Consider the following 111,134-nt stretch of genomic DNA (forward strand, 5'->3'; position numbering starts at 1 on the left):
AGCTTGGCGACCACGCCCGACAGCGCGATTTCGCGGGGCTGCACCACGCCGTTAAGTAATGAGCGCATCGACAGGCTGGCCTTGAACTCGTTGAAGCTGACGATCTCATCGCCCTCGGGCGTGGTCACTGAAATGTCTTGCAGACGCACACGGGGCCGCCAGCCTTCGTCCACGACAAACTCCATAGCGCCGAAATGCACCCGCGCTTGGGGCAACGCACTGGCGATCCGGGTTTCGATACGTTCCTGCACCCACAACGGCGCGGGTATCGTCCGTCCGGTGAAATAGACCGCCGCCCCCGTGGCCAGCGCCGCCAGCAGCACCAAGGCCACCAGCGACCACAGCCCCGCACGCCGCAAAGACCGGCGAGGCGCGCGCGCTTTGCCTGATGGGTCGGGCGAAGTGGGAGGGGGCGCGTCGCTCATCGGGCTCCGGTTCGGCTGGGGCGGCTGGGGCTGCTTTGACGTTGTCAAATCAGATGCAGTATGACAGCCCTCAATGATGCTTCACAAGCCAAAGGAACCGCGCCATGTCACAGATCGGCCCACAGCCCGGCCAACCGGCCCCAGATTTCACCCTGCCCGTTACCGGCGGCGGTGATGTGACCCTGTCTGATCTACGCGGCGCGCCCGTGGTGCTGTTCTTCTATCCGCGCGACGACACGCCCGGCTGCACCAAGGAATCGATCGGCTTTTCTGAGCGTTTGGCGGAATTCGTCGAAGCCGGTGCGCAGGTCTTTGGCATTTCGCGCGATAGCATGGACAAACACGAGAAGTTCGCCGCCAAACATGCGCTGACGGTGCCGCTGCTGTCGGACACCGATGGCGCGGTGACCGAATCCTATGAGGTCTGGGTCGAGAAAAACATGTACGGCAAGAAATCCATGGGCATTGAACGGGCGACCTATCTGATCGACGCTGAAGGCCAGATTGCGCAGGTCTGGCGCAAGGTGAAGGTGCCGGGCCATGTGGATGCCGTGCTCGACGCGGTGCGTGGCGCATGATGCCGCTGGCGGAGATGGCCGAAGCGGTGCTGCGCACGGCGGATGGCCGCGAAAAGACGGCGCTGTCACGCGCCTATGCGGCGCAGTGGCTTTCGGCCCGCGCGGCTGGCGAACGCCCCGAGGTGGGCCGCGCCGATCCGCCCTTGCACCCAGCCCGCCCCGCAAAACCCGAATTACTCTCCCCTCGCGAAGTGCCGCGCCGCCGCCCCGGCACGCCCGAGGGCCGCGCGGCACTGCTTCACGCGGTGGCGCATATCGAATTGAACGCGGTGGACCTGCATTGGGACGTGATCGCGCGGTTCTCCCATGTGCCGCTGCCGCTGGGGTTCTATGACGATTGGGTAAAGGCCGCCGACGACGAATCGAAACATTTCAACCTGATGTGCGACTGCCTGGAAGAGATGGGCAGCCATTATGGCGCCCTGCCCGCCCATGCTGGCATGTGGCGTGCAGCCGAGGATACGGTGGATGATCTGATGGGCCGTCTCGCCGTGGTGCCGATGGTGTTGGAGGCGCGTGGCCTTGATGTGACACCGGGCATGATTGAGATTTTCCGCAAGGCTAAGGCCGATAACGCTGTGGCGGCGCTGGAAACGATCTATGCCGAAGAAGTCGCCCACGTGGCCTATGGTAGCAAATGGTTTCACTTCCTCTGTGGTCGCCATGATGAAGACCCGAAAGACCGTTTCCATGCCCTTGTCCGCAAGTATTTCCACGGCGATTTGAAGCCACCGTTTAACGAAGAAAAGCGGGCTGAAGCGGGGATTCCACCGGACTTTTACTGGCCCCTGACAGCCAGCGGCGGGCCGGACGCCGCCTAAGCCAGACAGGCAAGTGATTGGTATCGGCGGATTTTTGCCACTCTGATCGCCCATCGGCGGAGTCCTGTGTGAGCAGACTGTTGCAAACGACCAACAGGGTTGCCCCCTTGTGATAGGCTGGCTATTGACGTTCGGGACGCGGGTCCGGGCGTGGACGGCTCCCCCCGCGGCGAGGGACGGGATAAGGACGACAACGTGCGCACACGGCTTGCCATTAAGACCAATGCTTTGCTGGAGCATTACTTCCCCGAACGACGAGTCTTTCTAAAATCTGACAGCGATACCCGTTTCATTCGCCTGCGCCCGGCGACTCAGGTGATCGGCTTTGCTGGGTCTGCGTTTCTGATTTCCTGGGCGATCATCGCCACGGCGATCATCTTGATGGACAGCATCGGCTCTGGCAATTTCCGCGAGCAGGCCAAACGCGACCAGCGCACCTATCAAGCGCGGCTCAACGAGCTTTCCGCTCAACGGGATCTACGCGCCGAAGAAGCCCTTGCCGCGCAAGACCGCTTTAACGCGGCGCTGAAGCAGATTTCGGTGATGCAGTCTGAACTGCTGTCCTCTGAAACCCGCCGGCGCGAGCTTGAGACCGGGATCGAGGTCATCCAATCCACCCTGCGCGACACGATGAAGGACCGCCAGACGGCACGTCTGAAGCTCGCCGAATTGCAGGGCAGCATCGAAAATGGCGAAGCGGGCAGCGTCCGCGCCGATGCCAACCAAGCGCCGGTTGATTTTCTGGCCCAAGCCTTGGCCCGCACTGCGGCAGAGCGTGATAAGGTCGTGGTGGATGCACAGGATGCGCTGTTGCAGGCTGATGAGATGGCGCAGGAAATTGCTTTGATGCGCGATCAGAACGACGCGATCTTTCGCCAGTTGGAAGAGGCGATGAGCGTCTCTGTCGCGCCGTTGGACAAAATGTTCCGCAGCGCGGGCATGCCGACCGACCGCATCCTCGCCACCGTGCGCCGGGGCTATTCCGGTCAGGGCGGCCCGATGACGCCGCTGTCTTTCTCGACACGGGGTGAAGAGCTGAGCGCCGACACCCGCCGCGCGAACAAGCTGCTGGACCAGATGGACCGCTTGAACCTCTACCGTATTGCCGCTGAAAAAGCGCCCTTTGCCAACCCGGTGAAAAACGCCTTCCGCTTTACCAGCCAGTTCGGCTATCGCCGCGACCCCAAAACCGGCGGGCGCCGGATGCACAAGGGTGTAGATTTTGCCGCAGGCATGGGCACGCCGCTTTATGCCACGGCCGATGGGGTCGTGACCCATGCGGGTTGGTCCTCGGGCTACGGCCGTTTGGTCAAGATCCAGCATGAGTTTGGCATTGAGACCCGCTACGCGCATATGTCCAAGCTTCGCGTGAAAGTTGGTCAAAGAGTCTCGCGCGGGCAACATATCGGTGATATGGGTGCCTCAGGACGGGTCACCGGTGTTCATCTCCATTATGAAGTCCGCGTAGGTGGCAAAGCTGTCAATCCCATGATCTATATCAAGGCTGCAAACGATGTTTTCTAAGAGCAAAATCAACGATCCCGCGCCCAATGATGCCGATGCGAACAAGCCGGCCTCTTCTGGTCACACAGCGGCCCCTGCCGCGCCCAAGCAGAACGAATTCAAGGCCAGCGCCCCGAAGGCAAAGCCGCCTGCTTCTGTACTGTCCTCCGATCTGCATGTGACCGGCAACATGAAAACCACCGGCGATATTCAGGTCGAAGGCACGGTTGAGGGCGACATCCGCGCGCATCTGTTGACCATTGGCGAGACCGCGACGATCAAGGGCGAAGTGGTTGCCGATGATGTGGTGATCAATGGCCGTATCGTGGGCCGTGTCCGTGGCCTCAAAGTGCGTCTGACATCGACCGCACGGGTTGAGGGTGACATCATCCACAAGACCATCGCAATCGAATCCGGCGCGCATTTCGAAGGCTCGGTGCAGCGTCAGGACGATCCGCTGAACCCCGGCGCAAAGTCTGCCCCTGCGCAAAAGCCGAACCCAGCTTCCTAAGCCCGCGACTGGGTCCAAGAATGCACGGGCGTCGCAGGCAACTGCGGCGCTCGTTTTCGTTCTAGGGTATCGTTTGGGGGGGCGGTTCGTCAGACTCGCTTAGCGCCCCAACATCCAAGTGCCGTTCGGCCAGAACGCATCAAAGGCGAAAGCGAACATCACGTCATGCGGCACATCGCGTCCGGCGCTGTCGCGCACACGGATGCTGCCGACGTCGCGCCCTTCGCTGATCTGCCCCGCATCCAGCGCAGAGGCCTGCCCTGCCCGCCATGTGATGGTCACACCGGCCTCACGCACCTCTCCCTCCTCGGCCAGTCGGTTGAGCCGCCACGCCCGCTCCCCAACGCGAACCACGCGTTCCAGCGGCGCAATACCGTGGGGCGGTTGAGCGCCGTCGTAGAGGAAGGGTCTGGCCGACGAATCATAGCCACGGTACGGGTTGCGCCCATAGGCGCGGTTGTAGGACGGCTCCTCCATCACCAGCCCATCCGGATGACGCGCGGTGTAATCGGCCCAGCTTTCCAGCCAGCTTGGCAAGTGCTTTAGCTCGGTGCCTGTCAGCGCCCCGACGATGGCGCGACCCTCTGCCTGTTGCCACCAGCTTTGCGTCTCGCGGTCATACATCACCATATCTGAATGACGCAGCTTGCCCGAGACGCCAAAGCGCAACACTTGCCCGGCAACGCGACGGTCAAAGACCAGCGCAGAATTGCACAGCGGGCAGAAGGTCACGGCAATGGGGCGACCTTGGACCGTGTCGTTCACGATCTCATGCCACGTCAGATAGCGAATCGGATAGGCCCGCGGCTTGGCTCCGTCGATCTCAACCGTGATGACCGGCTCGCGCGGGGCGATGCGGGTCTCAGAGGCAGCGGTTCGGAACGCAGGCGCATCGAGTGCAGGAATACCGTCTTTCGGCGGGCCACCTGAGATGATCTCAGCCCAATCGGTGATACTTGTTTTTGTGAAATCAGTCTGAGGCCACTCCCCCTGCCAGCGGGCGGGATCGGCAGTGGCGGGCATGGCCGCAAGGCCAAGGGTCAAAACAATGGCGCATAGTCTGATCATCTGACCAGCTTGGCGCACAGGGGGGTGGGCAAGCAAGCCCACCCCACGCAATCGGGAACAGTTGTTACTCGGTCACGGTGACGGTTTTCATCACATCGGGCGTGCCTACCACCGCACCATTCGGGCCTGTGCCACGTTTGATGGCGTCCACCACGTCTTGGCCTTCGGTCACTTTACCAACGACCGTATATTGGCCATTGAGGAAAGGTGCCTCGTCGAACATGATGAAGAACTGGCTGTTGGCGCTGTCCGGGCTCTGGCTGCGGGCCATACCGACAACGCCCTTTTCATAAGCGATGTCCGAGAACTCTGCGTTGAGGTCCGGCTTCTCGGACCCGCCCATGCCAGCACGCGCGGTATCGCCGCCGGATTTGCCAAATTGCACGTCACCTGTCTGCGCCATGAAGCCGTCGATCACGCGGTGAAAGACCACACCGTCATAGGCGCCTTCTTCGGCCAGTTCGGTGATCTGCGCGACGTGGTTGGGGGCTACGTCTTCGAGCAGGTCGATCTTGATCGTGCCATTCGCCTCGCCCGCGACCTCGATCTCAAGCCCGGTGGCCATCGCCGCCGTGCCGAGGAGCGCGAAAACCGCGCTGGTGGTTGCCAGCTTACGCATCTGCGGCCACCTTGACGGAGATCATGCGGTCGGGGTTCGCAGGCGGCTCACCGCGTGTGATCGCGTCGACGTGCTCCATGCCGGAAATGACCTGCCCGTAAACGGTGTACTGACCGTTGAGGAAGTCATTGTCTTTGAAGTTGATGAAGAACTGGCTGTTGGCGCTGTCGGGGTTGGCCGAACGGGCCGCACCGATGGTGCCGCGAGCATGTGGAACTTTAGAGAATTCCGCCGGCAGGTTCGGCAGGTCGGAGCCGCCGGTGCCAGCCGCGCGCAGGTTGAAGTTGTCTTCCATATTGCCGTTGGCGACATCGCCGGTCTGGGCCATGAAACCTTCGATCACGCGGTGGAAAGCGACATTGTCGTATTTCCCGGCGCGGGCCAGTTCCTTCATCCGCTCGACATGCTTGGGCGCAAGGTCGGGCATCAGTTCGATGGTGACGGTGCCGCCTTTCAGCTCCATCAGGATGGTGTTTTCGGGGTCTTTGATCTCGGCCATTGGGCAATCCTTCAGTTAATCTTTGCCAGATACCTAGGCGGCTTGGCGGCGATTGCCAAGCCGCGCATTGACGTCACGCCCGATAACAGCAAAACACAGCGCAAGTGATTGAACGGGAGAAGAGTGATGGGCTGGAAAACGCTGGACGACATGGATCTGAACGGCAAACGCGTACTGCTGCGCGTGGACATCAACGTGCCGGTTGAGGATGGCCGCGTGACCGACGCCACCCGGATTGAGCGGATCGTCCCCACGGTAAACGACATCCTCTCGCGCGGCGGCAAGGTCACGCTACTGGCGCACTTTGGGCGTCCCAAGGGCAAAGCCGTCGATGCGATGAGCCTCAAGCAGATCCTGCCCGCGCTGAAAGAGGCATTGGACCGCGATGTGAGTTTTGTGCCGTCGCTGGAGGCCGCAGCCACGGCAGAAGACGATCTGCAACTCATGGAAAACATCCGCTTCTATCCCGGCGAAGAGGTCAATGACGCTGATTTTGCCGGCCAACTGGCGGATCTGGGCGATATCTATTGCAACGACGCCTTCTCTGCTGCCCACCGTGCCCATGCCTCAACCGAAGCGCTGGCGCGACTGCTGCCCGCCTGTGCAGGCCGCTTGATGCAGGCCGAACTCTCGGCGCTAGAGAAGGCATTGGCCAAACCCGAACGCCCGGTTGGGGCCGTGGTCGGTGGGGCCAAGGTCTCGACCAAGATCGCGCTGCTGGAAAACCTCGTGAACAAGCTCGATCTGCTGGTCATCGGCGGCGGCATGGCGAATACCTTCTTGGCAGCCCTCGGCGCTGATCTGGGCAAGTCGCTACAAGAGCCGGATTACTTCGACACCGCGAACGACATCATGGCGCAGGCTGAAAAAGCAGGCTGCCGGGTGATCTTGCCGGTGGACGGCCTGGTCGCGCGTGAGTTTGCCAAAGGGGCCGCGCATGAGGTGGCCCAGCTTGGCCCCGATGCCAAGTTGGCCTCCGATCAAATGGTGCTGGACGCTGGCCCCGACACGGTCGCACTGGTCGAGACCGCCTTTGCCGGACTGCGCACGCTGATCTGGAACGGTCCAATGGGCGCCTTTGAAATCCCGCCATTCGACACGGCAACCGTCGCCGCTGCCCGCGCGGCCGCTAAGCAGACTCGTGATGGCACGCTGACCTCGGTCGCGGGCGGCGGGGACACGGTTGCAGCACTCAACCAAGCAGGCGTGGCCGAGGACTTCACCTATATTTCCACCGCTGGCGGCGCGTTCCTTGAATGGATGGAGGGCAAAACCCTGCCCGGCGTCGCGGCCCTTGGCGGATAAGTCACGCCTGCCGAAAAACTGGTTAATATCCTATGGCATAGGCGTGCGAGGGGTTCCCCTGAGCGAATCGCCTGTGCCATAAAGGTTGCACGCCCGGTAAGAGGCGACAGAGGCAGAGACATGACGCGCAGCACCCGCCCCGCATTCGGTACCCTACTGTTCTTCGCGATCGCCTTCGCGCTGAGCCTGTATTTTACCTTTGCCGCCGTGCAAGGGGATTTCGGGCTGTTCCGCCGGACGGAGATCGTAGCCGAGAACCAAAAGCTAAGCGCGCGTCTTGAAGAAGTCCGGGCCGAAGTCGCCCGGATGGAAAACCTTACCAAGCGCCTGTCTGACGACTACCTCGACCTTGATCTGCTTGATGAGCGCGCGCGCAAAGTTCTAGGCATGGTGCGCACGGACGAGATCGTCATCCGCTAATCTTCCTTTCTGTAAGGTTGCAATTCTTCCGTTCTTCTGGCCCACTTCGGCTTGCCAGAACCGATACGCACGCCAGTTTACAAAGTCTCTCGCAATCCAGCGCGGAATGCGCTAGAGAATAGTTTAACGCTAAACTACTTTTGGCACCTGACCAGAGCCGACGGAGGAGACGTCCATGGCCGCAAAGAAATCGAGCAAGAAATCCAATGTCTCGGCGGAGGAGTTAACCAGCTATTACCGCGACATGCTGTTGATCCGGCGCTTTGAGGAGAAGGCGGGACAACTCTATGGCATGGGGCTGATCGGCGGGTTCTGCCACCTCTACATCGGTCAAGAAGCTGTCGTCGTCGGGCTCGAAGCAGCGGCTGAGGAAGGTGACAAGCGCATCACCTCCTACCGCGATCACGGTCATATGCTGGCCTGCGGCATGGACCCCAACGGCGTGATGGCTGAGCTTACGGGCCGCGAAGGGGGCTATTCCAAGGGCAAGGGCGGCTCGATGCATATGTTCTCGAAAGAGAAGCATTTTTACGGCGGTCATGGCATCGTTGCAGCACAGGTACCGCTCGGTGCGGGCCTCGCATTTGCCGATAAGTACAAGGACAACGGGCGCGTCACCTTTACCTATTTTGGTGATGGTGCGGCGAACCAAGGTCAGGTCTATGAGACCTTTAACATGGCCGCCCTGTGGAAGCTCCCGGTGGTTTTTGTCATTGAAAACAACCAATACGCTATGGGGACCTCGCAGCAGCGCTCGACCTCTTCGGCAGAGATTTGGGAGCGCGGCAAGGCTTTCGGCATCCCCGGCGAAGCGGTGGACGGGATGGACGTGCTGGCCGTCAAGGAAGCTGGCCAGAAGGCGGTGGCACATGCCCGCAAAGACGGCCCCTATATTCTTGAGATCAAAACCTACCGCTATCGCGGCCACTCTATGTCCGACCCGGCAAAATACCGCACCCGCGAAGAGGTCCAGAAAATGCGCGACGAGCGTGACCCGATTGAGGCCGTGCGCACCCTGCTGCTGGAGGGCAACCACGCCAGCGAGGACGATCTCAAAGCCATCGACAAGGAGATCAAGAAGATCGTGAACGAAAGCGCCGATTTCGCCAAGGAAAGCCCAGAGCCGCATCTCGACGAGCTCTGGACCGACATCTACGCAACCGAAGTTCCGCAGGAGGCCTGAAGCAATGGCAACTGAAATTCTCATGCCCGCCCTCAGCCCCACCATGGAAGAAGGCACGCTGGCCAAATGGTTGGTCAAGGAGGGCGACGAAGTCTCCTCCGGTGACATTCTGGCCGAGATCGAAACCGACAAGGCCACGATGGAATTCGAAGCCGTCGACGAAGGCACCATTGGCAAAATCCTGATCGAGGAAGGCACCGAAGGCGTTAAGGTGAACACCGCCATCGCCGTGCTGCTCGAAGAAGGCGAAAGCGCAGACGACATCGACACGGCGAAATCCGCCCCCTCCGAAGACAAGAATGACGAGGCCAAGCCCGCGCAGGCGAAATCCTCGAACGAGGGCCGCGAGACGCCCGCTGAGGGCAAGAAACAGCCCGAGCCCGACACCAGCCCCGACTGGCCCGAAGGCACGCCGATGAAGCAGCAAACCGTGCGCGAAGCGCTGCGCGACGCCATGGCCGAAGAAATGCGCCGCGACGAGGATGTCTTTCTCATGGGCGAGGAAGTGGCCGAGTACCAAGGGGCCTATAAAATCTCGCAAGGTCTGCTGGACGAGTTCGGCGCGAAACGTGTGATCGACACGCCGATCACCGAGCATGGTTTTGCAGGCGTTGGCGTAGGTGCGGCCTTTGGCGGTCTGCGCCCTATTGTCGAGTTCATGACCTTTAACTTCGCCATGCAGGCGATGGACCAAATCATTAACTCGGCAGCGAAAACACTTTATATGTCCGGCGGCCAGATGGGCGCTCCTATGGTGTTCCGTGGCCCCAACGGTGCCGCCGCCCGCGTGGCGGCGCAGCATAGCCAAGACTACGCCGCATGGTTCATGCAGATCCCCGGCCTCAAGGTCGCGATGCCCTATTCGGCAAGCGATTACAAAGGCTTAATGAAAACCGCGATCCGCGACCCGAACCCTGTGATCTTCCTTGAGAACGAAATTCTCTATGGCCGCAGTTTCGATGTACCGGATGTCGAGGATTACACGGTCCCCTTCGGCAAGGCCCGCATCTGGCGCGAAGGCAACGACGTCACCATCGTCAGCTTCGGCATCGGCATGACCTATGCGCTTGAGGCAGCAGAGAAACTCGCCGAAGAGGGTATCGAGGCAGAGGTCATCGACCTGCGCACCCTGCGCCCGATGGACACTGACTCGGTGCTGAAATCGGTGATGAAAACCAACCGCTGCGTCACCGTCGAAGAAGGCTGGCCGCAGGGCTCGGTCGGCGGCTACATCAGCAGCGTCATCATGCAAGAGGCGTTTGACTACCTAGACGCTCCGGTCATCAACTGCACCGGCAAGGACGTGCCAATGCCCTATGCCGCCAACCTCGAAAAACACGCGCTTGTCACCACGGATGAGGTGATTGAAGCCGTGAAACAAGTCACCTACCGGTAAGGAGCGGATCATGCCCACAGAAATTCTCATGCCCGCCCTTTCGCCTACGATGGAGGAAGGCACGCTCGCCAAATGGCTGGTCAAGGAAGGCGACGAGGTCTCCTCCGGCGACATTCTGGCCGAGATTGAAACCGACAAGGCCACGATGGAATTCGAAGCTGTCGATGAAGGCACCATCGGCAAGATCCTGATCGACGAGGGCAGCGAAGGCGTGAAGGTGAACACGCCGATCGCCGTGCTGCTTGAAGAAGGCGAAAGCGCGGACGACATCGACACGTCCTCCGCCCCCACCAAGGACGCGAAACCGCAGGCCGAGGAAGCGCCGAAAGCCGCCGAGGCCGAAACGCCGGAAGCGGGCTATGGCCGCGGTGCGACGGATGCCAACAACGCGCCGGTCAAAAGCGATACCAAGGCCCCCGCCGCGCCCAAGACCGACAAGGGCGAGCGCATCTTCGCCTCCCCCCTCGCCCGCCGCATCGCCGCGGACAAGGGTCTCGACCTGTCGCAAATCGAGGGCAGCGGCCCGCGCGGTCGGATCGTGAAAGCGGATGTCGAGAATGCCCAGCCAACGGCTGCCAAGGCAGATACCCCCGCCGCCTCGAAGGACGCGGCCCCGGTTGCGCAGCCGGCCCCCGCGGGTCCCTCGGCAGACGCCGTGCGCAAAATGTACGAAGACCGCGAGGTCGAGGAGGTCAAACTCGACGGGATGCGCAAGACCATCGCCGCGCGCCTTACCGGGGCCAAGCAGACGGTCCCGCATTTCTACCTGCGTCGCGACATCCAGATCGACGCGCTGCTCTCCTTCCGCAGCGATCTGAACAAGCAGTTGGACTCGCGCGGGGTGAAGCTCTCGGTCAACGACTTCATCATCAAGGCCTGCGCGCTGGCGCTGCAATCTGTGCCCGACGCAAATGCCGTCTGGGCCGGGGATCGCATTCTCAAGCTGAAACCTTCGGACGTGGCCGTGGCCGTGGCCATCGAAGGCGGTCTCTTTACCCCCGTGTTGAAGGACGCCGACAGCAAGTCGCTCTCGACCCTCTCGGCCCAGATGAAAGACCTCGCCACCCGTGCCCGCGACCGCAAGCTCGCACCGCATGAGTATCAGGGCGGCAGCTTTGCGATTTCTAACCTCGGCATGTTCGGCATCGACAACTTTGACGCGGTCATCAACCCACCGCATGGCGCAATCCTTGCGGTGGGTGCAGGCGTTAAGAAACCGGTCATCGGCAAGGATGGTGAGATCACCGCCGCCACTGTGATGTCGGTGACCCTATCCGTGGACCACCGCGTGATTGACGGAGCATTGGGCGCGGAATTGCTGAACGCAATTGTCGAGAACCTCGAAAACCCGATGGTTATGTTGGCCTGATCGACGCAGTCTCTTTGGCCAGAAATACTTTGCGGAGTTTGGGGGCCGACAACCCTCAACTCCGCCGGTAGGTCGGCACTTACAAAATTAAAGCCGGAGCAAATGCTCCGGCTTTTTGAATTAGTGCTGACAGTAAAACCTATTCGTAGTCTGGACCAAACAGATGGTTCATCGACATTGACGGCTGATCACAACCCGCCTCTCCCACGATCCGCGCAGGGATGCCTGCCACGGTTTTGCAGGCCGGCACTTCTTCTAACACCACCGAGCCCGCGGCGATACGGCTGCAATGGCCGATCTTGATGTTGCCCAGTACCTTCGCGCCTGCGCCGATCAAAACCCCATCGCCGATCTTTGGGTGGCGATCCTCTTCTTCCTTACCCGTCCCACCAAGCGTCACCGAGTGCAGCATTGAGACATTGTCCCCGACCACAGCCGTTTCGCCGATCACGATGGAATGGGCGTGGTCGATCATGATCCCTTTGCCGAGCCTTGCCGCAGGGTGAATATCAACGCCGAAAATCTCGCTCACCCGCATTTGGATGAAGTAGGCCAGATCGCGTTTCCCCTTGGTATAGAGATGATGCCCAACCCGGTAAGCCTGCACAGCCTGATACCCTTTGTAATACAAGATCGGCTGCAATAGGCGATGGCAGGCCGGGTCGCGATCATAGACTGCGCGTAAATCAGCGCGTGCGGCAGTGACCAGGTCGGCGTCTTCGGCATAGGCCTCTTCTACCATTTCGCGCACCACCATCATCGACATTTCATTCGAAGACAGCTTGGCCGCAATACGGTAAGACAGTGCGTTTTCAATGGACTTATGGTGCAAAATACAGGCATGGACAAAGCCGCCCATCAACGGCTCATCGCGCACCGTGGCCTCGGCTTCTTGCTGGATGCGATCCCAAACCGGGTCCATTTTTGAGATACTACTGCGTGTCTGTGCCATGTCCATCTGTCCTTCGCGCTAAGGCCATAGTAGCTCATGCAACAGCGCGGGACCAATTGTAAATCCGTCCCGCGCAGAAACGTGAATTGAGGATGCGGCCTTTGCGACGCGGAGTCGGCTGCATTTCACCACTCACGGCACGACCTGAAGCCTCGCTGCCAAACCCGCGCCATAGGCTGCTGACACCTGCGCTACCTCAATGGAAAAAGGCGCGGCAACCCCATCCGCTGTCTGTTCTGCCTTGCTGTAGGACCAATTTGGCGCGTTTAGCAAAACCTCGCGCCGCTGCTCGCTACCGACGGCTACGCGGACCAGATAGCTCTCTTGTTCCTCGCCCAAAGGCACGTCAGGCCCCTCCCAAGGGTCGCCGTCGACCCGGGTGCGGCGGACCCAACTGATGTGGACATCCCCATTCGCACCGGTCTCACTGCGCAGATGGCAGGGGCTATAGGGGCGCAGCCCATTGCCGTCAAAGGCGTGTTGTCGGTGCAGATAGGAGGGATCGCCCACTGGCCTTTGCGCGGGTCCAATACGGTAGTGCTGCGCCACCCGCCGCTGATGGCGGCCAAGTTCAAGCTGTTGCGGATGGCCGTCCATCAGGACGAAAACCGATTCCGCCGGCCAAGCGTCAGGCATCAGGGCATCGGTCCCCGCCTGCCCCCGAAGCCGCCCGCTCAGCCAATAGGTGAGCGGGGCGACCAGCTCGGCCTGCTCGAATTGAAACAACTCCCAATTGTCTGCACTTCCATCGCCGATGGCCGCAAGGTTCGCCCCATTCAACAGGGCCTCACGGCTCACCGATTGCAAAGTGCCACTGGTCAACTTGACCTCCAGAACCGGCCCATGCTCCAGCAAGCCCGAAGGCGCCTTTAGCAAAGGCGTCCCTGTCGTTCCGATGGTCGCGCGGGCGGGTAGAATTCCGTTCAACGCATAATCGCTATCGCTGGCCGAACGGTAGACCGCCACCGATCCGGGCCATGGGTTTGCGGTCACCGCCAAATGGGGCGCGTAAGGCACCTCATCCCCGCGCATCAAGGGCAAATCCATGAAGTGCGGCAACACCGGCACGGGCGGTACAAAGGGCCGCAGGCTCGCCAACTGCGCATCAAATGGGAGGGTGTCATACACTTCCGGTTCGATCCGCACCCCCTCGACCAAGAGCGCGCCTGCCTTTTCAACCCGGTCAATCCGGTAGCGTGCGCTGCCTTCCTGCCCGTCGCCCGGCAGTTCGATCACATCCCCCGCGCCAAGCGCCATGCGCGATGGTGGCAGCGCCAATCGGACGGTTTCGCGGGCAACTCGGCTTTCTGTCAGCCAGCGCTCGACCAGCTGCCGCCCTTCGCCGCGTGTCAGGGCCATATTCAACTCTGACCCGCTGGCCGCATGGGTCGCCTCATCCGCCAGAACCGCCTCTTCGGACACAACGTCAAAGTCGCCATCCGCTTCGACGAAACGCAACCGCACCCGACCGGCGATTTCCGCCTCAGCTTCGCGAAGCTGTTCGGTGATCCCTGCGAGGTCGGGACTCACGGCGAGCTCCGCCGGGTCCAGCGGCATAGCGTCCGCGCCGTCGCGCATCTGAAATGTTAGCACCCCTGCCCGCTCTATCGCGTCAAAACCATAGCGCAGCATCAAAGGCTGCAACGCCTGTCGCCCTTCGCCCACGTGATCGACCGCATAGCCGCGCACATAGCCGAAAAGCTGCGAGGTATCGAAATGCTCCACCCCCGCCCGTCGGCAAATCTCACCGACCACGGAGGCCAAAGTCCGCCCCGAAGCACGCCCGTTCAACCAATGCCCGCGCGGATAATTTTCGCCATCGCTCCACAGTCCTACGTTGTTTGGAAAATACGGGAATGGCCGCATGTCCCAAGCCCAAACGAAGGCGCGTAACAGGTCGAGCATCCGGCCCCCGTATTCCTCTGACATAGGATTATGGGCAGGATCGCTCCAATATTCGGACATTGCCCGCAGATATTGTATCTGCATCAGGTCATCCCGCGCACCATTGGAATACCGCGGCAAGGCGCTTTCCGAGCTTTTCAGGTCGAGAAACTTATTGGGCTGGTTAGCGCCCTTATCAATGGCCGCACAGCCGTATTCCGTGAACCAGATCGGCTTGGACATCGGCACCCAGTCTGTTGGCTCAGCGTCCCGTATCCCGTTGATCCGGTTATGGTGCGAATTGCGCCACCAATTGCGCAGATCTTTGTAGCGGTAGACCCAAGGTTCGCCGTGGGCGCCATCGGTGATCGGCGTTCGGATCTGCGCCGCGCGGGCCTCGGGGGAATGATAGTACCAATCATATCCCTCGCCGCCTTCGATATTGGCTTTGAGGTAGTCGACTTCATGGATCGACGACCACTCAGCAGCGTCCAGATGTTCATCGCCATCGCGCCAATCGGCCAGTGGCATATAGTTGTCGATCCCGATGAAATCGATATTGTCATCCGCCCAAAGCGGATCGAGATGAAAGAAGAGGTCCCCGCTGCCGTCCTGCGGATGATAGCCAAAGTACTCCGACCAATCCGCTGCATAGCTGATCTTGACTGAAGGCCCGAGCAAAGCGCGCACCTCAGCCGCCAGTTGACGCAGTGCAGCCACGGCAACAAAGGCATTCCCAACGCCGCGAACCTGCGTGATCCCGCGCATCTCGGACGAAATGCAAAAGGCATCCACCCCGCCCGCTGCGGCGCAAAGTGCCGCATAGTGCAGAATGAACCGTGACAGGCTCCATTCCTCTGGCCCGCTGTAGCTTACCGTCTCTCCGGAAATGGTAAAATCCGCCGCCGTGACCGTGCCAAAGAATGCCGCGACTTCATCTTCCGCCACCGCTGATCCATCTGGACTGCCCGGTCGGCCCGGCGCTTTCGATAGGGTGATCCGCCCCCGCCACGGCAACGCGGGCTGAGACAGAGCATCGCTGTAGGGATCGGGCAGATCATTTCCCTCGGTCTGATCCATCAGAATGAAGGGGTAGAACATTACCGCTTTGCCCGCTTGCCGCAGCGCTTGGATCGCTTCCACCACCGCAGCATCGGCGGGGGTGCCGCCGTAGATCGGCCGATCATTCGAAGTGGCGATAACCTCTGCCGCGCTCCGCGATAGGCCGGACACGGCCCATGGCATGTTTTCGCCCTCGATCTCGGCGTCTTCCACCTTAGGGCGTAAGCGACATTCGCCACAGCGCAGATCACTGCCGAACCAGCACACCACGAGCGAGGCGGCCTCCAACTTAGGCAGTTCCTCTGTCAGGCTCTCCAGAGACACCGAAAAGTCCGTCTTGCCTGCGGGCGTGTTAATATTGGCCGACCAATTCGCCCCCGGTCCATTGCTATAATGCACCGGCGTTGTTGCGAGACTGTATTCCCCCGTTCCGGGGATCAACGCCACCCCCTTCACCCCGAAGGGCGGCACATGCTGCCACCCCGGCGTGCTGGTCTGCTCAGGCCGCATTACCTCAAAGGAAAACTGCGGCACCCGGTTGCCAAACTGCGCGAGCGGCAGATCTTCGAAGACAACATAGGCGGTGCCGCGATAGGCAGGCACTTGGTCCCGGCCTTCGATCGCGGCAATTGTCGGGTCCGGTTGCTGGTCCCTGCTGCCTGTATAGACACGCATGTTCAAATCATCGGGCGCGACCTCCACACCGTCGGCCCAGACCCGGCCAACGCTGGTGATCTCCCCCTCACATAGGGCGATGGCAAGGCTGACGGTATAACTATAGCTGGTGGTCTTGGGCTTCGGCGGCCCACCCTTGCCGCCGCCGCTAACGCTGACATCTTCTTTGAACTGCGACGCCCAGATCACATGACCGCTCAACCGCATACGGCCATAAAGCTGCGTAATCGCTTCGCCCTCTCCCGATCCCGTCAGGCGAAAGCGGTCAACCCGGCCGGTCTCTACCGCTTGCCCGCCCTGGCCCAACAGACGTTGATCGACAAGGCGGCCCAGCGTGGCACCCACCGCGCGACCAACCGCGACCGAAGACAGACCGGCCAGAGTGCCACCAATAGAGCCGCCGAGAGCAGCGCCCGCAGCCGAAAGAACAATCGTTGCCATTAGGTGACCTCCTTAGGAAATTCAAATCGCGCCACGATGCGCCGCCGCCACGGCCCGCTCAGCGGGCTTTCCACGACCCCATGCCCGAATAGGCATGGATAAAAGTAGGCTTGGGCGCGATGCTGGCCTGTAACCCAAGATGTTTGGCCACAGATCCGTGCCGCATCCGAAACAACAGCACATCTCCCGCTGCCATATCTTCGGGCGACTTTGACCGCAGGTGTCGCTGCACCGCCGCCCAAAGTTGTTCTTCGCCTTGGGGCTCGGACCAATCCATCGAATAGGCAGGGACGGGCTCAGGCTCATCCCCCAGCAGTTCGCGCCACAGCCCCCGCAGCAGCCCCAGACAATCACAACCCGCGCCCCGCGTGGCGGCCTGATGGACGTATGGTGTCCCGATCCAACGGCGTGCTGCGATGACCAACCGCTCCTCAGTCATCGCCGCGACCCGCCGGTATTCACGCCATCAGACTGCGGCACCGCCATCATCCAGTCATCCTCCGGAAGATCGGGAAATCCTTGAAAATTGAGGAGGTTGTTGAACTTCAGCCGGCAGGTCTCCATCCGCTTGTCACAGCCTGCGGTGATCCGCACCATGGTCCCTGTGGCCATCGGCCCCCGGATCGGTTCCCACAGTTCGATGACCCGTTGGCCGTCTTCAAACCGATCTTGCTTGATCATCCCCCAAAGCCCGGCAGCAGGCCCATCCAAGACATCCAACCGACCACGCTCGAACCAGCCGTCGTCGAAGCCTGCGAAGTCGGCCCATCGAAATGTCTGCGCCCCTTCCACCGTTTCGACGGTCCGCGCATCGCTATAGCCCGGCGCGCTCACGTCAAACCCGCAGTTGCCGTCGCCCAATACGGCAGAACAGGGTTTTTGATAGACCCGCCCCATCGGCTGGTTGAGCGGTTCACTCAGACCCCGCAACTCTGCGCGGAAACTGCCGCCCGCGCGGTGCAACTCACCAATGCTTCCGCGAAACTGCAAGAGCCGTTGCGCCGGGTCTGTCCAGTTTACCAACCAAGCCTGCACCTCCGCACCGTCAAAGCGGCCCTGCTCTATCTCATCTTCGCGGATCGCATGGTCGCTAAGCGCGCCAATTGCCTCAGTGTTGTCCACCGACAGGCCAGTCGTTTGCGCCAAGGCCCGCGCGCTCAACCCGGTGTCGGCGCGAAACGTCACGCCGTCAAACTGCAGCGGCAGGTCGTGATCGGTAAAGGCGAAAACTTCTCCATCCGCCCGCGTCAACCTCCAGCAATGGCACAGCGTTGTCACGCCGCTGCCCAAATGCGCCGCGAAGGACGGCTCCACCCCGGCCATCAGACCCGCACCTCAATCACCGGCACATCAGGCACCTGACCCGCCTGAAAGCTCTCGACCGACACAAGGATACGATCCGTGTTGAACCGCACCGGCACGTCAAACTCATAGCCAGCAAAGATCTCAACCGCCGGGTCTGGCGGATGGGCAAAGGTGATGATGCCAGTCGCCGCGTCAACGTCGTATTCGACACCCTCTTGCAGCTCATCCTGCTCCAACCCCACACGCACCGTTCCGGCAACCGGCTTCGAAATGGGGCGCCGGTAGCTCTGCCCGCCAGAACGGTAGGTCTTGTAAATCTGGAAACTGGCCGTTTCCCCGTCGCCAAAACCGATACTTTGATCGTCAAAGGCCACCGGCACCTCCGCCTTGCCGGACTTGTAATCGGCCCAGTCTTTCCAGCGAAATGCGTACATCTGCCCCATACGCGCTTCAAAGAAGGCGACCAGTTCTTGCAGATCGTCGATAGACCGCATCCCCAACCCGGCGTCATAGCTCCGCCGAGAATGGGCCCATGGCGTGTTGCGCTCTTCAAAGCCGTTCGCCAGCGTGACAACCTCGGTCTGCCGCTGCGGCCCCCCAAGCGCGCCGAAACTCAAGGATGGGGGGAATCTGACGTCGTGAAATTGCATGTCCTGCACCTCTCTTCTCTGCCCACTTCAGCGATTGCGGTTGCCGCTGCTGAGCGCCCGGCTCACCTGCGCGGCGATTTGGCTTTGGCTGCGTTGGAAACTCTGCACATCGGGGGTGTTGATGTTCATCACAATGGTCGTGCCACCGCCGCCTCCGCCGCGCACCCCCAGCTTTCCATCCGCCCCCCGGGCCAAGGGCATGATTGCTTCAGGCCCCGCCTCGCCCATGATCCCAACGCCGCCCCGCATCGGGAAAGCCGTTGCCTGAGACACCACGCCGCCCTGCGCGAAGGGGCGCACTTTGCCCTGCGAGAAGGCAGCCCCCTGTGCAAAGGGCAACAGGTTTTCCATCACATTTCCAATGCCTTGGCTCATCATCCCGCCGAAATGCTCAGTCACTGGCCGCATTGCTGCATTGTAGGTCGAGCGGATCATCGAATTGGCCAGATCGCCCAGAGCGTCCGACAGTTTGGCGCCGTCAAACACCACACCGTCAAAAGCGCGGCGCAGGCCACGGCTCAGCCCTTTCTCCAAGGTCGCCACGTCCTTGCCCGTCGCGGCCAAAGACGCCCGCATACGCCGCAGTTCGCCGTCAAATCCTGAGACCAAGTCCCCGGTCTGCGCCAGCGTCTGGTTCAAATCCGCAGCCCGATCCTCCAGCCCGTCGAAATCATCAAAGTCAGCCATACTCGACCCCTTTCTTTGTATCCGGATAGGCCGCCATCAGCGCCGCCAATCCCTCGCTCAAAAGCGGAGCCGTGTCGCCAACCGGGCCTAGCATCAATTGCAGCTCCGCAGGGGTAAGCGCCCAGAACTCAGCCGGTCGCAGGGCCAGCCGCGACAGACCAAGACGCATAAGCCCAGGCCAATCGAAAGACGGCACCTGGCTCATGCCTGCACCGTAAAGGCCCGTGCCAGCAACTCGGCCGCCGCCCGCGCCGCTGCCATCGGTCCGCCCTCAATCTGCGCGTGTTCAATTTTCGCCGCGTCGATCTTTGACCCTCCACCGCGCAGGCCTGCGGCCAACAGCGCAACCACATCGCGGCTGCTAAAGCGGTTCCCCTCGAACCGTTCCACCAGCGCCAACAGGCTGTCAGCCTCCATCGCTGCCTCCAGTTCAGCCAATGCGCCAAGGGTCAGCCGCGCTTCATACCGCTCCCCGTCGATCACGATGGAGACCTCACCACGCCAAGGATTGCCCATGCTCACACCACCACGTCGGGAGTGAAGACCAGTTCCCCAGCCGATTGCAGGCTCAACTCAAACGTCGCCTCTCCGTTAAGCGACCCGGCGTATTCGATCGCGCTCACCTGAAACGGCCCCTCGACCACGCCGAAGTCTGGAATGATGACCTGAAAATCCGGCGTCATCCCATCAAAGAACAACTGCCGTGCGCGTTCATCCGTGCCGGCATCGCGAAACACCCCCGACCCGCTGATCGCCGCCGAGCGGACCCCGGCGCCCACCAGCAACTCCCGCCATCCGCCTTGGGAATCGAGTGTGGTCACGTCCACGGTTTCCGCGTTGAAGCTCACCCGTGTGGCCCGCAGCCCTGCAATTGTCTCGAACTGACCATCGCTGGTCATATCCACCTTGATCAAAAGATCCTTGCCCGCTTGAACAGCCATGTTCTTCTCCTGCAACTATCTGAAATTATGCGCTTTGCTCATCAGCAAGCAGCGCCCGGAACTGAAGGTCGATCTGTCGCGCCTTGCCGCCCTCGGTCCGCCTTGCCTTGGCGCTGTGAAAGTAAAGATCGACCACACGGCCCCGGCTTAACGTCGGCCGCACGTCCCGCAGCGCATCGCAAACAGCGGCGGCGACCTTCTTGGCATGGGCAAATCCGGGCGCGGTGGTAATCACGGACACGCCAAAGCGATGCTCTGCACCTCCGCCAAGGCGGTCCCCGATCCCCATCGCCTGCTCGCTGCCAAGGCGCACATAGGTCTCGGCCAGCGTGCCATCCGGCACTGCGTCATAGACCGCATCTCCAACGAGCGCCGTGACACCCGCATCGGATTGGAGCAGATTGTAGAGCGCCCCCTGAAGGGCTCCTGCAAGTGCATAGGTCATACGACGGTCTCCTCTTGGGCAAAGCAGGTCAAATAGCGGCCTGCACGGTCTGCCTCTGCCACGGCTTGGATCGTGAAAACGCGTGTGCCGTCGCGAAACCGTTGGCGCGCTGTCGGACGTTGCGCTGCGCCCTGCGGCGCCGCACGGACGGTGATCTTAAAGCTCATTCGGCTCACTGCCGTGGCGCTCTGCGCGGTCTCGCGCCCCGTCCGGGGTGTCACCTCAGCCCAAAGCGTGCCTAGAGGCTGCCAGCTTTCGACAAAGCCCCCGGCACCATCGTTGACCCGCTGAGGCGCTTCCAGCGTCAGCGCCCGGTTCAGATGAGGCCGCTTCATGCTGCACCTCCGAAACCCACACGGACTTTGCGATGCCGCTCAATCAGACTACTGACGCCGAAGGGCATACAGCCTTCGCCAAGCGCCGTGTCATCGCGATATTCGTAGTAATGTGCTGCCAGCAACATAACCGCCTGCGCCAGATCATCTGGCAGCCCTTCCCACGCGCTGGCAAACCCCGCGTCAAAGCTGATCAGTGCCGCGCCCGCGCTTGGAATGCGCGGCAGGGTCGGCGTGCTGCTGCGCAACCGCGGCGCCTGCGTATCGCGCTCCAGCCAGTAGCGCTCCGGCTCCACGACGGTTTCAGTCCCGTCGCGCGCCACCAGCGCCAGTCGCGCAATCGTCTGCACTGGCGCGATGGGCAAAACCTGCACCCCTGCATCCCGCCAAAAGGTCAATGATAGCGCAAAGCGCCGCATCAAGAGCGCCTTGCCGGTTCGCGCCTCCACCGCCGCCATCGCCGCCCGCAGGAAACCACGCAGCACCGCATCCTGAAGGTTGTCCTGCGCAAACCCGCTGCCGAGACGCAGATGCGCTCTGAACGCCTCCACCGGCAGCGCCGTATCCGGGACATTAGTTTCCTCGATCAACATCATCGAACGTCTCCAAATTTCGCCCCTCGACCCGGCCACGGGCTTTTCGCAAAATACCGGACGTGCGCCGGTTGCATTGCTCGGTTGGAGGGGAGCAGCTAGACAACACAACCTTCGCAGCGCACGCCCGGACCGAGGCCAAGTCGCCCCGGCCCCGGTTTCGGCACCGGCTTACGCCAGGCCGAATTTCATCAGCTTGATCGCCGCAAAATCGCTCACGTCACCACCGACGCGCTTGGTGGCATAGAACAGCACATGGGGCTTGGCGCTAAAGGGATCGCGCAGAATGCGCAGGTCGGGCCGTTCGGCCACGGTATAGCCCGCCGCGAAATCACCAAAGGCGATGGACATCGAATCTGTTGCCGGATCGGGCATGTCCTCGGCCACCAGCACCGGGTAACCCATCAGCCGCGCCGGCTCGCCCGCCGCCAGCCCGTCGGACCACAAAAAACGCCCGTCGGTGTCCTTCAACTTGCGCACCATCGCCGTGGTCTTGGAGTTCATCACGAAGACCGCGTTCTTGCGGTAGGCGGCACCCAAAGCATAGACCAACTCAACAATCGCATCGGCCTCGGGGTTGGCGTTGGTGCCGCTGGCGACATAGCCCAGATTACCCCAGCTCCATATGTCGTCATCCACCACTGTGTGGCTCAGAAACCCGGTCGGCTTGTCGATCCCGTCACCACTGACAAAAGCCGCCGCCTCAGCCCGCGCAAACTTGTCTGCGATCCGCCCCGCCAGCCAGCCTTCGATGTCAAAGGCGCTATCGTCCAACAGGCGCTGGCTCGCCTTGGGCAACGCGCTTAACTCATGCAACGGCACGGTGATCCGGTCGATCTGCGGCGTGTCCGTCTCTGCCTGCGCGCCACTCTCAGTAGCCCAGCCCGCGCCAACATCCGTGTGGTCCACCAGCACGTCATAAGACGTCGCCTCCACCTGCACGACCGAGGCAATAGACCGGATCGAAGCGCCGGAATTCAGGACTGACTGCACCCGCTCCGAGGTCTGAGGATCGACAAGATAACCACCGTCGGAATTAACCGCCGTGGACATCGACTTGCCGTCCAGTTCCAACCCGCGCAGCCCGTCGTCGTCCCCGTTGCGCAGATAGGCATCAAACGCCTTCTTATGCGGTGCATCAAAGTCCGTCGCGCCTCCAAGAGGTGTTCGGGCAGGCAGGGTCATCTTGCGATCCATCATGGTAATTCGCTCTTCTGATTGTTGAAGTTTACTGTTCATCTCGGCCCGAAAGCCGTTGAAGTCGCTGACAAAACCGCTCACGGCCTGCCGCACTTCCTCCGCCGGGGACAGGTCTGCGCCTGATTTCGTGCTGACGTTTGCATCGCTTTTGCTCATCACATTTCCTCTGTTGTTGTGCAGATCACTGATCGGCCCGGCGCGGCCCGCGCGTCATCTCGGCCCGCGCCTCTTGAAAGGCCGCCGCCATCTCGCGCAGGACTTCACCAACGGCCCTAAACTCGCCCTTTGCCGCGACCCGCGCCGTGGGCAGCATCGGGAAGGTCACCAGTGACACCTCCCAAAGCTCCAATTCCGAAAGCAGCCGCTGGCCCTTAGTGTTCTTGCCAGCCTTCACGGTGCGGTAACCGATGCTCAGCCCGTCAATCGCGCCTGCTTCGATCAGCGCCGCCGCTTCGCGGCCCCGCGCTACGCTGCTCAGAATACGCCCCTTGACCCACAGCCCGCGCTTGTCCTCACGGACCTCGTCCCAAACGCCGATGGGCTCGGCCGGGTCATGCTGCCACAGCATCTTGATGCTGCGCCCGGCGGTTTTGGCGCGCTTCAGGCAGGCCGCATAAGCCCCCGCCTCAACCACATCGCCCCCCTGATCCGCCGCGCCAAAGAGGCTGGCATAGCCGCTGATCTCGACCCCGCCATCAACCTCGGCCACGTTGCCGAACCTGGCGAACTTATGCTCCAACCCCGCCGCCCCGGCAGGCAAAGCTTCCCCGTTCCCCGGCCAAGAACCGGGGTCAATCACCTGATAACCCATTGTATTTCCTCTTGTTCAGCCTGCTACGGCGCCACTACCAGAAAGGATTGGACCGCCTGCGCCAATATCACCGCCACCACGCCGTAAACCGTCAGCCACAGCCGCCGCTCCAGCCGCTCCATCATCTGCTCGATCCGGTCAAACCGCATTTGCATGTTCTCCCGGTGCACCGCGCTGATGGTCTCATGCGCCTGCAGCCGCAGCCCCGGCGCACATTCAAACCGCTCAATCTCCCGGGGCTCATGCATCGTCCGCCACCACCGGCAGCCCCAACAGGCTGCGCTTTTCCGCGTCGGTCAGGAATTCCGCCGCCGACACCCGCGCCCATTGCGCATCGCGTTCCGCTGACAACGCCGGCACCTGATCAAGGTCCGGCTTCAACGTCACCGCCTCGCCCAAATACCCGCTCAACCAATCCGCCAACGCCGCCGTTACCCGTGTCGCCAGCGGCAGCACGGTCAGGCGGTAAAACGCCCGATGCGCCTCTTGATAGTTCGCATAGGTCGCATCCCCCTGAACCCCGATCAGCATCGGCGGCACCCCAAAGGCAAGCGCGATCTCACGCGCCGCACTTTCCTTGGTCTTCTGAAACTCCATGTCTGAGGGCGAAAAGCCCATCGGCTTCCAGTCGAGCCCACCTTCCAGAAGCATTGGCCGCCCCGCGTTCCGCGCGCCCTGATGGTGGCTCTCCATCTCGCTCACCAGACGGTCATACTGGTCTTCGCTCAACTTGCCCTGCCCCTCGGCCCCGCGATACACAATGGCCCCCGAAGGCCGCGCTGCATTGTCCAAAAGCGCCTTCGACCAGCGGCTCGCCGCGTTATGCACATCCATCGCCATGGCCGCCGCCTGCATGGGGCTAAACCCATAATGATCATCCTGCGGGTGAAAATTGCGGATATGGCAAACCGGCGTCACCGGCCCACTCGCATCAAAGCGATGCTTGCGCCCGCCCACCGCATACTCATAGGCCACCGGCCAGCCATCCGCCCCCGGCACCACGCTCATCCGGTCCGAGCGCAGCACATGCAATTCAATCGGCAGCCCGCCCTCGCCGCCCACTGCCTCGACATAGCCATCGCCGCTCAGCAGCATCTGCCCGTAAAGCGCTTCAAACAACTCAGCCCGGCCCTGCCCCGCATTCGGGCGGCGCATCAGCGACATCAACGGATGATCGTCATAGCGCCGCGCCGCGTCCTGCACGACCAGCGGCAAGGCCGCCGCCGCCTCTGCAATCAGCTTGACCGAACGGAACCCTACCGGATTGCCGCAAAACCCCGAACGCGTGAGGCTCACACTATCCCGCGGGCTCCAGGCAACGCGACCGGAGGTCTGATAGGCCACAACCGGCCCGGTCGCCGAGGCTTTTTGCTCCACCGTCTCAGCCGCGCCGCGCCGTAGAAAATCGAATACCATCTGTCGCTCCTCATTCTGCTCGGCCCCGGCAGCGGCGGTTTGCACCCATGCTGCCCGGCGTTGACAGACTTTCTCAATCAAACCTTAAAACCCGTAAAACCCACCGTGCGCTGCTGTGCGCAACACCACGCTAAAGGCTCCGCACCCCCGGACTACGCCACTGCGACGCAGGCTCGATCATCAGCTCATGCAACGCCCAAACCAACGCATCGACACGGTCCGGGCTGCCTTTGCCTTCGTACCCGCGCGCCGTCATCAGACACATCTGGTCCTCCAGCGCATCCAGCCCCGGCAAATGGCCTACCCGCCCCTGCTCGTATAGCGCCGCCACAGGCTCCGCCCGCGCCACTTTGCCCCGCGCCGCGTGCACGGTCTTAAGCGACACCAGCGGATCGACCTGCCGCAAAACCTCGCTGACCAATTGCCCGCCTTGGTTCACCTCGGCCACCAAGCGGTCCGCCCCATAGCGCGTCATCGCCGCAACCGCCGCCTGCGCCCAGCCGTTGGGCGTGGCCCCCTGCACCGTGCAATCGGCCAGCACCACAGCCCGCCAATCCTGCGGCGGCCCTTTAGCCTGCGCCCCGACCACAACGATCCCACATTCATCCGACCCCGCCCCGCTTGTCGTCGCCGGGTCCAAGCCCACCACGATCCGATCCAACTCCGGTGCCGCGCGCATCCGCCCGGCCTCCAACAAAGCCGAGGTCCACAGCGCGCCTTCAGCATCCGCCAGCAAAACCCCATCCAACTCCTGCCGCCCCAGCCGCGTCCCGCGATAGCGCGCCCGCACCTCTTCGAGGAACGACCCCGCCAAGTTCGCCGCATTCGCCTCCGTCGGCGCATGGGTCGTCACCGTCGAGGGCGATTTCAACAGCGCCTTCAGCACGTCCACGTTGCGCGGCGTCGTCGTCACACAGACCTGAGGCCGCTCGCCTAGGCGCAGCGCAAACTGCAACTGATCCCACGCCTCCTGCCCGCGCTTCCACTTCGCCAATTCATCCACCCAAGCCGCATCAAACTGTGGCCCGCGCAGCCCTTCAGGGTCATGCGCCGTATGCACCGTGGCAATCGCCCCATTCGGCCAAACCAAGCGCTTGCGCGTCGCCTCCCAATCGGGCCGCCGATCCGGCGGGCTACAGGCCAAAATCCCGCTATCGCCAAAAATCATCACCTCGCGCACCTGCTCGATGGTCTCGCCCACCAGCGCCACGCGGCTGCACGCGCCGGCGTCGAGCGGACGGCTCCCCTCCACCTTGCTGCGGACCCACTCCGCTCCGGCCCGCGTCTTACCCGCACCGCGCCCGCCCATGATCACCCATGTGCGCCAATCGCCCCCAGGCGGCAGTTGATGATCCAACGCCCAGAACTCGAACAAAAAAGGGAGAGCCAAAAGCTCTCCCTCGTCTAGGTCATTCAGAAACTGCGCCTGGGTCTGAGCATCGGCGCAGGCGATCCAGCTTGCACCCGATGTCAGCCCGCGCTTTGTCCATGTCGAGGGCATAGCCCCCGCGCGCGATTCCAGCTTGTCGGTTTCGACAGTCATTCAGCGTATTCTCCGCTTTCAGGCAATGCGTCAGCAGGCTCGATATCTTCGAGGTCCTGCCGGACACCGCAGTTTCCTTGATTTCCCCCCCGGACTGGGCCTGTTCCGTCAGACCTTCGATTTCACGACGCAACGCGCCGAGTGCATCTTGCAACCCGCGCAGGATTTCTGCGCTGTCTTCGACACTTTGCTCCGGGGTAACTATTGTCATTTTTCTTTACCTCTCGATTGGGATCTCCAACCGACGAGACACAAAAAAACGACCGTCGGGGATACCCCGAGGCCGTTCGCCCACATCTTCTAGCGTGCCACAAGTTCTACGTCAGACCGTGCGCAAAGTCAAGAAAAACAGTGTTAACAGTACGTTACAGAACCGGTCGCCATGGCCTAGACAGCAAAAGGCCCCACCATTTCCGGCAGGGCCTCCAAACCGTTAGTTGCCGCCGGTAGAGGCATTTCCCGCCGCTTCCGCGCCACGTTCAGCCTCAATCCTACGCCACTTCGCGACGTTGGCGTTATGCTCATCCAAGGTCTTGGCAAAGGCATGCCCCCCGGTCCCATCGGCTACGAAGAACACAAAGTCCGTATCCGCCGGCTGGGCCGCCGCCATCAGGCTCGCCCGGCCCGGATTGGCAATCGGGGTCGGTGGCAGGCCGTCAATTACATAGGTGTTCCAAGGTGTCTCCGCCCGCAGTTCCGAGCGCCGCAGCCCCCGACCCAAGACGCCCTTGCCCTCGGTTACGCCGTAAATCACCGTCGGGTCCGTCTGCAGACGCATCCCTTGGTTCAAGCGGTTCACAAAGACGCTCGCCACCTGTTCCCGCTCCGCCGCAACGCCGGTTTCCTTTTCGATGATCGACGCAAGGATCAGCAATTCCTCCGGCGTCTCAATCGGCAGGTCCTCATCCCGCGCTTCAAACGCCGCCGCCAAAAGCACTTCTTGCGCGGCCTGCATCCGTGCGATCAAGGTCGCACGATCGTCCCCCGGGCGCACTTCATAGCTGTCCGGCGCGAGGCTGCCCTCGGCTGGGACCTCATCCACCGAACCGGTCAACTGGTCCACCTGCTTGAGCGCCTCAACCACCTGCCAGCTTGTGACCCCTTCCGCCAGCGCCACACGAAACCGCGTGTCTGCCTTGGTCGAAAGCTCTTCATAGGCCTCAGGCGCTTCCTCCACTCCGGGGGTGAACTCTGCCTGCTCTACAAAACGGTTCGTCGCGGGGTCGAGCTCGCGCACCTGTACGCTCACCCGGTTCACGCCCACGCGGTAGACAACTTCGGTCCCGCAGGTGCTGGCCCCGCCCTGTGTCACCACGTCAACGATGCCCTGCATCGACGTTCCAGCCGGAACCAGAAAACTCCCGGCTTTCAACCGGTCCGACTTGTCCTCATAATCTGCGCCCATGCGAAAGATCGCGGGCGAGGACACCGCGCCCTGCGCCTCCAAATCCTCACTGACCTGCCGCATGTTCGAGCCGCGCTGAACCTGCACACAGATCGCCTGCTCCAGCGGCCCTTCAGAGACATACTCTGACTTGCCCCAAAGCACGACGCCGCCAAGCAGAAACAGGCCGACCACCAGAAACGTGACGGCGTTGGACGCAATATGACGCCACATTTAGCGGACTTTCCCGAACAGAACCGATGCGTTGGTACCGCCAAAACCGAAGGAGTTGCTGAGAGCAACATTAATCTCGCGCTCAACCTTCTTGTTCGGCGCCAGATCAATCGGTGTCTCAACCGCCGGGTTGTCGAGGTTGATCGTCGGCGGCGCCACCTGATCGCGGATCGCCAACATGCAGAAGATCGCCTCAATCGCGCCCGCAGCCCCGAGCAAATGCCCGGTCGCGGATTTGGTCGAAGACATAGTGACCTTACCCGCCGCATCGCCCATCAGCCGCTCTACGGCGCCCAATTCAATCGTATCGGCCATGGTCGACGTGCCATGCGCATTGATGTAGTCCACGTCCTGAGGCTCAAGCCCCGCGTTCTTCAGCGCCGCCCGCATGGAGCGTTCACCGCCCTCGCCATCCTCAGACGGTGCGGTGATGTGATGCGCGTCGCCCGACAGACCATAGCCAAGAACTTCGGCGTAAATCTTGGCACCGCGCGCCTTGGCGTGTTCATATTCTTCCAGCACCACGATGCCCGCGCCCTCGCCCATGACGAAACCATCACGGTCTACATCATAGGGGCGGCTCGCCTTCTGCGGATCGTCGCCGCGCTTTGTCGACAGCGCCTTGCAGGCGTTGAAGCCGGCCATGCCGATCTCACAGATCGCCGCTTCCGCACCGCCTGCAATCATCACATCCGCGTCACCGTATTTGATCAGACGCGCCGCATCACCAATCGCATGTGCGCCGGTCGAACAGGCCGTCACCACCGAATGGTTCGGCCCCTTGAAGCCATAGCGGATCGACACCTGACCAGAAATTAGGTTGATCAACGCCCCCGGCACAAAGAACGGGCTCACGCGGCGTGGGCCCTTCTCGGCCATCATCACGGCGGTGTTCGCGATAGAATTTAACCCACCAATGCCGGAACCGATCAGCACACCGGTGCGTTCTTGGTCTTCCGCTTCGGTTGGCTTCCAGCCCGAATCTTCAACCGCTTGCTGCGCGGCAGCCATACCGAACAGGATAAAGGTATCGACCTTCCGCTGCTCCTTCGGCTCCATGTATTTATTGGCATCAAACGTGCCATCGCTGCCATCGCCGAGCGGCACCTCGCAGGCATATTGGGTCACCAATCTGCTGGGATCAAAGCCGGTGATCGGCCCTGCGCCGGACTGACCATCCAAAATTCGTTTCCAGCTTTCTTCCACACCGTCGGCGAGCGGAGTGACCAACCCCAAACCCGTTACTACAACTCTGCGCATTTTAATGCCCCTTGCCGATAATCTCTCGGCGAACCTCTTACCCTGCAAAAGCCTGTAGACACAAGCATCTGTGGCCTGTCCCCCGGCCAAGGCACAAAAACGCCGATGCGCTTTTCATCAGATCAGACCGGCGGCCCGCGCCGGGTTAACAGCCGCACTGGACGGCCCGAAACCTCGGCCTCACGCAGCAGTTCATAGCCCAATGTCCCGGCGATTTTCAGCGCTGCGATATTGCCCGGTGCGATCATGCAAACGGTGCGGCCTGTAATCACCCGGTCAAACCATTCATGCGCCGCACGGGCGGCCTCGAACCCCAATCGCTGGTCCTGCGCTTCGGGGGCCAACACCAGCCGCGCTTCTGGGTAAGTGTCGAATTCTTCGTCGAAATTTCGTGAGCCAAAGAAAAACCCGGTCTGGCCCAAGACCTCGCGCTGGCGGTGCAACTGAACCGCCCATTGCCCAAAGCCGGTGATCTGCCAATGCCCCGCATTGCGCAAAAACGCATCCCAGGACTGCGCCTTGCTGCGCGGCCCGTCAAAGATACGCGACGCCACCTCCGGCAGCGCCCAAATCTCAGCAAAACGCGGGAAATCTTCAGCCCGCATGGCACGCAGAGTTAGTCGGGCTGTGTTGATAGTCGGGATCGTCCGGGACATGGGGGTGAATTGCCTTCACGCTTGGAATTGGCCTACCGCAGACATGCCGCGTGGCGTCCCAATGGACAAGCCCGCCCCCTGTTCACAAACGAAAACGGCGTCATTCCGCTAGGAACAACGCCGCCTTCAAATCTGTCGTTCGCCGGTCGCCCGGCAGAGGCCTTAGGAGGCTTCTTTGATGAACTTGACCGCATCGCCAACGGTCTGGATGTTCTCAGCGGCGTCATCGGGGATCTCGATGCCGAACTCTTCTTCGAACGCCATCACCAGTTCCACGGTGTCGAGGCTGTCTGCGCCAAGATCGTCGATGAACGACGCATTCTCAGTCACTTTGTCCTCTTCCACGCTCAGGTGTTCCACAACGATCTTTTTCACGCGGTCTGCGACGTCGCTCATAATAAGTCCTCATGTCTTCGGGCCATTCAAGGCCCCTTTTGGTTTCCGCCCGCCGGTAATCGGCGTTTGGAGGATGCCCCAAAAGGGGCGGCTATTATCCTTGTTCGCACAAGGCGGAGGGCACAATCAAGCACCCTTCGTTTCGATTCTGCGCCCCCTTTAGCACATGCGCCGGGCTTGGCAAACGCTATTGCGGTGCAGGGTCACAACATGGCCATACCGCCGTTCACATGCAAGGTGGTTCCGGTCACATAAGCGGCCTCGGCGCTGGAGAGGTAAACCACCGCGGCGGCGATCTCGTCGGGGTCGCCCATGCGACCGGCAGGAATTTGCCCCATGATTCCAGACTTCTGCTCGTCTGTCAGCTTGTCTGTCATAGCTGTGGTAATGAAACCCGGTGCCACGGCGTTCACCGTGATGCCCCGGCTGGCAACTTCATAGGCCAACGACTTCGACATGCCCACAACACCCGCTTTGGAGGCCGCATAGTTCGCCTGACCCGGGTTGCCGGTGGCCCCCACCACGCTGGAGATATTGATGATCCGGCCCCAACGCGCCTTCATCATCCCGCGCATCACGCCTTTGCAAAGCTTAAACGTCGCGGTGAGGTTCACGTTCAGCACCGAGTTCCACTCGTCATCCGACATCCGCATAAACAGGTTGTCGCGGGTGATACCGGCGTTGTTGACCAAAATATCGACCGAGCCCATCGCCTCCGCCGCCTGTTTCGGCAGTGCATCGACGGCTTCCATATCGCTTAGGTTACACGGCAGCACATGGGCGCGCTCGCCCAACTCAGCCTTCAGCGCCTCCAGCGGTTCGGTCCGCGTCCCCGACAGGCCGACGGTCGCCCCTTGGGCATGCAGCTTGCGCGCAATGTCGGCACCGATGCCCCCAGACGCCCCAGTGATGAGCGCGTTCTTTCCTGTAAGATCAAACATATGTCTTCCTTTATCCTGTCTCTCAGGGCTGTGTCAGCAGCCCATAGCGGCGAATTTCGGCCGCCGTCATTTCGTGTATCTCGTTCGAAGGCGCGGCCTGCAAGGTAAACCAGTAAAAGGCATCGCTGCCCAGCATCTGAGTCACATAGCGGCGGGTCATCTGATGCTCGGAGGCATTGCGCGGGTAGCTGCTGCCCTCACGGTACCCGTTGCGCCATGAATGCACCCGCAGTTTAGCGCCCGGAGCCATGCGCCGTTCCACTCCGGCAAGAAACAATTCCACACCGCCGGAATCAACAACGCTATTGGATCGCAACTCCGTCGCCAGCCCCATCGCTCGGATGCGTCGCCCCATGCGGTGGGTGGCCGCAGCGTCGATAGACCCGTCGATCCGCCCCAGCACCACCGTATCAACCCGAGGATTCACACGAAGGTTGCGCTCGAAATTCGCGGGTGTTCGGCTGGTGATCGTGCCAGAGACCAGCAGGTAAGGCCCTTGCACCTGCATCCGCATGCCATCGCGGGCGTTCTCCAGCGTCCCGCAAGCCGCAATGGCAAGCAGTAAAGCAAAGGCCGCAACAAGACGGATCATGCGCCGAGCGGCGTCCGCTCGCCCATCATATACCGCAGCACGTCCACCACATCGAAGGCCAGTGAGATCAGCAAGGTCACCAGCACCACGCGGATGATCCACCGCGCCGCAATCGGCATCGCGTCCCTGGCCTGTTTGCGAAACAGATAGACCGCCAGCGGCCCCCAGATCAGCAGATGCGGCAGGCCCAGCAGTTTGACGTATCCCATCTGCCGGAACATGCCGTAAACCGCAGCGCCCGTCAGGATGCTCGCCATCACGGTGATCAGCCCAACCTTACGGCTCTGCGGCCAGAACAGCAGCGCCAGCGGCAGGACAGCCACCGCAAAGACCAGCCAGTAGAACCACCAGATCAGCCAGTCCGGCAAAAGCGTCAGCGTTTCTTGGAGCGTCATGCTGGTCCTTTCTAGGTTCAGGCGTCCCGCGCGGCGGTAACCTCATCTGGCGTGCCAATGCTGCGGGTCGCGACGGATTTGTCGATCCGGCGGATCATGCCTGACAACGCCTTGCCCGCGCCGATCTCCCAGGCCTCGGTCACGCCCTGAGCGGCCATCCATTCAACCGAAGAGCGCCAGCGCACCCGGCCTGTGACCTGCTCTACCAGCAGATCGCGAATCTTTGCAGCATCAGTGACCGCCTCAGCGGTGACATTCGCTACCAGCGGCACGGCGGGATCGTTAAAGGTGACCTCACCCAAAGCCCGCGCCATCTCGTCGGCAGCAGGCCCCATCAGCGGGCAATGGAATGGTGCAGAGACCGGCAGCAACAACGCCCGTTTCGCACCGGCGTCCTTGGCCATCGCCACAGCCCGCTCCACAGCAGCCTTATGGCCCGACAGCACGTTCTGGCTCGGATCGTTTTCGTTGGCAACTTGGCAAACCTCGCCTTCAGCGGCGGCTTCGGCCAGTTTTTCGGTCTCCTCAATACCCAGCCCAAGGATCGCGGCCATGGCCCCCTCGCCCACCGGTACGGCGGCTTGCATCGCCTTGCCGCGAATCCGCAGCAAACGTGCTGTGTCCGCCAACGACAGCGAACCCGCCGCGCAAAGCGCGGAATACTCACCCAGACTGTGCCCCGCGACATAGGCGGCCTTATCTACGGTGACCCCTTCCGCTTTCAGCGCGGCCATCGCAGCCATCGACGTCGCCATCAGCGCTGGCTGGGCGTTCTGGGTCAAGGTCAGCGTCTCAATGTCGCCCTCCCAGATCAACTCCGACAGCTTCTCACCCAAAGCGTCGTCAACCTCTTGAAAGACGGCGCGGGCCTGCGGATAGGCGTCAGCCAGATCGCGGCCCATGCCGATGGTCTGGGCGCCCTGGCCCGGGAAAACGAATGCAATGCTCATGGTTGCGGCCTCTCTTATGCGTTTTGCCTGATGTATCCGCTACGCCAGCGCCGAACAAGCCTTGCTGCGGCTGCTTGGGGCTTGCCGTGCGGCGCAAACCGTGTATACGGGCGCTTCCTTGCACAGCATATGAACCGCGCAGACTCTCGTGGTGGGGTCGCAAGGATTTTGCCCCGCCTATGAAATGCGCCTTGATATAAATATAGGAGTGCACATGCCGCTATATGAGCATGTTATGATTGCGCGTCAGGACCTGTCCAACACGCAAGCAGAAGGCCTCATCGAACACTTTGGCACCGTCCTCGCGGACAACGACGGCAAGCTCGTCGACAGCGAGTACTGGGGCGTCAAAACGATGGCCTACAAGATCAACAAAAACCGCAAGGGCCACTATGCCTTCCTGCGTTCGGACGCCCCCGCGACCGCCGTGCAGGAAATGGAACGCCTGATGCGCCTGCATGACGATGTGATGCGTGTTCTGACCATCAAGGTCGACGAGCACAAAGAACTGCCGTCCGTACAGATGCAAAAGCGTGACGAGCGGTCCGACCGCCGCGAACGCCGTTGATCAACGCTTGAAGAAAAGGACTTAAATCATGGCTGCAAAACCATTTTTCCGTCGTCGTAAAGTCTGCCCCTTCTCGGGCGACAACGCACCTGCGATCGATTACAAGGACACACGTCTGCTGCAACGCTACATCTCTGAGCGTGGCAAGATCGTTCCTTCCCGTATCACCGCCGTATCGGCCAAGAAACAACGCGAGCTGGCCCGTGCCATCAAACGCGCTCGTTTCCTCGCCCTGCTGCCCTACGCCGTTAAGTAAGGAGAGAGCACATGCAAGTTATCCTTCTGGAACGTGTGGCCAAACTGGGCCAGATGGGCGAAGTCGTGGACGTAAAGCCCGGCTATGCTCGCAACTACCTGCTGCCACAAGGCAAGGCGCTGTCGGCCTCCAAGGCCAACGTCGAAGCCTTTGAAGGTCAGAAAGCCCAGCTTGAGGCGCAAAACCTTGAGACCAAAAAAGAAGCCGAGCAACTGGCCGAAAAGCTGAACGGTCAGCAGTTCGTCGTGATTCGCTCCGCTTCTGACGCAGGCGCGCTCTATGGCTCCGTCACCACCCGTGACGCCGCCGAAGCCGCCACCGAAGAAGGTTTTTCGGTTGACCGCAAGCAGGTCGTTCTGGGCCAGCCGATCAAATATCTTGGCGTCCATGAAGTGCAGATCGTTCTGCACCCCGAAGTGACCGTCTCCATCGAGCTGAACGTCGCACGTTCGCCCGAAGAGGCCGAGCTTCAGGCGTCCGGCAAGTCGATCCAAGAATTGGCCGCCGAAGAAGAAGCCGCTGCTGAATTCGAGATCTCGGAACTGTTCGACGACATCGGCTCTGCCGCTGACGAAGACGATGACGACTCGAACATGGTGCGCACGCCTGAGGGCGACGCGCAGGACGACAGCAACAGCTGATCGATCTGTCAGAAGCAAAGATTTAACGCCGTGCGGTCCTCCGCGCGGCGTTTTTCGTGGCCCTCCCTGCCGCCCTGCCATTTGGGCGCTCAAACCCCTGCAAAATCGGTTAAATTTGTGCTATGCTGTCCCCATTCAGCATGGAGGATGCCACATGCGCTACATCACTATTACCACTTGGGAGAATAACGACGGGGCCGACTATGATGTCACCCTGCGCGCGATAGAAGAAAAGCGGCTGCCCGCGCTCAAAGGTTTCGGCGCCAGCCGGATCACGGTTGTGCGCACCTCTGATCGGACCAGCGCGGTCATTACCGAATGGCCCGATAAGGCCACCCGCGACGCGGCGGAGCTCAAGATTGACGAGGTACGCCGCACCGTCAAACGCGACGATCAGACACGGATGACCGGCGAGATGCGAGGCGAAATCGTCGCCGACGTTTGACACCGGCCTGACATCGCTCACCGGACCGAATTATGTGGCAACGCGCCGCGCATCGCTCAGCGCGGCGCTTGCCCGACGGGCGGGTCTGGGCGATCTTCCCGGCGTTCTAACAAGTTTCGGTATTTCCATGCCCCAGACCAAACGCCGCCTGTTCATGATACTCATCGCTGCCACGGCTCTGACCGCCTGCAACGCGGTCCCCACGGCAAACACCGCAGCCGAGGCCCACACGACGCCCGAGCCTGCACTGCCGCTGCACCCGAATGAGACGCCGGAACTGCGGCGCAAGATCAACTACTGGGCCGATCACTACGACCTGCCACGGCCCTTGGTACACCGTCTGGCGATCCGCGAGAGCACCCATAACCCGAAAGCGCGCAACGGCCCCTACTACGGCCTACTGCAAATCCTCCCCGCCACGGCCCGCTCCATGGGGTTTCGCGGCAAAGCCGCTGATCTGCTGAACGCCGACACCAACTTGCAATATGCGCTGAAATACCTGCGCGGGGCGTGGCTCTTGTCCGATGGCGACCATGCGACCGCGATCAAATGGTATGCCCGCGGCTATTATTACGAGGCCAAACGCCGCGGGATGCTGGTGGAAACCGGCCTGCGCGGCGGCTGAGCGAAGTTCACGCTTGCAAGGACGCGGGGGGATGCTCAAGCTGCGGTTGAAGTCTCACCAAAGGATCGCCGCCCATGACCCTCCGCCTTAACCGCCGCCATTTCCTCGCCGGTTCTGCCGGTTTGCTCGCCCTGCACCCCTTCTCCGTCAACGCGGCCGCCAATCAGGCCCATCTGCGCCTGCTGGAAACGACGGACCTGCATGTGCATGTCTTCCCCTACGACTATTACGCAGACAAGGAGGTCGACACTCTCGGCCTTGCCCGCACGGCCAGCATCATCAACGAGATTCGCGCCGAGGCCACCAATACGCTGACCCTCGACAATGGCGACTTTCTGCAGGGCAACCCGATGGGCGATTTCATCGCCTACGAGCGGGGCATGAAAGAAGGCGACATGCACCCCGTCATCCAAGCGATGAACACTGTGGGCTTTGATGCCTCGACTTTGGGCAATCATGAGTTCAACTACGGCCTTGATTTTTTGATGAAATCCCTCGCCGGAGCGGACTTTCCGGTGGTTAGCGCCAATGTGGTCAAAGAAGTCGGCGCGGAGCCCACACAGGACACGACCCTGCTCAAACCCTATGTGATCCTTGAGCGCAAACTAAAGGATGGCGCGGGCGAGGAGCATCCTATCAAGATCGGCCTGATCGGATTTGTCCCGCCCCAGATCATGAACTGGGACCGCCGCCATCTCGAAGGCAAAGTGCAGGCACGTGATATTCTTGAGACCGCCCGCGCTTGGGTGCCGCAGATGAAAGAGGCCGGGGCCGATATCACCATCGCCCTGTCCCACTCCGGCATCGGCGCGGCCAAGCCCGAAGAGATGATGGAAAACGCTTCTGTCCCGCTTGCCGCCATCGACGGTATTGACGCGATTATGACCGGTCATAGCCACCTCGTCTTTCCGTCTGACTCCTATGCCAATCACGAGGCGGTGAATGTGTCACGCGGCACGATCCACGGCAAACCCGCCACAATGGGCGGTTTCTGGGGTAGTCACTTAGGCCTGATTGACCTGATGCTGGAACGCGATGCTGGCGGCTGGCGCATCGCCACCCACAGCGCCGAGGCCCGCGCCATTTCGCAGCGCAAGGAAGACCGCTCGGTCATGCCGCTGGTGCCGAGCGATCCAAAGGTCTTGGCCTCGGTCGAAAAGGAACATCAAGAGACCCTCGCCTATGTCCGCCGCCCGGTTGGCAAGACAAACGCGAACCTGCACAGCTATTTCGCTTTGGTGGCAGATGATCCGTCAGTGCAAATCGTCTCAAATGCGCAGCGCTGGTACATCGAACAGATGCTAAAGGGGACCGAACACGAAGGGCTGCCGATCCTATCCGCCGCGGCCCCTTTCAAGGCCGGTGGCCGGGGCGGGCCGGAGTATTACACCGACGTGCCCAAGGGCGATGTGGCGATCAAAAACGTCGCCGATCTCTACCTTTACCCCAACACCGCCCGCGCTGTGCGGGTCACGGGCGCGCAGGTGAAGGATTGGCTCGAACGCTCTGCGGGAATGTTCAACCAGATCACGCCGGGCGAAGCCGACCAGCCGCTGCTGAATGACAGTTTCCCGAGCTATAATTTCGATGTGATCGACGGGGTAACCTATCAGATCGACCTCAGCCAACCCTCCAAGTTCGGCCCTAAAGGCGAAGTGGTAAACCCCAAGGCCAACCGGATCACGGACCTTCAATTCGACGGGAAACCGATCAACCCAAAAGCCGAATTCATCATCGCAACCAACAACTACCGCGCTTCCGGTGGCGGCGCATTCCCCGGTGCCATGGGCGATACGATCGTCTTCGAGGGGCCAGACACCAACCGTGATGTGATCGTGCGCTATATTGTCGAGCAAGGCACCGTGAACCCTCGCGCCGATGCCAACTGGCGCTTTGCGCCGATGCCCGACACCAGCGTGCTCTTTGCAACCGGTCCCAAAGCTGCGGATTACATGGATGAGGTCCAAAGCGTCGAGATGGAACAAATCGGCGACACAGAAGCGGGCTTTGCTCAGTTCCGCATCACGCTCTGAACAGGGGCTAGCGGCGGCCCACCTTGATTCAGCAGTTCCTTCCGCGGCTTATATCGGAGGGAACCTGCGCGACATCGGTAACGACACTGTAAGCGCCGAATTGGTGCAGGGGCACGAGGAGGAGGCGGGCGATGCCCGCTGTGCCGCTGGGCGGGCGTCCTCCAAAACTCCCGCGCCTAAAACGAAACAGGGGCAACGGTTGCCCGTCGCCCCTGCCCCAATCGCGATCTACGAAAAGGCTTATTCGTCGTCGAGTTCCTCAACGGCCTTCTGAAGCTCGTCCTTGGAGATCTCTTTCTCGGTCACTTTGGCCTGCTCGACCACATGGTCGACAACCTTGTCTTCAAAGATCGGCGCGCGCATCTGCTGCTGCATCTGCTGGTTCTGCTGCACGAACTCAAAGAACTGACGCTCCTGACCCGGATACTGACGCGCTTGGTTCATGATCGCCTGTGTCATCTCGGCGTCGGTCACCTGAACGTCGGCCTTCTGGCCCAGCTCAGCCAAGAGCAAGCCCAAACGCACGCGACGCTCGGCCAGTGTTTTGTGCTCGTCGGTCGCTTCGATCTCGGGGTGATCGTGGCCCTGAACGTCAGGGTTTTCCTCGTGCCACAGCTGATGCGCGATCTGCTTGGCTTCCGCATCGACCAGCGAGGGCGGCAGGTCAAAGCTTACTTGCTTGTCCAGCGCGTCGAGCAGGTTACGCTTCATCACAGCGCGCGAAGCACCAGCATATTCGGCTTCCAGACGCTCAGCGATCTGGCCTTTCAGCGCGTCGAGATCTTCGGCACCGAACTTCTTGGCCATCTCGTCGTTGACCTCAGCTGCGACAGGCTCTTTCACTTCTTTGACGGTGCAAGCGAATGTCGCTTCTTTACCGGCCAGATGCTCCGCCTGATACTCTTCGGGGAAGTTCACAACGACGGATTTCTCATCGCCCGCCTTTGCGCCGACCAGCTGCTCTTCGAAACCGGGGATGAAGGAGTTGGAGCCCAGCACCAGCGGGTAATCTTCGGCCGCGCCACCTTCAAATTCTTCACCGTCGACAGAGCCTTTGAAGTCGATCACAACCTGATCGCCGTCTTGGGCTTCGGCATCCGCATCGCGCGCTTTGAAGTCCTGCGCGGTCTCGGCAAGGTTCGCCAGCGCTTCTTCAACGGCGGCGTCATCGGCTTTGACAACGAGTTTTTCCAGCTCGATCTGGCTCAGATCAACCTCAGGAATTTCGGGCAGTTTTTCATAGGACATGGAAACTTCGACGTCATCGCCTTCTTTCCAGTCTTCATTGGTCATTTTGACCTCAGGCTGCATCGCGGGGCGGTCGCCGGACTTCTCGAAATGCTCGTTCATCGCGCCGTCGATGCTTTCCTGCATCGCTTCGCCCATAACCTTCTGACCGAACTGCTTTTTCAGCAGCGCCATTGGCACCTTGCCCTTGCGGAAGCCTTTCATTTCGACTTCGGGCTGTGCTTCGGCCAGCTTTTCGTTGACCTTGGCGTCAAGTTCATCGGCGGTGACGGTGATGGTGTAACCGCGTTTCAGACCTTCGTTCAGCGTCTCGTTGACCTGCATGTGTGCTCCATAGGGTAAGGCCGCGCAGACTAAGGGCGCGGGCGAAAATTTCCGCCCTTCTATGTGCCTTGCCCTTCACGCGCAAGGGGATTTGCCCTTGTCATGGGCAGTTGGCGGCGAAATTCTGGATGCCAGCCAAGCACGCCAGCGCTCTTACAGCTTTGCATAGCTTCGCGCGGCCTGTTTGGTTTTGAAAAGCAACCTATTGCTAAGTGCAATCATGTCTTCGAGCGCCTCGTGATCAAGGTCCCCCCCCGCCGCGACCTGATCTGCAATCTCTGCCAGTGGGGTCCAAAGAACGCGCACGGCTTTCAACTTGCGTGCCATGGCGGGCGTGGGTTTCAGAATACCGCGCGCCATATTACCGCGCTCCAACGCTGCCTGTGCGGTTTCAAAAGCCTGCAAGGTTTCCTTTAACCGTCGTTGCATGCGAGGGCGGTCGATGTTCAAAGCGGCAAAACATATTTCCTTGGTAAGCTTTTGCGAAAGCATGGTCTGACGCCGCGCCAACTCCACCGTATCGGACAATTGTCGGTTCGCCTTGCTCCCATGGGCCGCGCGTACCCGCTCAACCAGTGCATTGGACATCTCCAGCAACGGATCGCTCAACAGCATGACCTGCGACACCGGAACACTGTGCAAATCTCCCGCGCCTACCTGTAACGTTGCCGCACGGTAGGTGGCGAAGATCGGTGCAACGGCGTCTAAAGCCGTCAGCACCCCCGGATCTTCTTCGGGCAGAATCGCCATGTTCTCATCCCCCGTCCGCAATGCCCGCATGGTGGTATGAAACAGATCCGCCGAGCCGCGCGCCTTGTCCGATTCTGCGCCGGGATCAATGCCGCCCATCACCAAACAGACCGATCGGCCCATCTGCTCGGTCAATAACCGCTGACGGTCGGCGAGCTTTAACTTATTCGCCGCGTTGCCTTGCGCTGTGATCGACTGCACCTGCGCGAATGCGGGATGCGTGAGCATCACCACAAGCGCGAGCACCCAGATCAAGGCCCCCCCGATCCAACGTTTAAATTGCGAACTGCCCATGCAATATCCCGTCCCGACTGATAACCGGGCCAATCTAGGCGCGGGTGTCTTAATATCGGGTAAGCTCAAAACAGGATGGTCATCGGGCGGGTGCCGCCACAAACAAAAACAGCGCCCGCGAGGGGGCGCTGTTATCAACTGGCGACGCTCGTAAAGCCCGGCGGGCTTACATGCCAAGTGCTTCCTTGTACATGTCCAACACGGCCTCTTCTTCGGCGATGTCGTCCTTGTCGCGTTTGCGCAGCGCGATCACCTTGCGCAGCACCTTGGTGTCGTAACCACGAGATTTGGCTTCGGCCATCACCTCTTTTTGCTGCTCAGCAAGGTCTTTTTTCTCCGCGTCCAGCCGCTCGATCCGCTCGACAAACTGACGCAGCTCATTGGCGGTCACGCGGTAGGTTGCATCACCTTCGGATTCGACAACGTCGGGATTGGTGCTGGTATCGCTCATGGGAAGTCCTCACGGAATGGCTGGCTCTGGCGGGTTTGACTACAGCCTGCATGGCGCGCCCGCAAGCGGGACTTGCCCCCCCCGCGCGATTGGCGTAGCTCTGCCGCTATGGAAAGCGCAGATACAACAATTTTCGACCTTCTGGTCTGGCTCGGAGCCACTCTGTCCCTCTTGGGGCTGTTGGGCCTTGGCTGGTGCATAATCAAGGTCAGCCGCGCCAAACGCGCCCAATTGGATGACGAAGCAATGCGTGCGGTGTTGCGCAAGGTCGTGCCGTTGAACATGGGCGCATTGTTCTTGTCGGTTATCGGTTTGATGATGGTGATCATGGGCATTTCGCTCGCCTGATCGCGCGGCAGGCCTAGCATGCTGGACAGACCCGCTGCATCTGCTTAAATCGCTTCATGGATATTCGCCAACTTACCCCCCGCTATTTCGTTGCTCCGCAGATTGATCCGGGCGACATGGAAGACCTGCGCGCGCAGGGCATCACCCGCATCCTGTGCAACCGCCCCGATGCCGAAGTGCCGCCAAGCCATCAGGCCGCCGCTCTTCGCAATGCCGCCGAAGCCGCCGGGATCGCCTTTGCAGAACAGCCGCTGACCCACCAGACCATGACGCCCGAGGTCATCGCCAACAACCGCGCGCTTGGGGTTGAAACCGATGATGTGGTGCTTGCATATTGTGCCTCTGGCACCCGCTCCACCATCGCTTGGGCCTTGGGTCAGGCCGGCCAAATGGACAGCGACGCAATTGTCGAAGCAGCGGCCAAAGCGGGGTATGACCTTGCGAGCATGCGCCCCATGCTGGGGCAGAGCTTCACCTAAAGCGCAGATGGCGACAGGTCAGCCGACATCCAGTTTCGGCAGTTCCGGGAACTCATCATCTGCGCCAAACCCCGGCAGGTCAGACATATCGGGTAAGTCCGGCAAATCCGGGAGGGCGGATGGGTCAGACAAGTCCGGATTAGCAGCCGCGGGCTTGGGCGGTGCAGTCTGTGACGGTCCGTCCGGTACGGCCTGATCTACCTTCATCGCAGGCTCACTCTGATCCGGGCTGCGTCGGTCAAACTGAACTTCGGGCAAATCAAGCTCGGCCCGGTCGCTTGCCCTGCGGCGCGGCTGCATCAGCGGGGCAGCACGGCGTGTCAGACGCACGGCCCGCTGGCCGCCCACCTGCCCCAATGCGCCAGTCGCAACGCTACGCCCTGCCATGGTCAGGACGTTGACAGATTCAAAGCTACTGCCGGGCAGCGGCAACACATCCCCCGCCTTCAGCGCGCCCAACTCGCGCAACGGCAGTTTGAGCCGCGCCAGAGCAATGTTGAGCTCCGCATTTAACGCCAACACGTTATCCAGCAAAAGCTTCGGCGCAGGCCCCGCCTCTTCGCCTTCCTGGGGGTTTGGGGATAACGGGCTGGCCGAGGCATCTAACAGCGGCAGACAGAGGGTCATTTGCCCCTGCCGGACGCCGCCCGCGATATCTATGCTCACACGCATAATACGGTAATTCGGTGCCTCTAGCGCCATGAGGACGAGCCGAGGATCCTCCGCCCGCGCACCGAATTTGTAACCGTCGAGCCACTTTTGTTCCTCCGGCACTTCGGGCAGGGTCGCGGTGCGGGACAGCAGGGCATCCAGAAACGGCACGCAGATCGCCGCATCGGTCGCGGTCAACACCCGCGTGGTCCCGCCGGGATCGGCCAGCACCTGGCCCATCGTCTGCTGTTGGATCAGCGCGCCCACCAGCATCGAATCAAAGGTCACCGCCCCGCGTTGCCCATTTGGCCCGTCCAAGAGGATCATCAAACTTGCGGGATCAAACACCCCGTCCAAGTCGCTGCCCGCGCGTTGCTCCAGCCGCACGGCTAAGGTTGCCATTGCCATGCCGAACAGATCATCCGCCACCTTCGCCAATGTCAGCCGCATCGCCTTTGGCAAGGACATGGCGCGGGCCTGCTGTTCCTGACGTCCGGCCTGTGCTTTGCGGCGCAGCAAAGGCGTGGCCGTGTCTGACGCGGCCGCCATTGCATCGGTCTGTGTATCGAGTTGCTCTTCTGCCATCGCCTCCACCCGGCCTTCTTTGGCCCTTTGGCGGAGGGTTTAGCCGATAATTGGTTACCAACCGCTTTATGCAGACTGGCGCATCTGCGGCAGCGCGCTCATTGGCAGTTGCACCCGAAAGGCCGTGCCGGGTACCTCTCCCAGAAAGCTAATCTCTCCGCCCAACCGGTGCATGATCTCTCGGCAAATCGCGAGGCCCAGCCCCGCGCCGTCGCCTTCACCTGTGATGCGTGAGAACTTCTCAAAGATCAGCGCCTCAGAGCCTGCGTCAATCCCCTGCCCGTTGTCCACAAAGTCGATCCGCAGCCCATGCGGTCCCAAATGTGGCGTGATGACCAGTTGTGGCACCTCAGCAGCGCAGTATTTCCGCGCGTTGCTGACAAGATTGATAAAAACCTGCACCAGCCGGTCGAGATCGCTGTGCAGCACGATATCTTCGGCCTGCGGGTCGCGTATCACTTGCAAGGGGTCGGCTGTGCCGGCCTGCGCTGTGGTCACGGCGAGATCAATCAGATCGCGCAGGTTGCCGTCACGCTGGTTCAGGGTGACTTGGCCGTTTTCTAGCACAGAAAGGTCCAACAGATCATCCAGCAGCCGGGTCAGGCGGATCGTTTCGCTGTGAATGATTGAGGCGTAGCGGTTCTTGTCGGCATCCGAGAGCCCCGGCGCGTCACGCAGGATTTCCGAAAAGGACCGGATCGACGTCATCGGCGTGCGCAGTTCATGGCTAATCTGGCTGAGGAAACTGTCCTTTTGCAGGGACAGTTGCGTCAGTTTTTCATTCGCAGTGCGCAGTTGCGCGGCGGTTTCTGTCAGCTCCCGCGACTTCGTTTCCAATTGGTTCGAGTACTCCAACATCTGCGCAGATTCGTCCGCCACCGCGAGCAGGTCGTGGACCGATACCGACGCGCCACCGACGATCTGCGCCACCATCGCATGGGCAGTCGCGGCCCCCACAGAGGCTGCAAGTTCGCGCTCCAGCGCCTGCACAAAACGCGGGGTCGGCTCCGGCAGGCGCGCACCGTGGCCCTGCCGCGCCGCCTCTTGCGCGAAAAACGCCTGCGCCTCCTCTGCGCCGAGGATACGCTGCGCCATGATCATCAGGTCTTCGCTGCCCGCTGCAGAAGCGGTCCACCCCCGCGCGGGACCAGAGTGGTCAAAGACATTCACAAACTGCGCGCCTTGGAGCCGTTCCAGCGGGGCGGGAAAGCTAAAGAGCGAGACCATGACGAAAACAAAGGTATTGAGCGAAAGGCTCCAGACCACCGCATGAACGGTTGGATCAATCCCGGTGATGCCAAACAGCGCTTCGGGCCGCAGCCATGCCAGCCCCCACAGCCCGTCTTGCAGCGTGGCGCTCGACAATACCGCGTCCGCCCCGAAACTCGGCAATAGCATGGTATAGACCCACAGGACAAAGCCCGTTCCCAAGCCACAGAGCGCGCCGGTCCGCGTCGCCCCGCGCCACAGCACGCCCCCCAACATCGCGGGCAGAAACTGCGCCACCCCGCCGAAAGAGATCGTGCCGATCGCCGCCAGCGCGCCGCTGCCACCGGAGGCGCGGTAATAAAGGTAGCCCAGCCCCACCACGCAAAAGATCGACAACCGCCGTGCAAGGATCACGATATTGCGCACATCGCCCGACTGTGTGGCGCCCTCGCGCCGCAGCGTCAGCCAGATCGGCATGACAATGTGATTGCTGACCATGGTAGAAAGCGCCAGCGTCGCCACGATCACCATCGACGTGGCCGAGGAGAACCCGCCCAGAAAGGACAGCATCGCCAGCCCGTTCTGCCCTTGGCTGAGCGGCAGGCTAAGGACGAACAAATCAGGGTTTGACCCTTCGGGCATCAGGTCCAGCCCCACCACCGCGATTGGCACAACGAAAAGGCTCATCAGCATCAGGTAAAGCGGAAAAGCCCAACTCGCGATCTGCAATTGCCGCTCGTCGTCATTCTCAACCACCATGACCTGAAACATGCGGGGCAAACACAAAAGCGCCGCGCCCGAAAGCACGGTCAGCGCGGCCCAGCGGCTGCCCTGCACCTCCCATTGGCCGATGTCGGACGCATCAATCCGGGCCAGTGTCTCGGTCAAGCCGCCTGCCAGCCCCCAGATCACATAGATGCCGACGGCAATAAGCGCCAAAAGTTTCACGACAGCTTCGACGGCGATGGCGATGACGACACCGTGGTGGCGCTCGTTCACGTTCAGATTGCGCGTGCCAAACAGCACCGTAAAGAGCGTCAGCCCCGCTGCCACCCACAGCGCAGCTTGGCCGCGGTTAATCACATCCCCCCCCGCCTCTGCCAGCGGCATCTCTGGCGCGGCAAAGATCGACAGGGCAAGGATAACCGATTGTAATTGCAGTGCGATATAGGGTGTAACCCCGATCACCGCCATCAGCGTCACCACAATCGCCAGCGTGTTGGACTTGCCATAACGGGATGAGATCAGGTCCGCGATAGAGGTCACGCGGTGGCTGCGCCCGATCCGCACCAGCCGCCGCAAGCCCCACCACCAGCCAATCATCACCAGCGACGGGCCGAGATAGATGGTCACATATTCCAACCCCGACCGCGCGGCATAGCCCACCGCCCCGTAGAACGTCCAAGCGGTGCAATAGATCGACAGTGACAGCGTATAAACCAGCGGCGAGCGCAGCAGCCAGCCGCCCCGCCCTCGTAGCGCTGCGCGTTCGGCGGCGAAAGCGACGATGAACAGCCCCGCCACATACATCAGGCAAACCGCGACAAGTTGGTTAAGCGACACCATCAGCGCGGCTCTACTGTCGGGTCTGGAGCCTCAGCCGATGCGACATCTCGCGTGCGGCGCCACAGCGCCCAGCTGGCAAGGATTAGCAGCAGCCAGACGCCAAAGACATAGCGCAGCGCCACGCTCATCGGCATTACCGGAGCGGTCGGCGTGGTGGCCTCTGGCACAGGCCATAGCAGCGGTACCATCCATAGCATCACCCCCAGAAACGGCAGCAACCGCACCGCATCCATCATTCGCCGCCGGCGATAACTGCGCTTTTCCAGAAAGATCGGCGAGCGGGGCATGGCGGCTTAGCGTGCGATCAGGTCGCGCACTGCGTCCAGCATCTCGGCATTGGAGAAAGGTTTGGTCATGAACCGACTGACCCCGGCTTTTGCAGCCATTGCGCGGTCTCGGCTCTGGCCACGCGCGGTGAGCATCAACACCGGCAGATCGCCCATCGCCGGATCGCCGCGCAACTCATCAAGAATTTCGAACCCGCTTTTGCCGGGCAGCATCACATCCAGCATCACCAGATCAGGCGCAGCCTTGCGGATCACCTCGACCGCGCCGGACCCATTGGCGAGCGTCTCCACCCGCCAGCCCTCTTGGCTCAGCAAAAAGCGGATGGCCTCAGCGATGTTTACCTCATCCTCCACCAACACTACGAGTTTGCTCATCGGCAAATAGTCTCCCCCTCGGTGCCGTGGTCGCGTCTTGTTGCGCGACCTGCACACCGGGGCAAAGCATGCAACGGTTTGCCAGCCCTGTCAAAAACTGCCTGCGCCCTCGCTAAATGCCGTCGCGCAGGATCGAAGGCTCGCGCCGCGCTTGGCAATCCGTGATCGGGCAGATGCGGCAGGTGGCCCCCAACGGCTGCGCCGATGCGACCCCCGAAGGCACGGGCAGCAGCAACATCACCGATTGGCTGAGCGGCGGGGTGTTATAGGCAGGCGCGGCCTGAACCTCACAGGTTGCAATCGCCTCAAACTCTGCCTGTCCGCGTCCCATCTGGGCGACGCGGGATTTCATCACCAGCCCCGGCTGTCCCAGCACAGCAAACAGCGGCCAGAGCGGGCAGCAAGCGCCAAAACGCGGCACCGTGAACCCCGCGATGGATTTGGCAAAGGTCACGCTGCCCGAACGGTCACAGACCACCAGCCCCGCCCCAAGATCGGGCAAGGATGCCAGCCGCCGCAACACGCGGCCCACAGGTTGGCCTAAAGCCTGCGCGATTTCTGCCGGGTCATGTCCCTGCGTGGCCACCGTCTGCTCTAACTGCGCAAGCGGCAGAGCCGCCGCATCTCGCGCGATCTGCTGTAAGACGCCCGTCGCGATATGCTGCGCGGCCTTGCTCTTGAGCGTTTCGGCCTCTGCCACCAGTCGTGCAATGGCTTCCTGAGGGGTCTGGGCCTGCTCAAGTGGCGCAAAGCGGTAGTCATGGGCGGCAAGAAAGCTCTCCACTTCCGCCTGCGGAGAATGGGCCACCTCTCGGGTCTCGGCTGCGTTGTCAAAATAGGTCACCAGCGCCTGTGCGCTGTCGGACAGGCGGCGGCTGTCTTGGTGGATATTGGCTTGAAACCGGTCGCGCCATTCGGGCTGCAGACTATCGGTCTCGGTCAAAATCGCCGCTGTTGACCGGATCGCGGCGGCGGTGCTGAGCAATTCATGCATTGAGGTCGCCAATTGCGGATCATGGGCCAGACGGTCTGAAAGCGCTTCTACCGTCTGTTCCAGTGCTGCGATCCGGCGCCGACAAGCGGCCAACACTTTGGCCCAACCGGGAAAACGCCCGGCAAATTCATCGGCGCGGTCGGCCTCCGCTTCGGCCAACCCGATCTCCCCCGCAGCTTCGCGCAAAGCGGCGATCAAGGCGGCCTCCGCCCCCTCGGTCAGCGCTTGCGGCTCAACCTGCAAAGCCTGGGCGATATTCAGCAGAAGTTTGCCGCCGATTCTGCGCCGGTTGTGCTCAATAAGGTTTAGATAGCTTGCCGATATGCCGATCTGCTGGGCCAGTTCGGCCTGTTTCAGCCCCGCCATCACCCGCCGCTCACGGATGCGACTGCCGGTCAACCCTTCACGCATGTCACGCTCCCGCCTTAGAATTCACAGGCAATTTCAACGTCTTTCTGCGGCGCAATATCATATTCTTTACAAACTCAGCGTGAATATTGCGAACATATTTACAGAAATATCGTTTCCTTCAAGCGCCTTATTGATCGGTTTTCAGTTTCCGCGCCATAGTTTCTTTGCATTCTTGCGCGCCGTGGCACCGGGGGGAGGTTCCGCTGCCATGGCTCATAAAAACATGGGAGGACTTCATGTCGTTTACGAAACTGACACGCCGCGGGCTGATCCAGACCGGCGCGGTTGCCGGTGCAGGATTGGCGCTGCCGACCTATCTGCGGGCCGAAAATCACACGGGCTTCACCAACGCGCCCACGGGCAGCACCGTCACACTGGGCTTTAACGTGCCCCAAACTGGCCCCTATGCCGAAGAGGGTCTGGACGAGTTGCGCGCGCAGGAGCTTGCGGTTGAACACCTTAACGGTGAAGGCGACGGCGGCATGATGAACACCTTCAGCTCCAAAGCGCTGAAAGGGAACGGCATTCTGGGCAAGAAGGTCGAATATGTCACCGGCGACACCCAGACCAAATCCGACGCCGCCCGCGCTTCGGCCAAGGCGATGATCGAAAAAGATGGCGCGGTGATGATCAACGGCGGCTCGTCCTCGGGCGTGGCCGTGGCGGTTCAGGGTCTGTGCCAAGAAGCGGGCGTGATCTTCATGGCCGGTCTGACCCACTCGAACGACACCACAGGCAAAGACAAAAAGGCCAATGGCTTCCGCCACTTCTTTAACGGTTACATGTCCGCCGCCGCCCTCGCCCCGGTGTTGAAGAACGCCTATGGCGAGGACCGCCGCGCCTACCATCTGACGGCGGATTACACATGGGGCTGGACCCAGCAGGAATCTATCGCCGCCGCGACCGAAGCAATGGGCTGGGAAACCGTCAACAACGTGCTGACGCCGCTGGCCTCGACCGACTTCAGCTCCTACATCGCGCCGGTGCTGAACTCTGGTGCCGATGTTCTGGTGCTGAACCACTACGGCGGCAACATGGTGAACTCGCTGACAAACGCGGTGCAGTTCGGCCTCTTGGACAAGGAAGTGAACGGCAAGAAGTTCGAAATTGTCGTGCCGCTCTACTCCGAGCTGATGGCCGCCGGTGCCGGGTCCAACGTGCAGGGCGTTATTGGCTCGATGAACTGGAACTGGCAGTTGCAAGATGAAGGCTCCAAAGCCTTCGTGAAATCCTTCGGCGAGAAATATGGCCGTCCACCCTCCAACTCCGCGCACACCTGCTACGTGCAGACGCTGCTCTATGCGGATGCGGTGGAACGTGCGGGCACCTTCAACCCCTGCGGTGTTGTTGAAGCGCTTGAGGATTTCGAGTTCGACGGTCTGGGCAATGGTCCGGTGCTGTACCGTGGCGACGACCACCAGTGTTTCAAAGACGTGCTGGTCATGAAGGGCAAGGAAAACCCGACCAACGAATACGACACGTTGGAGATTGTCGAAGTCACGCCACGTGCGCAGGTCGAATATGCGCCTGATCACCCAATGTTCGCCGGGGGCGAGTTGGGCAAGTGCAACCCGGGCGCTTGATCTGTTGAACCTCGCGGGCGCGCTGCATCGGCGCGCCCCCTTTCACCACATGAGGCCCGCCCTCATGTGAACGCATCCCTTACAGGTGGGGTCCATGGACGCTGTTCTTCTGCAAATACTTAACGGGCTCGACAAGGGCTCGGCCTATGCGCTGATCGCGCTTGGGCTTACATTGATCTTTGGCACGCTTGGCGTGGTCAACTTTGCCCATGGGGCGCTGTTTATGATCGGGGCCTTCTGCTCGGTCACGCTACAGCGACTTCTGACGCTGAGTGTTGAGACCATCGACGAGACCCAGAAAGACTTTCTGGGCAATCCGCTGAAGGTCAAAACGCCCTATGTTGAGAACTGGTTCGGCCCCGAGATGGGACAGGCCATTATCGACTGGTCGGTGCCGCTGGCGATCCTGTTCGCGATCCCGGTGATGCTGCTCATTGGCTTCATCATGGAACGCGGGTTGATCAAGCATTTCTACAAACGCCCCCATGCGGACCAAATCCTCGTGACCTTCGGCCTCGCCATCGTGCTGCAGGAAGTGGTCAAGTATTTCTACGGCGCCAACCCGATCCCCACACCTGCCCCTGATGTGTTCAGAGGCAGCTTCGACTTCGCCCCCCTCTTGGGCTTGGACACCTCGCTCGCCTACCCCTACTGGCGTCTGGTCTATTTCGGCTTTTCCACCGTCATCATCGCCGCCGTCTTTGCTTTCCTGCAATTCACAACCTTCGGCATGGTCGTCCGCGCTGGTATGGCGGACCGTGAAACCGTGGGCCTTCTGGGCATCGACATCGACCGCCGCTTTACCATCATGTTCGGCATCGCCGCCGCAGTCGCAGGTCTCGCGGGCGTCATGTATGCGCCAATCAACTCGCCCAACTATCACATGGGCATGGATTTTCTGGTGCTGAGCTTCGTCGTCGTCGTGGTCGGCGGCATGGGGTCACTGCCCGGCGCGGTGCTAGCAGGGTTCCTTCTGGGCATCCTCGAAAGCCTAGCCTCCATGAATGAAATCAAGAACATCATCTACGGTATCGACCAGATCATCATCTACGTCGTTGCCATCGTGATCCTGCTGGTCCGCCCGCGCGGTCTGATGGGTCGCCGCGGCGTGATGGAGGAATAAGCCATGTTCGGACTGGAAAAACGCGATACGTTTCTTTTGGGGGTCGTGATCGTTCTCACGCTCTTTGCCCCCTTCATCCTCAACCCCTTCCCCGCAAACTCTGCCATGGCACAGTTCAACGCGGGCTACCCCGACCTGATGCAACGCTTCGTGATCTTTGGCATCTTTGCGATCGGGTTTAACATCCTCTTTGGCCTGACCGGATACCTCTCCTTTGGCCATGCGGCCTTTCTGGGGGTCGGCTCCTACTCCGCCGTCTGGATGTTCAAACTGCTGAGCTACAACGTCGTGCCCGCGCTGGTGCTGGCCGTAATCATGGCAGGGCTGTTCTCGGCGCTCATCGGCTTCATCAGCCTGCGACGGTCGGGGATCTACTTTTCCATCCTCACGCTGGCCTTCGCGCAGATGTCGTTTAACCTCGCCTATTCGGTGCTGACGCCGATCACCAATGGTGAAACGGGGCTACAGATCTACACCTCTGACCCGCAGTACCTTCAATCCGCTTCGGCACCTGCCTTTCCGAACCTTTTTGGCGCGGCGATGAACTCTTCGACGACGCTGTTCTTCGGCGGTTGGACCTTTACCTTCTCGGTCGGCTACTACTTCTGCGCAGCTTTCCTAATCCTCGCCTTCTATCTGGCCATCCGCATCTTCCGCTCACCTTTCGGCATGATGCTGCGGGCGGTGAAATCGAACCAGCAGCGGATGAACTACACTGGGCTGAACACGCGCCCCTACACGCTGGCGGCCTTTGTCATCTCAGGCATGTATGCCGGTCTCGCCGGTGGCCTGCTCGCCGCCATGGACCCGCTCGCGGGGGCCGAGCGGATGCAGTGGACGGCCTCTGGCGAAGTGGTGCTGATGACGATCCTCGGCGGCGCGGGCACCTTGATCGGGCCGGTGCTGGGCGCGGGCTTCATCAAATACTTTGAAAACATCTTTGCCAAGATCAACGACAACGTCTTGCACGGCTGGTTCGCCTTCATGCCCGACGGGATCGAAGACGCGATGGTTGCGATCATCCACCCCTTCGTCGGCAAGGGCTGGCACCTCACGCTGGGCCTCTTGTTCATGCTGGTCGTGATCTTCCTGCCCGGTGGGCTGGTCGAAGGTGGGCAACGTCTGGGCCGCGTCTTCCGCCGCAAGGACCACAACGCAGGCTCGGTTGAATCCGATGCCGCCCAACAACGCAGCGAAGCCGCAGAATAGGAGAGACATCATGGCCATTCTCGAAGTCAAAAACGTCGGCAAGCGCTTTGGCGGGCTGCAGGCGCTGAGCGATGTCAACCTGAGCGTGGCGGAGAACTCCGTCCATGCGATCATCGGCCCCAACGGAGCGGGTAAATCCACGCTGCTGAATTGTCTGGTGGGCAAGCTGATCCCCGACACCGGCTCGGTCATGTTCGATGGGCAGTCCGTGCTTGGGCGCAAACCCTATGAAATCAATCAGATGGGCATCAGCCGGGTGTTCCAGACACCCGAGATCTTTGGTGATCTCACGGTGATGGAGAACATGCTGATCCCCTGCTTGGCCAAACGCGACGGGGCCTTTCAGCTCAACGGTTGGTCGCGCATCGTGGGCCAGCGGGACATGATCGACAAGGCCGAAGAAATGCTGCGCGACATGAACATGATCGACAAGCGGCACATGCACGCGGCCTCCATGTCGCGCGGGGACAAGCGGCGGTTGGAGATTGCCATGTGCCTTGCCCAAGACCCTCGCTTGCTACTCTTGGATGAACCCACCGCAGGCATGGCGCGGGCCGATACCAACAACACCATCGACCTGCTGAAACAGATCAAAGACGAGCGCGACATCACCATCGCCATCATCGAGCATGACATGCATGTGGTCTTTTCGCTGGCCGAGCGCATCACCGTGTTGGCCCAAGGCACCCCGCTGGTCGAAGACACGCCCGACCGGATCAAGGGCCACCCCAAGGTCCGCGAAGCCTATTTGGGCGAGAGCCAAGACGCCGCCTGATCCCCGCCCCATTGATCTTGGCCCGCATGGCCGAACCGCAAGGACACCCCGATGAGCACCGACACGCTAGATAAAAACGCCAACCACGCCCAAACCTCTCCGGCCTTCCTCTCGGTCTGGGACATTCACGCCTATTACGGTGAGAGCTACATCGTGCAGGGGGTGAGCTTTAACGTTCACGAAGGTGAAATCCTCGCGCTTTTGGGCCGCAACGGCGCGGGCAAAACCTCAACCCTGCGGGCCATCGCGCGGGTCAGCAACCCCGAGTTGAAACGTGGCGAGATCTGGCTTGACCATCAGCCGCTGCACAATATGGCCAGTCATCAGGCTTCAGCGGCGGGACTGGCGCTGGTGCCGGAAGATCGGCGCATTATCTCGGGCCTCACGGTCGAAGAGAACCTCAAACTGGCCCAGATTGCCCCGCCCATTGGTTGGTCACTGGACCGACTTTATGACCTCTTTCCGCGTTTGGGTGAGCGCAAGAACCAAGAAGGCACCACCCTCTCCGGCGGCGAACAGCAAATGCTGGCGATTGCGCGGGCCTTGGCGCGGGACATAAAGGTATTACTTTTGGATGAACCCTACGAAGGGCTTGCCCCGGTGATCGTAGACGAAATCGAAAAGACATTGGCGCTGATTAAGGCGCAGGGCATTACCACCATTCTGGTGGAGCAGAACGCCGTGCGTGCGCTGAAACTGGCCGACCGCGCGGTGATCCTCGACACAGGCGGCATCGTCTTTGACGGCACAGCAGCCGAAGTGCTCGAAAACGCCGAATTGCGTGCGGAATACCTCGCGATCTGACTTTTCCGGTCATCTCCCGGCGCGGTGAGAGGCGCGATATGAACCTCTGGCGCCGGGCAGGCAAAAAAACCCATCCCGCCCCCTAGACAACAGTTGCCTTTTCATGGCTTTGCCCTTGGCCTATAAGCGAGCACAATCAATCGCGCAGCGACGGGCTGACAGCCTGTCGAAATCTTCGAGGATCCAATGACAAAAAACACCCATGACAGTGACGTGGCCTTCATCAAGGCCCTCGCCGAGCTGCTGAACGAGAATGACCTGACCGAGCTTCAGGTCAAACGTGATTACGCCGAGGATGACAGCCTGAACGTGCGTGTGAGCCGCAAGCCACCACAACAGATCATGGCCGCACCCCAGCAGCAGCAGTATCAAGCCGCCCCTGCTGCCCCCGCCCCCGCACCCGCGCCTGCAAGCGCACCCAGCAGCACCGCGCCTGCTGCCGCTGCGGATGCTGATCCCGCCGATCACCCCGGTGCCGTGACCTCGCCCATGGTTGGCACAGTCTATCTGCAAAGTGAGCCGGGCGCGCCTGCGTTTATCTCTGTCGGTGCTTCTGTTTCCGAAGGCGACACGCTGCTGATCGTGGAAGCGATGAAAACGATGAACCACATTCCCGCCCCCCGCGCGGGCACCGTGAAGCGTATCCTTGTCGGTGACGGCGATGCGGTTGAATTCGGCGCCCCGCTGGTGATCCTGGAATAAGGGCAGATCATGTTCAATAAAATCCTAATCGCCAACCGTGGAGAGATCGCCCTGCGCGTCATCCGCGCGGCCCGCGAGATGGGCATCCAGACGGTCGCGGTGCATTCCACCGCTGACAGTGACGCGATGCATGTGCGCATGGCCGACGAATCCGTCTGTATCGGCCCGCCCTCTGCCACGCAGTCTTATCTGTCGATCCCCGCCATTATCGCCGCCTGTGAGATCACCGGCGCCGAGGCGATTCACCCCGGCTATGGCTTCCTGTCTGAAAACGCCAATTTCGTGCAGGTGATTGAGGACCACGGCCTGACCTTCATCGGCCCCACCGCCGAACACATCCGTGTCATGGGCGACAAGATCACCGCCAAAGACACGATGAAAAAACTCGGCGTGCCTTGTGTTCCCGGCTCCGACGGGGGCGTGGCGACCCTCGAAGAAGCCAAACGCCTTGGCGAAGAGATTGGCTATCCGGTCATTATCAAAGCCACCTCCGGCGGTGGCGGCAAGGGCATGAAGGTTGCTCAATCCGCCGAGGACATGGAGAAAGCCTTCCACACCGCGCGGGCGGAAGGCAAATCGAACTTCGGCAATGACGAAGTCTATATCGAGAAATACCTCACCACCCCGCGCCACATCGAGATTCAGGTCTTTGGGGATGGCAAAGGCAACGCGGTGCATCTGGGCGAGCGCGACTGTTCGCTTCAGCGCCGCCACCAAAAGGTGTTTGAGGAAGCCCCCGGCCCTGCGATCAGCGACGAAGAACGCGCGCGGATTGGTAAGGTCTGTGCGGATGCGATTGCCAGCATCAACTACATCGGCGCGGGCACGGTCGAGTTCCTTTATGAGAACGGCGAGTTCTATTTCATCGAAATGAACACCCGCCTGCAGGTGGAACACCCGGTGACCGAAGCCATCTATGGCGTCGATCTGGTGCGCGAGCAAATCCGCGTGGCCGAAGGAATGCCGATGTCGTTCACGCAGGATGATCTGACCATCAACGGCCATGCCATTGAGGTCCGCATCAACGCCGAGAAACTGCCGAACTTCGCGCCCTGTCCGGGCCGGATCACGCAGTATCACGCGCCGGGCGGCTTGGGTGTGCGGATGGATTCCGCGCTTTATGACGGCTATTCGATTCCGCCCTTTTACGACAGTCTCATTGGCAAACTGATCGTGCATGGGCGCGACCGGCCAGAGGCGCTGGCGCGATTGGGTCGGGCCTTGGGTGAGCTGATCGTCGATGGGGTAGATACCACTGTGCCGCTGTTCCACGCGCTTTTGGCCGAGGAAGACGTGCAATCGGGTGACTACAACATCCACTGGCTGGAGCACTGGCTGGAAACCAACCTCGGCAACGCCTGACACCCTATGTCGGAGCTGACGCCCGAGATTCTGCTTCACGGCTATGCCATGGGGATTTTCCCCATGGCCGAACATCGCGACGATCCAGAGATTTTCTGGGTCGATCCGCGGCGTCGTGGGGTGATGCCGCTTGACGGGTTTCACCTCTCGCGCTCTTTGGCCCGCGCCATGCGGCGGACCCATTTTACGACCTCGATCAACCGTGATTTCGACGCTGTGGTTGCCGCCTGTGCGGACCGCGCCGAGACTTGGATCAATGGTGAGATCGCCGCGCTCTACGGTGCGCTGCACCGCGCAGGTCATGCCCATTCCTTTGAGGTCTGGGACGGTGAAGAATTGGCGGGCGGTGTGTACGGCGTAACACTTGGGCGGGCGTTCTTCGGCGAAAGCATGTTTTCGCGCCGGACGAATGGGTCCAAAATGGCGCTGGCCGCCTTGGTGGATCGCCTGAACCGCGCGGGCTTTATCCTGTTCGACACCCAGTTTTTGACGGATCACCTAGCATCACTCGGCGCGGTAGAGATCAGCCGCGCGGCCTATCATGCCCAGCTTGAAGACGCCAAATCAGGTTACGCAGATTTCACCGCACCCGCACCGGCAAGCCTTCAGGATGTGGTGCAGCGCATGACCCAGACATCATAGCGAAAATGCTCCAGCGCGTTCAGCGCCGGGGCCGAGCCGATCATCCAGCCCGAAAACAACGCACCGGATTTGCCAGTCTCGGTAATTTCCAAGGCGGCATAGGCATTGGCTGCGGGATCACCTAGGGGGTAACGGCAATCAATCATCGCAATCTGCAAATTGCCCAAGGTGGTCGACGCCCCTTTTGCAATTTCCAGATCGACCGTATCGCCAGAGATCTTGTCCAAGGCCCGCAGAACGCCGCCGCTGGCGCTGGCCACCTCTTCTGCGTCCTGTGCATGGACCGGCCCCAAGGCCGATGCGGCCAAAAGGGCTGTCGCCAAGATTAGCTGTCTCATCACCCTACCCGCTGCTGCTTTATGCTGGCCGTGCCTTACTCGGGCTGCCATGCCTCATAGTCTTTGCGCTCAACCGGCGCGGCGCGGCGCAAAGACCCGGCAGGCGCATAGGCCATTGCTGTGCCAGTGCGATTCTCGACATGCGCCTTTTCCCAGGGCTTGTGAACCAGCGGCTTGTCGGTCGGCGGCTCGTCCCATGTGCGGTGCAACCAACCGTGCCAATCAGGGCTCACCCGGCTCGCCTCGGCTTCACCATTGAAGATCACCCAGCGTTTGCTGTCATCGGCGTTGCGATAATAGATATTACCCTGCGCGTCTTCACCGACCTTGTTGCCCTTACGCCAAGTGAAAAGTTGGGTGTTCAACGTCTGGCCGTTCCACCATGTCACGCTGCGCAAAAGTGAATTGAGAATGCCCATCGAGGTCTCCGTTCCTGTTGTCCGTTATATGCACCATGAGGGCCGTGGCGTCCAGCCTCGGTGCGAACGGGCTTGGCCCCCTTGCGGCAGGAAGCTAGGCTTTGGCAAAACGAAAGGACAGTTATGGCACAGGCACAACCCATCCCGCAGACCGCCGCAGAATGTCACGGCGTACGGGTGCCTGCCTCGCCATTTCTGAATGACATGCGGATCAAGCGGATCAACGCAGGCCGCTATGAGCGCCAAGAGATTGACGGTGCCCTGGCGGTAATCCGGCCAGGTGACCGGGTCTTGGAAATGGGTGCGGGTCTGGGGCTGGTGGGTGCCATTGCGGCACAAGAGGCCGCACCCGCAGCGGTGCTGTCTTTTGAAGCCAACCCCGCGCTTATCCCGCATATCCGTGCCCTCTACGCTCTGAACGGGGTGCAGGATGTTATCTCTGTGCGAAATCAGGTGGTTGTGAGTTCTCCGGACCGGCCAGACACGCTGCCCTTTCACATCCGCAATTCCTTTCTCGGTTCATCTTTGATCGATAGCGACACCCGCGCCACCACGCAGGTTGGTGTGCCGACAGTTGCCTATGACGCGATTCTGCAGGACTTTGCGCCGGACGTTCTGCTGATCGACATCGAAGGCGGGGAGCTGGAGTTTCTGCGTCATGCATCGCTCGATGGACTGCGCGCGGTGGTGATTGAGTTCCATCCCGAAGCCTATGGCCGCGAAGGCATGCGTGAATGCAAAACCATTCTCGAACGCGCAGGCTTTTGCAAAGAGCCGGGCCTATGCACGCGCCATGTCTGGACCTGCACCTTTGACGCTGCGAAACGTCCGCCCGTCCCCGAGGGCGGTTGGACGACACAGATCGAGACCTTCGACAACGCGCTCGCGATCCCCCCGCAAAGCGGCGGATTGGTGCAGGCTGCCGGGGTCTTGCAAAGTGACGGGCGCCCCTGCCCGCAGGCCGCGCTTTGGCGCAATGGCCGGCTCCTCACCACGCCGCCGGAAATGCCCTCCGGAGATTTGGCTGAGCGTGCAGGCACTTGGCTTTGGGGCGGCGTGTTGTGGAAACACTTTGGGCATTTTCTGGTCGAGAGCAGTTCGCGACTTTGGGCGTTGGATCACCTTAAAGAGGACATTGACGGCATCCTGTTTATCCCCAAACGCGCCCGTAACGGCGGCGAAGTCGCCGCCTATCAAAGCGATTTCCTCAAACTCATGGGGTTTGACAAACCGGTCATTAGCCTCGACGCGCCCACTCGTGTGGAACGGCTGATCGTTCCCGGACAGGGTTTTGGGCTGGGGAGTTTGATCTCTGGCACCGAGTTTTTTCGAGAGGCCATTGCCGAGAGGTTTGCCCGCGATGTTCAAGCCGAGGGGGCAGAGAAGCTCTACATCAGCCGCAGCAAACTGCCCGCAGGGCGCGGTAATCTGATTGGTGAAGACGCGCTTGAAATGGCGCTGGCGGCGGAGGGGTACGAAATCTTTCACCCTGAAAAACATGACCTGCGCACCCAGATCGCAGCCTATAAGGCTGCCCGCCAGATCATCGCCGCCGAAGGCTCGGCGCTGCATCTGCTGGCCATGCTCGCCCGCCCCGCCCAGCAGGTCGCGATCGTCGTGCGCCGCCCGTCTTCGGCCACCCGTGGGTTGGAGCAGCATCTGCACAGTTTCGCCGGGATCACCCCCGCCACGCTTTGCCACCTGACCCGATCATGGAAACCGCACGGCAAGGCTAAAACCCGGCTTTGGATGGGGGAATTGGACATGCCCGCCTTGGGACAGGACTTGGCAGCGCGGGGTTTTATCTCTCGCAACGGATCAGACTGGCAGACACTTGACCCCGCAGTGGTAGAGGCGCGATTGGGCGATCAGTATGAAGTGGTCAAACAAGATGGCTAAATGCACAGGTGGTTGAGTGCGCTCGCGTCAGCCCTCACATGCAAAGAGGCGGACCGCATTGGTCCGCCTCTCGTTTACTCCGCCAAACTTAACCGTTCAGCGCAAAGCTTTACCCAGCGGTGGCGGGTTCCTTGCTTTCGCTATCCGCGTGGATCATCAGCGGTTTAGCCTCTGACGTGACGGCCTCTTCGTTGACGACAACCTCGGTCACTGTATCCAGCCCCGGCAGTTCGAACATCGTGTCGAGCAGGATGTCCTCAAGGATGGAGCGAAGGCCGCGGGCGCCGGTTTTGCGCTCAATCGCGCGTTTGGCAATCGCTTGCAGTGCGTCATCAGTGAAGGACAACTGCGTGTCTTCCAGCTCGAACAGACGCTGATATTGCTTGACCAAAGCGTTCTTCGGCTCGGTCAAGATCGTCACCAGCGCGTCTTCGTCCAGATCTTCGAGCGTGGCCAGAACTGGCAGACGGCCCACGAATTCAGGGATCAGACCGAACTTGAGCAGGTCTTCCGGCTCCAGATCGGTAAAGATTTCGCCAATGCCGCGCGCGTCTTGGTCGCGCACATCAGCGCCGAAGCCCATCGCCGAGCCCTTGCCACGTGTCGCGATGATCTTGTCGAGACCGGCGAAGGCCCCGCCACAGATGAACAGGATGTTCGTGGTGTCCACCTGCAGGAATTCCTGCTGCGGATGCTTGCGCCCACCCTGCGGCGGGACAGAAGCCACAGTGCCTTCCATCAGTTTCAGCAGCGCCTGCTGCACGCCCTCACCGCTCACATCACGGGTGATGCTGGGGTTTTCAGACTTGCGGGTAATCTTGTCGACTTCGTCGATATAAACGATGCCGCGCTGCGCCCGTTCGACGTTGTACTCGGACGCCTGCAAGAGCTTGAGGATAATGTTTTCAACATCCTCGCCCACATAACCAGCCTCGGTCAATGTGGTCGCATCGGCCATGGTAAAGGGCACGTCCAAAATCCGCGCCAGCGTTTGGGCCAACAACGTCTTGCCGCAGCCAGTGGGGCCGATCAGCAGGATGTTGGATTTCGCCAGTTCGATATCGCCGCCCTTCTGGGCGTGATTCAGGCGTTTGTAGTGATTGTGCACAGCCACCGAAAGGACGCGCTTGGCCATCGCCTGACCGATCACATAGTCGTCCAGCACGCCGCAGATGTCGCGGGGCGTCGGCACGCCGTCGGTCGCTTTGAGGCCGGAAGCCTTGGTTTCCTCACGGATGATATCCATGCAAAGTTCAACGCATTCGTCGCAAATGAACACGGTCGGCCCCGCAATCAGCTTGCGCACCTCGTGCTGGCTCTTGCCGCAGAAACTGCAATAGAGCGTGTTCTTGCTGTCGTTGCCGGAAGTATTCGCCATCTCAAACCTTTCAGGTCTGTCGTGTATGTCCGCCCTAAAACGTAGGGCCGCGATGTTTGGCCTCAAGCTTAGGCCAGTGTTCCCGGCGCTACAATCGCAAAATATGCAGCGCCGGGTCCGTCAATTATTTGTCTTTCTTGCCCTTGCGAGCAGCATCGGCGTCATCCGCCTTGCCACGGCTCTCAACGATCTCGTCGAGATGGCCCCATTCTTTGGCTTCTTCCGGTGTCATCCACAGATCGCGGTCGAGCGCTTTTTGCACGACGTCGAGCGGCTGACCAGAGTGTTTGACGTAAAGCTGATACATCCGCTCGCGGGTCCGCTCAATATGGCGGGCCGAGATCAGGATGTCTTCGGCCATGCCCTGCGAGCCGCCGGAGGGCTGGTGGATCATCACCTCGGCGTTGGGCAGCGCGAAACGCATCCCCTTCTCACCGCCGATTGCGATGACCGAGCCCATCGAGGCCGCCATGCCGCAGATCAGGGTGGAAACCTTGGGCTTGATGTATTGCATCGTATCATAGATCGACAGGCCCGCCGTCACCTCGCCACCGGGCGAGTTGATGTACATGCTGATTTCCTTGGACGGGTTTTCCGCCTCAAGATGCAGAAGTTGCGCGACGACCAGATGGCTCATCCCGCTGTGGATCGGCCCGTTGACGAAGATGATCCGTTCTTTCAGCAAGCGCGAGAAGATGTCGTAAGAACGCTCGCCCCGGCTGGTCTGTTCAACCACCATGGGGACGAGCGTATTCATGTAAGTGTTGATCGGGTCGTTCATGCGTGCCTGCCTCAGTTCCTGTTCGCGGGACCATACCCGCAAAACTGTTACCCAGAGATTAGTCCCCCCGGTATGGGGGTTCAAGGGGGGCAGGCACGTCAGTTTTCCCTAATCTGTCAGATCACTCCGACGCGTCACGCAGGTAGGCGATCAGCGCGTCGATATCTTCCTCTTTGCGCACACCACGGAAAGACATTTTGGTGCCTTTCATGTAGCCCTTGGGATCCGCCAAGAAGGCGCTCAATTCGTCGTGAGACCAGACGAGACCTTCCTCACCAGCCGCTTCCATCGCTTTGGAATAACGGAACCCCTCGACCGCGCCTGCCGGGCCATCAACGATGCCGTTGAGCACCGGGCCGACCCGGTTTTTCGCCTTGGCGCCGATCTGATGGCAGGATTTGCACTTGCGAAAGGCCTTTTCACCTGCCTTGATCATCGCGGGATCAGCGGCGGGGGCTTCGGCGACTTCGACAGGTGTTTCCTCAGCGGTGGCCTCTTCGGGTGCTGGCGCTTCTTCGGTGGTCGGGTCAGACGCCGCCTCTTCTGTCGCAGGCTCGGTGGTTTCGGCTTCGGCCTTCTCTGCCGCTTCCTTAGCCGCAGTCTCCTCAGGCGTCACATCGAGCACGGCGGCGCGCATTGTGATCTCAACCTCAGGCTTACAGTCCGTCATGCAAGGCTCTTTGCTGAACGCGGGGAATTCGATCTCCATCCGGTCATCCGGCACGAAGCCTTCCTCATTGGGCAAACGCGCCTCAGTGAAGTTCTCGGACGACAGCACGAAATCCTCATCCACTTCATCGTTGAGATAGAGCAGATAGGCCGTGATCGCATAGACCTCATCATCGGTTAGCGACTGCGCATCGCCAAAGGGCATGGCCCGGTGTACGTAGTCGAACACAGTCGACAGATAGGGCCAGTAGCTGCCCACGGTCTTGACGGGGCGCGCGTCGGTCAGGCTGCCCTGCCCGCCCGCAAGCACCGGCCAGCGGCCTGCGCCTTCGCCGAAGACACCGTGACAGGCCGAACATTTCTCGGTGTAGATGCCGTCGCCTGTGGCCACGTCACCGCTGCCTTCGGGCAGGCCCAAACCATCGGGGCGCACGTCGATGTCCCAGACAGCAACCTCTTCGGGGGTCGCGGGGCGGCCAAGGCCCAAAGGCTCGGCCGCGAGCGGTGAGGCCATCGTGCTGGCCAGCAGTGCAAGTTTAAGAAATCTCGACATTTTCGGCCTTTCCGTCAGCATCAACAGCCCAGGTCTGGATGCCGTTGTTGTGGTAGATTGAATTGAGCCCGCGCATCTCGCGCAGTTGATCTTTGGTGGGCTGCACATAGCCGGTGCTGTCATGCGCACGGCTTTGCACCAGCAGCGGGCTGCCGTCCCATTCAAAGTCGTAATAGAAACGGTGCAGCGCCTTTGGCGTGCTTGGCCCGCTCATCCGCGCCTTATGCCAGGTGATGCCACCATCAATGGTCACATCAACGCGCGGGATCGTGCCGCGGCCAGACCACGCCAGACCTGTCAGCACGGTCGGCCCGGGACCATGGGTAATCGGCGCCTGCGGGCTGGGGCTGGTGACGACCGACTTCGCGTCCATCTCCCACGTAAAGCGGCGCGCGGTGCCGTCGTCCAGCAAGTCGGTGTATTTGCTGGTTTCTTCGCGGTGATGCCAAGGCTGATCGCCCACTTCGAGACGGCGCAGCCATTTGACCCACATGTTGCCTTCCCAGCCGGGCACCACGAGACGCACCGGATAGCCCTGTTCAGGCCGCAGCGCCTCGCCGTTCATCTTGAAGGCGACCAGACAGTCGTCCAGTGCCTTTTCCATCGGGATCGACCGGCTCATTGCCGCCGCATCGGCCCCCTCGGCCAGCAGCCATTTGCCCTCGGTCTTGACGCCCGCCTCTTCGAGCAGCAACCGCAGCGGGATGCCGGTGTATTCGACGTTGTGAATCATGCCGTGGGTGAACTGCACACCGTTAAGCTGCGAGCCGCGCCATTCCATGCCTGAATTCGCCGCGCACTCAAGAAAGTAAACGTGGTTCTCACGCGGGAAGCGCATCAGGTCTTCCATGGTGAAGATCAACTCGCGGTCCACCAAACCGTTGATCATCAAACGATGTTCTGCCGGGTCGACCTTGGCCACGCCGGAGTGATGCCGCTCAAAGCACACGCCGTTGGGCGTGATCGTGCCATCAAGCGCATGGATCGGGGTGAAGTTGATCGAACTTACGGGATCGGCAGTCAGCCATTCTACGGTGCGGCGTTTGACGTCTTCTTCATAGGGAGAAGGCATGCCGTAGGGCGAGACATCGACGCCGTCGCCCAGTTCTTGCATCCAAGGTTTAATCGCAATCGCGGGATCGGTCTCGGCGCTGGCTTTGCCCGCCAATGTCCCTGCGGCCACCGCCCCTGCGCCAGTTAGAAAGGCACGGCGCGATGGTCCGTTGTGGTTTTCTTCAGTCATGTCGTGGCCCTCACAAATACAAATTCAGTTTATTGAATTTGTTTGCTTGTGAGAACCCCTATTCTGCTTTTTCTTACTTAGGCAGAACGTATTTCACCGGCGTCCGGGCGCCATCGGAAACCGTTCCCAATTTGGAGATATGGCTTTCCACCACGTCCCAGATCGGCGGCCCTTCGGTGCCTTCGTTGACCGAGGCCCAACCGGCGACAACATAGCTGCGCTGCGGGTCAATCGGCTCACCGGAACTGAGCAGGGTCATCTCGCTGATGCGCTCGCCCTGCGGCTTGGCGATGTCCATCTTGAAGCCCATGCCGCCGACACGCACCATGTCGCCGCCCTGCTGGTAATAGGGGTCGGGGTTGAACAGGTTGTCGCCCACATCCTCTAGCACGACTTTCAGGAATTCACCTGTCATTTCCGTGCGGTAGGTGTTGGGATAGGTCATTGAGGTGACGTTAAAGATGTCCTCGCGCGTGATGTCCTGACCGGGCAGGATCGACGCGCCCCAGCGGACACCGGGGCTCAGCGCGATCTCGGCGTCGCGCTCGGACAGCATGGCGTCGCAGATCAGATCATCCCAGGTGCCATTGAAATTACCGCGGCGGTAGAGCAGCGTGTCGGTCTTGCCGACCACATGGGTCAATTCGTCAAGGAACGGCGCGCGTTGTGCGTCGATCAGCTTGGCGATCTCGGCGTCCGGCGTGATCAGGTCCGAGAAAATCGGGATCAGCTTGTGACGAATACCCATCATCTTGCCGTCGCGCACATCAAGATCGACGCGGCTGACGAATTTCCCGTGCGAGCCGGAGGCGATGATATGTGTCTCGCCCACCAGCACCGGCTCGGGCAGCGCGTCATGGGTGTGGCCCGAGAGGATCACGTCGATCCCCTTGACGATCCCGGCCATCTTCTTATCGACGTCAAAGCCGTTGTGGCTCAGGCAAACGACCACCTCAGCGCCTTGGGTGCGCACCTCGTCGACCATCGACTGCATGTGCTCATCACGGATGCCAAAGGAGTATTCAGGGAACATCCAGCCGGGGTTGGCGATCGGCAGATAGGGGAAGGCCTGCCCGATCACGGCGACCTTCACGCCGCCCCGCTCGAAGAATTTGTAAGGTTTGAACAGTTCGGCAGGCTCATCCCATTCCGCGTCAAAGATGTTCTGGCCAAGCGCGGCATAGGGCAGCCCCTCGACGATCTCCTGCACCCGCTCAGAGCCCAGCGTGAACTCCCAGTGGAAAGTCATCGCGTCAGGCTTCAGCGCGTTCATCACATTGACCATGTCCTGCCCTTCGGTCTTGAGACAGGTCATTGAGCCGTGCCATGTGTCGCCGCCATCCAGCAGCAGCGCATCAGGCCGATCAGCCCGGATTGCGTTCAGCACGGTGGCCACACGGTCCAGCCCGCCGACTTTGCCGTAAGCCTGTGCATGAGCCACGAAATCATCATAGGTCAGCGCATAATCCAGCGGGGTGCCGCCGCCGATGCCATAACGGCGGCGGAAGTCTTCACCAGTGATATGGGGCACCTTGCCGTGGTTCTCGCCCACGCCGATGTTGACCGATGGCTCGCGGAAATAGATCGGCTTCAGCTGCGCGTGGATGTCGGTGACATGCATCAAAGTGACATTGCCGAACTTCCCAAACTCCAACAGCGCGTCTTGGTCAAACTTGTCCTGCGCGGCCAGCCGCGCCCAGTTGCCAAAGCCCGACCCGCCATAGATGGAGGCCGCGGCCATGGACATTTGCAGAAAATCACGGCGAGACAGCATGTCAGGCTCCGTCGGTTAAAAACAAGGAAAGGCCCCGCCCCTTCTGAGGGGCGGGATCATGTCAGGCAGCAAGCCCGGCATTGTGTTTAGTTGCGCACCGAAGGTGCTTCGACCGACAGGCCGTTGCCACGGCTTGCGACGTAAAGCTCAAGCGCCACGAATTCGGGGCTGCCGGGCTTGAAGGTCTCGGCGCGGGTGTCGCGGATGCAGCCTTTGAAACGCGCGTGGCTGCTGTTCAGCTTGGTGTTTTTCAAACGGTACACCGGAAAGCCGTTGATCTGGCCTTGGCTCAGGTGGTCGGCGCGGATCATGTTCCCGTAATTGTCTTCGTGACAATTGGCACAGCTCAGCTCCAGCTGACCGTAACGGGTGTAATACATCTCCTTGCCCTGTTCCCATGTGCTCTGGGCCGGACCGTCGATGGCGACATTCACCGGCATGCCCCGCGACTCGATCGAGATCAGAGCCTCCATCGCGGTCATTTTGCTGCCGGTGTACTTCCAAGGCTCGGCACCCATCTGGTTCTCGCGGCAGTCGTTGATCTGCATCGCGAGCGTGCGCACTTCGCCTGCTTCTTCGTTCCACTTCGGATAGACAGCGCGGACGCCCTCCATCGAAGAGGCCGGCTCATTGTGGCAGGATGCGCAGGATTTGCCTTCGCTGCCCTCGGCCGTGTCCCAAGCAGCTTGCGCTTGGTCCACAAAGATCATGCCAGGGTTGTCGAAGTCATCCATCTGGGTCTGCTGGGTCTCGTCCGAGCGGAACCGCCAGCCAGACATGATTTCCGGCAACGCCCCCTCAAGATGCGCAGGCGGCTCGGTCTTGGTCACCATTTCGATCTCGCCATTAACGACAAGCTCGGCGTCCTCGTCCGCCATCCCCAGCGTCGGTGCGGCTACTAAAAGCGCCGCCACAGCGGTCATTGCCTTGAATTTCATGTCTTTCCTCCCTGTACCACTCGCGACGTGACTGACCTGTCGGTCAGCCCACCGCGACGGATTTGACCTCTTCGTAGATCGAACCGTCGTCATCATACCATGTGAACTTGAAGTCGCCGGCCTCTGGCACTTTGGCATCAAATTCGAAATAGGGGTTGGTCGACATCGCCGGTTCCATCTTGATGTCGATCACATTCTCACCGTTGAATTCGCAGGTGAAGCGGTTGATGATCGACTGCGGAATGACATTGCCGTCGCTGTCTTTACGCTGGCCCGATTCCATCGGGTGGCTGATCAGGGTCTTGATCGTAATGACCTCACCCGCTTCAGCTTTTTTCGGGACTTTGACGCGAGGGGTTACACCTTCTGCCATGTTCTAAACTCCTGTATGGGGGCGCGCGGACTTAACCGCCGCAGCCGCCGATTGTGACTTTGATTTCTGCGCTGGTGCGGGCAAAGGTGCCATCTTCCAGCTTGGCGATGGCGACGACTTCTTGTGTCGTGGCCAAGCGAATACGGGTCGAGGCGCTGCGCGAACCGGCCAGCGGGCCGAATTTGAACGTGCCAACGGGCGGTGTTGGGTTGCCGGTGGCCAGAACCATGATCTCGGACGCGCCTTCGGCTTCGACAGAAATTGGCACGGTGTTGCCGTTCTCAGCAATCTCAGGGGCGGTCAGGGTCACGCCGGTGTCGGCCATATCGGCCCCGCCGGTGAATTCCGCGATCAGTTCGTCCACTGTTGCCGCCGAAGCGCCCATCGGCAGGACCGTCAGCGCCATCGCGCCAAGGCCGAGGCCCAGTGTTTCACGTCTTGAGAAGTTCATCTCTCACTCTCCTTGTTCGTCTGCGGCGCAGCGCGCCGTCATTCCACTCCACGGTGCCGCGCACCGCGATCTCTTGCACCGGCTCAACCCAAAGCGCCCCATCAGAGCGGTGGGCAGGCCGCGTTACTCTTCTTTCAGTGTCGCCAAGAAGGCGACGACATCTTCGATCTGCTGGGCTTCGAGCAGCGGCGGCAGCGGCTCTTCGGCAGCTTTGCCGGTGAAGCCATCGCCCGGCCGGATGTAGCCGGTGGTCTTGTAATAAGACGGCATCATCGAGCCTTCGAATGTCATTTTGCTATTGGCGACGATGCCGCGCAATTCAGCTTCGCTCCAGCGGTCCCCGGCGCCGTCGAGCATTGGCCCAACCTCACCATGGAAAGGCACATCGCTCAGCGCGCTGATTTGATGGCAGGCCACACAGTTGCCCGCTTTCTTATTGCCGACGATGGCCGCGCCATTGGCCGGATCGCCCGGTGTCCCGGTCAGCGATTGCTCCACCGCGCCGTAATCGTCAAAGGTGACATCGGCGGGTGCCACGGTTTCTGCAGCGGCCAGAACCGGCGCGCCCGACACGATTGCAGCGACAATCCATTTCATCATCGAAAACTTCCTCCCAGTGCCGATCACGTTGATGTGTGATCCGGTTACAAAGACCCTAAGGCAGGCGGGCGGCAGGGCGCAACAACAAATTCAAACTTTTGAATAGCTATCTCTCCCGCCCCCTGCACCACTGGATCAGTCAGTGCTGCCATTGTCGCGCTCTTGAATCATTCGCGCATGGTAGCGCTGGAAATCCTCATCGCTGTCAAGGGCATAGCGCTCTTCGTTGACCCAAGTCAGCATGTCCAATGTCGTCCCAACGCCAAAGGCGCCGGGCATCACCGCCACGGCGGCCTGCGGGGCGGTGGCTTGCTCTGGCACCTCTTGGGGCAAGAACATCATCGTAGGCGTAAACAGAATCCCCCACTTCCGCGCCATCTGCTTTTCCGACAGGGTTTCCCTATCGAAATCCGTGACCTCGATGTCGCCATGAAGGTTCAACTGCACCACGAAATAATTCTCATCGATGTAGTTGGCGATCACATCGGTTGGGAAAACTTCCTCATGCATCTTGGTGCAATAGACACAGCCGCGTTGTTCGAACATGAGCAAGAGGCGCTTGTCCTCGCTGTTGGCCTCCTCCAGATCCTCGCGCAGGTCTTTGAAGGTGTCGCGCATCCACGGGGTTTTATGCAGCCCGTCATCGCCCATTTCCGCCGCTGCCAGCGGCAGGGCCAGAACGGCAGCCATGCCAATGGCAAAGATCCTTGAAAAACTCATATCGGCGTCCTCCCTAAGTTAGCCCAATGTTGTGAAGCTGGGGAACCAGCGGATCATCACATCCGCGATCCATTGTACGCCCCCGGTCACGATCAGCACAGCAAAAAGGATCAGCATGGCGCCCATCACCTTTTCGACCTTCTGCACCAGCGCCATATTCCGCGACGCCCAGTTCAGGAACGGTTTGGCAAAAAGCGCCGCCACCCCGAAAGGCGCGGTCATCCCCGCCCCATAGGCCGCGAGCAGCAGACCGCCGTGCCAGATATCGCCCATGCCCGAGGCAATCATCAAAATCGCCGCCAGCGCTGGCCCGACGCAGGGCGTCCAGCCAAAGCCAAAGGCCAGCCCCATAACATAGGCGCCCCAGACCGACGTGGGCTTGCCGCCGCCCTCCAGCCGCGCTTCGCGGTAGAGCAGTGGCACTTTGATCACGCCAAGAAAATGCAGACCAAAGATCAACAGGATTGCCGCCGCGACCCAACTGAGCGGTTCAAGATATTGCGTGAACAACTGGCCGAGAGCCGTCGCCCCCATGCCCAGCAGCACGAAAATCGTCGTAACCCCAAGCGCGAAAAGCACCGACGACAGCACCAAACGCCGCTGCGCGCCGGGCGCAATGGCCCCGTCCCCGCGCAGCTCGGTCACGCTGAGACCGGCCATATAGCTAAGGTAAAACGGCACCATTGGCAGGATGCAGGGCGTGAAAAAGCTGAGCAGCCCCGCCAAAAGAGCGCCCGCGTAGCTGATGTCGAACATGTTTCCCCCTGTTGCGCGGCGTCATGTCGCGTAGCGCTTGATCGGAATTCATATTCAAATTACGTTGAGCGTTCTCCAAACGTCAATCAGGCAACCCGATGATCCGCATATTAACCGCCCTGAGCCTCACGGCGCTGACCGCTCTGCCCGCTTGGGCGGTGGAACTGGTGATGGTTGAGCAACCCGGCTGCGTCTATTGCGAGCGCTGGAACGAAGAGATCGCGCCCGCCTACCCCAAGACCGTTGAGGGCGCTTTTGCCCCGCTGCGCCGGGTCGACATCTCTGACGTGAGAGACGAGATCGACACCGCCCGCGCCGTGGTCTTCACCCCGACGTTTCTTGTGGTCGAAGAGGGTGCCGAATTGGGCCGCCTTGAAGGCTACCCCGGACCGGAGTTCTTTTGGCCCCTGCTTGACCGTCTGCTGACGGATATGACCGACTATAAGGACAAGACCGAATGACCGCCCTGCCCGTCATCACCCCGGATATGTCTGATGAGGACATGGACCGGATGCTCAGCAATGCCGTGACCGCGTCAAACTTCCTCAAGGCGATCAGCCACGAGGGGCGTTTGATGATCCTGTGCCATCTCGTTTCAGGCGAAAAATCCGTAAGCGAGTTGGAAGCGTTGCTCTCCAGCAGGCAAGCAGCGGTATCACAGCAGTTGTCCCGGCTTCGCCTTGAAGGTCTGGTTGAACCCCGGCGCGAAGGAAAGACGATCTTTTACCGTCTTGCCGATGACCGTCCGCGCAAGATGCTGGAACTGGTGTACGAATTGTTCTGCAAGGATGATTGAGCTTTTTGGCCAACCCATGACCGCCGCGCTGCTGGGCGGATTTGGCGGCATCCTGCTTGGTCTTGCGGCCCGTTTGGGGCGGTTTTGTACCTTGGGCGCGATTGAGGATCTGCTCTATGGCGGCTCATCCCACCGGATGCGCATGTGGGGGCTGGCGATCGGGGTGGCAATCTTTGGCAGCTTTGCCCTCGCCGCTTTGAATTTGGCAAACATCGACCGTGCCTTTTACCTCGGCGTTCATTTTGCTTGGGCGCCCGCTGTCGTGGGTGGGCTGATCTTTGGCTACGGCATGGCGCTTACGGGCACCTGCGGCTTTGGAGCGCTGGCGCGTCTTGGCGGGGGCGATCTGCGGGCTTTTGTCATCGTGCTGGTCATGGGGCTGTCTGCCTTTGCGGTGCTGAGCGGTCCTCTCGCTCCGGCGCGGATGCTGTTGTTTCCGCGCAGTCTGAACAACGGCCCGCCAGACGGTATCGCCCACACACTTGCGGCCCTTACAGGGGGATCGGTGGCGTTGATCGGCATGGGGTTGGGACTGCTGCTCTGTCTCTTCATGCTGGCCGCGCGTGATTTTCGGCGTGATCTGCGGTCCGTGCTTTGGGGCTGTGTCGCAGGGCTGGCGGTGGTCTCTGGCTGGGCTGGCACCGCATGGCTCGCCCGGAACGGCTTTGGCGCGCAAACACTGCATTCGCACAGCTATGCCGCGCCGGTGGGGGAATCGCTGCTCTATGCCATGCAAGGTTCGGTGCGTCCGCTTAGCTTTGGCATCGGCTCAGTTGCTGGGGTCTGGGTTGGAGCCTTTATTGGCTCGCTCTGGCAGGGTCATTTTCGCTGGGAAGCCTGCGAAGACCCGCGCGAGCTACGCCGCCAGATTTTTGGCGCAGGGCTGATGGGTGCAGGTGCGGTGATCGCAATGGGCTGCACCATCGGCCAAGGCATCTCTGCGATCTCGGTGCTGGCCTTCAGCGGCCCGGTCACCCTTGCCTCTATCGTCGCTGGCGCGGCTCTTGGGCTGCGCCAGCTGATCGTTGGGTTTCGCAGCAACCCGGTTTAACCCGCGCGGGCCTAGTCTGACAGACAGGCCGCCATGCTCTCGGCCATGCCGCGCAGCAGATCGGAATAGAGCGTGGCCCCCGGTGTTAGTTCCGCGCCAATCGGGTCCAGCGTGCCGGTTTTGACCCCCTGCCCTTCGCTTACGGCCGCGATCAGACCGGGGTTGAACTGTGGTTCCGCAAAGACGCATTTTACGCCGCTGTCCTGCACCATCTCGCGCAGCGCTGCGACCCGTGCCGCCCCCGGCGCACGGGCATCGTTTTCGCTGATCGCCCCGATGGCTTCGATGTCAAAACGCGCCTCGAAATAGTGATAGGCATCGTGAAAAACGATAAAGGGCTGATCTTTGACCGGGGCAAGCCGCTCGGCAATCTCGGTTTCCAACTCGACCAACTCCGCCTGTGCCGCCGCCGCATTTGCGCGGTATTGCGCCGCGTTTTCGGGGTCAAGCTCGGCCAGAGCGCCAGCAATCTCTCCGAGCCAAAGCTGCCCATTGCGCGGATCAAGCCAGACGTGGGGATCAACGCCCTCGTGCGTGTGGCCCGCGTGGTCTGCTACGTCATGCGCGTGGCCTTCGTGGTCTGCCCCGTCTTCCGCATGGCGCGCGTAATCCGCATCGTCGTGCGCATGGCCCGCGTGGCCCGCATCGTCATGCGCGTGATCCTCTTCGTGTTCCTCATGCGCATCAGCGCCATGAGGAACACCCTCCGCGCCGTGATCATGCGCTTCGAAACGCGCGCCCTGACGGAATGCCAAAACCTGCGTGCCGGGCTGCGACATTAACTCCAGATGTTCCGCGTTGCCTGCCAGCGTGGTCAAGGGCTCAGCCAACCAAGGCGTCAGCGCCGGGCCGACCCAGACCACCAAATCCGCCCCGCTCAGCGCACGTGCCTCGGAAGGGCGCATGGCATAGCCATGCGGCGAGGCCCGAGGGGGTACGATGAGCGCGGGCGCGCCCACGCCTGCCATCACCTGTGCCACCAAGGCCTGCACCGGCGCGATGTCGGTGGCGACCGCAGGCGCTTCCGCCCAGACCGGGGCCGAAGTGGCAACAAGAACCGCGGCGGGTAAGGTAAAACGAAACATGATGGACCTCTGTAATGTTATAATATCACCTTGCTATCAGTCATGTTATATCATATCAATACGAAACTCACCGGAGGTCCCCCATGTCCGCCATCGAATTCCGCGACCACGACCATGCTGCCTGTATGCGCAGCACAATGCAGGCTGCCGAGGCGCAATGCACCGCGCGTGGCCTGCGCCTGACGCCGGTGCGCCGCCGTGCGTTGGAGATTTTGCTCGCCGAACACCGCGCTCTGGGGGCCTATGATCTGCTGGCGCATCTGTCGGCGGAAGGGCTGGGCACACAGCCGCCCGTCGCCTACCGCGCCTTGGATTTTCTGGTCAAAGCCGGGCTCGCCCATAAGATCGAAGCGCTGAACGCCTATGTCGGTTGTGTGCAGCCGGGGGCGGACCATGCGCCGGCGTTTTTGATCTGTCGTGGCTGCCGCTCGGTGGCGGAGGCTGAAACCACGCCGTCGCAAAGCCGTTTGGGCGATGCCGCCCGCGCCGCTGGATTTCGGATCGAACGCAGCGTGGTCGAGGCCGAAGGCCTTTGCCCTGCATGCCAAAAGGATGATATATGACGCTGATCCAGACCTCGGGCCTGACCCTGCGCCATGACGGCCAGACCGTGCTGCGCAATGTGAATTTCACCCTCAGACCGGGCGAGATCGTGACGATCGTTGGCCCCAATGGCTCCGGCAAATCGAGCCTGCTGCGTGCCTTGATCGGCGCATTGAAACCGGCAGCAGGCAAGATCACCCGCAAACCCGACCTGCGGATTGGCTATGTGCCACAAAAGTTGCAGATCGACGGAACCCTCCCCCTAACCGTGCGCCGCTTCGTCAACCTACCGCGCCGCCGACCGGCTGAGGCGATCCAAGCGGCGCTGACCACCGCCGGCGTGCCAGAATTGGCCGAGCGGCAGATGGTGGACCTCTCTGGCGGGCAGTTCCAGCGCGTGTTGCTGGCCCGTGCCCTGCTGGAAAAACCTGACCTTCTGATCCTTGATGAAGCGACCCAGGGGCTTGACCAACCGGGGTCCGCTGCCTTCTACCGCCAGATTGAGACGGTGCGCCAAGACTTCGGCTGTGCTGTGCTAATGGTGAGCCATGATCTGCATGTTGTCATGGCGGCAAGCGACCGGGTGTTGTGCCTGAATGGCCATGTCTGCTGCGAAGGCACGCCAGAAACCGTGGCCGATGCGCCGGAATACCGTGCGCTTTTCGGTACTGGCACCCAAGGGGCGCTGGCGCTTTACCGACATGACCACGATCATCACCACCACCATCACAGCGACGCCTGTGAAGGCCACCAGCGTGAGACCGAGAATGCTTGACGACTTTATCCTACGCGCCGCCCTTGCCGGATTGGGGGTGGCGCTTGCGGCTGCGCCTTTGGGCTGTTTCGTAATCTGGCGGCGTATGGCCTATTTCGGTGATGCCACCAGCCATGCGGCCTTGCTGGGCGTGGCGTTGGCCTTGGCGACTGACTTGCCCATTACCGCAGGTGTGCTTTTGGTAGCGCTGGTCATGGCGCTGGTGATCAGCACGCTGTCAGGGCGTAATGTCAGCGCCGACGCGCTGTTGGGCGTTATGGCCCATGCTGCCTTGGCGCTTGGGCTGGTGGCGGTGTCACTCTTGCCGGGGCAACGGGTCGATCTGTCCTCTTACCTGTTCGGAGAGATCCTTGCCGTGACCCGCACTGACCTTGTCGTGATTTGGGGCGGCGCGGTGGCGGTGGGGCTGTTGCTGGCATGGCGCTGGTCGGCCCTGCTGGCAGCGACATTGAACCCCGATCTGGCGCAGGCATCGGGCGGGAACCCAAAGCGCGAGCAGTTGATCCTGACCTTGGCATTGGCGATCATGGTGGCCGTCGCGATTAAAGTGGTGGGCGCGCTGCTCATTGCGGCTATGCTGATCATCCCCGCCGCCACGGCCCGCCCCTTTGCCCGCACGCCCGAAACCATGGCGCTCTGGGCGATGGGCTTGGGCGCGCTGGCGGCTTTGGGGGGGTTGATGGCCTCGCTGGAGTTTGACACCCCCACCGGGCCGAGCATCGTGAGCGTGGCTGCCGCGCTCTTTGCGCTGTCCTCGGCGATCTCGGTGGCCCTTCCGGCAATGCGCCGCCGGGGATAACCCCGGCGACGCCTGTTTTATCGACGCAGGGGAGCGCTTAGCGCTTGATCACCGCGTCGGCTTCAATCTCAAGCTTGGCTTCATCCTCAATGAGGTCGGCCACAACCACCATTGCCATGGCCGGGAAATGCTTGCCCAAAATCTCACGATAGGCGCGGCCCACGTCTTTTTGCGCGGCAAGATATTCTTTCTTATCCGTTACATACCATGTCAGACGCATGATATCCTCGGGCGTGCCACCAGCAGCTTCGACGACATCACGGATGTTTTGCAGCGCCTGTTTCATCTGGCCGATAAAGTCATGGCATTCGAATTTCTGTTCGGCGTTCCAGCCGATCTGACCGCCCACAAACAGATGGCCATCCGCGCTCAACATACCGTTGGCATAGCCTTTGGCGGGGGCCCAACCTTCGGGCTGGATAACTTGATGCGACATGTCGTGTTCCTTTTTGTTAACAGTCACACGCCGAGGAATTGATCGGCGATCTGGGAATCGAGCGCGGGCATCGGACCAGTCCAGACCGAGCGGCCACGTTCGAGAATAACGGCGTGATCCGCGACCCGGCGCAGCTCGGCGAGGGATTTGTCCACCACCAAAAGCGCCAGCCCGCTGTCACGTTTCAACTGGGCGACGGCAGCCCAGATTTCTTGGCGCACGACGGGGGCCAGCCCTTCGGTCGCCTCGTCCAGCAACAACAGTTTCGGGTTGGTCATCAGCGCCCGGCCAATGGCCAGCATCTGCTGCTCCCCGCCCGAGAGTGCCCCTGCCGCCTGATCGCGCCGCTCGCCCAGACGGGGGAAAAGCGCCACCACGCGCTCCTCGTCCCACGCGCCGGGCCGGGCAGCGGCGATGAGGTTCTCATGCACCGTCAGCGGTGCAAAACAACGGCGTCCCTCTGGCACCAACCCCAGCCCCGCCTGCGCGGCGCGGAAACTGGGCAGCCCGCCGATGTCGCGCCCGTCGAAAGTCACGCTGCCGTGGCTGTGCTTCATCATCCGACAGATCACCTTGATGGTGGAGGATTTGCCCATCCCGTTGCGCCCCATCAGCGCACAGACCTCGCCTTCCTTAAGCGACAGATCAACGCCAAATAATGCCTGCGTCGGGCCGTAGGACGCCTCGATGCCCTTTAGTTCCAGCAAGCTCATGCCGCGTCCTCCTCGCCCAGATAAGCCACGCGCACCTGTGGGTCGGCCTTGATCTCTGCTGCCGTGCCGGTGGCGATAATCTGGCCGTAAACCAGCACCGAAATACGGTCCGCCAGTGCGAAAACCGCATCCATGTCATGTTCCACCAGCAGGATTGGCGCCTCGGCCCGCAGCCCATCAAGGAAACCGGTCAGCGCTTTCGAGCCGCCTGCCCCGAGACCCGCCATTGGCTCATCCATCAAGAACACCTTGGGCCGCAGCGTCAGCGCCACGGCAACCTCCAACTGTCGGCGTTGCCCGTGCGACAGATCGGCGGTGCGCTTGGCTGCATGGTCCGCGAGGCCCACAAGTTCCAACGCCCGCAGCGCCTCCTCCCGCAACTCCTTCTGCCGCATCACCGGGGCAAAGAAGCGCATCACCCGGCCCGACTGCCCAAGCGCGCCCAGCACGGCGTTTTGCAACACGGTATATTCCATCGCCAGCGAGGAGATTTGAAAGGTGCGGCCTAGCCCCGCCCGCGCACGTTGCACGGTGCTCAGCGGTGTCACGTCCTGCCCCGCAAAATGCACCGTGCCACTGTCTGAGCGTAGCCCGCCCGCGATTTGTTTAATCAACGTCGACTTGCCCGCGCCGTTGGGGCCGATCAACGCGTGAATCTCGCCGGGTTTCAAGGTCAGTGACACATCGTCAGTGGCCTTCAACGCGCCAAAGCTCTTGTGCAGGTTGCGCACATCCAACAGCACCTCAGTCATGGGCCACCTCCCGTCCGGCGATAAGGCCGATCATGCCACCCCGCGCGAAAAGCACGACAAGCAAGAGCAGCAGCCCCAGATAGATGTGCCAGAACTCCGAGAGCCCGCCCAAGACATGCTCCAGCAAGATAAACAACGCGGCACCCGCCACCGGGCCAAAGAGCCGTCCCACCCCGCCGAGGATGACGAAGATCATGATTTCGCCACTGGTCTGCCAAGAGAACATCGTCGGGCTGACAAAGCGATTGAGGTCGGCAAACAGCGCCCCCGCCAGCCCGGTCACAGCGCCAGAGATGACAAAGGCCACCAGCCGCAGTTTGAAGGGCGCAAGGCCCACGGCCTCGACCCGTTCCGCATTCTGCCGCGCCGCCGAGAGGGCCAGACCGAAAGGCGCACGAGCGAGACGCCCGGCAAAGAACAGGACCGCCGCGAGAATGACAAAAGCGATGCCAAAGAAAGTCAGCGGATCGAGCGTGTTCAGCCCCGGAAAGCCATTGCGCACATAGATCGACAGCCCGTCCTCGCCCCCGTAGGCGGGCCAAGAAATCGCGAAGTAGAACAACATCTGCCCGAAGGCCAGCGTGACCATAATGAAATAGACGCCCGAGGTGCGCAGCGATAGTGCGCCGATTAGCAGCGCCGCCAGCGCGGAAACCGCCAGCGCCACCAGCCAGATCACCGGCATGGACTTGGTGCCTTCGATCAGAAACGGGCTTTCCATGATCGGCGTGTAGCTTTGCGCATGTGCCGCGAGGATGCCCATCGCATAGCCGCCCAGCCCAAAGAAAGCCGCATGGCCAAAGCTGACCAACCCCCCGAGCCCAAGCGCGATGTTCAGCCCCACGCCCGCTAAGGCAAGGATCGCAGCCTTGGTCGCCAGCGTGATGATAAAGGGCTCGTCCAGCGCAAAGGCGGCCAGTGCAGTCGCGGGCAGCAGCAGGAAGAGGAAAGTGTTAAGGATTGTTTCGCGGGTCATCTTACGCCTCCCCAAAGAGGCCGGTGGGTTTGAACAGCAAGACCCCCGCCATAAGAATGTAAATTGACATGGAGGCCAGCGAGGAGCCGACCGAAGTGGCTGCCGAAGCCTCCATGAAATTGGCAAAGAACAGCGGCAGCAGGACCGAGCCGAGCGTGTCCGTCAACCCCACCAGCAACGCCCCGATAAGCGCGCCCTTGATCGAGCCGATGCCGCCGATGACGATGACCACGAAAGCAAGGATTAGCACCGGCTCGCCCATGCCCACCTGCACCGATTGGATCGCGCCGACCAGCGCGCCCGCCAGCCCGGCCAGCGCCGCACCAAGGGCAAAGATCAACGTATAGAGCTTGGCAATGTCGATGCCCAAGGCGGCAATCATCTCGCGGTCCGCTTCGCCCGCGCGGATCTGGATGCCGATGCGGGTGCGTGCAATCAGCAGGAAAAGCCCCGCCGCAATCGCCAGCCCAACGCCGATGATCACCAGGCGGTACAGCGGATATTGGATGCCCCCCGGCAGCATCACCGGGCCGGAAAGCGCCGCCGGAATGTCGAGGAATAGCGGAAAGGAGCCAAAGAGAAACCGCGTCCCTTCGGAGAAAATCAGGATCAGCGCAAAGGTGGCTAACACTTGGTCAAGGTGATCGCGGTCATAAAGCCTGCGGATCACCGTCATCTCGATCAGACAGCCAGCGAGCGCCGCAGCGGCCAGTGCCGCCACCAGTGCCAGCAGAAACGACCCCGTGGCCGCCGCCACCGCCGCCGCCGCAAAAGCGCCAACCATATAGAGCGAGCCATGCGCGAGGTTGATCAGCCCCATGACCCCGAAAATCAGCGTCAGCCCTGCCGCCATCAAGAACAGCATGACCCCGGATTGAACCCCGTTTAACACCTGTTCGATGAGCAGGATGAATGACATTTAGCAAAGTCTCCCGGCGCGCCGGAGAGATGGTCCGGCGTGAAAGTGGTAAAACGTCGGCCCCGGCGCGTGTTCAGCACCGGAGCCGCGCGGGATTACATTTTGCAGTCAGCCGCGTAGGCGTCAGCATGATCGGTCAGCGAGGGGCCGATAAGCTTGTTGGTATAAACATCGCCCTCTTTCACCACTTCGCGCACGTAGTAGTCCTGCACTGGGTGCTGGTTGTTGCCAAAGGAAAACTTCCCCCGCACGCTGTCAAAATCCGCTTCTTTCAGCGCCTCACCAAAGGCTTCGGCGTCCGACACGTCAGCCTTGTCCATCGCGCTCAAGAGCAGGTTCGCGGTGTCGTAGCCCTGGCTTGCATAGAGCGATGGCAGACGGTCGTATTCCTCTTGGAAGGCGGCCACGAACTCTTTGTTCGCCTCATTGTCGAGGTCTTTGTTCCACTGGCTGGTGTTTTTGATGCCAACAGCAGCTTCACCCACGGCCTGCAAGATGCCTTGGTCAAAGCTAAAGGCCGGGCCGACAACCGGTAGGTCGACGCCGGAGTTAGCGTATTGCTTGAGGAAGGAAATCCCCATCCCACCGGGCAGAAAGAAGAACACGCTATCGGCACCCGACGCACGGATCTGCGCGATCTGAGCGGCATAGTCGGTCTGGCCCAGATCGGTATAGACCTCCCCCGCAGCCTCACCCTCATAGGTGCGCTTATAGCCCGTCAGCGCGTCCTTGCCCGCTGGATAGTTCGGCGCCAGCATGAAGGTGTTTTTGTAGCCCGCGTCATTGGCATAAGCCCCCGCCGCTTCGTGCAGGTTGTCGTTCTGCCATGCCACGTTGAAGTAAAGCGGGTTGCAGCCCTTGCCGGCCAGTGCCGAAGGACCGGCGTTGGGCGACAGGTAGAACTTGCCCTGCGCGGTCGCCGCCGGCACCACGGCCATGGCGAGGTTGGACCAGATGATGCCAGTCATCACGTCGACCTTCTCGGACTGGATCATCTTGTCGGCCAGTTGCACGGCAATCTCTGGCTTGCGCTGGTCGTCTTCGACCACGACCTCAAGGTTCTCATTCCCGGCCATCTTGGTCGCCAGCAGGAACCCGTCGCGCACATCAATGCCAAGGCCCGCGCCGCCGCCTGACAGGGTGGTGATCATGCCGACCTTCACCTTGCCCTCTTCGGCCCATGCGCCGCCCGCTGCCAATGCCGCGACCGAGGCCGCCATCACGAGTGATTTCATTTTCATTTCCTTCTCCCTTGGTTGGTTTGGGCCTCTTTGATGGGCCCGCTTTGTTGGGTCGTTTTGCCAGCTTAGCGAGGGGATTTGCCCCTGTCAGGTCACCCTCGCGCGGGTCTTGTATTTTTCGTTGTCCCAAAGACGGTTCTCCATCACATCGCGAATGATCGCGACGGCTTTGGAGACATCCTCGGCATCGATATAAAGCGGCGTAAAACCAAAGCGCATGATATCGGGCGCACGGAAGTCGCCAATCACGCCGCGGTCGATCACGGCTTGCATGGCGGCGTAGCCTTCCTCAAACCGGAACGACACCTGACTGCCCCGCTCGGCGCTGTTGCGCGGGCTGGCGAGGGTGAGTTGTGGCACGTCGCGCTCGACTTCTTCGATGAACTGCTCCTGCAACGCGATTGAGGCCGCGCGCAACTCTTGCATGTCCACATCGGCCCAAAGCTCCATCGCCACTTCCAGCGCGGTCAGTTGGATCACAGGCGGCGTGCCAACGCGCATCCGCTCAATCCCCTGTCCGGGCTGGTACGCAAGATCGAAGGCAAAGGGCTGGCGATGCCCCAGCCACCCGGCCAGTGCAGGTTGCACCGCATCCGCCAAATCAGGCCGCACATAGATGAACCCCGGCGCGCCCGGCCCGCCGTTGAGGTATTTGTAGGTGCAGCCCACGGCAAATTCGCAGTTGCTCCCGGCCAGATCGACCGGCAGCGCCCCCGCCGAATGTGCCAGATCCCAGATCATCACCGCACCGCTGGCATGGGCCAGTTCGGTCATCGCCTTCATGTCGTGTTTGCGACCCGTACGATAATCGACCTCGGTGAGCATCACGGCGGCGATGTCTTCGCCAATCACGTCCTTCACCTTTTCAGGTGCGACGCTGCGCAGCTCATAGCCCTGCTCTAACAGCCCGACCAAGCCTTCGGCCATATAAAGATCCGAAGGGAAGTTACCGGTGTCCGATAGGATCACCTTGCGCCCTTGCCGCAGCTTGACCGCCGAGGCCAGCGCCTGAAACACCTTGATCGACAGCGTGTCGCCCATAACGACCGATCCTTCAGGCGCACCGACGACTTTGGCCACCATATTGCCAACCCGCGTGGGCTGTTCCATCCACCCGGCTTGGTTCCAACCACGGATCAACATCTCGCCCCATTCGTCCGCGATCATCTCCTGCACACGTGCCGCAGCGGCTTTGGGCAACGGCCCCAAAGAGTTGCCGTCGAGGTAGATGACCCCGTCGGGTAGAACAAACTGATCCTTTTTCAAAACAGACACTTACAGCGCTCCTCTCACATGCCAAAGCTCGGGGAAGAGTTCCACTTCGAGCATTTTGCGCAGATAGGTCACACCTGACGTGCCTCCGGTGCCGCGCTTAAAACCGATGATACGTTCCACGGTGGTGACGTGGTTAAACCGCCAACGCCGGAAATAGTCTTCGAGGTCGACCAGTTTCTCAGCCAGTTCGTATAGTTCCCAATGGGTTGTGGGGTCTTCATAAACCTTCTGCCAGAGGTCCTGCACCTCCTGCTTCGGCGCCCAACCCTTCGGCTCCGGCGCACCGGCCAAGGGGGCTTCGCCCATGCGCGCGCACATCAGGTCGATCGCCACTTGATAAAGGCTCGGCTTTTCCATTTCCGCCACCAGCGCCGCATGTGGCTCCGGCGTATGCTCATGGAGCTTGGTCAACGCAGCGATACGGTTGCCAAGCAGGTACTCGATCAGGCGGTACTGATAGGACTGAAAGCCAGAGGACGCGCCGAGGTGCGGGCGAAAGGCCGTATATTCACTCGGCGTCATGGTGCGCAACACGTCCCACGCGGAATTGAGCTGCTCAAAAATGCGCGCCACACGGGTCAACATCTTGAAACTCTGACGCAATTCCCCGGCTTGCAGTGCTTCGCGACAGGCCGTCAACTCATGGATCGCCAGCTTCATCCAAAGTTCCGACGTCTGGTGCTGGATGATGAACAACAGCCCATCATGCGCCATGTCGAGCGGGTTTTCGGTGGTCAGGATCTGGTCCAGCCCAAGGTAATCGCCATAGGACTTGTCCTTGGCGAAACTCATCTTTGCGCCTTTGGAGGCTTCGTCGAAGGTGCTCATTTATCCTCTCTCAGCGCGAAACGCTGAATTTTACCGGTGGCGGTTTTCGGCAGTTCTTTAAGAAACCGGATCTCGCGCGGGTATTTATAGGGCGCGATTGTCGCTTTAACATGGTCTTGCAAGGTCTTGATCGTCACGGCATCTTCGGCTGTGCCTTCGACCAGAACCACATGCGCCTGCACGATAGAACCGCGTGCTTCGTCCGGAGCGGCGACCACGCCACATTCGCTGACAAAGGGGTGGCTCAGCAATGCGGCCTCAACCTCTGGCCCTGCGATGTTGTAGCCGGAACTGATAATCATATCATCGTTGCGGGCGGCGAAATGCAGGTAGCCGTCCTCATCCATGGTGAAACTATCGCCGGTGATGTTCCAGCCGTCCTTCACATAGTCCGCCTGCCGGGCATCACCGAGATAACGGCAACCGGTTGGCCCGCGCACAGCGAGCCGACCGACCTCACCCCGCGGCACTTCATTGCCGTCGGCATCAATCACCCGCGCCTCATAGCCGGTGACAGGCTTGCCGGTACAGGCGGCGCGGTGGTCGTCGAAACGGTTGGAAATGAAGATATGCAGCATCTCTGTCGCGCCGATCCCGTCGAGCATCGGCTTGCCGGTCTTTTCCTTCCACTCATAATAGACGGGCGCGGGCAAGGTCTCCCCCGCGGAAACAGCGGCGCGTAGGCTGCTGAGGTCCGCGCCCTCTTCCATCGCCTGTAACATGGCGCGGTAGGCCGTGGGCGCGGTGAAACAGACAGTCGCTTTGTACTTCTCGATGATCTCAATCATATTCGGCGGGCTGGCGGTTTCCAGTAGGGTCGCCGCTGCGCCGAAGCGCAGGGGGAAAACGGCGAGACCGCCAAGGCCGAAGGTAAAGGCCAAGGGGGGCGAGCCCACAAAAACGTCCTCTGGCGTCACACCAAGCACTTCGCGGGCATAGCCATCTGCGATGATCAGAAGGTCGCGATGAAAATGCATTGTTGCTTTGGGGTTACCGGTTGTTCCTGATGTGAATCCCAGCAAGGCGACATCGTCCTGGGCGGTTTGAACCGCCTCGAACTGAACCGGTTTTTCCAGCGCCAGACGGTCGAGCTCGGCGTCATGGTTGCTGGTGCCATCAAACCCTACCACGGTCTTGAGGTACGCGGAGGATTTCGCACAGGTCGTCATCTCATCCATCAGGCGGGTGTCGCAGAAGGCGTGACTGATTTCAGCCTTATCAACAATCGCCGACAACTCCCCCGCCCGCAGCATGGGCATGGTATTGACCACCACCGCCCCCGCCTTGGTCGCGGCCAACCAACAGGCCACCATGGCAGGGTTATTGGCCGAGCGGATCAGCACCCGGTTGCCGGGCCTTAAGCCAAGGTCTTCGACCATCGCGCTGGCCAGACGGTTGGTCCAGTCCGCCAGTTCCTTATAGGTCCGGCGGCGGCCATTCCCGATAAGGGCGGTGCGATCTCCAAACCCTTTTTCAACCATAGAATCAGTGAGTTCGACGCCAACATTCAACCGTTCGGGATAGTCAAAGCCGGTTAGGTTAAAGTCCGGCCACTGATCCATGGGCGGAAGGTTATCGCGGGTGAACGTATCTTCATGTGCGCTTTGGTACAGCTTCATCCCATGGCCCCCAATGTCTGACGCGCGATGACGACACGTTGCACGTCAGACGCGCCTTCGTAAATGCGCAAGGCCCTGATTTCGCGATAAAGCCGCTCAACCGCCTCGCCATGGCGTACGCCGTCACCGCCATGCAGTTGCACCGCCGTGTCGATGACTTTTTGCGCTTGATCAGTGGCAAAGAGTTTTGCCATTGCCGCTTCGCGTGTCACCCGCGGGGCGCCGCTGTCTTTGGTCCAGGCCGCGCGGTAGACGAGCAATGCCGCGGCATCGACGTCGAGCGCCATGTCTGCGATATGGCCCTGCACCAGCTGCAGCTCGCTCAGCGGGGCGCCCTGTACTTGGCGCGTGGTCACGCGGTCCAGCGCTTCATCCAGCGCCCGCCGCGCAAAGCCCAAAGCGGCAGCGGCGACGGTGGAGCGGAACACATCCAACACCGACATGGCGATGGCAAAGCCGCGCCCAGCCTCGCCCAGAAGCGCCGAGCCGGGCAGTTTCACATTGTCGAAATGCAGCGTCGCCAGCGGGTGTGGTGCCATGACCTCCAACCGTTCCTCGACCATCAGCCCCGGCGTGTTGGCAGGCACGATAAAGGCCGAAAGCCCCTTGGCCCCCGGCGCCTCCCCTGTGCGGGCGAAAACGGTGTAGACATCGGCAATGCCACCGTTGGATATCCACGTCTTGCGCCCGTCGAGGACATAGCCGTTGCCATCTGCCTTGGCGGTCATGGTGGAGTTTGCCACGTCAGAGCCAGACTGCGGCTCGGTCAGCGCAAAGGCGGAGATCGCTTGCCCTGAGCGGGTCTTGGGCAGCCATTCGGCCTTCTGTTCATCCGTACCAAAAAGCGAAATCGCCCCGGTGCCAAGCCCTTGCATGGCAAAGGCAAAATCCGCCAGCCCGTCATGGCGCGCCAGCGTTTCGCGGATCAGGCAGAGCGTGCGGACGTCAAGCACCTCGTCGCCTTCCGCCCCGCTATGACGCAGCCAGCCGTCCTGCCCCATCATCGTCACAAGGTCACGGCAAGCCCCATCGGTATCGCCGTGATCGACATTCTTTAACTCTTGCCCGGCCCATTTATCCAGCGCCAGCGCCAATTCTTTGTGGCGCGGCTCAAAAAAGGGCCAGTCAAGAAAACTTTTGTCAGCCATGATTTACGCCTCCCCGCGTAGTTTTTCTTTTGGCTTTTCGTTTGTGGCTCAGTCCCCTTCGAAGACTGGGCGTTCTTTGGCAACGAAGGCGTTGTAAGCCCGCTCAAAGTCGCCGGTCTGCATACAGATCGCCTGTGCCTGCGCCTCGGCCTCAATCGCCTGTTCGATGGACATGGCCCATTCCTGCGCCAGCATCGTCTTGGTCATCATATGCGCAAAATTCGGACCCGCCTGAATTTTTTGCGCCAGCTTCAGTGCTTCGTCTTCCAACGTCTCGCCTGTCACAAGACGGTTGTAGAAGCCCCAGCGTTCGCCCTCTTCAGCGGACATAGCGCGGCCGGTGTAGAGCAGTTCGGCTGCCCGCGTCTGGCCAATGATGCGCGGCAGGATCGCGCAGGCACCCATGTCACAGCCCGCAAGGCCCACACGGGTAAAGAGGAAAGCCGTCTTAGCCTCCGCCGTGGCCAGCCGTAGGTCAGAGGCCATAGCGATGATCGCGCCTGCGCCGACACAGACGCCATCCACCGCCGCGATGACAGGCTTGCCGCAGTTCACGATCGCCTTGACCAGATCGCCGGTCATGCGGGTAAAACGCAGCAGTTCTTTCATGTTCATCCGGGTCAAAGGCCCAATGATATCATGCACATCGCCGCCGGAGCTAAAGTTGCCACCATTGGAGCCAAAGATCACCACATCGACGTCATCAGCATAGACGAGATCGCGGAACCAGTCGCGCAGCTCGGCGTAGCTGTCAAAGGTCAGCGGGTTCTTGCGGTCAGGCCGGTCGAGCCGCACGGTGGCGATCCGGTCTTTAATCTCGCACTGAAAATGTTTGACATCACTGCGCATTGGCTTGTTCCTTTTCTTCCGTTTGAGCGGCGAACGCCTGTAGGCGGTCCGCCATAGCGCGGGCTTCCTCGGCTGAGATGCCGCGCAGTTTTTCGTTGATCCAGTCTTCATGCGCCTGCGCTTGGCGGGCGAATTGCGCAGCACCTTCGGGCGTCAGCCGCAGCAGCATCGCACGACGGTCCCCCGGCACGGCGATACGCTCGACCAGCCCCTCTTCGCTGAGCCGGTCCGCAATGCCGGTGACATTGCCGTTGGACACCCGCAGCACACCGGAAAGCTGGCTCATTTTCAGCCCCTCGGGATGGCGCGACAGGGCGGACATCACGTCGAACCGGGGCAAGGTCGTCTTGTGCTCACGGCGCAGGATGTCGCGCAACTCCTGCTCAAGGCCGCGCACGACTTTCAGCAGGCGCAGCCAGAGGCGGACGCGATCCTTGGCGGCGTTGCTCAAATCTCGCCTCCTGAGAGGGACAGTGTGTGGCCGTTCACCGCCGCGGCAGCGTCAGAGAGGAGATAAAGCGCAGCCGCTGCGACTTCGCCGGTGTCGACAAAGCGGTTCTGCGGGCTGGCGCGTTTCAGGATGGCACGGGCTTCGTCGGCGCTTTTGCCGGTGGTGTTGGTGATGTTCTCGACCGAGCGTTCCAACAGCGGTGTGTCGATGAAACCGGGGCAGATCGCGTTGACGGTGATGCCCGTACGCGCGACTTCCAGCGCCAACGCACGGGTAAGGCCGATGACACCGTGTTTCGCGGCAACATAGCCCGCGACGTAGGGGTAGCCCTTGAGGCCGGCGGTCGAGGCGACGGCGATCAAGCGGCCTCGTTTTGCCTCTTTCATCTCCGCCAATGCGGCCTGCCAGACGTTAAAGACCCCGGTGACATTGACGGCGAACATATCGTTCATGTCCTGCGCGGTGATCTTGTCGAAAGGCGCGGAATGGGCGGCGCCGGCATTGGCGATGACACCGGTGATCGGGCCATCTTCAGCGCGGGCGGCGGCAAAGGCGTCGGCCACGGCCTTGGCATCGGTGACGTCGCAGGTCTGGAACGGCAGCCCTTGTTCGCGCAACGGCGCTTCGCGGCGGCCCATGATGGTAACCTTGGCCCCGCTATCGGCCACGGCGCGGGCGATCTCTGCCCCGACGCCGGAGCCGCCGCCGGTGATGACGATATGGCTCATACTTTCTCCATCTCCGCCGCGCGGTCGGCCAAGCGCCATGTCTGATCGCGGCCCGGCCCATAAGGCAGTGGCCAATCAGCATGGCGGTCGCCAATGGCAGCGGCGGCATGGAGCGTCCAATAAGGATCGGCCAGATGCGGCCGCGCAAGGCAGACCAGATCGGCCCGCCCCGCCATGAGGATCGAATTCACGTGATCGGCCTCATAGATATTGCCCACCGCCATGGTCTTGATCCCACCATCGTTGCGGATGCGGTCGCTGAAGGGGGTCTGGAACATGCGCCCATAGACGGGCTTGGCTTGTTTCGAGGTCTGGCCCGCCGACACATCGATGATATCGGCCCCGGCCGCGCTAAACATCCGCGCAATTTTCACGGCTTCTTCGGGGGTTACGCCGTCTTCTTCAACCCAATCCGTGGCCGAGATACGCACCGCCATCGGCTTTTCTTCGGGCCAAGCGTCGCGCATTGCTTTGAACACTTCCAGCGGGTAGCGCATGCGGTTTTCCAAGCTGCCGCCGTACTCATCCTCGCGCTGGTTCGACAGGGGCGAGATGAAGGACGAGATCAGATAGCCGTGGGCCGCGTGCAACTCAATCATGTCAAAGTTAGCGCGATGGGCCATGCGGGTGGCCTCAACAAATTCGTCGCGGATCACGTCCATGTCTTCACGGGTCGCGGCTTTTGGCACGGCGTTCTTTTCCGACCACGGGATCGCGGAAGCAGAGATGATTTCCCAATTGCCGGCTTTCAATGGCGCGTCCATCTCTTCCCAGCCGACCTGCGTGGAGCCTTTGCGCCCCGAATGGCCGATCTGGCAGCAGATTTTTGCGTCGGTCTCGGCATGAACGAAATCGGTCAGGCGCTTCCATGCGGCCTCATGCTCTGTCGCGTAAAGGCCCGGACAGCCCGGCGTAATGCGACCCTGCGGCGAGACGCAGGTCATTTCGGTATAGACCAGCCCCGCTCCGCCTTTGGCGCGTTCGGCGTAGTGAATGAGGTGCCAGTCGGTCGGGCAGCCATCGACCGCCTTGTACTGCGCCATGGGCGAGACAACGATGCGGTTATTAAGTTTCATGTCACGCAGTTGGAAAGGTGCGAACATCGGGGCGCGGATGGGGCCGTTGGTATCGGCACCCGCCTGTTCAAGGAACCATTTTTCGGCTCCCTCCAGCCATTTAGGATCGCGCTCGCGCAGGTTCTCATGGCTGATGCGCTGGCTCCGGGTTAGCATGGAGTAGTTCAATTGGACCGGGTCGAGGTCAAGGTAACGCTCGACATCTTCGAACCATTCGACGGAGTTACGCGCCGCCGATTGCAGACGCAGCACCTCAAGACGGCGGGCGTCTTCGTATTTCTCGAACGCAGTGGCGAGATTGGGGTCATCGGTGACGTGTTTTGCGAGTGAGATCGCGGATTCCAGCGCTAGTTTCGTCCCCGACCCAATCGAGAAATGCGCCGTGGCCGAGGCATCGCCCAGCAACACGACATTCTCATGGCTCCACTTTTCGCAGAGCACACGGGGGAATTTGATCCAGGCCGAGCCGCGGATGTGGCTGGCGTTGGTCATCAGCTTGTGGCCATCGAGGTGGTCTTTGAAGATTTCCTCGCAGATCGCGATGGTCTCTTCTTGGGTCTTTTCGCCAAAGCCATAGGCATCGAATGTCTTTTGGCTACATTCGACGATGAAGGTCGCCGTGTCTTTGTCGAACTGATAGGCGTGGACCCAGATCCAGCCCTTGTCGGTCTTTTCAAAGATAAAGGTGAAGGCGTTGTCGAATTTCTGATGGGTGCCGAGCCAGACAAAGGGGCAGCGGCGCACGTCAATGTCGGGCTTGAATGTGTCTTCGAACTCCATCCGGGTTTTTGAATTCAACCCGTCTGCTGCGACGACAAGATCATAGTCCTTCATATAGTCAGACGCGGCTTTGACCTCGGTCTCGAACTGAAGATTCACGCCCAACTCCCGCGCCCGGTTTTGCAAGATCAGCAAGAGCCGCTTGCGCCCGATGCCGCAGAAACCGTGACCGGAGCTGTGGATCACATTGCCTTTGTGATGCAGAGCAATGTCGTCCCAATAAGCGAAATGGCTACGAATCTCCTTGGCGGAAACCGGATCGTTGACCTCAAGATTGTCGAGCGTTTCATCCGAAAGCACCACGCCCCAGCCAAAGGTATCATCAGCGCGGTTGCGTTCCAGCACGGTCACATCGGCATCGGGCTGCCGCAGTTTCAGCGAGATCGCGAAGTACAGCCCCGCAGGGCCGCCGCCAAGACAGATTGCACGCATCGAAAATCCCTTCTGGTTCGGTTTGGGGGGAAGCCTAAGTCCGGTTCCGTTTTCGTTCAAGGGTAAATATTTCATGCTTAAAGCAATTAGGCGACGGCAAGCCGATCTGGGCTTCCGGATTGAACACCGCGCCGCTGCGGCCTATGCCAGCGACAGGATCAAGGATGAAAGGCGACAGGATGGCAGAGGTCAAACAGGTAGAATGGCTGGCCGTGGAATGGTTTGAACACCGCCTTTCGGTCTGGGCGATGCAAGGCAGCACCGCGCTGGAGGCAGCAGTTTGCGCCACTTCTGCCGCCGACGAGGACACCTTTGTCGATACGCTGACCCAGCTTATCGCGCCGTTGAACCTGCCCGCAGGTCTGCCTGTCTTTGCAGCCGGTCTGCCGGGGCGGTCGGATGTCTCCCCCCGCACCGTGCCATGCGATGCGATGGCGGCAGAAACGGTTGCGCGGACCAGTGCAGGGTTTGAGTTGCACATCATCCCCGGCCTGCGGCAGCACTCGCCCAGCGGCCTCATGCAGGGTGCAGAAACCCGAATCGCGGGATTTCTAAGCCTGAACAAAGACTGGGATGGCGTCATCTGTCTGCCGGGTGCCACGTCTGTTTGGGCGCAGGTCAGCGCGGGGGAAGTGGTAAGCTTCCAGAGTTTCTTGACCGGCGAATTGATCGACATGCTTGGCGCCGACGGGCCGGCGGAAGTGGATACGGCACTGGATGACACAGCATTTGACGAAGCGCTCAGCGACGGGCTGTCGCGGCCCGAGCGTTTGGCGGGGCGGTTGGCCTCGTTGCGTGCGGACCGCGCCCTTGGCGCCCTGCCCGCCCCCACGGCGCATGCGCGTTTGGCGGGTATATTGATTGGTGCCGAACTTGCCGCCGCACGGCCCTATTGGTTGGGTCAATCCTTGGCCGTGATGGGGCCGGAGGGTCAGGCGAGCCTCTATATGCGGGCCTTGTCGCAGCAAGGGGCGATGGCAACGCAGGCCGATGCCGCGCGGATGGCTTTGGCCGGGATTTGCGCTGTGCGCCGTGCTGTAGGCAACGCAGGCTGACGGCCCTGCCCGTCAGTCTTTTTTGCGCATATCCAGTGCCACGAGGTCTTCGAGCATATCGAGCAGGTTTTCCATCCGCTCCTTGCCAAACCGCGCTTCGAAATCGGCAAAAAGTGCTGCGGCATCCTCGGCATGGTCTTGCAGTATCTGACAGCCCTTGTCGGTCACCGTCACGATAGATTTACGCCCATCGTTTGGATCGCTGGACCGGGTCAGCAGCCCTTCCTCCTCCATCGCACGCAGCATCCGAGTGAGGCTGGGCAACAGCAGGCAGGTGGCATGAGCAAGCGCGGTTTGCTCCATCGGGCCGGATTCGTCCAACACGCGGATCACGCGGAACTTCTGCTCTGAGATGCCGCTTTCGTTCAGGATTTCGCGGATCGGACCCATCACTCGTTCGCGCGCGCGCAGCAAAGCAATCGGCAAAGATCGGGCCGTGCGGCGCAGTGGGGGTTGGGTGACCATTCTTGACGGGCTCCTGATCGCTACTTAACAAGTCAAACGTCGCCCTAAAGGGCGCGATGTCAAAAGCATAGCCTTTGTGCGCGCAATCTTGAAGAGCGGATGCAGACAGTAAGATCAGGGAGCGGAAATAAGATGAGGCAAAAGCGACGGACGGTCTGGCGTGAGGGTCTGCGATGAATTGGGAAGAGTTCCGCCATTGGGGCCGCCGCGCTGCGGATTGGGCCGCAGACTATCACGCAGGGCTGCGCAAACGGCCGGTGCGCGCGCAGGTCGCCCCCGGCGCGATCCTATCGGCCCTGCCCGACGCGCCGCCCGAAGCTGCCGAGGCGATGCAGGCGATTTTCGATGATTTCGAGCAGACCATCATGCCCGGCATGACTCATTGGCAGCATCCCCGATTCTTTGCCTATTTCCCGGCCAATGCCGCCCCCGTATCGGTGCTGGCGGAGTATTTCGTCTCGGCCATTGCGGCGCAATGTATGCTCTGGCAGACCTCGCCTGCCGCGACAGAGCTGGAAACGCGGGTTTGCGACTGGATGCGTCAGGCGGTGGGCTTGCCGGATGGCTTTACCGGGGTGATCCAAGACAGTGCCAGTTCCGCCACGCTTTGCGCCGTGCTGACCATGCGCGAACGGGCTTTGGACTGGCAGGGCAACAAGGCGGGGCTGTCTGACCACCCCCGGCTGCGGATCTATTGCTCGGCAGAGGTACATACCTCCATCGACCGCGCGATTTGGATCGCGGGGATTGGCGAAGGCAACCTGATCCGCATCCCCACCCACGGCCCTCATCGCGCGATGGACCCAGAGGCGCTGCAGGCGGCCATTGCCGCGGACCGCGCCGCAGGTCATCTGCCTGCGGGCATCATCGCCTGCACCGGCGGCACCAGCGCAGGGGCCAGCGACGACATCGGCGCTGTGATGGATGTGGCGGAGGTCGAGGGGCTCTATACCCATGTGGATGCCGCTTGGGCCGGGTCCGCGATGATCTGCCCTGAGTTTCGCACTCTCTGGGCTGGGGTCGAGCGCGCGGATTCTGTGGTCCTGAACCCGCATAAATGGCTGGGCGCACAGTTCGATTGCACCACGCATTTCCTGCGTGATCCTGAGGATCTGGTGCGCACCTTAGCGATCCAGCCGGAATACCTCAAAACGCACGGCGCGGACGGCGTTGTGAATTACTCTGAATGGTCGGTCCCGCTGGGCCGACGCTTCCGGGCGCTGAAATTGTGGTTCCTCATCCGGGCGCATGGGCTGGAAGGGCTACGCGATATGATCCGCAATCATGTGACATGGGCACAAGACCTCGCCGTACGGCTGGACAAGACCAATGGGTTTGAGATCGTGACCGCGCCGATGCTGTCGCTCTTTACCTTTCGCCACGCGCCTGCCGGGGTGCAAGACCTTGACCAGCATAACCAAGACCTCGTCAATCGCATCAATGCCGACGGGCGGATTTATCTGACCCAAACACGGATTGATGGCGCGTTGGTAATCCGCTTTCAGGCAGGTGCCTTCACCGCCACGGCGGAGGATGTGGACATGGCTTATGACGTGATCACTGAACTGGCAGAGGTCTCCGCTAAGGCGTGATCAACGTCACACCGGAAATGGCGCGGATGGCCTCAACATCCGCGTCATAAGTTGCGGTCATCTCAGTCACCAATTCTTCGGTCCAACCGGGCATGTCGATCTCTTGCTCGATCTCTTCTTCAAGCGCGAATTTATCAAGGAACGCTGTGATCACACGCCGCTTTTGCGCTTCTGACATTTCAGGGTGCGCATGCAGATAGGCCCGAAACCGCTGCATCCCTTCGGCTGACATGATCGTGTGGAGCAGGTCAAACCCGCCCTTAATCTTGCTCTCTGGCGCAAGTCCGGCCATCTCGCGGATCACCTGCGCCCAAATCAACGGTGCGTCCTCATTGCACCAGACGGTGATCGGGATTTCCGGCGCTGTCTCACGCATTTGCGCAATGGTTTCAGACCAACGCAGATCCTCTGGCCCCCTGCCCCCCCAGCATCCTTCCGCGCTTTGATCCGCCGCTTTTTCGAAGAGGATCGGCACCAGCGACGCAGGGTTGCGGATCGCCATAAAGACGCGAATCTCATCCTCGGGAAACAGCCGCGCCATGCGCCGCATTCGGATCGGGGCTGCGGGATAGAGCATCCCGTGGCGCAGTCCCGTAGCGGGCGAGCGGAAGAAGTTAGCGTCAGACAAGATCACCCGCTCCGCCCGGCCCTCATCGAGAATCGCGTCAAGCAACACATCCCGCGCAACCTCCGAAGGCTCGGTCTTGTGCATCGCGTTCAGCGTGTCCCGAAACAGGGTTCGATAGGTGCTCGGCCCGGGCACACGCACACCCGCTTCGGCAAACTTATCCTGATTTTGCAGCAAACATTTTAACAGTCGTTCGTCTTCTGTAAAATGAACGCCAGTATGCAAAACGAGCTGCATGATAATCCGATCAACTGTCAAAACCTGACGGCTAAATAGCCCGTCCGGCGGTCCGTGTAAAATCCGAAAGAAAACCGCATTTCCCCTCTTGCACCCCCGCGTGGGTTTCTCTAAATGAGCCTCCAGTGCCCCTATAGCTCAGCTGGTAGAGCAACTGATTTGTAATCAGTAGGTCCGCGGTTCGAGTCCGTGTGGGGGCACCACTTCCTTCCTGTTACTTTTGGTATTCGGTGGTTTTCCACCCTAATCCGCGCTGTATGTGTGTCAGTGCGAAGGGATGTTGCGGCAAACCTTTCCGGCCTCATCTATCGTCTCAAATAAAATCCCCATTTCTCCCTTGACCCTCCAGTGACTGGAAGCCCCATCTTAAGAGCAACTTAACCAAAGGGGCCAAAGATGACCGACGAGACAGCACTGAGATTCGGTGTGGAAAACATGAGCTGCGCGTCTTGTGTAGGGCGGGTCGAAAAGGTGCTCGGTGCCGTCGATGGGGTTCGGGCTGCTGAGGTTAACCTTGCGACCGAAACCGTCACGCTTCGAGCGGCACCAGGGCTGGAGACCGCGAAAGTCTCTGACGCGTTGGCGCAGGCAGGCTACCCCGCCCGTCTTGTGACCCGCCGGCTGCAGATCGCGCAGATGACCTGCGCGTCTTGTGTGGGGCGGGTGGAGCGGGCGTTGTCCGCTGTGCCGGGCGTGGTCTCTGTTAACGTCAACCTCGCGACCGAAGAGGCGCAGGTTGAGATGTTTGACCACCCGGATACGCTCGCCGCAGTGCAAACTGCGGCAGCAGCCGCGGGCTATCCGGCCACGGTCGATAGTGGGGATAATAAAGGCGATGCAACTGCCCGGAAGGAGGCCGAAAGCGCACATCTGAAGCGCAATACCATTTTGGCGGCCATTCTGACCCTCCCAGTTTTCATTCTTGAGATGGGGGGCCATCTGATCCCGAGCTTTCACCGTTGGATCAATGCGACCATTGGGATGGAAACCTCTTGGCTCGTTCAATTTGTTCTCACGACTCTCGTGCTTGCCGGACCGGGGCGGCATTTCTACCTCAAGGGCTTGCCGGCGCTGTTCAAAGGTGCGCCGGATATGAATTCGCTGGTGGCGCTTGGGTCCGGGGCGGCGTGGCTCTACTCGGTCACGGCGCTCTTTGCGCCGGCACTGCTGCCCGAAGGCAGCCGCCTCGTCTATTTCGAGGCGGCTGCGGTTATTGTGACGCTGATCCTTCTGGGGCGCTATCTTGAAGCCCGGGCGAAGGGGCGTACCGGGGCCGCGATTGCCAAGCTGATCGGGCTGCGCGCCCGCAGTGCGCGGATCGAGCGCGAGGGCGATATCGTCGAAATCCCCGTCGAGGAGATCGCGGCAGGCGACATCATCCATCTGCGCCCCGGTGAGAAGATCGCCACCGACGGGGTGGTGCAGTCGGGCCAATCCTATGTCGATGAAAGCATGATCACGGGTGAGCCTGTCCCGGTGGAAAAGACCGAAGGCGCTGATGTGGTGGGCGGCACGGTTAATGGCACCGGCAGCCTGACCTTCCGCGCGACCAAAGTGGGCGGTGATACGATGCTTGCCCAGATTATCCGCATGGTCGAAGAGGCGCAGGGCGCGAAGCTGCCCATTCAGGATTTGGTCAATCGCATTACCCTGTGGTTCGTGCCTGCGGTCATCGCTGTGGCGGTGCTGACCTTTGGCGCTTGGTTAGCCTTTGGCCCCTCACTAAGCCACGCGCTGGTGGCTGCCGTGGCCGTGCTGATTATCGCCTGCCCCTGTGCCATGGGACTGGCCACGCCCACGTCGATCATGGTCGGCACCGGACGCGCTGCGCAACTGGGGGTGCTGTTTCGGCGCGGCGATGCCTTGCAGACCCTGCATGGAATCAAAACCGTGGCATTGGACAAGACCGGCACGCTGACCAAAGGCCAGCCGGAACTGACCGACCTGACCCCTTTGAACGGTTTTTCCCAAGACACGCTTTTGCCGCTTATCGGGGCGGTTGAAGCTCGCTCGGAACACCCTATCGCGCAGGCCATTCTGCGACGGGCAGAACGTGCAGGCCCCCTGCCCGATGATATAAGCGATTTCCAGTCGCATACCGGATACGGCGTCAGCGCCGTGGTCGCGGGACATCAGGTGAGCGTGGGGGCGGACCGTCTGATGGAACGCGATGGGATTGATCTGGGCGATGCCGCAGAGATCGGCGCGGCCTTTGGCAAGGCGGGCAAGACCCCGCTGTTTGCCGCCGTCGACGGCAAGCTTGCCGCCGTCATAGCCGTGGCCGATCCGGTGAAACAGGGCACGCCCGAGGCCATCAAGGCGCTGCACGATCTGGGGCTCAAGGTAGCGATGATCACCGGCGACAATCAAGGAACGGCAGATGCCATTGCCGCTGATCTGGGGATCGACCGGGTGGTGGCCGAAGTCTTGCCTGACGGCAAGGTCGCGGCCATCGACAGGTTGAAGGGCGAAGCGGGGCCGGTGGCCTTTGTCGGCGACGGGATCAACGATGCCCCGGCGCTGGCGCAGGCGGATGTGGGGCTTGCCATCGGCACCGGCACGGATGTCGCGATAGAGGCCGCTGACGTGGTGCTGATGTCGGGCGATCTGCGCGGGGTGGTGAGCGCGATTGACGTCAGCCAGCGCAGTATGCGCAACATCCAGCAGAACCTCTTTTGGGCCTTCGGGTACAACGTGCTGCTGATCCCGGTGGCGGCGGGGGCGTTCTATCCGCTGACGGGTTGGCTGCTGTCGCCAGCCTTGGCGGCGGGGGCCATGGCCTTGTCGAGCGTCTTTGTTCTGAGCAACGCGTTGCGCCTACGCTGGATCACCCCACCGCTGGCCGAGAACACAGCGCCGCAGCCTACCCATACCGCCACCCCAGTCGCCGCAGAATAGGAGCGTCAGATGAACATCGGAGAAGTTGCAGAGCGCACCGGCCTGCCCCCCAAGACCATTCGCTATTACGAGGACATCGGGCTGGTCAAACCGTTGCGGGATTCCAACGGCTACCGCGCCTTCCGCGAGAGCGAAATGCACAAGCTTGCCTTTCTAGGCCGCGCAAGGACATTGGGCTTCAGCATTGAAGACTGCCGCAACCTGCTGGCGCTGTGGGAAGACAGCAACCGCGCCAGCGCTGACGTGCGGGCGATTGCAAAGGATCACTTGGCCCAAATCGAAGCCAAGATCCGCGACCTGCAAGAGATGCGTGATACGCTCAGCACCTTGGTTCGGGACTGCGCAGGGGATGATCGGCCCGACTGCCCAATCTTAAAAAGTCTGGGAACCGAGTTCGGCTCTGAACGGCGCTCGTAATCCAGAGCGAGGGGCGGCGTCCATATGGTCCGCCGCCCTGCCTCTCAGGTGTTCGTGGTCAACCGATCCACGATACTATGCGCCGTGACCGTGCCGATCTGGGCGCCTTTTTCCATTACCGCAACCGCCGTATCAGGGTCGCGCAGCCGGTCCATCAGATCACGCACCGGGCTTTCGGCCATGGTCTCGCCTTGGGTGGGGATATCCTCCACCGGTCCCATGACATCGCGCGCGGTAAGCACTTCCAGCGGGTTCATGTTGGCCACGAACTCCGCCACATATTCCGAGGCTGGGTTCGAGAAAATCTCGCGCGGGGTACCGATCTGCACGATGCGGCCGCCTTCCATAATGGCGATGCGTCCGCCTAGTTTGAAGGCTTCGTCAAGGTCGTGGCTGACAAAGATGATCGTGCGGTTCAACTTACGCTGAAGGTCGAGCAATTCGTCCTGCAACCGCGTCCGTATCAGCGGATCAAGCGCCGAGAACGGCTCATCCATCAACAAGATCGGCGCTTCGGTGGCAAAGGCACGGGCAAGGCCCACGCGCTGCTGCATCCCGCCCGACAGCTCGCCCACCTTGCGGTCAGCCCAATCGCTCAAACCTACTAGTTCCAACTGCCGCTCGGCACGCTCCAACCGCTCGGCCTTGGGCACGTTCGACAGTTCCAGCCCAAGCGCCACATTGTCGCGCACCGTCCGCCACGGCAGCAGTCCGAACTGCTGGAACACCATCGAGACACCCTCGCGCCGCACCCGCCGCAACTCGGCGGCGTTGCTGCCATGAATGTCACAAGACCAGCCCTCCGCATGGACATGGACCGTGCCGCGCACCATCGGGTTGAGCCCATTCACCGCCCGCAAAAGCGTCGATTTGCCCGAGCCAGACAGCCCCATCAGCACAAGGATCTCGCCATTCTCAACGCTGAGTGAGCAATCATGCACGCCCAGCACTTGGCCCGTCTCCGCTTCGATCTCGGCGCGGCTTTGGCCCTCGTCCATCAGCGGCAAAGCCTTCTCTGGCTTGTCGCCAAAGACGATGGAAACGTTGTCAAATTCTACTGCTTTACTCATTTCCGTCCCACCCGCAGGATACGGTCGAGCATGATCGCGACGACGACGATCACCAAACCGGATTCAAATCCCAAGCCTGTGTTGACTTGGTTCAAGGCACGCACCACCGGCACGCCCAGCCCGTCTGCGCCGACCAGCGCGGCGATAACCACCATCGACAGCGAGAGCATGATCGTCTGGTTCAACCCAGTCATGATCTGCGGCAAGGCATAGGGCAGTTCGATCTTCCACAGCGTTTGGCGCGGCTTAGCACCAAATGCCTGCGCGGCCTCCAGTAACGCTTTCGGTGTCGAGGAGATGCCAAGTTGCGTGAGCCGGATCGGCGCGGGCAGCACAAAGATCACCGTAGCGATCAGGCCGGGCACCATGCCGATGCCGAAAAACACAATCGCGGGGATCAGATAGACAAAGGTCGGCAGCGTTTGCATCAGGTCCAGCACCGGGGCGACCCAAGCGTAAAGCCGGGGCCGATGTGCCACGGCGATGCCAATCGGCACGCCCACGCCCATACAGACCACACAGGCCGACAGCACCAGCGTCAGGCTCTCGGTGGTCTCTTCCCAATAGTCTTGGTTTAGGATGAACAAAAACCCCAGCACCACGAAGATCACGGTTTTAAAGCTGCGCTGAATGGCAAAGGTAATCACAGCGAAAACGGCGATGATGATCAGCGGATGCGGCGTTTGTAGCACCCATAGGATCGCCTCAATCAGCCACTCCATGGCGTCGGACAGCCCGTCAAAGAACCACGCCCCGTTTATTTGCAGCCAGTCCAGCGCGTCTTCGGCCACCTTGGCCACGGGGATCTTGTTTTCGGTCAGCCAGTCCATGTGAGTCCTTCAGGATTGGAGAGTTGCCCATGAGAATGCCCGCCCCAAAGCGCGGGGGCGGGCCGTTTTCATCATGTCGTTCGGATCACTTCAGCGAAGCGACGGCTTCCATCGCGTCGCCGCCGTCCACGGTGGTTACACCGTCGAGCCAAGTGTCGAGCACTTCGGGGTTTTCCTTGATCCAAGCCGCGGCGGCCTCTTCGGCGTCTTCACCGTCATCAAGGATCGCGCCCATGATCTCGTTCTCCATCTCCAGCGTGAATTCGAGATTGTTCAGGAATTTGCCAAGGTTCGGGCATTCTTCAACAAAACCAGCGCGGGTGTTGGTATAGACCGTGGCACCGCCAAGATCGGGGCCAAAGTAGTCGTCGCCGCCTTCGAGGTAGGTCAGGTCAAAGTTGGCGTTCATTGGGTGCGGTTCCCAGCCAAGGAATACAACGGGCTCCTCCTTGCGCGAGGCGCGTTGAACCTGAGCCAACATGCCCTGCTCGGAGGATTCGACGACTTCGAAATCCTTGAGGTCAAAGGCGTTGTCGTCGATCATCGATTGGATCAGACGGTTGCCGTCGTTGCCCGGCTCAATGCCGTAAATCTTACCGTCCAGTGCATCGGCATTTGCGGCGATGTCGGCGAATGTCTTGATGCCCATGTCGGCGGCGGCTTTGTTCACTGCCAGCGTATATTTCGCGCCTTCAAGGTTCGCGCGCACGGTGTCGACGCTGCCCTCTTCGCGGTACTTTGCAATATCGCCTTCCATCGTGGGCATCCAGTTGCCCAAAAACACGTCAATGTCGCCTGCCGCCATGGAGGTATAGGTCACCGGCACGGCGAGGATTTTGGTCTCGGTGTCATAGCCAAGCGCGTCCAGTACAACGCTGGCAGCGGCTGTGGTGGCCGTGATGTCAGTCCAACCCACGTCAGAGAAGGTGACTTCATTACACTCGGCGGCGGCGAGCGAGGTCGCAGCGGTCATCGCCAAGATGGAAGTCGAGAGTAGTTTTTTCATTGGTGTTCTCCCCAGAGAAGTTTTTATTGACTGATGGGCCAATCAAAAAGCATCAGCCCCGATATTGCAACCGGATTAATTTTTCCAATCTAAAGCAGCGCTTGGATCAATACCAACAGTTTTGCGCTGATCACTCTCGTGTGACCTGCGGCGGGCGCAAGACCGGTGTGACGTTCTCATCCGCACCAGGTTCAGGGGTCGCGTCGGCTGCGGGTTGTTCTGCGTCAGCGGGTTGTTCTGCATCGGCGGGTTCAGGGGACGCGTCCGCTGCAGGTGGTTCGGCGTCAGAGGGTTCGGCGTCAGAGGGTTCGGCGTCAGAGGTCTCACCCTCTGGCGTCTCCGAGGCTTCAGAGGGCGGATCGTCTGCCAAAGTCGCAGGCGCTTCCCCTTCAGAAGCGTTCTCCGCAGCGGTATCGGCAACAGGCACCTCCCCGCCATAGGCGGCCCTAATCCCGGCCTGCGTGCCGGGGCCATAGTCGCCATCAATCGCCCCATCGTAGAACCCCATCTGGGCCAATTTGCGCTGCAAAGCCTTGCGGGTCTCGCTGTTAAACAACGCCGGCTCGTCAACCATAAGGCTAAGCAGCGTCGCATCCCCACCCCGCAGAGCGCGGTAGAGGTAGAGCGCTGCATCCGGTGCGCCGCGCCCTTCCACTTTGCCATCGTCAATCATCGCTGCATAGTTGAACATCGCCGCCGGGTGACGCCGATCAGCGGCGCGGCGGAAGTAGTTGCGGGCAAGGTCGGGATCGGGGCTCTGCCCCAATTCACCTTGCAGATGGATAAAGCCTAGATCGTTTAGTGCCGGGGCAAACCCCTCCTCTGCCGCCTCTTCGTAGAGCGTCAAGGCGCGGGAGGTGTCCTGCGTGACGCCGGTGCCTTCTTCATAGAGCTGCGCCAACAGGTAGCGCGCTTCGGCTGAGCCCGCGTCTGCCAAACGCGTAAGGTCGGCTGCAGCAGCGCTTGGATCATAGCGCGGATCCTCTGGGTCCAGCCGCAGATAGGCCGAGGCCAGCAAGGCCCGCGCATCGCCTTGCCGCGCCAGCGCCATGAGGGCAGCGTCCTGTGTCTCATCCAAGGCTGACCACATGCGGCGCAGAGAGGTGTTGGTAGGCGTTGGCGTGGCCGCGTCACTGCTAGCAAGGAAATAGGGCGTGGCCTTCAGCGCGCCAAACCGGCGCGGCGCGAGGTCGCCGCCGGTGCGGCTGCGCAGATCCGCACGCAGATGATCCAGCGCAACCGAGATTTCGACATCCGGCTCCGAAAACGCTTCAATCAGCGCTTCGACAAAGATCCCCGGCCCCTCGCCTGCGTTGTCGCACGCACCGATGCGGCCCGAGGTTAACACCAACGTCCCAGCACGCGGCTCTGGCGGGGTGAGCGGGGCCACACTGTCCAAGGGCGCGGCTTGGCAACTGTCGAGGATCACGATCCGCATCTGCCGCGCCTTGCCCGCCGCCCGCAACACAGACGGGAGTGCCACTGCCTTTGACCGCAGTGCTTCTGCCGGGGCCAAGGGACCATCTGCCGGGATCAGAAAGTTCTCCCCCCCTGCCGAGAGTCGGTGGCCCGCATAGTAGATCACCGCGATTTCCGCTGTCTCAGCGCGAAAGGCGAAATCGGACAGCGCCTGTTTCATCTCTTCACCGGGGGTGTCGATCAGGGTCGTTACCTCAAACCCTAGATCGTCCAGCGCCGCGCCAAAGGCCCGCGCGTCGGTTCGTGGCCCGTCGAGGTCTTTGGCTTCGGCATAATCACCGATGCCAATCACCAGCGCCGCACGATCCTGTGCCATTGCTGTGAACGGCAGGCAGCAAAGCAATATGATCGAGGCAAAACGCATAGGTGGCTCCTTTCAGTCTCGCGCCGCGGCGGGGGCAATTCTGCCCGGTCAAAGGTTAACCTATGATGTTACTTAATGGTTTCCACCATTCGCACAAAGCAATTCGGCCGAGGTTTCCCCCGGCCGTCTGTCGTAAGTTGTGTTAAACGCCGCGCAGGCGGGCGTCAGGTGTGACGCGCGGTTTCCTCGATCTCACGGTCTTCCTCAGGCACATTGAGCGTGGCCCATGTATCGCCCTCGGGCAAGGCAGGCGGCTGCATGCAATCGCGGCGGTGAATGTTCGCCTTGGCCATAAAGTTCGCTGAGACGGGCGCGGTGACAAAGATAAAGCCCATGATCAGCAATTCATGCAGCGAGCCTTCGCCAACGGTAAAGGAATGGATCATCGCGGCCAAGAGATAGGCCCCGATCCCCAGCGTCCCGGCCTTGGTCGGCGCGTGCAGGCGGGTCATCGGGTCGTTGAGCTTGAGCAAGCCAATGCTTGCCACGATGATAAAAAAACTGCCGATGAACAAAAACACGGCAACAGCGTAGGTGGCGATCAACTCAAGGCTCATTCGATAATATCCCCGCGCAGGACGAACCGGGCGTATGCGACGGTCGAGACAAAGCCCAACATCGCAATGATCAGCGCCGCCTCAAAATAAATCTGCGTGCCTTGCAAGATGCCCAGCAGCACGATCAGACCGATTGCGTTGATAAACATGGTATCGAGCGCCAGAATACGGTCCCCGGTGCCGGGGCCGATCCATAGCCGGATCATCGCCATAAACTGCGCAATGGCCACAAAAACCAGCGCGGCATAGAGCGACAGGGTGAGAAGTTCACTCGCTTGGGTCACAGGAAAATCTCCTTCAGGCGGCGTTCGTACCGGTCTTTGATCTCATCGCGCACGGCGTCTGGGTCATCCGCGTCAAGCGCATGAACCAGCAGGTAGCGCCCGCAATCGGACAGGTCCGCTGACACGGTGCCGGGGGTCAGGGTGATGGTGCCAGCCAGAATGCTGATGGCCTCTGGCTCTTTCAAGTCCAGCGGGATCACGACCCACGCGGGCTTCATACTGTCGTTGGATTTGGTCAGGATGATCCACGCCACTTGAACATTGGCGACGATAATGTCCCACAGTACCAACAGCACATAGGTCAGCATACGCAGGGGGCGGATCCCTTGGGGCCGGTCGGTCCACCAACGGGCAGTCAGGATCGGGATCACGATACCAAGGATCAGCCCAAAGACCACCATCCCCGCGCTCAATTTGTTTTGCAGCAAAATCCAAACAACAGCGAGCAGGATGGTCAAGAACGGGTGCGGCAAGAGCCAGCGGATCGGTCGCATCATGTTAATGTGCCTCCTCTTTGCCATCCGACAGCTTGCCGGGGGTCTCCAACACCGTGGTCAGATAGCGCTCCGGGCCGAACAGTTGTTGCGAGATCGCGGTGGCATAGGCCGTCGCCGGTCCCGCCAGCAGCGTATGGGCCGCCAGCAATGCCAGCAAGCCGCCCGCACCCACGTAGCATAGCACACCGGGGGCGGTTGCGGGGGCGGTGTCTTCCTCGGCTTCCACGGCGCGGGCTTTCCAGAAAACCGTGCTACCAGCGCGGCCAAAGCCCACAAGGCTCAGCAGGCTCGCGCCCAAGATCACGGCCCAGATCCAAGTCATATAGGGGTTCTGCACCGCTGCATCCATGATCAGCAGCTTGCCGATGAAGCCCGACAGCGGCGGCACACCGACCATGGCAATCGCAGCGACAAAGAACATCGCAGAGGTCAGCCGCGCACCCGCCACCTGTGGCTGGGCGGTCAGATCAAGGTTCGCCCGCCCTGCCCGCACCAGATCGCAGATCAGGAACAACGCCCCCGCCGCCAGTGTCGAATGCACGATGTAGTAAAGTGCGGCGGCAATCCCTTCAGGCGTAAACAGCGCAATCGCCACCATCACCATGCCCATCGACCCGATGACCGAAAAGGCCACCAGACGGTCCAACTGCTTGGCTGCCAAGACCCCCACCATGCCAAGCGCCAGCGACAGCAGTGCCGCAGGCAACAGCCATGTGGTGTGCAGATCGGCGGTCGCGGCCAGTTCCGGGGGGAAGATCAACGTATAGACGCGGATGATCGCATAGGCGCCGACTTTGGTCATAATCGCGAAAAGCGATGCCACCGGGCCGGGCGCTTCGGCATAGCTTGACGGCAGCCAGAAGTGCAGCGGCACCACGGCAGCTTTGATCGCGAAAACCATCAAGAGCAGCACGGCGGCAATGCGGATGCCCACAGTCTCGCCCAGATCAATCAGCGCCACGCGCTGCGCCAGATCGGCCATGTTAAGCGTCCCCGTCTCGGCATAGATCGCGCCAAGGGCAAAGAGAAACAGCGTCGAGCCCAAGAGGTTATAGAGCACATATTGCACCCCGGCCCGCAGCCGCACCGTGCCGCCCGCGTGGATCATCAGCCCGTAGGAGGCGATCAACAGCACTTCGAAAAACACAAAGAGGTTGAAAAGGTCGCCCGTCAGGAAAGCACCCATAATGCCCATCAGTTGGAACTGAAACAGCGCATGAAAATGCCGCCCGCGTTCGTCCCATTTCGACCCGATCACATAGAGCAGCACAAAGAGCGCGAGCACCGCCGTCAGCGTGACCATCAGCGTCGACAGACGGTCGCCCACCAGCACGATGCCGAAGGGCGCGGCCCAATCGCTCAAGCGGTAGAGCATGACCTCACCTGATGCAGCCTCAACCGACAGGCCGAGCCCCACGGCGATCAGCGCCACGGCCCCGAAGAGTGAAAACACCCGCTGAATGGTGATGTGATAACGCGCTGCCAGTACGATGAAGGGTGCAAGGAAGGCAGGCAGCACGATGGGCAGGATCAGCCAATGGATCATGTGCGGTCCTCCGCGTCAGATGCGGGGATCAGATCGTCGACTTGATCGTCATTGCCGCCGAGGTACGCGCCGAGCGCGATCATCACCACCACGGCGGTCATGCCGAATGAGATCACGATGGCTGTCAGCACAAGCGCCTGCGGCAGCGGGTCTGTGTAGCGCGTAGCATCCGTCAGGATCGGCGGCGCGCCCACGGTCAGGCGGCCTGAGGCAAACAGAAACACGTTGACCGCATAGGTCAGCAGCGAGGTGCCCATGATCACCGGAAAGGTCCGCAGACGCAGCACGAGGTAAAGCCCAGAGGCCGTGAGAATGCCAATGGCAGAAGCGACGAGAAGTTCCATTTTATGCCTCCGCCTTGGGGGTGTCTTCGCGGGATGGGTCGATGTCCATCGGGTGATCGGCCTCCGGCACATGGGCGCGGCGGGCAAGACGCGAGAAGCTTTCCAGCGTCAACATCACCGCGCCAACCACCGCAAGGAAGACCCCAAGGTCAAAGAGCGCCGCCGTGGCCAGTTCGAATTTGTAGAAGGGCGGGATGCGCACATAGGTGAAGTCCGAGGTCAGGAAAGGTTTGTTAAAGAACCACGAGCCGATGCCCGTCAGCCCCGCGATCAGCACGCCGGTACCGATGATGCCGTGATAGGGGTACCGCAGCCGCGCCGAAGCCCAGGCAAAGCCGCTGGCCATATATTGCATCACCACCGCGATCGACACGATGAGCCCGGCGATAAACCCGCCGCCCGGCTCATTATGGCCGCGCAGGAAGATGTAGAAGCCCACCAGCAGCACCACCGGCATAATGACGCGGGTCATGACCACCATCATCATCGGATGTCGGTCCCCGGCCCGCGGCTGGTCCGGCTTGCGGTTGAGCAGCCGCGCCCGGACTGGGCCGGAGAGCAGTGTCTCGGTCAGCGCGTAGATCAGCAGGGCCGCGATGCCCAGAACGATGATCTCGCCATAGGTGTCAAAGCCCCGGAAATCCACGAGGATGACGTTGACCACATTGGTCCCGCCGCCGCCTTTGTAGGAGTTGGCAAGGTGGAATTCAGAAATGCTCGGCGCCACCGTGTCACGCAGCAGATAGTGATAGGACAGCGCCATGGTCGCCGCGCCCGCCGCGAGCGAGACCGCAACGTCCCGCGTACGCCGCAGGACGGTGCTTTCGATAGGTGTGCGGTTGGGCAGGAAGTTCAGCGCCAAGAGCAGCAGGATGATCGTCACCACTTCGACCGTCAGCTGCGTCATCGCCAAGTCAGGCGCGCTGAAGAAGACGAAACCAGCCGAGACGATCAACCCGACAATACCGATCAGGATCAGCGACAGCAGGCGGTTGCGGTGCAAGAACACGAGGCCACAGGCCGCCGCGACCAGCATCAGCCAACCCGCGATCTGCACTGCATTCGTTGGCTGCATCGCACGGGTCGCGGCCCCGACCGTGCCGGTGGCCCAAGCGTAATAGCCCACCGCCACCACCGTCACTGCCATAATCGCGGCATAGCGCGAGAAGGCGCCGTTGTGCAGCCGCAGAGCCACCGCCCGCGACAGGCCGACAGAGGCTGCGATGATCCGGTCAAAGATTGACTTCGCTTCTGGCCTTGGCGCGGCATCCCAGATGCGCAGCAACGGGGTGAAGAGCGCCAGCAGGATCAGCCCGCCAATCACCGCGACGATCGACATATAGAGCGCAGGTCCCAGCCCATGCCAGATTTTGAAATGCGCCGAAGGCATTTCCGCCGCGCCGCCCAAGACCGAGGCTGTGACCAGCTTCACGAAAGGCTCAGCGAGGAACGGGGCAAGACCGATGACCACCACCGGGATGATCAGCAGCGCAGGGGGCAGCCAAAGACCGGGTTTGGGGTCATGCGGATGGTCCGGGTAGTCGTCGCGCACCTTGCCAAGAAAGGTATGGCCGATCAGACGGAAGCTATAGGCCGCGGAGAAAAGCGCCCCAAACGTCGCCAGCGCCGGCACCAACCACGGCATGTCGAAAAACGTCGTGTGCAGGCTCTCTTCCAGCATCATCTCTTTCGACAGGAAACCGTTTAGCAGTGGAATACCCGCCATCGACAGCGCCGCCAGCGTGGCGATGACAAAGGTCACCGGCATCAGATGCCGCAGCCCGCCCAAACGCCGGATGTCGCGGGTATGCACCGCATGATCCACGATTCCCGCCGACATAAAGAGCGCGGCCTTGAAGGTCGCGTGGTTCAGGATGTGAAACACCGCCGCCAACGCGCCAAAGGCGGTGCCGGTGCCCAAGAGCATAGTGATCAGGCCGAGGTGGCTCACCGTCGAAAAGGCCAGCAACGCCTTCAGGTCATGTTTGAACAGCGCAATCACCGCGCCCAACACCATGGTGATCAGCCCCGCCGTGGTGACGATGGCAAACCACTCCGGCGTGCCCGACAGCACCGGCCACATCCGCGCCATCAGGAAGATCCCCGCCTTCACCATCGTCGCGGAGTGCAGATAGGCCGAAACCGGCGTTGGGGCTGCCATGGCGTGGGGCAGCCAGAAGTGGAAAGGGAACTGCGCCGACTTGGTGAAACAGCCCAGCAGGATCAGGATCAGCGCCGGCAGATAGAGCGGCGAAGCCTGGATCAACTCGCGGTTTTCCAAGATCACACTCAGGTCATAGCTGCCGGTGATCTGGCCCAGCAGCAACATGCCACCGATCATGGCGAGCCCGCCCATGCCGGTGACGGTCAGCGCCATGCGGGCGCCTTGGCGGCCTTCGGGCAGGTGCTTCCAATAGCCGATCAGCAGGAAGGACGACAGCGAGGTCAGCTCCCAGAAAATGAGCAGAATTAGCACGTTATCGCTGAGAACGATCCCGACCATCGCGCCTTGGAAGAGCAGCAGATAAGTGAAAAACTCACCCATATGATCGCCGCGTGCCAGATAGGAACGCGCATAGGCGATGATCAACAGTCCGATACCAAGGATGAGGCAGGCAAAGAAAAAGCCCAGACCGTCCAGCATCAAGGTCAGGTTCAGACCAAGTTGCGGAATCCATTCAACCCGCGCGGTAACCAACTCCCCCGCCAATACGGCAGGCAGATGCGTGAGCAAGCCCACCAGCGCGACGAGCGTGACCATAAAGGTGACCCCGGCGCAGGCTTGACGCCCTGCGGAATTCATCAGTCCGGGTAACAACGCCCCCAAAAAGGGCAAGGCAACGATAAGGAAGAGGGACACGCGAACTCCTGATCTAGCGGACTGAAAGGTGGTCACCTTCTGTAGAAAATTTCACGGTACCTCAAGCGAAACCGGGCGCTTGCGATCAGATTGTCGCGCCTTGACGGTCCCTGCCCTGCTCTTTTTGGTCAGAATACTTCGGGGGGGGGGGGCTTGTGGCCCGTCCCCCGTTCATCTCACCCAACAGACCTAGGTCTGCGGTTGAAACAAATCCCCATAACGCGCCCGCAGCATATTCTTTTGCACCTTGCCCATCGTATTGCGCGGCAATTCCGGCAAAACGATCAACTTACGCGGCTGTTTGAACTTCGCCAATGCACCGCCCAAATCCGCCGTAATCTGGTCAAGGTCCAGCTCAGCCCCCCGCTTGGCCACCAGAACCGCCACCACGCTTTCGCCAAAATCAGGGTGCGGCACGCCGATCACCGCGCTTTCCAGCACGCCGGGCTGGTCGTCGAGCAGCAGTTCAACTTCCTTGGGGTAGATATTGTATCCGCCCGAAATAATCAGATCCTTGTCGCGCCCGACGATGGTGACATAGCCGTCGGCATCACGCCGCCCCAGATCGCCGGTGATGAAAAAGCCGTCCTCGCGCAGTTCTTGGGCCGTTTTTTCGGGCATCTGCCAATAGCCTTTGAACACATTCGGCCCGCGCACTTCGATGCTGCCGATCTCGCCGTCAGGCAGGGTCTCTCCGGTCTTGGGATCGGTGATTTTAAGCTCCACATCCGGCAGCGGGAAGCCCACTGTTCCCGCCCGGCGCTCGCCTGCGTAAGGGTTGGAGGTGTTCATATTCGTCTCGGTCATGCCGTACCGCTCAAGGATACGGTGGCCGGTGCGCTCTTCGAACGCAGCATGGGTTTCGGCGAGCAATGGCGCAGAGCCGGAGATGAACAGCCGCATATTCGCCGCCACATCGCGGGTGAAACGCGGATCGTCCAAGAGCCGCGTGTAGAAGGTCGGCACGCCCATCAGCGCGGTGGCATGGGGCATGTGTTCGATCAACTGGTCAACATCGAGCTTGGGCAGAAAGATCATCGCGCCGCCCGCGACCAGCGTCACATTCGTCGCCACGAAAAGCCCATGGGTGTGGAAGATCGGCAGCGCATGCAGCAGCACATCGTCCGGGGTAAAGCGCCACAGGTCCACCAGCGTCTTCGCGTTTGACAGCAGGTTGTCCTGCGTCAGCATTGCCCCTTTGGAGCGCCCGGTGGTGCCGGAAGTATAGAGGAAGGCGGCAAGATCATCCGCACTGCGGGCGACTGTTTCGAAATTGTCGTCGGCCCCATCGGCACGTTCGGCCAGACTGCCTTCGCCTTGCGTATCCAAGGTTTCTAGCTTTGCGCCCGCCTCCTTGGCCACCAGTTCCATCTCATCCCGCCGGGCGGGCTGGCAGACAAAGGCCGCCGCGCCGCTGTCGGTGACGAAATAGCGAACCTCATCAGCGGTATAGGCCGGGTTCAGCGGCAGGAAAATGATGCCCGCCTGCGCACAAGCGGCATAGACGGCCAAGGCGTCGGCGGATTTATCGATCTGTACCGCCAAACGGTCCCCTGCCTGCAGACCAAGATCGCTAAGCACATGGGCAAACCGTGCGGCACGAGAAAGGAACTCGGCATGGGTCACCGTCCCCCCGTCCGGCAGATGCAGGAAGGGCGTGTGTTGTCCGGCGTGACGACCAAAGAGGGTGTCATAAAGGGGGTTTGCCATCACGATGCTCCTTGCGATCTGTCTTGGAGCGGTGAGCCACCCCGCTTTGATGACAAACGCATATCTTAAGACATTGCAAGCGACAGCCGCGCTGGACCTTTATTAACGGCTTGCGGGGCAATGCCGCGACACTGCCCTGCAAGTAGGGTCATCGGCCCATCAGGCTCGGCAGCCACGTTCCGATCTCTGGCACCAAGACGATCAGCCCCAGCACAAAGAGTTTGATGAGCAAGAATGGCATCACCGCCGCATAGATCTGCGGCATACGGATTTCCGGCGGCGCCACCCCGCGCATCACAAAGAGCAGCAGGCCGAACGGCGGGGTCAACAAGCCGATCTCCATTGTCAGCAGATAGACTACGCCCAGCACCAGCTCGTTGATCCCCATCGCATTGGCGAGCGGGACGAAAACCGGCACCGTAACCATCAGCATTGAGACTTGATCGATGAAACAGCCCAGAAACAGCAGGATCGCGATCATCCCCAAAAGCACCATCAGCGGTGTCGGATCAAAGCTGTTGATGGCGTTGATCAGCCCGTTGGTGGCCCCCGAAAAGCTCAGCACCTGCGCGAAGGTCTGGCTGGCGGCGATGATGAAGAGGATCATCACCGAGAGCTTTAGCGTTTCCATCAGCGCCTTGCCCAGCTTGGCCAAACTGAGCGAGCGGTATGCCGCGCCGATAATGACAGCGGTAATACTGCCCAGGGCCGCACTTTCCGTCGGCGTGGCGATGCCCATGAGCAACGAGCCGATCACCACGGCAAAAAGCACCGACAGCGGCAGCACGTAGATCGCAAAGGGTGTCCAGCGTTCGCGCAGCGACATTTCCTCATATACATCTGGCGGCGCGACCTTGGGGTCGAGCAAGCTGCGCCCGACCACATAGGCCACGAACAGCACCGCCAGTAGCAGCGCGGGCAGCACGCCTGCAATCAGCAGCCCAGCAATCGAGATACCCGCAAGCGAGCCCACCAGCACCGCCAGCGCCGAAGGCGGGATCAGCATGGCGATGGCGCCGGAGGCCATGATTGGCCCCATGGCCATCGACGGGTGATAGCCACGCTTCAACATCCCCGGCAGCAGCGTCCCGCCCAGCATTGCTGTATTGGCGATGGTCGAGCCGGACAGCGCCGCAAAGATCGTGCCGCCAAAGATCGTCACAACCGACATGCGCCCCGGAATACGGGTCACCACGCGTTCAATCGCGTCAATAGCGCGATGCGCCACGCCGGTCTGAAACAGGATCTCCCCCATCAGAATAAACAACGGTATGGGTGCGAGCTGAAAATTTGCCACCGACTGCGCCGAGTTGCGCGCCAATTGCAGGATGCCGCGCTCTCCGCCCAACACAAAATACGCTCCCACGGTGGTCACGACGATAAAGGCAAAGGCGACCGGCAGGCCGATCAGCAGCAATACCGCCAATCCGCCGAGCATTAGGGTCAGGATCAAGGCCCAATCCATGTCAAAGACCACTCAGGCTACGCTCAGCCGTTTCCGGATAGAGCAGACGTCGGATAAAAATGATCGTGCAGAGCGCAAGCGACAGCGGCACAAAGGCCAGCATCCACCATTCGGGGATCACAAAAGACGTGCGGATCATCGAGCCGCGTGCGGCAGAGGCCAGCACCGCTTGCAGGCCATACCACCCCAGCACACCAGAGGTGACCGCGCCGATGGCGCTGGTGATGCGGGTCAGGATGCGCCCCGTCCGGCCCGCCAACGCACCGGTGATCAGGTCAACCTTCACATGCCCGCCAATCGACAGCACCCAAGGCGCGCCTAGAAAGGTGGCAATCATCAAGGCATATTGGATCGCGTCCAACGCGCCATAGACCACCGGCAGCCCCAAATTGCGCAGCAACACATTGATCGCGATAAACACCGCGATCACCCCGAGGATACCGGCCGAAAAGACGGCCAGCCCCCGGAGTGTCCGGTCAAACATTGTTGAGATCATTGGGCGATCACTTGGTCATGCAAGCGCGCATCTGCTGCGCAAGATCGGCATCAACCTCTTCAACCGCCGCCCAACCGGCATCACGTGCGGCATTGGTCCAAGTTTCGGCGTCGGCCTCACCAAAGGTGATGGTTTCGATCCCGGCCTCCGCCTGCGCGGCATATTCTGCCTTGTTGCGCTCGGCGTTGTCGTTGTTGAGCTCTTCCATCCAAGCCGCGCCCTCTTCAAGCTTGGCCCGCTGCGCGTCCGTCAGCCCGTTCCATGTGTCGAGGTTTACCAAGAGGTTTACATCGACATTGTAAAAGCTCGGATCGACACGGTATTTCGTCTGCTCGTCCCAACCCAGATCCAGCACACCCTGCGAAGGCCAGCCATAGCCATCAATCGCCCCGCGCTCCAAGGCGCTATAGACTTCGCCCGGCGCGGTACGCACGAGATTGGCGCCCAGTTGCGTGAACATCGCTTGGTAAACTGGCGTGGTGCGAATGGTCAGACCGCTCAGATCCGGCCCCTCGACTGGTTTGGTCAGATAGAGATGATAGCCGATCCCATCGCCGCCATGGCCGAGGTATTTGACGTTCATCTGCTCTTGGTGAATGCGGTCCACCAGTTCGTAACAGCCATTCTCGCGCTGCTCCTGAATAGTATTTTTCGCCAGATGCAACGCGTCGCCCGTGGGCAGCAGGTTCGGGTAATAAGCGGTCGTGTTATTGGCGATGTCGACCACGCCCGACTGCACCGCATTGCCCAGTTCAAAAGGCGGCACGGCTTCCGGCCCGCCGACCAGATTGATCTGTACGACGCCTTTGCCATTGTCGTTGATCCATTCGACAAAGGATTCAAACTCGCGGCTAAAGGCGGTGCCGAGCGTAAAGGCCGACACGGCGCGCAGGGTGATTTCTTCGGCCTGCGCAGGGGCCGTCATGGCGATGGTGCTTGCGGCAAAAAGCACCGCGCTGAGCGTGGTTGTTGTTTTCATAGTTTG

The 111,134-nt window shown here is 61.0% G+C and carries 117 protein-coding genes, 1 tRNA gene and 1 pseudogene (1 of these 119 only partly in view); 37 read left to right on the top strand and 82 right to left on the bottom strand.

Annotation, left to right across the window (positions count from 1 at the left end; all coding sequences use genetic code 11):
* Nucleotides 1–425 carry the 5' end (the start) of a YhdP family protein gene (locus HTT03_RS04440; RefSeq protein WP_174858649.1) on the bottom strand. The gene continues 2,920 nt to the left of window position 1, outside the view, so the window shows 425 of its 3,345 coding nt (coding positions 1–425); it begins with the start codon at nt 423–425; its stop codon lies beyond the left edge, outside the window.
* A gap of 104 nt (nt 426–529) precedes the next feature.
* Here HTT03_RS04440 and HTT03_RS04445 point away from each other — a divergent pair, with 104 nt between their 5' ends.
* The 4 genes from HTT03_RS04445 to HTT03_RS04460 all read left to right on the top strand — a co-directional run bounded on the left by HTT03_RS04445 (nt 530) and on the right by HTT03_RS04460 (nt 3,838).
* Nucleotides 530–1,003 carry a peroxiredoxin gene (locus HTT03_RS04445; RefSeq protein ID WP_174858650.1) on the top strand — a complete coding sequence of 158 codons (474 nt, stop codon included), beginning with the start codon at nt 530–532 and terminating at the stop codon, nt 1,001–1,003.
* On the top strand, nt 1,000–1,824 hold the full coding sequence (locus tag HTT03_RS04450) for a ferritin-like domain-containing protein (protein ID WP_174858651.1): 825 nt from the start codon (nt 1,000–1,002) through the stop codon (nt 1,822–1,824). The genes HTT03_RS04445 and HTT03_RS04450 overlap by 4 nt, the downstream gene beginning before the upstream one ends.
* Before the next feature lie 195 nt (nt 1,825–2,019).
* Entirely contained in the window at nt 2,020–3,348 is a 1,329-nt protein-coding gene (locus tag HTT03_RS04455) for a DUF5930 domain-containing protein (RefSeq protein WP_174858652.1), read from the top strand.
* On the top strand, nt 3,338–3,838 hold the full coding sequence (locus tag HTT03_RS04460; RefSeq protein ID WP_174858653.1) for a bactofilin family protein: 501 nt from the start codon (nt 3,338–3,340) through the stop codon (nt 3,836–3,838). Before HTT03_RS04455 ends, HTT03_RS04460 begins: the two co-directional genes overlap by 11 nt.
* Before the next feature lie 99 nt (nt 3,839–3,937).
* On the opposite strand, the gene HTT03_RS04465 is transcribed toward HTT03_RS04460, so the two are convergent.
* From HTT03_RS04465 to HTT03_RS04475, 3 genes are all read right to left on the bottom strand, one after another.
* Nucleotides 3,938–4,906: a DUF3179 domain-containing protein gene (locus HTT03_RS04465; protein WP_174858654.1), complete on the bottom strand. Its 969-nt coding sequence runs from the start codon at nt 4,904–4,906 to the stop codon at nt 3,938–3,940.
* Nucleotides 4,907–4,970: 64 nt separating this feature from the next.
* Nucleotides 4,971–5,525, bottom strand: a complete 555-nt coding sequence (locus HTT03_RS04470) for a peptidylprolyl isomerase (protein ID WP_174858655.1) — start codon at nt 5,523–5,525, stop codon at nt 4,971–4,973.
* A complete protein-coding gene (locus tag HTT03_RS04475) occupies nt 5,518–6,024 on the bottom strand; it encodes a peptidylprolyl isomerase (RefSeq protein ID WP_174858656.1) in 507 nt (168 codons plus the stop codon). Before HTT03_RS04475 ends, HTT03_RS04470 begins: the two co-directional genes overlap by 8 nt.
* Before the next feature lie 126 nt (nt 6,025–6,150).
* On the opposite strand from HTT03_RS04475, the gene HTT03_RS04480 reads away from it, so the two are divergent.
* From HTT03_RS04480 to HTT03_RS04500, 5 genes are all read left to right on the top strand, one after another.
* Nucleotides 6,151–7,329: a phosphoglycerate kinase gene (locus HTT03_RS04480; RefSeq protein WP_174858657.1), complete on the top strand. Its 1,179-nt coding sequence runs from the start codon at nt 6,151–6,153 to the stop codon at nt 7,327–7,329.
* A 120-nt stretch (nt 7,330–7,449) separates the two neighbouring features.
* Entirely contained in the window at nt 7,450–7,749 is a 300-nt protein-coding gene (locus HTT03_RS04485) for an FtsB family cell division protein (protein ID WP_174858658.1), read from the top strand.
* 175 nt (nt 7,750–7,924) lie between these two features.
* Nucleotides 7,925–8,932, top strand: coding sequence for a pyruvate dehydrogenase (acetyl-transferring) E1 component subunit alpha (gene pdhA / locus HTT03_RS04490; RefSeq protein ID WP_174858659.1), 1,008 nt, complete (start codon nt 7,925–7,927; stop codon nt 8,930–8,932).
* 4 nt (nt 8,933–8,936) lie between these two features.
* Complete coding sequence (locus tag HTT03_RS04495) at nt 8,937–10,328, top strand: pyruvate dehydrogenase complex E1 component subunit beta (protein WP_174858660.1); 1,392 nt, start codon at nt 8,937–8,939, stop codon at nt 10,326–10,328.
* A 10-nt stretch (nt 10,329–10,338) separates the two neighbouring features.
* Nucleotides 10,339–11,697 (top strand): pyruvate dehydrogenase complex dihydrolipoamide acetyltransferase, encoded by a 1,359-nt coding sequence (locus tag HTT03_RS04500; protein ID WP_174858661.1) that lies wholly within the window; start codon nt 10,339–10,341, stop codon nt 11,695–11,697.
* A 139-nt stretch (nt 11,698–11,836) separates the two neighbouring features.
* Here the strand turns inward: HTT03_RS04500 and cysE are convergent, their stop codons facing one another.
* From cysE to fabD, 26 genes and pseudogenes are all read right to left on the bottom strand, one after another.
* Nucleotides 11,837–12,649, bottom strand: coding sequence for a serine O-acetyltransferase (gene cysE / locus HTT03_RS04505; protein ID WP_174858662.1), 813 nt, complete (start codon nt 12,647–12,649; stop codon nt 11,837–11,839).
* 132 nt (nt 12,650–12,781) lie between these two features.
* Nucleotides 12,782–16,711, bottom strand: a complete 3,930-nt coding sequence (locus HTT03_RS04510) for a baseplate multidomain protein megatron (protein ID WP_174858663.1) — start codon at nt 16,709–16,711, stop codon at nt 12,782–12,784.
* Nucleotides 16,711–17,150, bottom strand: a pseudogene (locus HTT03_RS04515) (NlpC/P60 family protein). The gene HTT03_RS04510 and the pseudogene HTT03_RS04515 overlap by 1 nt, the downstream one beginning before the upstream one ends.
* The gene (locus HTT03_RS04520; protein WP_174858664.1) at nt 17,147–18,034 is read right to left on the bottom strand and encodes a DUF2163 domain-containing protein; all 888 of its coding nucleotides are present in this window, start codon (nt 18,032–18,034) and stop codon (nt 17,147–17,149) included. Before HTT03_RS04520 ends, HTT03_RS04515 begins: the two are co-directional and overlap by 4 nt.
* Nucleotides 18,034–18,666, bottom strand: a complete 633-nt coding sequence (locus tag HTT03_RS04525) for a DUF2460 domain-containing protein (RefSeq protein ID WP_174858665.1) — start codon at nt 18,664–18,666, stop codon at nt 18,034–18,036. The genes HTT03_RS04520 and HTT03_RS04525 overlap by 1 nt, the downstream gene beginning before the upstream one ends.
* A gap of 27 nt (nt 18,667–18,693) precedes the next feature.
* Complete coding sequence (locus HTT03_RS04530; protein WP_174858666.1) at nt 18,694–19,353, bottom strand: phage tail tape measure protein; 660 nt, start codon at nt 19,351–19,353, stop codon at nt 18,694–18,696.
* Nucleotides 19,346–19,558 (bottom strand): rcc01693 family protein, encoded by a 213-nt coding sequence (locus HTT03_RS04535; protein WP_174858667.1) that lies wholly within the window; start codon nt 19,556–19,558, stop codon nt 19,346–19,348. Before HTT03_RS04535 ends, HTT03_RS04530 begins: the two co-directional genes overlap by 8 nt.
* Entirely contained in the window at nt 19,555–19,869 is a 315-nt protein-coding gene (locus HTT03_RS04540) for a gene transfer agent family protein (protein ID WP_174858668.1), read from the bottom strand. The genes HTT03_RS04535 and HTT03_RS04540 overlap by 4 nt, the downstream gene beginning before the upstream one ends.
* A gap of 2 nt (nt 19,870–19,871) precedes the next feature.
* A complete protein-coding gene (locus HTT03_RS04545) occupies nt 19,872–20,294 on the bottom strand; it encodes a phage major tail protein, TP901-1 family (RefSeq protein WP_174858669.1) in 423 nt (140 codons plus the stop codon).
* Nucleotides 20,295–20,319: 25 nt separating this feature from the next.
* Nucleotides 20,320–20,739 (bottom strand): DUF3168 domain-containing protein, encoded by a 420-nt coding sequence (locus HTT03_RS04550; RefSeq protein ID WP_174858670.1) that lies wholly within the window; start codon nt 20,737–20,739, stop codon nt 20,320–20,322.
* Complete coding sequence (locus HTT03_RS04555) at nt 20,736–21,074, bottom strand: phage head closure protein (RefSeq protein WP_174858671.1); 339 nt, start codon at nt 21,072–21,074, stop codon at nt 20,736–20,738. The genes HTT03_RS04550 and HTT03_RS04555 overlap by 4 nt, the downstream gene beginning before the upstream one ends.
* Nucleotides 21,071–21,670 (bottom strand): head-tail connector protein, encoded by a 600-nt coding sequence (locus HTT03_RS04560; protein WP_174858672.1) that lies wholly within the window; start codon nt 21,668–21,670, stop codon nt 21,071–21,073. The genes HTT03_RS04555 and HTT03_RS04560 overlap by 4 nt, the downstream gene beginning before the upstream one ends.
* Before the next feature lie 168 nt (nt 21,671–21,838).
* Nucleotides 21,839–23,023 carry a phage major capsid protein gene (locus HTT03_RS04565; protein ID WP_174858673.1) on the bottom strand — a complete coding sequence of 395 codons (1,185 nt, stop codon included), beginning with the start codon at nt 23,021–23,023 and terminating at the stop codon, nt 21,839–21,841.
* Between the two features lie 25 nt (nt 23,024–23,048).
* A complete protein-coding gene (locus tag HTT03_RS04570) occupies nt 23,049–23,678 on the bottom strand; it encodes an HK97 family phage prohead protease (RefSeq protein ID WP_174858674.1) in 630 nt (209 codons plus the stop codon).
* A 23-nt stretch (nt 23,679–23,701) separates the two neighbouring features.
* Nucleotides 23,702–23,926 (bottom strand): GTA head formation protein, RCAP_rcc01685 family, encoded by a 225-nt coding sequence (locus HTT03_RS04575; RefSeq protein ID WP_174858675.1) that lies wholly within the window; start codon nt 23,924–23,926, stop codon nt 23,702–23,704.
* A complete protein-coding gene (locus HTT03_RS04580; RefSeq protein WP_174858676.1) occupies nt 23,919–25,094 on the bottom strand; it encodes a phage portal protein in 1,176 nt (391 codons plus the stop codon). Before HTT03_RS04580 ends, HTT03_RS04575 begins: the two co-directional genes overlap by 8 nt.
* A 130-nt stretch (nt 25,095–25,224) precedes the next feature.
* Nucleotides 25,225–26,595 carry a DNA-packaging protein gene (locus HTT03_RS04585; protein ID WP_425506299.1) on the bottom strand — a complete coding sequence of 457 codons (1,371 nt, stop codon included), beginning with the start codon at nt 26,593–26,595 and terminating at the stop codon, nt 25,225–25,227.
* Nucleotides 26,504–26,848, bottom strand: coding sequence for a hypothetical protein (locus HTT03_RS04590; RefSeq protein WP_174858677.1), 345 nt, complete (start codon nt 26,846–26,848; stop codon nt 26,504–26,506). Before HTT03_RS04590 ends, HTT03_RS04585 begins: the two co-directional genes overlap by 92 nt.
* Before the next feature lie 222 nt (nt 26,849–27,070).
* Nucleotides 27,071–28,255 (bottom strand): endolytic transglycosylase MltG, encoded by a 1,185-nt coding sequence (gene mltG, locus HTT03_RS04595; protein WP_174858678.1) that lies wholly within the window; start codon nt 28,253–28,255, stop codon nt 27,071–27,073.
* Entirely contained in the window at nt 28,256–29,515 is a 1,260-nt protein-coding gene (gene fabF, locus HTT03_RS04600) for a beta-ketoacyl-ACP synthase II (RefSeq protein ID WP_174858679.1), read from the bottom strand. It abuts the gene before it with no gap.
* Nucleotides 29,516–29,637: 122 nt separating this feature from the next.
* Nucleotides 29,638–30,171, bottom strand: a complete 534-nt coding sequence (locus tag HTT03_RS04605; RefSeq protein WP_174858680.1) for a GNAT family N-acetyltransferase — start codon at nt 30,169–30,171, stop codon at nt 29,638–29,640.
* A gap of 162 nt (nt 30,172–30,333) precedes the next feature.
* On the bottom strand, nt 30,334–30,567 hold the full coding sequence (locus HTT03_RS04610) for an acyl carrier protein (RefSeq protein ID WP_067261852.1): 234 nt from the start codon (nt 30,565–30,567) through the stop codon (nt 30,334–30,336).
* A gap of 203 nt (nt 30,568–30,770) precedes the next feature.
* A complete protein-coding gene (gene fabG / locus HTT03_RS04615; protein ID WP_007119971.1) occupies nt 30,771–31,508 on the bottom strand; it encodes a 3-oxoacyl-[acyl-carrier-protein] reductase in 738 nt (245 codons plus the stop codon).
* A gap of 22 nt (nt 31,509–31,530) precedes the next feature.
* Nucleotides 31,531–32,100 carry a COG3904 family protein gene (locus tag HTT03_RS04620; protein WP_174858681.1) on the bottom strand — a complete coding sequence of 190 codons (570 nt, stop codon included), beginning with the start codon at nt 32,098–32,100 and terminating at the stop codon, nt 31,531–31,533.
* The gene (locus HTT03_RS04625) at nt 32,097–32,495 is read right to left on the bottom strand and encodes a hypothetical protein (RefSeq protein ID WP_174858682.1); all 399 of its coding nucleotides are present in this window, start codon (nt 32,493–32,495) and stop codon (nt 32,097–32,099) included. Before HTT03_RS04625 ends, HTT03_RS04620 begins: the two co-directional genes overlap by 4 nt.
* Nucleotides 32,496–32,512: 17 nt before the next feature.
* On the bottom strand, nt 32,513–33,445 hold the full coding sequence (gene fabD, locus HTT03_RS04630) for an ACP S-malonyltransferase (RefSeq protein ID WP_174858683.1): 933 nt from the start codon (nt 33,443–33,445) through the stop codon (nt 32,513–32,515).
* A 214-nt stretch (nt 33,446–33,659) separates the two neighbouring features.
* On the opposite strand from fabD, the gene rpsF reads away from it, so the two are divergent.
* The 6 genes from rpsF to HTT03_RS04660 all read left to right on the top strand — a co-directional run bounded on the left by rpsF (nt 33,660) and on the right by HTT03_RS04660 (nt 38,013).
* The gene (gene rpsF, locus HTT03_RS04635) at nt 33,660–34,013 is read left to right on the top strand and encodes a 30S ribosomal protein S6 (protein WP_174858684.1); all 354 of its coding nucleotides are present in this window, start codon (nt 33,660–33,662) and stop codon (nt 34,011–34,013) included.
* A 28-nt stretch (nt 34,014–34,041) separates the two neighbouring features.
* A complete protein-coding gene (gene rpsR, locus HTT03_RS04640; RefSeq protein ID WP_005852865.1) occupies nt 34,042–34,269 on the top strand; it encodes a 30S ribosomal protein S18 in 228 nt (75 codons plus the stop codon).
* Nucleotides 34,270–34,280: 11 nt separating this feature from the next.
* Complete coding sequence (rplI, locus tag HTT03_RS04645) at nt 34,281–34,910, top strand: 50S ribosomal protein L9 (RefSeq protein WP_174858685.1); 630 nt, start codon at nt 34,281–34,283, stop codon at nt 34,908–34,910.
* 154 nt (nt 34,911–35,064) lie between these two features.
* Complete coding sequence (locus HTT03_RS04650) at nt 35,065–35,355, top strand: hypothetical protein (RefSeq protein WP_174858686.1); 291 nt, start codon at nt 35,065–35,067, stop codon at nt 35,353–35,355.
* A gap of 127 nt (nt 35,356–35,482) precedes the next feature.
* Nucleotides 35,483–35,980, top strand: a complete 498-nt coding sequence (locus HTT03_RS04655) for a lytic transglycosylase domain-containing protein (protein ID WP_174858988.1) — start codon at nt 35,483–35,485, stop codon at nt 35,978–35,980.
* A gap of 74 nt (nt 35,981–36,054) precedes the next feature.
* Nucleotides 36,055–38,013 (top strand): bifunctional 2',3'-cyclic-nucleotide 2'-phosphodiesterase/3'-nucleotidase, encoded by a 1,959-nt coding sequence (locus HTT03_RS04660; RefSeq protein ID WP_174858687.1) that lies wholly within the window; start codon nt 36,055–36,057, stop codon nt 38,011–38,013.
* 240 nt (nt 38,014–38,253) lie between these two features.
* Here HTT03_RS04660 and tig read toward each other — a convergent pair whose 3' ends face one another.
* From tig to HTT03_RS04675, 3 genes are all read right to left on the bottom strand, one after another.
* A complete protein-coding gene (gene tig, locus HTT03_RS04665; protein ID WP_174858688.1) occupies nt 38,254–39,585 on the bottom strand; it encodes a trigger factor in 1,332 nt (443 codons plus the stop codon).
* A 153-nt stretch (nt 39,586–39,738) separates the two neighbouring features.
* On the bottom strand, nt 39,739–40,629 hold the full coding sequence (locus tag HTT03_RS04670; RefSeq protein ID WP_174858689.1) for a type IV pili methyl-accepting chemotaxis transducer N-terminal domain-containing protein: 891 nt from the start codon (nt 40,627–40,629) through the stop codon (nt 39,739–39,741).
* A gap of 166 nt (nt 40,630–40,795) precedes the next feature.
* The gene (locus HTT03_RS04675) at nt 40,796–41,080 is read right to left on the bottom strand and encodes a DUF2312 domain-containing protein (protein ID WP_174858690.1); all 285 of its coding nucleotides are present in this window, start codon (nt 41,078–41,080) and stop codon (nt 40,796–40,798) included.
* A gap of 108 nt (nt 41,081–41,188) precedes the next feature.
* Here HTT03_RS04675 and HTT03_RS04680 point away from each other — a divergent pair, with 108 nt between their 5' ends.
* Nucleotides 41,189–41,428 carry a hypothetical protein gene (locus HTT03_RS04680; RefSeq protein ID WP_174858691.1) on the top strand — a complete coding sequence of 80 codons (240 nt, stop codon included), beginning with the start codon at nt 41,189–41,191 and terminating at the stop codon, nt 41,426–41,428.
* Between the two features lie 56 nt (nt 41,429–41,484).
* On the top strand, nt 41,485–41,907 hold the full coding sequence (locus HTT03_RS04685; RefSeq protein ID WP_174858692.1) for a protein tyrosine phosphatase family protein: 423 nt from the start codon (nt 41,485–41,487) through the stop codon (nt 41,905–41,907).
* Between the two features lie 18 nt (nt 41,908–41,925).
* Here HTT03_RS04685 and HTT03_RS04690 read toward each other — a convergent pair whose 3' ends face one another.
* The 5 genes from HTT03_RS04690 to HTT03_RS04710 form a co-directional block, all read right to left on the bottom strand.
* A complete protein-coding gene (locus HTT03_RS04690) occupies nt 41,926–43,143 on the bottom strand; it encodes a flagellar motor switch protein FliM (protein ID WP_174858693.1) in 1,218 nt (405 codons plus the stop codon).
* A 66-nt stretch (nt 43,144–43,209) separates the two neighbouring features.
* Nucleotides 43,210–45,918 (bottom strand): ATP-binding protein, encoded by a 2,709-nt coding sequence (locus tag HTT03_RS04695; RefSeq protein ID WP_174858694.1) that lies wholly within the window; start codon nt 45,916–45,918, stop codon nt 43,210–43,212.
* Complete coding sequence (locus HTT03_RS04700; protein ID WP_174858695.1) at nt 45,918–46,205, bottom strand: hypothetical protein; 288 nt, start codon at nt 46,203–46,205, stop codon at nt 45,918–45,920. The genes HTT03_RS04695 and HTT03_RS04700 overlap by 1 nt, the downstream gene beginning before the upstream one ends.
* A gap of 6 nt (nt 46,206–46,211) precedes the next feature.
* Nucleotides 46,212–46,580, bottom strand: a complete 369-nt coding sequence (locus HTT03_RS04705) for a response regulator transcription factor (RefSeq protein WP_174858696.1) — start codon at nt 46,578–46,580, stop codon at nt 46,212–46,214.
* Nucleotides 46,581–46,692: 112 nt separating this feature from the next.
* Entirely contained in the window at nt 46,693–47,985 is a 1,293-nt protein-coding gene (locus tag HTT03_RS04710; RefSeq protein WP_174858697.1) for a helix-turn-helix domain-containing protein, read from the bottom strand.
* Nucleotides 47,986–48,221: 236 nt separating this feature from the next.
* Between HTT03_RS04710 and HTT03_RS04715 the strand changes: the two genes are divergently transcribed.
* The 8 genes from HTT03_RS04715 (at nt 48,222) to aat (ending at nt 56,185) form a co-directional block, all read left to right on the top strand.
* Nucleotides 48,222–49,568 carry a substrate-binding protein gene (locus HTT03_RS04715; RefSeq protein ID WP_174858698.1) on the top strand — a complete coding sequence of 449 codons (1,347 nt, stop codon included), beginning with the start codon at nt 48,222–48,224 and terminating at the stop codon, nt 49,566–49,568.
* Nucleotides 49,569–49,662: 94 nt separating this feature from the next.
* Entirely contained in the window at nt 49,663–50,691 is a 1,029-nt protein-coding gene (locus HTT03_RS04720) for a branched-chain amino acid ABC transporter permease (RefSeq protein ID WP_174858699.1), read from the top strand.
* A 3-nt stretch (nt 50,692–50,694) separates the two neighbouring features.
* The gene (locus HTT03_RS04725; RefSeq protein ID WP_174858700.1) at nt 50,695–51,900 is read left to right on the top strand and encodes a branched-chain amino acid ABC transporter permease; all 1,206 of its coding nucleotides are present in this window, start codon (nt 50,695–50,697) and stop codon (nt 51,898–51,900) included.
* Between the two features lie 10 nt (nt 51,901–51,910).
* Nucleotides 51,911–52,675: an ABC transporter ATP-binding protein gene (locus HTT03_RS04730; protein ID WP_174858701.1), complete on the top strand. Its 765-nt coding sequence runs from the start codon at nt 51,911–51,913 to the stop codon at nt 52,673–52,675.
* 51 nt (nt 52,676–52,726) lie between these two features.
* On the top strand, nt 52,727–53,479 hold the full coding sequence (locus tag HTT03_RS04735) for an ABC transporter ATP-binding protein (RefSeq protein WP_174858702.1): 753 nt from the start codon (nt 52,727–52,729) through the stop codon (nt 53,477–53,479).
* Nucleotides 53,480–53,665: 186 nt separating this feature from the next.
* A complete protein-coding gene (gene accB, locus HTT03_RS04740; protein WP_174858703.1) occupies nt 53,666–54,181 on the top strand; it encodes an acetyl-CoA carboxylase biotin carboxyl carrier protein in 516 nt (171 codons plus the stop codon).
* A 9-nt stretch (nt 54,182–54,190) separates the two neighbouring features.
* The gene (gene accC / locus HTT03_RS04745) at nt 54,191–55,543 is read left to right on the top strand and encodes an acetyl-CoA carboxylase biotin carboxylase subunit (protein WP_174858704.1); all 1,353 of its coding nucleotides are present in this window, start codon (nt 54,191–54,193) and stop codon (nt 55,541–55,543) included.
* Nucleotides 55,544–55,549: 6 nt separating this feature from the next.
* Nucleotides 55,550–56,185, top strand: coding sequence for a leucyl/phenylalanyl-tRNA--protein transferase (aat, locus tag HTT03_RS04750; RefSeq protein ID WP_174858705.1), 636 nt, complete (start codon nt 55,550–55,552; stop codon nt 56,183–56,185).
* Here the strand turns inward: aat and HTT03_RS04755 are convergent.
* Nucleotides 56,149–56,523, bottom strand: a complete 375-nt coding sequence (locus HTT03_RS04755) for a DUF2155 domain-containing protein (RefSeq protein WP_174858706.1) — start codon at nt 56,521–56,523, stop codon at nt 56,149–56,151. The genes aat and HTT03_RS04755 overlap by 37 nt on opposite strands.
* A 35-nt stretch (nt 56,524–56,558) precedes the next feature.
* Complete coding sequence (locus HTT03_RS04760; protein ID WP_174858707.1) at nt 56,559–56,942, bottom strand: NADH:ubiquinone oxidoreductase subunit NDUFA12; 384 nt, start codon at nt 56,940–56,942, stop codon at nt 56,559–56,561.
* 123 nt (nt 56,943–57,065) lie between these two features.
* Between HTT03_RS04760 and HTT03_RS04765 the strand changes: the two genes are divergently transcribed.
* Nucleotides 57,066–58,841: an FkbM family methyltransferase gene (locus tag HTT03_RS04765; protein ID WP_174858708.1), complete on the top strand. Its 1,776-nt coding sequence runs from the start codon at nt 57,066–57,068 to the stop codon at nt 58,839–58,841.
* Between the two features lie 109 nt (nt 58,842–58,950).
* Here HTT03_RS04765 and clpX read toward each other — a convergent pair whose 3' ends face one another.
* The 11 genes from clpX to HTT03_RS04820 all read right to left on the bottom strand — a co-directional run bounded on the left by clpX (nt 58,951) and on the right by HTT03_RS04820 (nt 69,077).
* The gene (gene clpX, locus HTT03_RS04770; RefSeq protein ID WP_174858709.1) at nt 58,951–60,219 is read right to left on the bottom strand and encodes an ATP-dependent Clp protease ATP-binding subunit ClpX; all 1,269 of its coding nucleotides are present in this window, start codon (nt 60,217–60,219) and stop codon (nt 58,951–58,953) included.
* A 124-nt stretch (nt 60,220–60,343) separates the two neighbouring features.
* Complete coding sequence (locus HTT03_RS04775; RefSeq protein WP_174858710.1) at nt 60,344–61,000, bottom strand: ATP-dependent Clp protease proteolytic subunit; 657 nt, start codon at nt 60,998–61,000, stop codon at nt 60,344–60,346.
* Nucleotides 61,001–61,121: 121 nt separating this feature from the next.
* Nucleotides 61,122–62,222, bottom strand: a complete 1,101-nt coding sequence (locus tag HTT03_RS04780) for a c-type cytochrome (protein WP_174858711.1) — start codon at nt 62,220–62,222, stop codon at nt 61,122–61,124.
* Complete coding sequence (soxC, locus tag HTT03_RS04785; RefSeq protein WP_174858712.1) at nt 62,206–63,465, bottom strand: sulfite dehydrogenase; 1,260 nt, start codon at nt 63,463–63,465, stop codon at nt 62,206–62,208. The genes HTT03_RS04780 and soxC overlap by 17 nt, the downstream gene beginning before the upstream one ends.
* 73 nt (nt 63,466–63,538) lie before the next feature.
* Complete coding sequence (gene soxB, locus HTT03_RS04790) at nt 63,539–65,239, bottom strand: thiosulfohydrolase SoxB (protein ID WP_174858713.1); 1,701 nt, start codon at nt 65,237–65,239, stop codon at nt 63,539–63,541.
* An 86-nt stretch (nt 65,240–65,325) separates the two neighbouring features.
* A complete protein-coding gene (gene soxA, locus HTT03_RS04795; RefSeq protein WP_174858714.1) occupies nt 65,326–66,177 on the bottom strand; it encodes a sulfur oxidation c-type cytochrome SoxA in 852 nt (283 codons plus the stop codon).
* Between the two features lie 43 nt (nt 66,178–66,220).
* Complete coding sequence (soxZ, locus tag HTT03_RS04800) at nt 66,221–66,550, bottom strand: thiosulfate oxidation carrier complex protein SoxZ (RefSeq protein ID WP_174858715.1); 330 nt, start codon at nt 66,548–66,550, stop codon at nt 66,221–66,223.
* A gap of 31 nt (nt 66,551–66,581) precedes the next feature.
* Nucleotides 66,582–67,001, bottom strand: a complete 420-nt coding sequence (gene soxY / locus HTT03_RS04805) for a thiosulfate oxidation carrier protein SoxY (protein WP_174858716.1) — start codon at nt 66,999–67,001, stop codon at nt 66,582–66,584.
* Nucleotides 67,002–67,124: 123 nt separating this feature from the next.
* Nucleotides 67,125–67,598 (bottom strand): sulfur oxidation c-type cytochrome SoxX, encoded by a 474-nt coding sequence (gene soxX / locus HTT03_RS04810; protein WP_174858989.1) that lies wholly within the window; start codon nt 67,596–67,598, stop codon nt 67,125–67,127.
* A 138-nt stretch (nt 67,599–67,736) separates the two neighbouring features.
* The gene (locus tag HTT03_RS04815) at nt 67,737–68,321 is read right to left on the bottom strand and encodes a thioredoxin family protein (protein WP_174858717.1); all 585 of its coding nucleotides are present in this window, start codon (nt 68,319–68,321) and stop codon (nt 67,737–67,739) included.
* An 18-nt stretch (nt 68,322–68,339) separates the two neighbouring features.
* Nucleotides 68,340–69,077 (bottom strand): cytochrome c biogenesis CcdA family protein, encoded by a 738-nt coding sequence (locus tag HTT03_RS04820; RefSeq protein ID WP_174858718.1) that lies wholly within the window; start codon nt 69,075–69,077, stop codon nt 68,340–68,342.
* 98 nt (nt 69,078–69,175) lie between these two features.
* Between HTT03_RS04820 and HTT03_RS04825 the strand changes: the two genes are divergently transcribed.
* The 3 genes from HTT03_RS04825 to HTT03_RS04835 are packed head-to-tail and all read left to right on the top strand — an operon-like array spanning nt 69,176 to nt 70,924.
* A complete protein-coding gene (locus tag HTT03_RS04825) occupies nt 69,176–69,538 on the top strand; it encodes a thioredoxin domain-containing protein (protein ID WP_174858719.1) in 363 nt (120 codons plus the stop codon).
* Entirely contained in the window at nt 69,535–69,873 is a 339-nt protein-coding gene (locus HTT03_RS04830; protein ID WP_174858720.1) for an ArsR/SmtB family transcription factor, read from the top strand. The genes HTT03_RS04825 and HTT03_RS04830 overlap by 4 nt, the downstream gene beginning before the upstream one ends.
* Nucleotides 69,866–70,924 carry a YeeE/YedE family protein gene (locus HTT03_RS04835; RefSeq protein ID WP_174858721.1) on the top strand — a complete coding sequence of 353 codons (1,059 nt, stop codon included), beginning with the start codon at nt 69,866–69,868 and terminating at the stop codon, nt 70,922–70,924. The genes HTT03_RS04830 and HTT03_RS04835 overlap by 8 nt, the downstream gene beginning before the upstream one ends.
* A gap of 11 nt (nt 70,925–70,935) precedes the next feature.
* On the opposite strand, the gene HTT03_RS04840 is transcribed toward HTT03_RS04835, so the two are convergent.
* A complete protein-coding gene (locus HTT03_RS04840; protein WP_174858722.1) occupies nt 70,936–72,009 on the bottom strand; it encodes a zinc ABC transporter substrate-binding protein in 1,074 nt (357 codons plus the stop codon).
* 83 nt (nt 72,010–72,092) lie between these two features.
* On the opposite strand from HTT03_RS04840, the gene HTT03_RS04845 reads away from it, so the two are divergent.
* Genes HTT03_RS04845 through HTT03_RS04855 form a run of 3 tightly spaced genes read left to right on the top strand, consistent with a single transcriptional unit; the run spans nt 72,093 to nt 74,126 of the window.
* On the top strand, nt 72,093–72,572 hold the full coding sequence (locus HTT03_RS04845; RefSeq protein WP_174858723.1) for a Fur family transcriptional regulator: 480 nt from the start codon (nt 72,093–72,095) through the stop codon (nt 72,570–72,572).
* Nucleotides 72,569–73,327: a metal ABC transporter ATP-binding protein gene (locus tag HTT03_RS04850; RefSeq protein ID WP_174858724.1), complete on the top strand. Its 759-nt coding sequence runs from the start codon at nt 72,569–72,571 to the stop codon at nt 73,325–73,327. Before HTT03_RS04845 ends, HTT03_RS04850 begins: the two co-directional genes overlap by 4 nt.
* Nucleotides 73,320–74,126: a metal ABC transporter permease gene (locus HTT03_RS04855; RefSeq protein WP_174858725.1), complete on the top strand. Its 807-nt coding sequence runs from the start codon at nt 73,320–73,322 to the stop codon at nt 74,124–74,126. The genes HTT03_RS04850 and HTT03_RS04855 overlap by 8 nt, the downstream gene beginning before the upstream one ends.
* Before the next feature lie 37 nt (nt 74,127–74,163).
* Here HTT03_RS04855 and HTT03_RS04860 read toward each other — a convergent pair whose 3' ends face one another.
* The 14 genes from HTT03_RS04860 to HTT03_RS04925 all read right to left on the bottom strand — a co-directional run bounded on the left by HTT03_RS04860 (nt 74,164) and on the right by HTT03_RS04925 (nt 88,349).
* A complete protein-coding gene (locus tag HTT03_RS04860) occupies nt 74,164–74,562 on the bottom strand; it encodes a RidA family protein (protein WP_174858726.1) in 399 nt (132 codons plus the stop codon).
* Nucleotides 74,563–74,585: 23 nt separating this feature from the next.
* Nucleotides 74,586–75,275, bottom strand: coding sequence for an ABC transporter ATP-binding protein (locus tag HTT03_RS04865; protein ID WP_174858727.1), 690 nt, complete (start codon nt 75,273–75,275; stop codon nt 74,586–74,588).
* Nucleotides 75,272–76,027: an ABC transporter ATP-binding protein gene (locus HTT03_RS04870; RefSeq protein ID WP_174858728.1), complete on the bottom strand. Its 756-nt coding sequence runs from the start codon at nt 76,025–76,027 to the stop codon at nt 75,272–75,274. The genes HTT03_RS04865 and HTT03_RS04870 overlap by 4 nt, the downstream gene beginning before the upstream one ends.
* Nucleotides 76,020–77,003, bottom strand: coding sequence for a branched-chain amino acid ABC transporter permease (locus HTT03_RS04875; RefSeq protein ID WP_174858729.1), 984 nt, complete (start codon nt 77,001–77,003; stop codon nt 76,020–76,022). The genes HTT03_RS04870 and HTT03_RS04875 overlap by 8 nt, the downstream gene beginning before the upstream one ends.
* A gap of 1 nt (nt 77,004) precedes the next feature.
* Nucleotides 77,005–77,922 carry a branched-chain amino acid ABC transporter permease gene (locus tag HTT03_RS04880; protein ID WP_174858730.1) on the bottom strand — a complete coding sequence of 306 codons (918 nt, stop codon included), beginning with the start codon at nt 77,920–77,922 and terminating at the stop codon, nt 77,005–77,007.
* Between the two features lie 95 nt (nt 77,923–78,017).
* Nucleotides 78,018–79,157, bottom strand: coding sequence for an ABC transporter substrate-binding protein (locus HTT03_RS04885; protein WP_425506286.1), 1,140 nt, complete (start codon nt 79,155–79,157; stop codon nt 78,018–78,020).
* Between the two features lie 93 nt (nt 79,158–79,250).
* Nucleotides 79,251–80,438 carry a kynureninase gene (kynU, locus tag HTT03_RS04890; protein WP_174858732.1) on the bottom strand — a complete coding sequence of 396 codons (1,188 nt, stop codon included), beginning with the start codon at nt 80,436–80,438 and terminating at the stop codon, nt 79,251–79,253.
* Nucleotides 80,439–81,266 carry a tryptophan 2,3-dioxygenase gene (locus tag HTT03_RS04895; RefSeq protein WP_174858733.1) on the bottom strand — a complete coding sequence of 276 codons (828 nt, stop codon included), beginning with the start codon at nt 81,264–81,266 and terminating at the stop codon, nt 80,439–80,441.
* Nucleotides 81,263–82,885: an AMP-binding protein gene (locus tag HTT03_RS04900; protein ID WP_174858734.1), complete on the bottom strand. Its 1,623-nt coding sequence runs from the start codon at nt 82,883–82,885 to the stop codon at nt 81,263–81,265. Before HTT03_RS04900 ends, HTT03_RS04895 begins: the two co-directional genes overlap by 4 nt.
* A complete protein-coding gene (locus HTT03_RS04905) occupies nt 82,882–84,033 on the bottom strand; it encodes an acyl-CoA dehydrogenase family protein (RefSeq protein WP_174858735.1) in 1,152 nt (383 codons plus the stop codon). The genes HTT03_RS04900 and HTT03_RS04905 overlap by 4 nt, the downstream gene beginning before the upstream one ends.
* Before the next feature lie 48 nt (nt 84,034–84,081).
* A complete protein-coding gene (locus tag HTT03_RS04910; RefSeq protein WP_174858736.1) occupies nt 84,082–84,882 on the bottom strand; it encodes an enoyl-CoA hydratase family protein in 801 nt (266 codons plus the stop codon).
* Nucleotides 84,872–85,333 (bottom strand): MarR family winged helix-turn-helix transcriptional regulator, encoded by a 462-nt coding sequence (locus HTT03_RS04915; protein ID WP_174858737.1) that lies wholly within the window; start codon nt 85,331–85,333, stop codon nt 84,872–84,874. Before HTT03_RS04915 ends, HTT03_RS04910 begins: the two co-directional genes overlap by 11 nt.
* Nucleotides 85,330–86,061 carry an SDR family NAD(P)-dependent oxidoreductase gene (locus HTT03_RS04920; RefSeq protein WP_174858738.1) on the bottom strand — a complete coding sequence of 244 codons (732 nt, stop codon included), beginning with the start codon at nt 86,059–86,061 and terminating at the stop codon, nt 85,330–85,332. The genes HTT03_RS04915 and HTT03_RS04920 overlap by 4 nt, the downstream gene beginning before the upstream one ends.
* On the bottom strand, nt 86,058–88,349 hold the full coding sequence (locus HTT03_RS04925) for a bifunctional salicylyl-CoA 5-hydroxylase/oxidoreductase (RefSeq protein ID WP_174858739.1): 2,292 nt from the start codon (nt 88,347–88,349) through the stop codon (nt 86,058–86,060). Before HTT03_RS04925 ends, HTT03_RS04920 begins: the two co-directional genes overlap by 4 nt.
* Nucleotides 88,350–88,513: 164 nt before the next feature.
* On the opposite strand from HTT03_RS04925, the gene HTT03_RS04930 reads away from it, so the two are divergent.
* Nucleotides 88,514–89,404, top strand: a complete 891-nt coding sequence (locus HTT03_RS04930) for a 2-dehydro-3-deoxygalactonokinase (RefSeq protein WP_174858740.1) — start codon at nt 88,514–88,516, stop codon at nt 89,402–89,404.
* A gap of 12 nt (nt 89,405–89,416) precedes the next feature.
* On the opposite strand, the gene hpaR is transcribed toward HTT03_RS04930, so the two are convergent.
* Nucleotides 89,417–89,869, bottom strand: a complete 453-nt coding sequence (hpaR, locus tag HTT03_RS04935) for a homoprotocatechuate degradation operon regulator HpaR (RefSeq protein WP_174858741.1) — start codon at nt 89,867–89,869, stop codon at nt 89,417–89,419.
* A gap of 173 nt (nt 89,870–90,042) precedes the next feature.
* Between hpaR and HTT03_RS04940 the strand changes: the two genes are divergently transcribed.
* Nucleotides 90,043–91,461, top strand: coding sequence for a pyridoxal phosphate-dependent decarboxylase family protein (locus HTT03_RS04940; RefSeq protein ID WP_174858742.1), 1,419 nt, complete (start codon nt 90,043–90,045; stop codon nt 91,459–91,461).
* Here HTT03_RS04940 and HTT03_RS04945 read toward each other — a convergent pair.
* A complete protein-coding gene (locus HTT03_RS04945; RefSeq protein WP_174858743.1) occupies nt 91,451–92,326 on the bottom strand; it encodes a hypothetical protein in 876 nt (291 codons plus the stop codon). The genes HTT03_RS04940 and HTT03_RS04945 overlap by 11 nt on opposite strands.
* A gap of 127 nt (nt 92,327–92,453) precedes the next feature.
* On the opposite strand from HTT03_RS04945, the gene HTT03_RS04950 reads away from it, so the two are divergent.
* The 3 genes from HTT03_RS04950 to cueR all read left to right on the top strand — a co-directional run bounded on the left by HTT03_RS04950 (nt 92,454) and on the right by cueR (nt 95,641).
* Nucleotides 92,454–92,529 (top strand) — tRNA-Thr (locus HTT03_RS04950).
* Between the two features lie 193 nt (nt 92,530–92,722).
* Nucleotides 92,723–95,224 (top strand): heavy metal translocating P-type ATPase, encoded by a 2,502-nt coding sequence (locus tag HTT03_RS04955; protein ID WP_174858744.1) that lies wholly within the window; start codon nt 92,723–92,725, stop codon nt 95,222–95,224.
* 9 nt (nt 95,225–95,233) lie between these two features.
* A complete protein-coding gene (cueR, locus tag HTT03_RS04960; protein ID WP_174858745.1) occupies nt 95,234–95,641 on the top strand; it encodes a Cu(I)-responsive transcriptional regulator in 408 nt (135 codons plus the stop codon).
* 44 nt (nt 95,642–95,685) lie between these two features.
* Here cueR and choV read toward each other — a convergent pair whose 3' ends face one another.
* The 14 genes from choV to dctP all read right to left on the bottom strand — a co-directional run bounded on the left by choV (nt 95,686) and on the right by dctP (nt 111,128).
* On the bottom strand, nt 95,686–96,711 hold the full coding sequence (gene choV / locus HTT03_RS04965) for a choline ABC transporter ATP-binding protein (RefSeq protein ID WP_174858746.1): 1,026 nt from the start codon (nt 96,709–96,711) through the stop codon (nt 95,686–95,688).
* Nucleotides 96,708–97,541: a choline ABC transporter permease subunit gene (gene choW, locus HTT03_RS04970; RefSeq protein ID WP_174858747.1), complete on the bottom strand. Its 834-nt coding sequence runs from the start codon at nt 97,539–97,541 to the stop codon at nt 96,708–96,710. The genes choV and choW overlap by 4 nt, the downstream gene beginning before the upstream one ends.
* Before the next feature lie 85 nt (nt 97,542–97,626).
* Nucleotides 97,627–98,547, bottom strand: a complete 921-nt coding sequence (locus HTT03_RS04975) for a choline ABC transporter substrate-binding protein (RefSeq protein ID WP_174858748.1) — start codon at nt 98,545–98,547, stop codon at nt 97,627–97,629.
* Between the two features lie 130 nt (nt 98,548–98,677).
* Nucleotides 98,678–100,390, bottom strand: a complete 1,713-nt coding sequence (locus HTT03_RS04980) for a caspase family protein (RefSeq protein ID WP_174858749.1) — start codon at nt 100,388–100,390, stop codon at nt 98,678–98,680.
* A gap of 164 nt (nt 100,391–100,554) precedes the next feature.
* On the bottom strand, nt 100,555–100,947 hold the full coding sequence (locus HTT03_RS04985) for a Na+/H+ antiporter subunit G (protein WP_174858750.1): 393 nt from the start codon (nt 100,945–100,947) through the stop codon (nt 100,555–100,557).
* Complete coding sequence (locus HTT03_RS04990) at nt 100,944–101,231, bottom strand: K+/H+ antiporter subunit F (protein ID WP_174858751.1); 288 nt, start codon at nt 101,229–101,231, stop codon at nt 100,944–100,946. Before HTT03_RS04990 ends, HTT03_RS04985 begins: the two co-directional genes overlap by 4 nt.
* Nucleotides 101,228–101,728, bottom strand: coding sequence for a Na+/H+ antiporter subunit E (locus tag HTT03_RS04995; RefSeq protein ID WP_174858752.1), 501 nt, complete (start codon nt 101,726–101,728; stop codon nt 101,228–101,230). Before HTT03_RS04995 ends, HTT03_RS04990 begins: the two co-directional genes overlap by 4 nt.
* 1 nt (nt 101,729) lies before the next feature.
* Nucleotides 101,730–103,274, bottom strand: coding sequence for a monovalent cation/H+ antiporter subunit D (locus tag HTT03_RS05000; protein WP_174858753.1), 1,545 nt, complete (start codon nt 103,272–103,274; stop codon nt 101,730–101,732).
* Nucleotides 103,271–103,618: a Na+/H+ antiporter subunit C gene (locus HTT03_RS05005; protein ID WP_174858754.1), complete on the bottom strand. Its 348-nt coding sequence runs from the start codon at nt 103,616–103,618 to the stop codon at nt 103,271–103,273. The genes HTT03_RS05000 and HTT03_RS05005 overlap by 4 nt, the downstream gene beginning before the upstream one ends.
* Nucleotide 103,619: 1 nt before the next feature.
* Nucleotides 103,620–106,478, bottom strand: a complete 2,859-nt coding sequence (locus HTT03_RS05010) for a monovalent cation/H+ antiporter subunit A (RefSeq protein ID WP_174858755.1) — start codon at nt 106,476–106,478, stop codon at nt 103,620–103,622.
* Between the two features lie 189 nt (nt 106,479–106,667).
* On the bottom strand, nt 106,668–108,188 hold the full coding sequence (locus HTT03_RS05015; RefSeq protein ID WP_174858756.1) for a malonate--CoA ligase: 1,521 nt from the start codon (nt 108,186–108,188) through the stop codon (nt 106,668–106,670).
* Nucleotides 108,189–108,336: 148 nt separating this feature from the next.
* The gene (locus tag HTT03_RS05020) at nt 108,337–109,641 is read right to left on the bottom strand and encodes a TRAP transporter large permease (protein ID WP_246253344.1); all 1,305 of its coding nucleotides are present in this window, start codon (nt 109,639–109,641) and stop codon (nt 108,337–108,339) included.
* A gap of 13 nt (nt 109,642–109,654) precedes the next feature.
* Nucleotides 109,655–110,137 (bottom strand): TRAP transporter small permease, encoded by a 483-nt coding sequence (locus HTT03_RS05025; RefSeq protein WP_246253345.1) that lies wholly within the window; start codon nt 110,135–110,137, stop codon nt 109,655–109,657.
* A gap of 19 nt (nt 110,138–110,156) precedes the next feature.
* Entirely contained in the window at nt 110,157–111,128 is a 972-nt protein-coding gene (dctP, locus tag HTT03_RS05030) for a TRAP transporter substrate-binding protein DctP (RefSeq protein ID WP_174858759.1), read from the bottom strand.
* Nucleotides 111,129–111,134: the final 6 nt, after the last annotated feature.

The organism is Sulfitobacter maritimus (genome assembly GCF_013346665.1).
Classification (GTDB): Bacteria; Pseudomonadota; Alphaproteobacteria; order Rhodobacterales; family Rhodobacteraceae; genus Sulfitobacter; species Sulfitobacter maritimus.

Bases quoted from the DNA above. Each gene is read 5' to 3' on its own strand.
- HTT03_RS04680 (WP_174858691.1), top strand. From the start codon at position 41,189: ATGGAAAGCGCAGATACAACAATTTTCGACCTTCTGGTCTGGCTCGGA.
- HTT03_RS04910 (WP_174858736.1), bottom strand. From the start codon at position 84,882: ATGCGCAGTGATGTCAAACATTTTCAGTGCGAGATTAAAGACCGGATC.
- clpX (WP_174858709.1), bottom strand. From the start codon at position 60,219: ATGGCGAATACTTCCGGCAACGACAGCAAGAACACGCTCTATTGCAGT.
- HTT03_RS04450 (WP_174858651.1), top strand. From the start codon at position 1,000: ATGATGCCGCTGGCGGAGATGGCCGAAGCGGTGCTGCGCACGGCGGAT.
- HTT03_RS04725 (WP_174858700.1), top strand. From the start codon at position 50,695: ATGTTCGGACTGGAAAAACGCGATACGTTTCTTTTGGGGGTCGTGATC.
- HTT03_RS04460 (WP_174858653.1), top strand. From the start codon at position 3,338: ATGTTTTCTAAGAGCAAAATCAACGATCCCGCGCCCAATGATGCCGAT.
- HTT03_RS04705 (WP_174858696.1), bottom strand. From the start codon at position 46,580: ATGAGCAAACTCGTAGTGTTGGTGGAGGATGAGGTAAACATCGCTGAG.
- HTT03_RS04925 (WP_174858739.1), bottom strand. From the start codon at position 88,349: ATGCGTGCAATCTGTCTTGGCGGCGGCCCTGCGGGGCTGTACTTCGCG.
- soxY (WP_174858716.1), bottom strand. From the start codon at position 67,001: ATGAACTTCTCAAGACGTGAAACACTGGGCCTCGGCCTTGGCGCGATG.
- HTT03_RS04720 (WP_174858699.1), top strand. From the start codon at position 49,663: ATGGACGCTGTTCTTCTGCAAATACTTAACGGGCTCGACAAGGGCTCG.
- HTT03_RS04980 (WP_174858749.1), bottom strand. From the start codon at position 100,390: ATGCGTTTTGCCTCGATCATATTGCTTTGCTGCCTGCCGTTCACAGCA.
- HTT03_RS04760 (WP_174858707.1), bottom strand. From the start codon at position 56,942: ATGGGCATTCTCAATTCACTTTTGCGCAGCGTGACATGGTGGAACGGC.
- soxA (WP_174858714.1), bottom strand. From the start codon at position 66,177: ATGAAATTCAAGGCAATGACCGCTGTGGCGGCGCTTTTAGTAGCCGCA.
- HTT03_RS04840 (WP_174858722.1), bottom strand. From the start codon at position 72,009: ATGTTTCGTTTTACCTTACCCGCCGCGGTTCTTGTTGCCACTTCGGCC.
- HTT03_RS04500 (WP_174858661.1), top strand. From the start codon at position 10,339: ATGCCCACAGAAATTCTCATGCCCGCCCTTTCGCCTACGATGGAGGAA.
- mltG (WP_174858678.1), bottom strand. From the start codon at position 28,255: ATGTGGCGTCATATTGCGTCCAACGCCGTCACGTTTCTGGTGGTCGGC.
- HTT03_RS04870 (WP_174858728.1), bottom strand. From the start codon at position 76,027: ATGACTGAGGTGCTGTTGGATGTGCGCAACCTGCACAAGAGCTTTGGC.
- HTT03_RS04710 (WP_174858697.1), bottom strand. From the start codon at position 47,985: ATGCGTGAAGGGTTGACCGGCAGTCGCATCCGTGAGCGGCGGGTGATG.
- HTT03_RS04865 (WP_174858727.1), bottom strand. From the start codon at position 75,275: ATGAGCTTGCTGGAACTAAAGGGCATCGAGGCGTCCTACGGCCCGACG.
- HTT03_RS04660 (WP_174858687.1), top strand. From the start codon at position 36,055: ATGACCCTCCGCCTTAACCGCCGCCATTTCCTCGCCGGTTCTGCCGGT.
- soxC (WP_174858712.1), bottom strand. From the start codon at position 63,465: ATGACTGAAGAAAACCACAACGGACCATCGCGCCGTGCCTTTCTAACT.
- HTT03_RS04850 (WP_174858724.1), top strand. From the start codon at position 72,569: ATGACGCTGATCCAGACCTCGGGCCTGACCCTGCGCCATGACGGCCAG.
- HTT03_RS04735 (WP_174858702.1), top strand. From the start codon at position 52,727: ATGAGCACCGACACGCTAGATAAAAACGCCAACCACGCCCAAACCTCT.
- tig (WP_174858688.1), bottom strand. From the start codon at position 39,585: ATGCAGGTCAACGAGACGCTGAACGAAGGTCTGAAACGCGGTTACACC.
- HTT03_RS04900 (WP_174858734.1), bottom strand. From the start codon at position 82,885: ATGAAGCTGTACCAAAGCGCACATGAAGATACGTTCACCCGCGATAAC.
- soxZ (WP_174858715.1), bottom strand. From the start codon at position 66,550: ATGGCAGAAGGTGTAACCCCTCGCGTCAAAGTCCCGAAAAAAGCTGAA.
- hpaR (WP_174858741.1), bottom strand. From the start codon at position 89,869: ATGGTCACCCAACCCCCACTGCGCCGCACGGCCCGATCTTTGCCGATT.
- HTT03_RS05015 (WP_174858756.1), bottom strand. From the start codon at position 108,188: ATGGCAAACCCCCTTTATGACACCCTCTTTGGTCGTCACGCCGGACAA.
- choW (WP_174858747.1), bottom strand. From the start codon at position 97,541: ATGGACTGGCTGACCGAAAACAAGATCCCCGTGGCCAAGGTGGCCGAA.
- HTT03_RS04535 (WP_174858667.1), bottom strand. From the start codon at position 19,558: ATGAGCCAGGTGCCGTCTTTCGATTGGCCTGGGCTTATGCGTCTTGGT.
- HTT03_RS04480 (WP_174858657.1), top strand. From the start codon at position 6,151: ATGGGCTGGAAAACGCTGGACGACATGGATCTGAACGGCAAACGCGTA.
- HTT03_RS04650 (WP_174858686.1), top strand. From the start codon at position 35,065: ATGCGCTACATCACTATTACCACTTGGGAGAATAACGACGGGGCCGAC.
- pdhA (WP_174858659.1), top strand. From the start codon at position 7,925: ATGGCCGCAAAGAAATCGAGCAAGAAATCCAATGTCTCGGCGGAGGAG.
- HTT03_RS04775 (WP_174858710.1), bottom strand. From the start codon at position 61,000: ATGAACGACCCGATCAACACTTACATGAATACGCTCGTCCCCATGGTG.
- HTT03_RS05005 (WP_174858754.1), bottom strand. From the start codon at position 103,618: ATGGAACTTCTCGTCGCTTCTGCCATTGGCATTCTCACGGCCTCTGGG.
- HTT03_RS04445 (WP_174858650.1), top strand. From the start codon at position 530: ATGTCACAGATCGGCCCACAGCCCGGCCAACCGGCCCCAGATTTCACC.
- HTT03_RS05025 (WP_246253345.1), bottom strand. From the start codon at position 110,137: ATGTTTGACCGGACACTCCGGGGGCTGGCCGTCTTTTCGGCCGGTATC.
- HTT03_RS04575 (WP_174858675.1), bottom strand. From the start codon at position 23,926: ATGCATGAGCCCCGGGAGATTGAGCGGTTTGAATGTGCGCCGGGGCTG.
- HTT03_RS04835 (WP_174858721.1), top strand. From the start codon at position 69,866: ATGATTGAGCTTTTTGGCCAACCCATGACCGCCGCGCTGCTGGGCGGA.
- HTT03_RS04765 (WP_174858708.1), top strand. From the start codon at position 57,066: ATGGCACAGGCACAACCCATCCCGCAGACCGCCGCAGAATGTCACGGC.
- HTT03_RS04570 (WP_174858674.1), bottom strand. From the start codon at position 23,678: ATGGGTTATCAGGTGATTGACCCCGGTTCTTGGCCGGGGAACGGGGAA.
- HTT03_RS04625 (WP_174858682.1), bottom strand. From the start codon at position 32,495: ATGACGCTCCAAGAAACGCTGACGCTTTTGCCGGACTGGCTGATCTGG.
- HTT03_RS04945 (WP_174858743.1), bottom strand. From the start codon at position 92,326: ATGCAGCTCGTTTTGCATACTGGCGTTCATTTTACAGAAGACGAACGA.
- HTT03_RS04590 (WP_174858677.1), bottom strand. From the start codon at position 26,848: ATGACAATAGTTACCCCGGAGCAAAGTGTCGAAGACAGCGCAGAAATC.
- HTT03_RS04525 (WP_174858665.1), bottom strand. From the start codon at position 18,666: ATGCAATTTCACGACGTCAGATTCCCCCCATCCTTGAGTTTCGGCGCG.
- HTT03_RS04550 (WP_174858670.1), bottom strand. From the start codon at position 20,739: ATGACCTATGCACTTGCAGGAGCCCTTCAGGGGGCGCTCTACAATCTG.
- HTT03_RS04685 (WP_174858692.1), top strand. From the start codon at position 41,485: ATGGATATTCGCCAACTTACCCCCCGCTATTTCGTTGCTCCGCAGATT.
- HTT03_RS04825 (WP_174858719.1), top strand. From the start codon at position 69,176: ATGATCCGCATATTAACCGCCCTGAGCCTCACGGCGCTGACCGCTCTG.
- HTT03_RS05000 (WP_174858753.1), bottom strand. From the start codon at position 103,274: ATGATCCATTGGCTGATCCTGCCCATCGTGCTGCCTGCCTTCCTTGCA.
- HTT03_RS04985 (WP_174858750.1), bottom strand. From the start codon at position 100,947: ATGAGCCTTGAGTTGATCGCCACCTACGCTGTTGCCGTGTTTTTGTTC.
- HTT03_RS04880 (WP_174858730.1), bottom strand. From the start codon at position 77,922: ATGTCATTCATCCTGCTCATCGAACAGGTGTTAAACGGGGTTCAATCC.
- HTT03_RS04495 (WP_174858660.1), top strand. From the start codon at position 8,937: ATGGCAACTGAAATTCTCATGCCCGCCCTCAGCCCCACCATGGAAGAA.
- fabF (WP_174858679.1), bottom strand. From the start codon at position 29,515: ATGCGCAGAGTTGTAGTAACGGGTTTGGGGTTGGTCACTCCGCTCGCC.
- HTT03_RS04820 (WP_174858718.1), bottom strand. From the start codon at position 69,077: ATGTTCGACATCAGCTACGCGGGCGCTCTTTTGGCGGGGCTGCTCAGC.
- HTT03_RS04565 (WP_174858673.1), bottom strand. From the start codon at position 23,023: ATGAGCAAAAGCGATGCAAACGTCAGCACGAAATCAGGCGCAGACCTG.
- aat (WP_174858705.1), top strand. From the start codon at position 55,550: ATGTCGGAGCTGACGCCCGAGATTCTGCTTCACGGCTATGCCATGGGG.
- HTT03_RS04670 (WP_174858689.1), bottom strand. From the start codon at position 40,629: ATGGGCAGTTCGCAATTTAAACGTTGGATCGGGGGGGCCTTGATCTGG.
- HTT03_RS04695 (WP_174858694.1), bottom strand. From the start codon at position 45,918: ATGGTGTCGCTTAACCAACTTGTCGCGGTTTGCCTGATGTATGTGGCG.
- HTT03_RS04485 (WP_174858658.1), top strand. From the start codon at position 7,450: ATGACGCGCAGCACCCGCCCCGCATTCGGTACCCTACTGTTCTTCGCG.
- HTT03_RS04620 (WP_174858681.1), bottom strand. From the start codon at position 32,100: ATGATCCGTCTTGTTGCGGCCTTTGCTTTACTGCTTGCCATTGCGGCT.
- HTT03_RS04540 (WP_174858668.1), bottom strand. From the start codon at position 19,869: ATGGGCAATCCTTGGCGTGGTGAGGTCTCCATCGTGATCGACGGGGAG.
- HTT03_RS04510 (WP_174858663.1), bottom strand. From the start codon at position 16,711: ATGGCAACGATTGTTCTTTCGGCTGCGGGCGCTGCTCTCGGCGGCTCT.
- HTT03_RS04895 (WP_174858733.1), bottom strand. From the start codon at position 81,266: ATGAGCACCTTCGACGAAGCCTCCAAAGGCGCAAAGATGAGTTTCGCC.
- rpsF (WP_174858684.1), top strand. From the start codon at position 33,660: ATGCCGCTATATGAGCATGTTATGATTGCGCGTCAGGACCTGTCCAAC.
- HTT03_RS04860 (WP_174858726.1), bottom strand. From the start codon at position 74,562: ATGTCGCATCAAGTTATCCAGCCCGAAGGTTGGGCCCCCGCCAAAGGC.
- HTT03_RS04555 (WP_174858671.1), bottom strand. From the start codon at position 21,074: ATGAAGCGGCCTCATCTGAACCGGGCGCTGACGCTGGAAGCGCCTCAG.
- HTT03_RS04700 (WP_174858695.1), bottom strand. From the start codon at position 46,205: ATGCCCCGCTCGCCGATCTTTCTGGAAAAGCGCAGTTATCGCCGGCGG.
- dctP (WP_174858759.1), bottom strand. From the start codon at position 111,128: ATGAAAACAACAACCACGCTCAGCGCGGTGCTTTTTGCCGCAAGCACC.
- HTT03_RS04520 (WP_174858664.1), bottom strand. From the start codon at position 18,034: ATGGCCGGGGTGGAGCCGTCCTTCGCGGCGCATTTGGGCAGCGGCGTG.
- HTT03_RS04855 (WP_174858725.1), top strand. From the start codon at position 73,320: ATGCTTGACGACTTTATCCTACGCGCCGCCCTTGCCGGATTGGGGGTG.
- HTT03_RS04930 (WP_174858740.1), top strand. From the start codon at position 88,514: ATGAAAGGCGACAGGATGGCAGAGGTCAAACAGGTAGAATGGCTGGCC.
- HTT03_RS04585 (WP_425506299.1), bottom strand. From the start codon at position 26,595: ATGCCCTCGACATGGACAAAGCGCGGGCTGACATCGGGTGCAAGCTGG.
- HTT03_RS04845 (WP_174858723.1), top strand. From the start codon at position 72,093: ATGTCCGCCATCGAATTCCGCGACCACGACCATGCTGCCTGTATGCGC.
- cueR (WP_174858745.1), top strand. From the start codon at position 95,234: ATGAACATCGGAGAAGTTGCAGAGCGCACCGGCCTGCCCCCCAAGACC.
- choV (WP_174858746.1), bottom strand. From the start codon at position 96,711: ATGAGTAAAGCAGTAGAATTTGACAACGTTTCCATCGTCTTTGGCGAC.
- HTT03_RS04975 (WP_174858748.1), bottom strand. From the start codon at position 98,547: ATGAAAAAACTACTCTCGACTTCCATCTTGGCGATGACCGCTGCGACC.
- soxX (WP_174858989.1), bottom strand. From the start codon at position 67,598: ATGAAATGGATTGTCGCTGCAATCGTGTCGGGCGCGCCGGTTCTGGCC.
- HTT03_RS04920 (WP_174858738.1), bottom strand. From the start codon at position 86,061: ATGAGCCATATCGTCATCACCGGCGGCGGCTCCGGCGTCGGGGCAGAG.
- HTT03_RS04830 (WP_174858720.1), top strand. From the start codon at position 69,535: ATGACCGCCCTGCCCGTCATCACCCCGGATATGTCTGATGAGGACATG.
- HTT03_RS04655 (WP_174858988.1), top strand. From the start codon at position 35,483: ATGCCCCAGACCAAACGCCGCCTGTTCATGATACTCATCGCTGCCACG.
- HTT03_RS04560 (WP_174858672.1), bottom strand. From the start codon at position 21,670: ATGATGTTGATCGAGGAAACTAATGTCCCGGATACGGCGCTGCCGGTG.
- accB (WP_174858703.1), top strand. From the start codon at position 53,666: ATGACAAAAAACACCCATGACAGTGACGTGGCCTTCATCAAGGCCCTC.
- HTT03_RS04545 (WP_174858669.1), bottom strand. From the start codon at position 20,294: ATGGCTGTTCAAGCGGGCAAGGATCTTTTGATCAAGGTGGATATGACC.
- HTT03_RS04815 (WP_174858717.1), bottom strand. From the start codon at position 68,321: ATGAGTTTTTCAAGGATCTTTGCCATTGGCATGGCTGCCGTTCTGGCC.
- fabD (WP_174858683.1), bottom strand. From the start codon at position 33,445: ATGAGCATTGCATTCGTTTTCCCGGGCCAGGGCGCCCAGACCATCGGC.
- soxB (WP_174858713.1), bottom strand. From the start codon at position 65,239: ATGCTGTCTCGCCGTGATTTTCTGCAAATGTCCATGGCCGCGGCCTCC.
- rpsR (WP_005852865.1), top strand. From the start codon at position 34,042: ATGGCTGCAAAACCATTTTTCCGTCGTCGTAAAGTCTGCCCCTTCTCG.
- HTT03_RS04610 (WP_067261852.1), bottom strand. From the start codon at position 30,567: ATGAGCGACGTCGCAGACCGCGTGAAAAAGATCGTTGTGGAACACCTG.
- HTT03_RS04940 (WP_174858742.1), top strand. From the start codon at position 90,043: ATGAATTGGGAAGAGTTCCGCCATTGGGGCCGCCGCGCTGCGGATTGG.
- HTT03_RS04955 (WP_174858744.1), top strand. From the start codon at position 92,723: ATGACCGACGAGACAGCACTGAGATTCGGTGTGGAAAACATGAGCTGC.
- cysE (WP_174858662.1), bottom strand. From the start codon at position 12,649: ATGGCACAGACACGCAGTAGTATCTCAAAAATGGACCCGGTTTGGGAT.
- HTT03_RS04605 (WP_174858680.1), bottom strand. From the start codon at position 30,171: ATGTCCCGGACGATCCCGACTATCAACACAGCCCGACTAACTCTGCGT.
- rplI (WP_174858685.1), top strand. From the start codon at position 34,281: ATGCAAGTTATCCTTCTGGAACGTGTGGCCAAACTGGGCCAGATGGGC.
- accC (WP_174858704.1), top strand. From the start codon at position 54,191: ATGTTCAATAAAATCCTAATCGCCAACCGTGGAGAGATCGCCCTGCGC.
- HTT03_RS04780 (WP_174858711.1), bottom strand. From the start codon at position 62,222: ATGTCGAGATTTCTTAAACTTGCACTGCTGGCCAGCACGATGGCCTCA.
- HTT03_RS04675 (WP_174858690.1), bottom strand. From the start codon at position 41,080: ATGAGCGATACCAGCACCAATCCCGACGTTGTCGAATCCGAAGGTGAT.
- HTT03_RS04885 (WP_425506286.1), bottom strand. From the start codon at position 79,157: ATGAAATCACTCGTGATGGCGGCCTCGGTCGCGGCATTGGCAGCGGGC.
- fabG (WP_007119971.1), bottom strand. From the start codon at position 31,508: ATGTTTGATCTTACAGGAAAGAACGCGCTCATCACTGGGGCGTCTGGG.
- HTT03_RS04730 (WP_174858701.1), top strand. From the start codon at position 51,911: ATGGCCATTCTCGAAGTCAAAAACGTCGGCAAGCGCTTTGGCGGGCTG.
- HTT03_RS04470 (WP_174858655.1), bottom strand. From the start codon at position 5,525: ATGCGTAAGCTGGCAACCACCAGCGCGGTTTTCGCGCTCCTCGGCACG.
- HTT03_RS04580 (WP_174858676.1), bottom strand. From the start codon at position 25,094: ATGGTATTCGATTTTCTACGGCGCGGCGCGGCTGAGACGGTGGAGCAA.
- HTT03_RS04995 (WP_174858752.1), bottom strand. From the start codon at position 101,728: ATGATGCGACCGATCCGCTGGCTCTTGCCGCACCCGTTCTTGACCATC.
- HTT03_RS04475 (WP_174858656.1), bottom strand. From the start codon at position 6,024: ATGGCCGAGATCAAAGACCCCGAAAACACCATCCTGATGGAGCTGAAA.
- HTT03_RS04905 (WP_174858735.1), bottom strand. From the start codon at position 84,033: ATGGCTGACAAAAGTTTTCTTGACTGGCCCTTTTTTGAGCCGCGCCAC.
- HTT03_RS04755 (WP_174858706.1), bottom strand. From the start codon at position 56,523: ATGAGACAGCTAATCTTGGCGACAGCCCTTTTGGCCGCATCGGCCTTG.
- HTT03_RS04530 (WP_174858666.1), bottom strand. From the start codon at position 19,353: ATGGCTGACTTTGATGATTTCGACGGGCTGGAGGATCGGGCTGCGGAT.
- HTT03_RS04875 (WP_174858729.1), bottom strand. From the start codon at position 77,003: ATGACCCGCGAAACAATCCTTAACACTTTCCTCTTCCTGCTGCTGCCC.
- HTT03_RS04715 (WP_174858698.1), top strand. From the start codon at position 48,222: ATGTCGTTTACGAAACTGACACGCCGCGGGCTGATCCAGACCGGCGCG.
- HTT03_RS04690 (WP_174858693.1), bottom strand. From the start codon at position 43,143: ATGGCAGAAGAGCAACTCGATACACAGACCGATGCAATGGCGGCCGCG.
- HTT03_RS04465 (WP_174858654.1), bottom strand. From the start codon at position 4,906: ATGATCAGACTATGCGCCATTGTTTTGACCCTTGGCCTTGCGGCCATG.